The sequence below is a fragment of the Agrococcus sp. KRD186 genome (assembly GCF_017168255.1).
GTDB lineage: Bacteria > Actinomycetota > Actinomycetes > Actinomycetales > Microbacteriaceae > Agrococcus.
In genome coordinates this window covers 1,262,204-1,374,146 of record NZ_JABFAP010000001.1, presented here as the reverse complement: position 1 = coordinate 1,374,146, position 111,943 = coordinate 1,262,204, and the positions used below count along the sequence as shown (strand labels likewise).

Sequence of the window (111,943 nt, the reverse complement as noted above, 5' to 3'; positions counted from 1 at the left end):
ACGAACTGGGCCTGACGGCCTGAGCCGCGCGGGCCGCGAGGCCGATCAGGCCTTCGTCGCCCGCAGCTCGGTCAGGTAGCGCTCGTCGGCGTGCGCGCGCCGGTTGGGCAGCGCACGCGGGATCACGATCGACACGATCAGCGAGGCGAGCAGGCTCAGGATCCACAGCCAGCCGTTGTCGGTGGTCGCACCCATGAGTGCGCCGATCGTCCACACCAGGCCGGCGGCCGCAGCAGCGGCCAGCGGATTGAGGAACAGGCCCACCCATTCGCGGCCCGGCAGCAGGTAGCGCGCGAGCAGGCCGATCGCGGCGCCCATCACCATCGGCACGAGCACCAGGATGGGCAGCATCAGGCGACGAACCCGATCTTGCGAGTCGACTCGCTGCCGATCTCGACGTAGGCGATGCCGGTGCTGGGCACGATGTAGCGGCGGCCCTTGGCATCGTCGAGCGTCAGGTGGCCCGACTCGAGCGCCGCCACCACGAGCTCTTCGACCTCCTTGGCGGTCTGAGCCGAGTCGAACGCGATCTCTCGCGCAGAGTCCTTGATGCCGATGCGGATGTCCATGCTCCTGAGGATAGGCGATCGCCGCGCCGCCGCATGCCGCGTCCGCGCCCGGCGAACACCGAGGCCGGAGGGCCGCGCGCCCGGTGTCGGCGGCCGTCGATACCGTGGCGCTGTGCTTGCCGAACCCGCTGTGCCTGTCGAACCCGCTGCGACCCACCAGCCGCCGACCCTCGACGCCTCCCAGCGCGCCGTGCTCGCACTGCCTGCCGACGCATCCGCCATCGTGCTCGGTGTCGCGGGCTCCGGCAAGACCACCACGCTGGTCGAGCTGGCCGCCGACCGCCTCGACCAGCGGCGCACCGATCGCCTCGGGCCCGCCGAGCTGCTGGTGGTGGCGGGCTCGCGGCAGGCGGCCACCTCGCTGCGCGACCGGCTGGCGGCCCGCACGGCGCTCGTCACCCCCGGCCCGCTCGCGCGCTCGATGCCGTCGTTCGCCCACGCCGTGCTGACCGAAGCCGCACTCGCGGAGGGCCGCCCGGCCCCGCAGCTGCTCTCGGGCGCCGAGCAGGATCGCATCATCGCCGCCATGCTCGCCGGCCACGCCGACGATGCTGCGACGGGCCTCGCCGCCGGCCCCGACTGGCCCGAGCACCTGGGCCCGGAGGTGCGCGAGCAGCCTGGCTTCCGCGCCGAGCTGCGCGAGCTGATGGCCGCCGCCGCCGAGCGGGGGATCGGGGCGGATGCGCTGGCGCAGCGGGGCAGGGAGCGCGACGTTCCCGAGTGGGTGGCGGCAGCGACCTTCACGGCGGAGTTCGAACGGCTGCAGCGGCTCGAGCGGCGCGGCGCAGACGCGGTCACCGCCGCCTCGCTGCTGCGCACGGCGGCCACGAGGATCGCCACGACCGACGTTCCGGTGCCCGCGCTCGTGCTGGTCGACGATGCGCAGGAGCTCACCGAGGGCGCCGTCGTGCTGCTGGAGGCGCTGCGGCGGCGCGGCGCGGCCGTGATCGCGTTCGGCGATCCCGACACCACCACGGGCGGCTTCCGCGGTGCCGACCCGGCGCTGCTCGCGAAGCTGCCCGCGCGGCTGGGCTTCGCCGACCGCGCCGGCCATCGGCTGGTGCTGCAGCGCGACCACCGCCACGGCGCCGGCATCCGCGCATTCGCGGCGAAGCTCGCGGAGGGGATCGGCGCGGCGGGCGCGAGCGACCACCGTGTCGCCGGGCCTTCCCCGGCGGTGCAGGGCGTCGTCGAGCTGCGCGTGGCCGACTCGCTCGAGGAGCAGGCGCGGCAGATCGCGCGGGTCATCCACGATCGGCGGCTGGCCGGCGTCCCGCACGACGCGATCGGCGTCATCATGCGCACCGGCCGCGCGGCTGCCGAGCTGGCCTCGATGCTCTCGGCCCTCGACGTCCCCATCGCCTCCGGCGGTCCAACGCGGCTGCGCGAGGCGCCGGTGGTCGAGGCGCTCGTGCAGGTGCTCGCGCTCGCGACCGGGCGGGTGCCGCTGACCGGCGAGCTCGCCGAGCAGCTGCTGCGCAGCGACCTGCTGGGGCTCGACGCGCTGGCGGTGCGCCGCCTCAAGCGGGCGCTGCGGCACCGCATCATCGCCGGCGGGGGCGAGGTGCACGTGCCCGGTGCCGAGCTCGTCCGGGCGGCCATCGAACGACCCGACGACCTCGCCGAGCTGCGCGGGGCGCGCGCCGGCGCCTCTGCGGCCCGCCGTCTCGCGACGATGCTGCGCGAGGCCCGCTCGCTCGTCGAGGCAGCGGCGCCCGCGTCGGCTGATCAGGTGCTGTGGGCGGCGTGGGCCGCCGCCGGCGTCGCCGACACCTGGCAGCGCGCCGCGCTCGAGGGCGGCAGCGTCGAGCGCGCGCTCGCGAACCGGCGGCTCGACGCCGTCGTGGCGCTCTTCGACCAGGTCGCGCGACTCATCGAGCGCCGGCCCGATATCGACACCGCCGGCTTCGTCGACGCCTGGCTCGCCTCCAGCGTCGATGACGACTCGCTCGCGGCGCGCACCGAGGGCGCCAGGGTCGCGATCGGCACGCCCGGTCAGTTCGTCGGGCGCGAGCTCGACACGGTCGTCGTCGCCGGCCTGCAGGAGGGCGTCTGGCCCAACCTGCGACCGCGCGGCTCGCTGCTCGGTGCCAACCGGCTCGACGGCGACAGCACCGACGATGCGCGCACCGCCGTGCTGCACGACGAGCTGCGCACGTTCGCGAAGGCCGTGTCGACCGCGCGCACGACCGTCGTGCTCGCGGCCGTCGAGAGCGACGACGAGCAGCCCTCGCCGTTCACCGCCGGCGCGACGCGGGTGCCGCCGCACGCCGAGGCCTGGCACTCGCTGCGCTCGCTCGCGGCGCACCTGCGCAGGCGCGTGGTCGAGCGCGACGACGAGGCGGCGGCCGCGGCGCTGCAGCGGCTCGCCGCCGAGGGCGTGCCGGGCGCCGCGACCTCGGATTGGGCGGGCCTCGCTCCGGTGAGCACCGAGGCGCGGCTCGACCTCGACGACGCCGTCGTCGCCTCGCCGTCCTCGCTGCAGAAGCTCGACGAGTGCCAGGTCGCCTGGGTCATCGACCGGCTCGCGGGATCGACCTCCAACCGCGCAGCGGGCTTCGGCACGATCGTGCACGAGGCGGTCGAGACGGCCGACCCGACCGATGCCGCTGCCCTCGAGGCCGCGATCGATGCTCGAGTCGGCGAGCTGGTGCACGAGTCGACCTGGGAGGCCGCGGCGCAGCGCGCCGACATCCCGCCGGTCGCAGCGCAGATCGCCGACTACTTCCAGCGGCTGCGCGGCGAGCGCTGGCGGGTCGATGCGGGCGAGCACGAGGCACGCTTCACGGTCGCGTTCGACGACGGCAGCCAGCTCAAGGGCTCGATCGACTGGCTCGAGCACGGCGCCGACGGCACCGTGCGGGTCGTCGACCTGAAGACCGGCAAGAAGAAGCCCGAGAACCATGCCGAGCTCGGCAACCTGCAGCTGCGGGCCTACCAGTTCGCGGTCTCGCTCGGCGCGATCGAGGGCGTGCCCGCCGAGTCGAAGACCGAGGCGCGGCTCTTCATGCCGCGGGTCGGCACCGTCAAGAAGGTCGTCGAGACGCCTGAGTTCGAGGCCGTGCGCGAGCACTTCGCCGAGCACCTGCGCGCGGCGATCGAGACCATGGGCGGTGCAGCCTTCTCGGCGTCGCCGGCCGAGCACTGCTACGACGACTTCTCCTTCGGTCAGTGCTCCATCCACGTCCTCCCGGAGGTCACCGAATGACGTACAGCCCCGACGAGCTCGCCGAGCTGCTCGCCGCCGCGAAGGGCGAGCGGCCGCTGCCGCCCACGGACGAGCAGCGCGCGGTCATCCAGGCTCCGCACGCTCCGACGCTGGTCGTCGCCGGCGCCGGCAGCGGCAAGACCCACACCATGGCGCAGCGCGTGCTCTGGCTGGTCGCCAACAAGCACGCCATGCCAGACGAGGTGCTGGGCCTGACGTTCACGCGCAAGGCCGCGCGCGAACTGGCAGAGCGGCTCGACAAGGAGCTCGCGCAGCTCGCCGCCGCGAAGCTCGTCGACGAGGAGATCGTCGCCACCCGCAAGCCCGTCGTGCAGACCTACAACTCGTTCGCCGGCACGCTCTTCAAGGAGTGGGCGCTGCTCATCGGGCGCGACCCCGACTCCGAGGTGCTCTCCGATCCCGCTGCGCTGCTGCTGGCGCTGCGCATCGCGCGCGCCTCCGACGATCAGCGGCTCGCGGGCATCGGCACCGCCACCCGGGTGGCCGAGCACGTGCTGCGCCTGGCCGGCGAGCTCGGTGACCACCACGTCTCCACCGAGCAGCTGCGGCAGGCGGGCTACGCCTCGGCGTTCACCGCGAAGGCCGACCTGCCGCCGGACCCCGCCGCCAAGCGCGCGCTTGCGCAGAAGGCGCAGCAGGACTTCGACGCCGACATCTCCCGGATCGGTGCGCTCGCGCCGCTCAGCGAGCTCGTCGACGCGTTCGACGAGCAGAAGCGGCGCCTTGGCGTCGTGCAGTTCAGCGACCAGGTGCGCTTCGCCCTCGATGCGCTGCTCGCGCACGGCGGGGCCGTCGACGAGCTGCGCGAGCGGCACCGCTTCGTGCTGCTCGACGAGTTCCAGGACACCTCGGTGCTGCAGCTCGAGCTGCTCGGCAGGATCTTCCACGACACCCCGGTCATGGCCGTCGGCGACCCCAACCAGGCCATCTACGGCTTCCGCGGGGCCAGCGCCGGCACCCTCGCGCTCTTCGAGCGCCACTTCGGCGCCACCGCGAAGGCGACGCTGTCGACGAGCTGGCGCAACGACAGCGCCATCCTGCAGCTCGCGGGCGCCATCGCCGACGAGCTGCCGAAGCGCCCCGAGGTGCCGGTCGAGCCGCTCTCGGCGCGCGCAGGGGCGGGCGCCGGCGAGGTCGCCGTCCGGCACTGCAGCACCGTCGACGAGGAGGCCGACGAGCTCGCCGGCTGGCTGCGGCAGCACGGTGCAGGCGGCGGCGACACCACCGCCGCGGTGCTCGTGCGCACGCACGGCCACGCCATCGACCTCTCCAGCGCGCTCGCCGCCCGCGGCCTGACCGTCTCGCGCACTGGCGGCGGCGGCCTGCTCGAGGATCCCGCCGTCGTCGACCTGGTCGCGGCATTGCGGGTGCTCGGCCGCCCGGAGGAGGGGTCGAGCCTCGTGCGACTCCTGGCCGGCAGCCGCTGGCGCATCGGCGTCGCCGACCTGATGGCGCTGCAGCGCTCCGCGCAGCGCATGGCGCGCGCTGGGCTGAGCGACGAGCAGCGCGACCGCGATCGTGCCGCGGTCGTCGCCGAGGCCTCGTCGTCGATCGTCGACGCGCTCGACGCGCTCGCCGAGGGTGCCGCGCTCGAGGGCGCGAGCGACGAGGGCACGGCACGGATGCGGCAGGCGGCGACGCTGCTGCGCGAGCTGCGCAGGCAGGCCGGAATGCCGCTGCCCGACTACGTGCGGACGGTCGAGCGCGCGCTGCGCCTCGACATCGAGGTGGGCGCGAACCCCGGCCGCACGAGTGCGGCGCTCGACGCCTTCTCGCGCGAGGTGCAGGCGTTCGCCTCGGCGGACGAGCATGGCACCCTCGAGGCGCTGCTCACCTACCTCGAGGCGGTGGAGCGCGGGCGCGGCCCCGATGCGCCGCAGGAGGAGCCGCGACCGGGGGTCGTGCAGGTGCTCACGATGCACGCCTCCAAGGGCCTCGAGTGGGATGTCGTCGCGCTGCCCCGGCTCGCGCAGGCGCGGAAGGATCCCAGCTCGCGGGGCTGGCTCGACTGGGGCAAGCTGCCGTTCCCGCTGCGCGGCGACGCGGCGATGCTGCCGCAGCTCGAGCATGAGCAGCCGACCATCCACGACTACCTGGCCGCACGCGGGGAGTTCCTCGCGCAGCTCGCCGAGCACGGTGCGTCGGAGGGCGACCGCCTCTCCTACGTCGCCGTCACCCGCGCGCGCCGCGCGCTCTGGCTCTCGGGCGCCCAGTGGTACGGCACCGGCACGACGCCGGCGAAGCCGACCCGCTTGCTCGAGCTCGCCGCCGAGTCGATGGGCGTCGAGCTGCTCGAGCCGGCCTCGAAGGAGGACGGCAATCCGCGAGCGGGCGGCTCCGCAGTGGTGTCCTGGCCCGTCGACCCCCTCGGCCGGCGCCGCACTGAGGTCGAGCGCGCCGCCGCCCGCGTCGACGCGGCCGACCCGACGCAGGCGACCCCGTGGGATGCCGCGATCGCGCTGCTGCTCGCCGACCGTGTGCAGACGGCACTGACCCTGCCCAGCCGCATCGCCGCATCCGGATTCAAGGACTGGGCCGCCGACCCCGTCGCGGTCGCCAGGCAGATCGCGCGCCCGATGCCCCAGCAGCCGTTCGCGGCCACCAGGCTCGGCACGCTCTTCCACGGCTGGGTGGAGCGCCGCGACGGCGCCATGGGGCTGGGCGACGCGGTCGACGACGAGGCGCTCGACGAGGAGCTCGTGGGCATCGACGCGGAGCGGCTCGAGCGGCTCAAGCAGACGTTCCTCGCCTCGCCCTACGGCGCCAGGCAGCCCGTCGAGACCGAGATCGAGATCCACCTGCCGCTCGCGGGCACGACGGTGGTGTGCAAGATCGACGCCGTCTACCGCGACGGCGACCGTGCGACCGTCGTCGACTGGAAGACCGGGCGCCTGCCCTCAGGCGCGGCCGACCTCGAGTCGCGGCAGCTGCAGCTGGCGCTGTACCGCGCGGCCTACGCGGCGCACGCGGGGCTCGACCCCGAGCAGGTCGACGCCGAGCTGTACTTCGTCGAGCACGACACGACGATCAGGCCGGAGCGCATCGAGTCCCTCGCCGAGCTCGAGGCCCGGTGGCTGCAGGCGCAGCAGGCGGTGGCGGAGGCCTCAGCGCTCGGCTGAGGCGTCGTCGATGCGGCCGGTCTCGTCGTCGGCGCCGGCGGCATCGGCGTCGCGCGCCACCGGGTTCTCGACGACCTCCGTCGGCTGCTCGGCGGGCGCCGAGACGACCGCCCCGCCCAGGTACTCCTGCACCCCCGTGAGATCCATCGTCTCGAGCCGCTCCGGCGCGATCGCGGCGCCCTGATCGCTGTCCACCCGCGCGACCAGGCCGGCGAGCATGCCCTTGGCGTCCTCGACGATCGATGCGTCGTCCCGCTCGGCGCCGTGCAGCAGCCAGCGCGCGATGTCGAGCTCTGCGTGCAGCATCGCCCGCTGCCGCACCTGGCGGTCGCCGATGCCGCGCGCGGCGGCGTGCGCCTCGAAGGCCTCGTCGACGCTGCCGAACTCGCTCGAGCCGAGCAGGAACGCCAGGTCGCGGGCGGGATCGCCGATCGAGAGCCCGTGCCAGCCGTCGAGCCCGACCACGCGAGGGCCCTCCACCCGGAAGGCGGGCGCCTGCAGGTCGCCGTGCACGAGCGTCGGCTTGAACTGCCAGAGCCGGTCGTCGCCGAGTGCCGTCTCCCAGCGATGCAGCAGCGCCGTCGGCACCGATCCGGTGGCAGCAGCGCGGTCGAAGGTCTCGAGCAGCCGCGCGCGCAGCGACGCCGCGCTCTCGCTGGCCAGACCCGCGTCTGCCGCGACGGAGGTCGGGAGCTCGTGGACCGCGGCGATCGCCTGGCCGACGCTCACGGCCAAGCCGGGCTTCGCCGGCGAGATGTCGGCGAGCCGCATGGTCGTGCCGCCGAGTCGGGTGAGCACGAACAGCGTCGACTTGCCAGCCTCGGTCGTGCCCAGCACCGAGGGCACCTCGAACGGCAGCCGCGAGCGGGTCGCGAGGGTGAGGGCGCTGAGCGCGGAGGCGTGCTCCTTCGCGGTGCGCAGCGCGGTGACCGAGCGGGGCAGCACCACCTGCACCGTCTCGCCGTCGGCGAGGCGCGCCGCGACCAGTGAGCGATGCTCGTCGGAGCCGTCCTCCGTCGCGCCGACGACCTCGAGGCCGTCGACTGCGGTGGTGGCGAGCGCGGCTAGAGTGAAGGGGTTCGTGCTCATGGATGCCAGGCTAGGCCGACCTCGCTCGCAGGAGGCCGCGCCACGCGACGGAGGTGACGTGCAGGTACCCCCGCTTGCCAGATCGGGACTCGATCGCGACCACGTCGCGAGGATCGCGCCCGACGCCGTCGCGCGCGCGCTCGAGCTGCCCTCCACACGCGTGATCGTCGTCGCCGGCGATCGCTCGCCCGTGCACGACGGCAGGCTCGTGCGCTTCGCCCCTGATGCGCTCCCGAGGACCGCCGTGGCCGTCGAGCCGGCCGTGCCGCCCAGCTGGCTGGGCAGGCTGGCGCCCGAGGCGCCCGGAGAGCAGGGCGTGATCGTGCTGAGCATGCTCGTCGCCGAGCCGTTCGACGTGGACGGCGCCGAGTGGCGCTCGCTGCGCGAGGTCGGTGCCGAGCTCGACGACGCCGACGCCGGGGTGCTCGTGCAGGCGGTGGCGCTGGGCGTGTGGCAGCGCGAGAGCCATCACAGCCCCGTCGACGGCCTGCCGACCGTGTTCGAGGAATCCGGCTGGGTGCGCCGCTCCGACAGCGGCGCACCGCACTTCCCCCGCACCGATCCCGCGGTCATCGTCGCCATCCACGACGAGGCCGACGAGCGCATCCTCCTCGGGCACAACGCCGCCTGGCCGGAGGGGCGCTACTCGCTGATCGCCGGCTTCGTCGACCCCGGCGAATCGCTCGAGGCCGCCGTCGTGCGCGAGGTGCACGAGGAGACCGGGCTGCGCGTGGTCGAGCCGCGCTACCTCGGTTCGCAGCCGTGGCCGTTCCCGCGCAGCCTCATGCTCGGCTTCGAGTGCGTCGCTCCCGAGCCCGACGCGATCGTGCCAGACGGCGTCGAGATCCTCGACGTCCGCTGGTTCACCCGCGACGAGCTGCGCGCCGGCGTCGTGCAGCTGCCCGGCTCGACCTCGATCGCCTCCTGGATCCTCGAGGCGTGGCTCGAACGATGACGGATGCGTCGATGGCGGATGCGCCGATCACCGACGCCGACCGCATCCTCGCCGGCCTCGACGAGCAGCAGCGGCAGGCGGCGACCACCCTCGGAGGACCGGTCGCCATCCTCGCCGGCGCCGGCACGGGCAAGACGCGCGCCATCACGCACCGGATCGCCTACGCCGTCGCCACCGGCGAGCAGGCGGAGCACGCCTCGCTCGCGCTCACGTTCACCGCGCGCGCGGCGGGGGAGATGCGCACGCGCCTGGCGCGGTTGGGCGCCAGCCGAGTGCAGGCGCGCACGTTCCACGCGGCCGCGCTCGCGCAGCTCTCGCACTTCTGGCCGCGCATCACCGGCTCGCACATGCCGAAGCTGCTGCCGCAGAAGGCGGCGACGGTCGCGGATGCGGCTGCCCAGCTGCGCCTGCGCCTGCCGACCGCGCAGCTGCGCGACGCCGCGGGCGAGATCGAGTGGCGCAAGTCGCAGGCGATGACCATGGAGGACTACGGGGTGCAGGCGCGCATCCGCCCGATGCCCACCGGCATCGCGCCCGAGGCGATGCTCGATCTCCACATGGCCTACGAGCGGGTCAAGGACGAGCGGCGCCAGATCGACTTCGAGGACGTGCTGCTGGCGACCGCCGGCATGATCGAGCGCGAGCCGGTGGTGGCCGACGAGGTGCGCTCGCGCTACCGCCACTTCACCGTCGACGAGTACCAGGACGTCTCGCCCATGCAGCAGCGGGTGCTGGCCGCCTGGCTGGGCGAGCGCCGCGACATCTGCATCGTCGGCGACCCGAGTCAGACGATCTACTCGTTCGCGGGCGCGGATGCGGCCAGCATGAACCGCTTCTTGCACGAGCACCCCGACGCCGAGGTCGTGCGGCTCGAGCGCTCGTACCGGTCGACCTCGGCGATCGTCGGAAGCGCGAACCGGCTCATGCGCGGCCGCGACGCGCTGACGCTGACCGCGGCATCGGGGGAGCCCGGCCGCGAGCCGAGCATGACCACGCACGCCAACGACTCCGCCGAGGCCGCGGCCGTCGCCGGCGCCTGCCGCGCCCAGGTCGACGCCGGCGCCGACCCCAGCCGCATCGCGGTGCTCACCCGCTTCCACGCGCAGTCGGGCCTGATCGAGCAGGCGCTCGCGGGCGTCGGGCTCTCATCGACCGTGCGCGGCTCCGCCCGCTTCTTCGAGATCCCCGTCGTCAAGCGGGCCGTGATGATGCTGCGCAGCGCGCCCGCCGATCACCGGCCGGTGTTCCAATCGGTCACCGACATCGTGATGGGGCTCGGCTATCGCGCCGAAGCGCCCGCGACCCACGGCGAGGAGCGCGCCCAGTGGGATGCGCTGCACGCGCTCGTGACCCTCGCCGAGGAGGCGGGCGGCACGGATCTGCCCGGCTTCGCCCGCGAGCTGCAGCGCCGCGCGCAGACCGAGCACGAGCCGACCGTCGCCGCCGTCACGATCGCCACCATCCACGCCGCGAAGGGCCTCGAGTGGCAGCACGTGCACGTGGTGGGCCTCGCCGAGGGGCTGCTGCCGGTCTCGCATGCGACCACGCTCGCTGAGATCGATGAGGAGCGGCGGCTGCTCTACGTGGCCATCACCCGGGCAGAGCGCACGCTCTCGCTCACCTGGGCGCACGGCTCCGGCCACGCGGTCAGGCAGCCATCGCGCTTCCTGACCGAGCTGGCTCCGCCGCAGGGCGCTCGGGCGGGCCGGTCAGCTGGCGGCCGCGCTGGTGCTGGCACGGCCGGCGGCGCCGCTGCGCGCTGACCGCGCCGTCGCGCTGGCTGATCTGCACCGCCCAGCCCTCGGGCAGCGCGCCGGCACCCGCGCGCCGCAGCGCATCGAGCACGGTGACCACCGTCTGCGCTGCGGCGATCGGGCCCGCCTCCGGCACCAGGTGTGCGGGCAGCAGCGTGGCGTCCCGCGGTGTGCACTGCACGCATCCGCCACCCGCGCTCACGTAGGGGCCCACCTGCACCCAGGCATCGCCGAGCACGACGGGCAGGTGCGCGGCACCCGACGAGAGCAGCCGCTCGGTCTCCGCGGCCGGCATGCGCCAGGGCGCGACCGGCACGATGATGCCGTCGCTGCCCGCGCGGTGCCCGGAGTCACGCACCGCTCGGTGCAGCTGCTCTGACAGGCGGATGCGTCCGCGCACCAGCACGGGCACGGCCGGTGCCGCGTCCACGAGCGCCGGAGCCAGCTGGGTGAGCAGCGAGTGTGCATATGCGTCGCCGACGAGCTGCTCGAGCTCCTGCGGCAGCACGCCTCGCGTCATGGCGGCGATGGCGCGCAGCGTCGGGGGGTCGGCGTCGAGCACGGCGACCGGCTGCTGCGCCCCGATCACGATGCGCTCGGGGGTGGAGCGGAAGACGGCCAGATGGGGATCGAGTCGGAGCATGGGCGCATGGTGCGCCGATCCGGCCGATCGCGTCGGCAGTTCTCCACAGGCGCGCTGGAGCGGGCGTCAGCCCTGCTTGGGCTCCTGGTCGTCGTCGGGCTCGTCACCGTCGGGCTCGTCACCTTCGGGCTCGTCACCGTGGGGCTCGCCGCGCTCGGCGTCGTCGAGCAGCTCCTGCAGCGCCAGGTCCATCTCATCGAGCTCGCCAACGCCCTGCAGCCGCGCGATCACGAGCGAGGGGTCGTCGATGTCGGCGGAGCCCGGCATCAGGTCGGGCTGGTCCCAGAGCGAGTCGCGCACCTCCGCACCCACCGCATCCGTCACCGTGCGCCAGAACGCCGCGGCTTCGCGCAGCCTGCGCGGGCGGATCTCGAGGCCGACGAGCGTGCCGAAGGCCTTCTCGGCCGGTCCGCCGGTCGCGCGCTTGCGACGCACCGACTCGGCGATCGCATCGCGCTTGGGCAGCCGCGCGGTGGCCGCCTCCGTGACGGCGTCGACCCAGCCCTCGATCAGGGCGATCGTGGTCTCCAGGCGCGCGAGCGCCTCCTGCTGCTCGGCCGTCTTCGGCGGGATGAGCGCACCGCTCGAGAGCGCCTGTCGCAGCTCCTCGGGGTTCGTCGGGTCGAAGGACTCGGCCAGCTCCTCGAGCCGGTCGACGTCGATGCGGATGCCCTCGGCGTACTCGCGCACGGAGGAGAGCACATGCAGGCGCAGCCAGCGCGCGTGGTGGAAGAGGCGGGCATGGGCGAGCTCGCGCGCCGCCATCCAGATGCGCACCTGGTCCTCGGGGATCTCGAGGCCCTCGGCGGCCGTGCGCAGGTTCACCGGCAGCAGGGCCGCGGTGTCCTCGAGCAGCGGGAACCCGAAGTCCCCGCCGGCGACGGTCTCGCCGGCGAGCTGGCCGACGACATTGCCCAGCTGCATCGCGAACATGGTGCCGCCGACGTTGCGGAGGATCTTCTCGGCACCGGCGAGCATCTCCTGCGCCTCCTCGGGCGCGTGCTCCTGCATGGCTCGGGTGAGCGCGTTCGCGATGCTGTTCGCCACCGGCTCGCTCATCTCCTGCCACACCGGGATGGTCGCGTCGACCCACTGCTGGCGCGACAGCATCGTCAGCCCGGTCGCGGCGCCGAGCTCGGTCGTCTCGCCCAGCCACATGGCCGCAAGGTCTGCAGCCTGCTGCACGGCCTCGCGCTCGGCGCTCGTCACCGAGCCCGGGTCGCGCTGCACGACTGCGGCGGCCTGACGCTTCGTGGCCGACCAGTCGATCCCGTCCTCGGTGCGCGCGAGCGCGGCCTGCAGCTGCGCCATCAGCGCCTGCAGCTGGGCAGGATCGGAGGGCATCCCCGCGGCGCCCGCGAGGCGGGCTGGATCGATCGGTCCTTCCCCTGACAGGAACTGCTGCAGCATCTCGCGCAGCTCGTCCTCGGGGAGCCGATCGTCGGAGTCCTCAGGCATGCGACTACGCTATCCGCAGCATGTCCATACCCGCCGGGATTCCGCCCATCCAGCCCTCCGCCGTCCGCGAACAGCCGGTGCCCCACCGCTTCCCGGACATCCGCCCGAGGCGTCTTCGTCGTGCCGGCTGGGGCGCGCTCGCGGCCGCGGCGCTCGCCTCGCTGGGGCTCGCCTTCGTGCCCTCGCCGTATGTGGTCGAGGTGCCGGGCCCCACCTACGACACCCTGGGCCAGACGGATGCGGGCCCGCTGATCGAGATCAGCGGTGCCGAGACGTACCCCACAGAGGGCGAGCTGCGGCTGCTGACCCTCGCGTGGTTCGGCAACCCGCAGCGCCCGCTCAGCTGGGTGTCGGTCGCGCAGGCCTACCTGGATCCGGCCGACTCGATCATCCCGATGTCGGTCGCCTTCCCGCCATCGCAGACGATCGAGCAGTCGAACGAGGCCGGCCAGGTCGACATGCGCAACTCCCAGCAGGCCGCCATCGCGGCCGCGCTGCTGCATGAGGGCCACGATGTCGCCAGCGAGGTCCGGGTCGCGGGCGTCATCCCGGATACCCCGGCGGACGGCCTGCTGCAGCCGAACGACCGCATCCTGAGCGTCAACGGCCGCACGCCGTACGACGTCTGGTCGATCCGCGAGTCCATCGCCGCCGTCGACGGCCCGACGGTGTTCGAGATCGAGCGCGGCGGTGCGTCGATGACGGTCGAGGTCACGCCGCTGGTCGAGGGTGATGAGCGGCTGGTCGGCATATACGCGTCGAACGAGTACACCTTCCCCTTCGAGGTCGACATCGAGCTGCCGAACGTCGGCGGCCCGAGCGCCGGCATGATGTTCGCGCTCGGCATCGTCGACGAGCTCACCCCCGGCGCCATGACCGCCGGCACCGTCTGGGCGGGCACCGGCACGATCGCCGCGCTCGGCGACGTGGGCCCGATCGGCGGCATCGTGCAGAAGCTCTACGGCGCGGTCGACGCCGGCGCCACGCACTTCCTGGCGCCGGTCGAGAACTGCGCCGAGGTCGTCGGCCACATCCCGGACGGCCTGACGGTCTTCGCCGTCGACACGCTCGATGACGCGATCACCGCCGTCGAGACGGTCGCCACGGGCGCCGACACCGCCGGGCTGCCCACGTGCGGGAGCGGCGCGGACTCATAGGGACCATGGATACGATGGTCGCACCGCCCGCATAGCTTCTGGAGCAATACGACGTGTCTGCCAACGCCGAACGACCGCCCATCGCGACCACCGGGAGGCAGCGGCCCTCGCCGCTGCTGATCACGGTCCTGATCGTCGCCGCAATCATCGGCGCCTTCGTGCTCTTCTCAGGCTTCTACGCCGACATCCTCTGGTTCGACCAGCTGGGCTTCGTGCAGGTGCTCCAGACGCGCTGGGTGTCCATCGCCGTGATGTTCCTGATCGGCTTCGTCGCGATGGCCGTGCCGCTCGCGCTCGCGGTGCAGATCGCGTTCCGTTCGCGCCCCGTCTACGCGCAGCTCAACTCGCAGCTCGACCGCTACCAGGAGCTCGTCGAGCCGCTGCGCAAGCTCGTCATGTGGGCCGCGCCGGTCGCTCTCGGCTTCTTCTCGGGCATCGCTGCCGCCTCGCAGTGGGAGACCGCTCAGCTGTGGCTCAACCGACGCCCCTTCGGCGAGACCGACCCGCAGTTCGGCCTCGACGTCGGCTTCTACATCTTCGAGCTGCCGTTCTACCAGCAGATCGTCGGCTTCGCGCTCGCGGTGCTGTTCATCAGCGGTGTGGCCACGCTCGCGACCGCCTACCTCTACGGCGCCATCCGCGTCACCGGTCGCGAGGTGCGCATCTCGCGCTCCGCGCGCATCCAGCTCGCCATCATCATCGCGCTCTACATGCTCGTGCTGGGCGTCTCGATCTGGCTCGGCCAGTACGCATCGCTCGCGCAGACCTCGCAGGGCTTCCTCGCGACCGGCGCGGGCTTCACCGAGGTCAACGCGTCGATCCCCGCGGCGCAGATCCTCGCGGGCATCGCGGGCCTCGTCGCCATCTTCTTCATCGTCACCGCGATCATCGGCCGCTGGCGCATCGCGATCGTCGGCACGGGGCTGCTCATCGCCGCCTCGCTGGTCGTCGGCGTCGCCTACCCGGCGATCATGCAGCGCTTCCAGGTCGAGCCGACCGAGCGCAGCCTCGAGGCGCAGTACATCCAGCGCAACATCGATGCCACCCGCGCGGCCTGGGGCGTCGACGGGATGGTCGAGACGGCGTCGGATGCGAGTACCGACGCCGAGCCCGGAGCCCTGCGTGCGGATGCGGAGACGACCGCGAACATCCGCATCATGGACCCGGCGCTCGTGACGGACGCCTTCGCCAACCTGCAGGAATACCGCCAGTACTACGGCTTCCAGGATCAGCTCGACGTCGACCGCTACGAGATCGACGGTCAGACGCAGGACACCGTCATCGCTGTGCGCGAGCTCGACCTCGCCGGCCTCGCCGACGACAACTGGTTCAACCAGCACATCGTCTACACGCACGGCTACGGCGTGGTCGCGGCCTACGGCAACCAGCGCGGCCCGGAGGGTCAGCCGGTCTTCCTCCAGTCCGGCATCCCCACCACGGGCGAATTGGGCGAGTACGAGCCGCGCGTGTACTTCGGCGAGGAGATGCCCGACTACTCGATCGTCGGCGGCCCCGAAGGCTCTGACCCGCTCGAGCTCGACTACCCGCTCTCGAGCGACGAGGGTGCCGGCAACGCCGAGACGACCTTCGCGGGCGAGGGTGGACCGGCGCTCGACAACATCTTCAATCGACTCGTCTACGCGCTGAAGTTCCAGTCGGAGCAGATCATCCTCTCCGACGCGGTCACCGACGACTCGCAGATCCTCTACGACCGCGACCCGCTGGAGCGCGTCGCCGAGGTCGCGCCCTACCTGACGCTCGACAGCGACACCTATCCGGCGATCGTCGACGAGCAGCTCGTGTGGATCGTCGACGGCATGACGACCGCCTCGTCCTACCCCTACTCGTCGCACCGCTCCGTCGCCCAGGCCATCGCCGACTCCACGAACCCGACGCCCCCGATCGGCGACGTGATCAACTACGTGCGCAACTCGGTCAAGGCGGTCGTGAACGCCTACGACGGCTCGGTCACGCTCTACGCCTGGGATCCCGAGGATCCGATCCTGCAGGCGTGGAACGACATCTACCCGGGCACGATCGAGCCCATCAGCGAGATGTCGGGCGAGCTGCTGAGCCACGTGCGCTACCCGGCCGACATGTTCAAGCTGCAGCGCTCGATCCTGGGCGACTACCACGTCACGAACCCCGACACCTTCTTCTCGGGCGACGACCAGTGGGCGACGCCGACTGACCCGACCGTCGGCTCCACGCAGGCAGCTGCCCCGACGCAGCCCCCCTACTACCTGACGATGTCGGTCGACGGGCAGGATCCGGCCTTCACGCTCTACTCCACCTTCATCCCGCGCGACGGCCGCAACGTGCTCTACGGCTACCTGTCGGTGAACGCGGATGCGGGCGGCACAGCGGGCGAGGTGGCAGATAGCTATGGGCAGCTGACGCTGCAGATGCTGCCGAAGGACAAATCCATCCCCGGCCCCGGTCAGGTGCAGAACACCTTCGACACGGACGACCAGGTCTCGCGAGAGCTGAACCTGCTGCGACAGGGTGCCTCGGAGGTCATCAGCGGCAACCTGCTGACGTTGCCGGTCGGTGGCGGACTGCTCTACGTGCAGCCGGTCTACCTGCAGTCGACGGGAGCGACCTCGTACCCGGTGCTGCGGAAGATCCTGGTCTCGTTCGGCAACGACATCGCCTTCGAGGACACGCTGGATGAAGCGCTCGACGCCCTGTTCGGCGGAGACTCCGGAGCGGAGGCCGGCGACTCGGGCGTCGATCCGACGAACCCCGAGGAGGGCGAAGGCACCGGCGAGGGCGAGGAGCCCGCGCCCGATGGCAGCCTGCAGACGCAGCTGAGTGCCGCCATCCAGGCAGCCGGCACGGCGCTGCAGGAGCGCGAGGCGGCCTACGCTGCGAACGACCCGGTCGCCGCAGCCGAGGCGAATGAGCGGATGGTCGCCGCGGTCACGGAGGCGCTCGACCTCTCGGCGCAGATCGAGGGGGAGCCGGCACCCGGGGAGACCCCCGCGCCGGAGGAGACGCCTGCACCGGAGGAGACCACGGCACCGTAGGAGGCCGCGGCACCGCAGCGATTTGCCCCGCGGCTCGACCCCTGGTAGAGTCATTTCTTGTGCCGCGGGGTGGAGCAGCTCGGTAGCTCGCCGGGCTCATAACCCGGAGGTCGCAGGTTCAAATCCTGTCCCCGCAACAAGAAGTCCGCGAACTGCGGCACAGGAAGAGGCCCTCGGAAGAGGGCCTCTTCTGCGTTTCCGCACTGTCGCGCTCACAGCGCGCGGCGTAGCCTGCGCGCATGGGCTTCGCGGTCTCGGCAGACTCCTACGACCGGTTCATGGGCCGGTTCTCGTCGCCGCTCGCCGCCGTGCTGCTCGACTTCGCCAGCGTGGATGGCGGAGACGTGCTCGATGTCGGTTGCGGCCCGGGTGCGCTCACGGGGGAGCTGCTGCGGCGCGGCGCCCGGGTGAGCGCCGTCGACCCCTCGCCGGGCTTCGTCGCCGCAGCGAGACAGCGGCATCCCGGAGCGCGGGTGCTGGAGGCCGCGGCAGAGGCGCTGCCGTTCGCCGATGCGGGCTTCGACGCCGCACTGGCGCAGCTGGTGGTGCAGTTCATGGGCGATCCCGCCGCGGGCGTGGCCGAGATGGCACGGGTCACGAAGCCCGGCGGCACGGTCGCCGTGTGCGTGTGGGATCACCTTGCCGGGCCGCTCGCAGTGTTCTGGCAGGCGGTCGCGGCGCTGCACCACGGCGACGGGCCGGTCCCGGGTGAGACGCTCGCCATGGGTCGCCGCGCGGGCGACCTGGGCGGCCTGCTGCGGGGGAGCGGACTCGCGGACGTCCTGGAGGCGCCGATCGCCGTCTCGGTGCGCTTCGACGACCTCGACTCCTGGTGGGCGCCGTTCGAGCTCGGCGTCGGCCCACCGGGCGACCATGTGGCGAGCCTGGACCCGGATGCCCGTGCGCGGCTGCTCGAGCGATGCCGCGAGCTGCTGCCCTCGCCCCCCTTCGACGTGCGCGCCGTCGCCAACGCCGCCCGCGGCACGCACCGGTGAGCGCGGCCGCGGGGCGGCGCCGTCGATCTAGCGGCCGCCGCCGTTCGAGCCCGACGGCTCCTGCCTGCCCTCGCTGGGCTGCACCACGACGAAGCCGGGGCCGTGGAACGCGAGCTGGAAGGCCTCGCCGGTGCCGCCGCGCAGCAGCGAGCGCATGTTCATCGAGTTCACGACGCTGGGGCTCAGCCCGGCCGACCAGCACACCGCGGCGTTCGGGTCGACGAACGTCGGCTGCCGCGAGCAGTCGAGCAGCAGCGGCTCGCCCTCGCAGGAGACGCCGACGGTGCCGGTGCCGCCCACCTCGACGTTGAAGAGGCCGCCGGCCATGATGTTGCCGCTGCGCAGCATCTTGATGTCCCACTGCAGCTCGGCGTCGAAGGCGAGCAGGTTCTTCCCGTTCACCGAGAGCCCCTCGTTCTCGAGCTGCACGGTGAAGACGTTCGCCGCATCCCTGGCCAGGAACACCTCGCCCTCCCCGCGCATCCGCATCAGCGCGGCGCCTTCGCCGGTGACCAGCTTCTTGAGCATGCGGCCCGCGCCGGCGCCCTCGTGCTGGAAGTCGATCTGGCCCTGGTAGGCGACCATCGCGCCCTTGGCCGAGAGCACGTCCCGACCGCCGGAGACGTTGATGCGCAGCATCTTGCTCGACTGCTTCACCCACCGCTCGGTCGACTGGGTCTCCTGATTCGCCTCGGCGAACAGCTCTGATCTCATGCTTCCCCCTCCAGGGCCTGCTCGAGCCTGACGACCTTGCCGTCGAGCTCGCCCGTCCAGCCTGGTCGGATGTCGGCTTTGAGCACGAGGGATGCCCGGGGCGAGTGCGCGAGCACGGCGTCGGTGGCGCGCCTGAGACAGGCGAAGACCTCATCCCATTCGCCCTCGATGGTCGTGAACATCGCGTCGGTGCGGTTGGGCAGGCCGCTGTCGCGGACCACCTGCACGGCGGCCGCGACCGCATCGTGCACCGAGCCGTCGGGGCCCGCGGTGCCTGGTGCTACAGAGAATGCGACGAGCATCCTGCTCCCTTCGTCGCACCGATCCTGGCATCCCGCGCCTGAGATCGCGAGGTCCGCGTCCTAGGGTGGAGCCATGCGAGAAACCGGGGAAGACGAGCGGATGCTGCTGGCCGCAGCCGTGCAGTGGGCGCCGGGTGCGGACACGGGTGAGAACCGCATCGCCGCGGCGCGCTGGATCGACCTCGCGGCCGCTCGCGGTGCGCGGCTGATCGTGCTGCCCGAGTACTCGCAGCACTGCTCGAAGGACCTCGCGGCGACCGCACCGGCCGCCGCGGAGGCGCTCGACGGCCCCTTCGTCACGATGCTGCGCGAGCGCGCGTCCGCGCACGGTGCGCTCGTCGTGGCCGGCCTGGTGGAGCGGCTCGAGGCCGGCGTCGCCAACACGGTCGTCGCCGTCGACGCCTCCGGCATCCGCGAGGCCTACCGCAAGGTGCACCTGTACGACGCGTTCGGCAGCCGCGAATCCGACTGGCTCACCGCCGGCGACCCGGCGCAGACACCCGTCGTCGAGGCCTTCGGCACGCGCATCGGCATCCAGACCTGCTACGACCTGCGCTTCCCCGAGACGACCAGGAGACTGGTGGATGCGGGGGCCGACGTGGTCGTCGTGCCCGCCGAGTGGGTGCGCGGCCCGCAGAAGGAGCGGCACTGGACGACGCTCGTGACCGCGCGGGCGATCGAGTCGACCGTGCACGTCGTCGCAGCCGATCAGGCGCCGCCGCTGGCGGCAGGCTGCTCGCTCATCGTCGACCCGATGGGCATCCCGCTCGCCGCGCTGGGTGACGAGGAGGGCATCGCGGTCGCACCGATCGACCCGGCCGCGACCGAGCGCACACGTGCGCGCAATCCCTCGCTCGCCAATCGGCGCTACCGCATCGGCTGAACCGTCCGGTCGGGCCCTGCCCGCCGGGCCGGCCGCCGCGACGCTACGAGGTGGGCTGCAGCGCGGCGTCCTTGAGGCCCGCCAGGCGCGAGGCAGCCTCGTGCAGCGTGTCGTCCGACTTGCAGAACGCGAAGCGCATCGTCGAGCGCAGGTCGCGGCGGGACGGCCGCGCGAACGCCGAGAGCGGCACGCCCACCACGCCCACCAGCTCCGGCAGCCGCCTGGAGAGCTCGGTGGCGTCCTCGATGCCCAGCGGCGCGGCATCCGCCAGCACGAAGTAGCCGGCATTGGCCTCGTGCACGGTGAAGCCGGCCTTGCGCAGGCCCCGCGTGAGGATGTCGCGCTTGCGCGCGAACGAGGCGACGATGGTGTCGTAGTGCTCGTCGCCCAGGCGCAGCCCGACCGCGACGGCGGGCTGGAACGGTGCGCCGTTGACGAACGTCATGTACTGCTTGACGGCGCTGATCTGCGCGATGCGCTCGGGCGTCGACATGATCCAGCCGATCTTCCAGCCGGTGACCGAGAAGGTCTTGCCCGCTGAGGAGATCGACACCAGGCGCTCGCGCGCAGCGTCGAACGAGGCCAGCGGCACGTGCTGCTCGTCGTAGACCAGGTGCTCGTAGACCTCGTCGGTGACGATGATCGCGTCGCGGCGCTCGGCGACCCGGATGATGTGCCGCATGGTCTCCTCGCTGAAGACCGAGCCGGTCGGGTTGTGCGGCGAGTTGACGATGATCATCCTCGTGCGCGGGCTCGTGGCACGCTGCAGCCGGTCGATGTCGGGCTCGAAGTCGGGCGCCGCCAGCGGCACCGGCACCAGCACAGCGCCGGCGAGCGCGGCGACCGCCGCGTAGGCGTCGTAGTAGGGCTCGAAGACGACCACCTCGTCGCCCGGGTTCAGGTAGGCGAGCATCGTGGCGGCCAGCGCCTCGGTCGCGCCGGCGGTGGCCAGCACGTCGCCGCGGCCGAGCCCGATGCCGTAGAAGCGGCGCTGGTGCTCGATGATCGCGTCGATCAGCTCCTGCGCCCCGCGGGCCGGCCCGTACTGGTTGCGACCGTGGTCGATCGCGTGCTTCGCCGCGTCGAGCACGGCGCGCGGGCCATCCTCGTCAGGGAAGCCCTGGCCCAGGTTGAGGGCTCCGGTCTTCGTGGCGAGCGCGGTCATCTCGGCGAAGATCGTCGGCGCCAGCCGGCCGTCGGCGCCGAGCAGACCTGCGCCGTGTGCGGTTCGTTGCCAAGGTGCCTGCTCCATGCTCCGACGCTACCCGCTTCTGCCGGGTTCCGAACGGTCGACATCGGCATCGCGTAGGAATCGCATGGGTTCGGGTGCCACGCTGGGCGTCATGACGAACCCGTACGACAGCGTGCCGAACCCCATGCAGCGGCAGCCGCAGCAGCCCTACCCTCAGCAGTACCAGCAGCCGGGCCAGCAGCCAGGCCAGCAGCCAGGCCAGCAGCCAGGCCAGCAGTCTGGCCAACAGCCGGGCGAGCAGCCTGGCGTGCAGCCGCCACGGCCATATCAGCAGCACTGGCAGCAGGCGTCTGCGCCGCAGATGAGCGCACCCGCGGCGCAGCAGGCGAGCGCACCGGCTGCCACGCAAGCGCTGCAGGCGCCGCGGCCGCGCCGCCGCACCGGCCTGGTCGTGACCTCGGTCGTCGCCGCCTGCCTGCTGGGCGGCGCGGCCGGCTTCGGCGGTGGCGTGCTGGCGCTGAACCAGCAGCAGCCGCAGACGCAGTCCGCCCCCGGCGGCGACGGCTCGGACCAGGACGGCACCTCTGCAGAGGCCGTCTCCGACCCGGGCACCGTCGCCGACGTCGCTGCCGCTGCCGGCCCATCCGTCGTCACCGTGCAGGCGGTCTCGCGCAACGGCTCCGGCGAGGGCTCCGGCGTGGCCGTCGCAGAGGGCGGCTACATCGTCACGAACAACCACGTGGTCACCCTCGACGGCCAGAGCGCCGACGCGCAGATCACGGTCGAGACCAGCGACGGCCGGCTGCTCGCCGCCGAGGTGGTCGGCACCGACCCGATCGTCGACCTTGCCGTCATCAAGGTCGACGCCGATCTGCCCGTGATCACCTTCGCCTCCAGCGACGACGTGCGCGTGGGCGACACCGCGATCGCGATCGGCGCGCCGCTGGGCCTGTCGAACTCGGTCACCGACGGCATCGTCTCCGCCGCCGACCGCGGTCTGCGCATCGCCTCGAGCGCCGCGCCGCAGGACGCCGACCAGCAGCAGTCGCAGCAGTCGCCGTTCGGCTTCTGGCAGCAGAACGGCGCGCAGGCCGCGCCGCAGGAGATCTCCATCCCGGTCGTGCAGACGGATGCGTCGATCAACCCGGGCAACTCGGGCGGCGCCCTGCTGAACGCATCCGGGCAGCTGATGGGCGTCAACGTGGCGATCGCCAGCATGGGCGCGTCGGAGGGCGAGACGGCCGGCTCGATCGGCATCGGCTTCGCGATCGAGGCGAACCTCGTGCAGCGTGTCGTCGAGGAGCTCATCGCGACCGGCGAGGCGACCCACGGCCTGCTCGGCGCCACCGTCAGCGACGTGACCGACGCCTCCGTCGGCACCGTCGGCGCCCAGGTGCAGGAGATCAGCGACGGCGGCGCTGCCGCCGAGGCGGGCCTGCAGGCAGGCGATGTGATCACGCAGATCGACGGGCAGCCCGTCACCGGTGCGGTCGACGCCACCGCGCAGGTGCGCTCGCACGCCGCCGGCAGCGAGGTCACCGTCATCTACCAGCGCGACGGTCAGGAGTCAGAGGCGCAGGTGACGCTCGGCGCCCTCAGCTAGCCGCGCGCGGGTCGTCCCTCGGCGCGTCGTCCGGTGCATCCTGCACCGGCGGCGCGCCGTTCGGCTGCTCGGGCGCGTCGTCCTGCGCGCCACGGCGAGCACGGAAGCGCCGCAGGCCGCCGCCGAGCCCCTCGCGCTCGATCTCGCGCGCCTCGCGGATGCGGGAGCCGAGGCTGGGCTGCACCTCCTTGATGCGCGGGGCGAGGTTGGCGTCGAACTGCGACGGGGCGGGGCCGAAGGCCTCCCGCGCCGCCTTCACGACCCGTCGGCCGAGGACGTTGTTGCCCACCCCGCCGATGACGGCCCCGATGCCGAAGGGCATGGCACGGCCGACCATCGACGCGCCCGTGTTGCGCGCCATGCGGCGCAGGAACGCGCGCCGCATGAAGTCGATGACCTGGCCCATCGCGCCCGCCGGCATCGCCGACGTCACCAGGCGCCCCCAGTACGCGTTGCCGCTGCCGCCGCGGCCCATCGCCTGCTCCGCGGCGCGCTGGACGAGCGACTGCCCGCCCGTGCCCAGCATGAGACCCATCACGAGCGCCTTCGCGCGTTGCTCGTCTTCCACCGCGATGCCGTGCACCTCGGTGACGGCCTGGCCGAAGAAGGCGCTGGCCTCGAGGAAGCCGACGGTCTCGGCGACCGTGAGCCCGAGCGCGGCGGCGGTGCCGATGCCGGGCACGACCGCCGTCGCTCCGACGGCGGCGCCGCCGGAGGAGACGGCGGCGAGGTACTGCCTCTCGAGCCGCCTGATCATCTGCTCGGGCGTGAGGTGCGGATGCTTGCGGCGCAGCGAGCGCAGGTGGTTGACGACCAGCGGCCGCTGCACGCCCAGGATGCCCTCGAGCGTCTTCATCAGCCAGCCGAGGTCCTCGTTCGCTTCCAGTTCACCCATCGATCTCCCCCTCCTCGTCGTGGGATCATGGTGCCATGACGACCACGCCATCACCTGAGACTTCCGGACCGGGCACCATCGGCGCCGGCGGCGGCACCGACGTGCTCGACCGCGAGCTCGAGCAGCTGCTCAACGAGGAGTCGGTCGAGGACGGCGACCACGACCGCTTCTCGCACTACGTGAAGAAGGAGAAGATCCTGCAGTCGGCGCTGTCGGGCAAGCCCGTCCGCGCGCTGTGCGGCAAGAAGTGGACGCCGGGTCGCGACCCGGAGAAGTTCCCCGTCTGCCCCACCTGCAAGGACATCTACGAGAAGATGCGCGACAAGTAACGCGGTGGACCCCAGCGCCGTGGCCCGTCTCGGGCCACGGTTCGCTCAGCGGAAGACGGTCGGGATCGCCGGCTCGCCGCGCGCCAGGCGGTGCGCGTCGGCCGGCAGCTCGGCCACCGACGCCGCGTGGCGCTCGCGCGCCGCCTCGACGCCGGCGGCGCCCAGCCACTGCGCATCGATCTCGCCGCCCGTGACCAGCGGCACCTGCAGCGAGCGGCCGCGAGCGGCCGACTCGGCTGCAACGGTGCCGTCGGCGCTCAGCAGCACCGTCTCCTCGACGGCGATGCCGTCCTCGAGCGTGCGCACGGCGACCTTCTCGCCGCCCTTCGAGGCCTTGTTCTCGGAGTACTTGGCGACGCCCACCCACTCGCCGTCGTTGCCCTGGCGGGCGACCAGCTTGTAGACCATGCCCGCCGCCGGTGCGCCCGAGCCCGTGACGACGCTCGTGCCGACACCATACGCATCCACGGGGCTCGCCTGCAGGCCCGCGATGGCGTACTCGTCCAGGTCGCTGGTGACGGTGATGCGGGTACCGGTGGCGCCGAGCGAGTCGAGCAGCGCACGGGCCTCGCCCGCCACCTCCGCCAGATCGCCCGAGTCGAGACGGATGCCGCCGAGGCCGGGGCCCGCGACCTCGATGGCGGTGCGGATGCCCTGCTCGACGTCGTAGGTGTCGACCAGCAGCGTCGTCTCGACCCCCAGCACGTCGATCTGCGCCTGGAAGGCGGCCGCCTCGGAGTCGTGCAGCAGCGTGAAGGAGTGCGCGGCGGTGCCCATGGTGGGGATGCCCCAGCGAGCGCCGGCGGCCAGGTTCGAGGTGGCCGAGAAGCCGGCGATGTAGGCGGCGCGGGCGGCGGCCACGGCGGCCTCCTCGTTCGCGCGGCGTGAGCCCATCTCGGCGATCGGGCGGCCCTTGGCGGCGCGTGCCATGCGGGTGGCGGCGTTGGCGACCGCCGAGTCGTAGTTCAGCACCGACAGCGCGACGGTCTCCAGCATCACCGCCTCGGCGAACGAGCCCTCGACCACGAGGATCGGGGAGCCGGGGAAGTACAGCTCGCCCTCGGCGTAGCCCCGGATCTCGCCCGTGAAGCGGTAGTCGGCGAGCCAGTCGATGAGCTCGTCGGAGACCACCTCGTTGCTGCGCAGGTAGGCGAGCTCGGCCTCGCCGAAGCGGAACTCGGCGAGCCGCTCGAGGAAGCGGCCGGTGCCGGCGACGACGCCGTAGCGGCGCGCGCCGGGCAGGCGGCGGGCGAACAGCTCGAAGACGGAGGGCCGGAACGCGGTGCCGCTGCGCATGGCGGCATCGATCATCGTCAGCTCGTAGCGGTCGGTCATGAGCGCGGTGTCGGTCACGCGCGCCAGCCTATGACGAGCGGATGCGCTGCGTCGCCCCGGGCGGGCGCGTGCGGGTAGCGTTGCCGGGTGCCGAATCGAGCGAGAGCGCTGCCCGAGGGCGTCGAGCTGCGCCAGCCGACGCCCGCCGACGCGCCCGCCTGGGCGATGTTTCTGGTCGAGGAGCAGCAGCGCACCTACGCGGGCCGACTGCCCCAGGACTTCGGCGTGCGCGGGCTGGCGCAGGCGAACGTCGTCGGGCTCGCGCGGGCCTTCGGCGACCCTGCCAGGCGCGAGGCGGTGCGGCAGGTCGCCTGGCAGGGCGACCGGATCGTCGGCATCGCCGCCACCAGCGCGGCGCCTGCGGCATGGGAGCAGGAGCTGGGCCTCGTGCCGCCGCCCGCAGGTCGCGAGCTCGACCGGCTGTACGTGCACGCGGAGATGCACGGCAGCGGCCTCGGCGCCGCGCTGTTCGACGCGGTCGTCGACGAGCGCCCGCACTACCTCTGGCTCATCGACGGCAACGACCGCGCTGCCCGGTTCTACGAGCGGCGCGGCTTCCGTCACCTCGACGAGCAGGTCGAGACCGGCCCGACCTGGGGCAGCATCCCGATGCACCGGATGCTCAGGGACTGACTACCCCAGCAAGCCCTGCTCCTCGAGCCATGCCTGAGCGATGTCGGCTGCCGGGGACTGCTCCTCGACGCTCTGGCGGTTGAGGCCGATGAGCGCCTCCGCCGTCAGTGCCGCGCTCACCTCGTCGATCGTCGCCTGCGCCTCGGCGTCGACACGGTCACTCGCGATCGGCACCACGTTCGAGGCGAGGAAGAGGCCCTCGGTGTCCTCGAGCACGACCAGGTCGTTCTGCGCGATCGTCGGGTCGGCGGTGTAGACGATGGCGAGCTGGATGTCGCCGTCCTGCAGCGCCTGGATCGTGAGCGGGCCGCCGCCATCCTCGATGGGGGTGAAGCCCACCTCGATGCCGTACACGTCGGCGAGGCCCTGCGGTCCGTTCGGGCGCGTCTCCGCCTCGGAGTTCGCGCCCATCGTGAGCGGCCCCTCGACGTTCGCCAGGTCGGCGACGGTGGTCAGGTCGTTCGCCTCGGCGAACTCGCGCGTGACCACGTAGGAATCCTGGTCGGTCGCCGGCGCCTGCTCGAGGATCGTGAGGCCCTCGGGAGCGGCCCCGACCAGCGCGTCGAAGACCTCGTCGCTCGTGCGCTCGGCGGGCTCGTCCTCCCAGTACTGCAGCAGCGGCCCGGTGTACTCGGGGAAGAGGTCGATCGCGCCCGACTCGATCTCGGGCATGTACACCTCGCGCTGGCCGATGCGCAGCTGACGGTCGACGCGCACGCCGTCCGCCTCCAGCGCCTGGGCGTAGAGCTCGGCGATGATCTCGTTCGAGTAGTAGTCCTGCGAGCCGACGACCAGCGTGGTGCTGTCGCCCTCGGCGGGCGGTGCGGAGTCTCCCTCGTCGAGCGGGTCGGCGCTCGAGCAGCCGGCGAGCAGCGCGGCGGCGGTGCCCACTGCGGCGATGGTGAGTCCGGTGCGGCGCAAGCGCGCCGTGCGACCTGGGGTGATGTTCATGCTGCGATCCTCTCTCGCGCACCTGAGTGCGCACGGTGCTGGTGTCCGTTGTGGGGTTCGGCGCGGCGGGTCGCCGCGGATTGGACGAGCTGGAAGCACAGCTCGACAATGAGCGCGAGCAGCGCCACGAGGATGGACGCGCCGAGCATCATGTCGTACTGCTGCGTCTTCATGCCTGTGAAGAGGGGCCTGCCGAGCCCGGTGTCGGAGATGTAGGCGGCGAGCGTCGCGGTGGAGATCACCTGCAGCGCCGCCGAGCGCAGGCCGCCGATGATGACGGGCGCGGCGAGCGGCAGCTCGACCCCGGTGAGGATCTGCCGCTCGGTCAGCCCGATCGCCCGCGCCGCGCCGACGGTCGCGCGGTCGACCGACTCGACGCCGGCGTAGGCGCCGGCCAGCACAGGCGGCAGCGCCAGCACCAGCAGCGCCAGGAACGGCGCCTCGAGCCCGATGCCGAGCCACAGGCCGAAGATCGTCAGCAGGCCGAGCGTCGGCAGCGCCCGCGCGCCGCCCGTGATCGCGATGATCGCGCCTCGGCCGCGGCCGGTGTGCCCGATCAGGGTGCCGACCGGGATGCCGATGGCGGCCGCCACCAGCACGACGACAGCCGAGAAGCCCAGGTGCTCGAGGATGCGCATGCCGAGCGCGTTCTCGCCCTGCCAGTTGACGGGGTCGAGCAGCCACTGCACCGCCTCGATGAGCAGGTTCATGCGCGGCTCACCGCCCGCTGCCAGGGCATCGCCCAGCGCGCGGCGAGCACGCAGAGGGCATCGAGCGCGAACGCGACGACGACGGTGAGCACGATGCCGGTGATGATGGAGGCGTCGATGTTGCGCTGGAAGCCGTCGGTGAACAGCGTGCCGAGGCTCGAGATGCCGATGACGGCGCCGACCGTCACGAGGCTGACGGTCGAGACCGTCACCACTCGCAGCGACGACAGCAGCACCGGGCCGGCCAGCGGCAGCTCGACCTTCCAGAACATGCCCCAGCGGGAGTGCCCGGTCGCCGCGGCCGCCAACCGCACGTCCTGCGGGACGGACGAGAACGCATCCGCCGCACCGCGCACGAGCAGGGCGCAGCCGTACAGCGTCAGCGCGGTGATCATGGTCGCGGGGGAGCGCAGCGAGAAGCCGAACACCGCGGGGACGATGATGAACAGCGGCAGCGAGGGGATCGCGTAGAGCAGGCCGGTGCCGGTGAGCAGCGGCGTGCGCCAGCGCGGGCTGCCGGCCGCGAGGCGCCCGAGCGGCACCGAGATGATGAGGCTCAGCAGGATGGGTGGGATCGACAGCACCAGGTGGTCGGCCAGCAGCTGGCCGACGATGTGCAGGTTCTGGCTGAGCCAGTTCACAGGACTGGGCCCGTCACCGCTCGAGCACGCCGGTGGGGCGATCGTCGCCGTCGACGACGACGCTGCGGCCGTCGACCTCGCGGATGCGCAGGGTGCGCTGGGCGGTGCCGGCACCCACGAAGTCGGAGACGAAGTCGTCCGCCGGATTCGCGAGGATCTCGGCCGGCGCGCCCCGCTGCGCGATCTCGGCGCCGGTGCGCAGCACCACCACCTCGTCGCCGAGCGCGAACGCCTCGTCGATGTCGTGCGTGACGAACACGATGGTCTTGCCGATGTCGGCCTGCAGCGCGCGCATCTCGGCCTGCAGCTGGTCGCGCACGATCGGGTCGACGGCGCCGAAGGGCTCGTCCATCAGCAGGATGTTCGGGTCGGCGGCGAGCGCGCGGGCGACACCGACGCGCTGCTGCTGGCCGCCGGAGAGCTGCGCGGGGTAGCGGTCGGCGAGCGCCGTGTCGAGACCGACGCGCTCGAGCAGACCCAGCGCATCCGCCCTCGCCTGCCGGCGGCTGCGACCCTCGAGCACCGGCACCGTGGCGACGTTGTCTGCGACGGTGCGGTGCGGGAGCAGGCCGCCGGCCTGGAGGACGTAGCCGATCGAGCGGCGCAGCTTCACGCGATCCATCGAGCGCACGTCGACGCCGTCGATCGAGACCGTGCCGCTGGAGGGCTCGACCATGCGGTTGACCATGCGCAGCAGCGTCGTCTTGCCGCTGCCGGAGGAGCCCACCAGGGCGACCACGCGGTGCGAGGGGACGATCAGGCTGAAGCGCTCGACGGCCACGGTGCCGTCGGGATACTCCTTGTGCACGGCGTCGAACTCGATCACGCGGGGCTCCTCCCGGTCGCCGGGTGCCGACACTACCGGGTGCGCCTGACCTCGGTGCGGGGGGTGACCGCGAGCGGGCGCGACTAGGCTTGCCGTCGTGCAGCGCCCGATCGGAGTCTTCGACAGCGGTGTCGGCGGGCTCACCGTGGCGCGCGCGATCATCGACCAGCTGCCTGCCGAGTCGATCACCTACATCGGCGACACCGCGAACGGGCCCTACGGACCGCGCGAGCAGGACGACGTGCGGCACCTGGCGCTCGACGTGCTCGACACGCTCGTCGCCCAGGGTGTGAAGATGCTCGTGATCGCCTGCAACACCGCCTCAGCCGCGACCTTCGACATCGCGCGCGAGCGCTACGAGGCCGGCATGGGCATCCCCGTCGTCGAGGTCATCCACCCTGCCGTGCGGGCGGCCGTGGCGCAGAGCCGATCCGGCCGCATCGGCGTGATCGGCACCGCCGGCACCATCGGCTCCGGCGCCTACCAGCGCGCGTTCGCGGAGGCCGGTGTGCCGCACGTGGCCGCGGCGGCGGCCCCGCGCTTCGTGGAGTTCGTCGAGTCGGGCGTCACCACCGGCGACGAGGTGCTCGAGGCCGCGCATCGCTACCTCGAGCCGCTGCTGGCCGAGGATCTCGACACGGTCGTGCTCGGCTGCACCCACTACCCGCTGCTGGCGGGCGCGATCGGCTACGTCGCCGGCGCCGACGTGCGGCTGGTCTCGAGCGCCGAGGAGACCGCGGCCGACGTCTACCGCATCCTCAGCGACCGCGGCATGCTGGCGCCGACGAGAGCGGCCCCCACCTACGAGTTCGAGGCCACCACCGAGGCGCAGGAGCCGTTCCTGCGGCTCGCCCGGCGCTTCCTCGGGCCGGAGGTCACCCACGTGGAGTTCCATCAGACCGGGGTCATCACCCTGCCCGGTCGCACCGACTGAAGGAGACGGCATTGGCTGCAGCAGGCATCACGCGCAAGGACGGCAGGCAGCTCGACCAGCTGCGCGAGGTCACCATCGAGCGAGGGTGGAGCCAGCAGGCCGAGGGGAGCGCCCTCATCTCCTTCGGCGGCACGCGCGTGCTGTGCACCGCATCCGTCATGCCCACCGTGCCCCGCTGGATGTCGGGCAAGGGCAAGGGCTGGGTGACCGCCGAGTACTCGATGCTGCCGCGCTCGACGAACGAGCGGATGGATCGCGAGAGCGTGCGCGGCAAGGTGGGCGGCCGCACGCACGAGATCTCGCGCCTGATCGGCCGCTCGCTGCGGGCGGGCGTCGACATGAAGGCGCTCGGCGAGCTCTCGATCGCGGTCGACTGCGACGTGCTGCAGGCCGACGGCGGCACCCGCACGGCCGCGATCACCGGTGCCTACGTGGCGCTGGCCGACGCGATCGCCTGGGCGCAGGGCGAAGGGCGCGTGCCGAAGAGCGCCAAGCCGCTCATCGACTCGGTCGCCGCCGTCTCGGTCGGCATCGTCGACGGCGAGCCGATGCTCGATCTGGCCTACACCGAGGACGTGCGCGCCGGCACCGACATGAACGTCGTCGCCACCGGCCGCGGGCTGCTGATCGAGGTGCAGGGCACCGCAGAGGGCGCCCCCTTCGACCGCTCAGAGCTCGATCGGCTGCTCGACCTCGCGCTCGCGGGCACCGCGACGCTGACCGAGCTGCAGGCCGCGGCGCTCGCGGCTCCGCTGGGCGGCAGCGCATGAGCATCACCGGCTCGATGGGCCTCGATCTGGTCGGCGGCGGCCTGCAGGTGGTCGTCGCCACCCACAACGCGCACAAGGTCGAGGAGCTCGCGCGCATCCTCGCGCCGCTGCTGCCCGGCGTCGAGCTGCTGCCCTACGACGGCCCGGAGCCGGTCGAGGACGGCGAGAGCTTCGAGGCGAACGCGCTCATCAAGGCGCGCGCCGCCCACGCGCACACCGGACTGCCTGCGCTGGCCGACGACTCGGGCATCGAGGTGGACGCGCTCGGCGGCGCCCCCGGCATCCATTCGGCCCGCTACGCCGGCACCCGCGACGATCGCGACAACCTCGAGCTGCTGCTGGCCAACCTGGGCTCGTCCGCCGATCGCGCCGCGCAGTTCGTCTGCGCCGCCGCGTGGGTCGACGCCGACGGCGAGCTCGCCGTGCGCGGCGAGTGGAAGGGCGAGATAGCGGATGCGCCCCGTGGCGAGGGCGGGTTCGGGTACGACCCGATCTTCGTCCCGCACGACGGCGGGGGACGGGCCTCGGCGGAGCTCAGCCCCGCCGAGAAGGACGCGCTGAGCCACCGCCGGATCGCGTTCACGGCGCTCGCGGAGCGGATCCAGGCGGGCTGAGGCTCCACCTGGCCATCGCGCGGCGCGCTGCCGCGCATCCGACTGTCGTCCGCGTTGCGGTGCCAGGCGCGCGCGGCGGCTGCGTGCTGCCGGACGCGCGCTCCTAGTGGTGTGTCTCGCAAATAGTTAGACCGTAGCGGGTTATTCTGGAGTATGTCCGCTCCAGCCGCACCTCTGTCCGTCTCCGAGGAGCACCGCGAAGTGCTCGACCGCATCGCGAGGTCGCAGACGTCAGCGCATCGGGAGGTGGTCCGCGCCCAGGTGCTGCTGGATGCTGCGGACGGGGTCGGGAACAAGACGATCGCGGACGCTCGCGGCGTCAGCCCGGTCACGGTCCGCTCGTGGCGAGAGTCGTTCGAGGCCGAGGGGCTCGCGAACTGGGGCAAGGTCGCCCCCGGCCGGGGCCGGAAGCCGACGATCAGCGACGAGACGGTCGCGCAGGTGGTGGAGCTGTCGAAGACGCCGCCGAAGGGCAAGACGCATTGGTCGTGCCGGGACATGGCCAGGAAGGTCGGCATCAGCCCGGCCAGCGTGCAGCGGATCTGGTCGGAGCTGGGCATCAAGCCCCACCGGGTCGACACGTTCAAGGTCAGCAACGACCCACGGTTCTCGGAGAAGGTCGTCGATGTCGTGGGCCTGTATCTCGACCCTCCCGAGCAGGCGGTGGTGCTGTGCATGGACGAGAAGTCCCAGATCCAGGCGCTCGACCGGACCCAGCCGTCGTTGCCGATGGTCCCGGGGCGCGCCGGGACCATGACGCATGACTACAAGCGCAACGGCACCACCACGCTGTTCGCGGCGCTGGACGTGCTCAGCGGGAAGGTCATCGGGCAGTGCCTGCCCAAGCACCGGCACGAGGAGTTCCTGAAATTCCTCAAGACCATCGACCGTGAGGTCCCGAAGCACCTGCAGGTGCACCTGATCCTGGACAACTACGCCACCCACAAGCACCCTGCGGTCAAGCGCTGGCTGGAGAGTCACCGCAGGTTCCACCTGCACTTCACGCCCACCTCGGCCTCATGGCTCAACCAGGTCGAGCGCTGGTTCCGCGACCTGACCGAGCAGAACCTCCGACGCGGGATCTTCGGCTCCGTGCCGCAGCTGATCGCCAGCATCGAGGACTACCTCGAAGCCAGCAACGAGGACCCCAGGCCGTACGTCTGGACCGCCACGGCCGAATCGATCCTCGCGAAAGTCGCCCGCGCCCGCGCCACCCTCGATCGAGTAGTCAATCAAAACTGAGACAGACCACTAGCGGGAGTGTCTGGAGGCTGGACCCGTCCGAGATCCTGGGACCCGTTCTGGCGGGTCCGGCAATCCGGAACGGGTCCAGTCGCGTGCAGAGCGGGTCCAGCGATCTCCAACGGGTCCAGCGATCTCGAACGGGTCCAGCGATCTCGAACGGGTCCAGCGAACGCGAACGGGTCCAGCGAACGCGAACGGGTCCGCGGCTCCCGATCGGGCGCACGTCGCGTGGCCGCGGCAGCCCGTCCGGTGTGCTGGGCGGCTCGGACGGCGACATCGCGCAGGCGCTCACGATGGTCGCCTCGCTCGCTGGGCTGATGGCCGCGTTCTGGCTCGACATCTCGCCCGGCGGCGCCGTGGTGCTGACGCAGGGCCCCGCGTTCGGGCTAGCGTTGCTGTTCGGGCCCCGCCGGGGGGTCATCGTGCGATGGGCGAGAGCGAGGCGACATGCAGTCCACCGCGGCTGAGGACTACGTCAAGGCCATCTACCACCACACCGAGTGGCAGCCCGAGCCCGTGACGCCATCGCAGCTGGCGACGCGGCTGGGCCTGGCGAACTCGACCGTCACCGAGATGGTCAAGAAGCTCGCCGCCGCCGGCCTCGTGCACCACCGCCCCTACGGCGCCATCGAGCTGACCCGCAAGGGCTCGCTGCTGGCGGTGCGGCAGGTGCGCAGGCACCGCGTGGTCGAGACCTGGCTGGTCGAGCGGCACGGCTACGACTGGGACGAGGTGCACGACGAGGCGGAGATCCTCGAGCACGCGCTCAGCGACCGGCTGCTCGAGTCGATCGCCCGCTCGCTCGGCGATCCGGTGCGCGACCCGCATGGCGATCCGATCCCGGCGAGCGACGGCACGGTGACGAGACCGGATGCGGTGCTGCTGGCCGAGACGCGGGCGGGCCATGAGGGTGCCGTGGTGCGCATCTCCGACACCGACCCCGCCATGCTGCGGTTCCTCGCCGAGGCGGGCATCGCGCTCGACTCGGTGCTCACGGTGCTGGGGCAGAAGCCCTACTCGGGATCGATCCAGGTGCGCGCAGGCGGCGGCACGGTCGATCTCGGCCCGGAGGTCGCGCAGGCCGTCTGGCTCGCGACCTAGCCCTTCAGCGCTCCAGGCCGCTGTCGTCCCAGCCCGACAGGTCGAGCGTCTCGACGTCGCCGGTGGCGGTGCCGTCGCGGATCTCCTGCTCGACCTCGCGGCGCGACTGGATCGCGTGCCAGACGATGAAGCCGATCGCGATGACGACGACGCCGATCAGCACCAGGTCGATGTACTGGGTGACGAAGTCGGCGACGCCGGGGATGTGGGCGACGCCCCAGCCCAGCAGCGGCAGCCCCGCGCCCCACAGGAAGCCGCCGATGATGTCGAGCCGGAAGAACAGCGGCCACGGCATCTTGCCGACGCCAGCGGCGACCGGCATGAAGGTGCGCACGATGCCGATGAAGCGGGCGATGATGACCGCCGCGGCGCCGTAGCGCAGGAAGAAGCGGTTCGTGCGCTCGATCGTCCTGTGGGAGAAGAGGCCGGACGACTTCCGCTGGAAGATGGGCGGCCCGGCCTTCTTGCCGATGTAGTAGCCCAGCTGGTCGCCCGCGATCGCGCACGCGGCGATGCTGAGCATCACGAGCCAGATGGGCTGCGGGATGACGCCGGTGAACGAGAGCACCCCCGCGATCACCAGGAGCGTGTCGCCCGGCAGCAGGAAGCCGACGAGCAGCCCCGTCTCGACGAACACGATCGCGCACACCAGCAGCAGCGCCCAGGGCCCGGCGCTCGTGATCAGTCCCTCGATGTCGATGAGGAACGCTGCTGGCAGCGGATGCACGCGTGTGCTCCTTCGCATGGTGCCGGTGTTCGAGCGCGGATGCGCTATGTGCGGGAGAGGGGACTTGAACCCCTACGCCACGAGGGCACAAGGACCTAAACCTTGCGTGTCTGCCGATTCCACCACTCCCGCGTGTGGGGCTTCAGAATAGCGTCGCCCGCCGACAGTCGCGCCCAGGTTTCGCCTCGGGTTCTGACAGGCTTGGGCGCATGCAGCCGCGCGCGCTCGTCACCGGGGCCTCGGCGGGCCTGGGCGCCGAGTTCACGAGGCAGCTCGCCGCCGACGGGCTCGCGCTCGTGCTGGTCGCCCGCGATGCCGAGCGGCTCGAGCGGCTCGCCGCCGAGCTGCGATCGACGCGGGCGATCGAGGTCGAGGTGCTGCCCGCCGATCTCACCGACCCGGCCGACCTCGAACGCGTCGCTGCCCGCCTGGCCCAGGCGACGCATCCGATCGACGTGCTGATCAACAACGCCGGCTTCGCCGTCGCCGAGCCCTTCCACGCATCCGCCATCGACGACGAGCGGCGCATGCACGAGCTGCTCTCGTGGGTGCCGCTGCGGCTCGCGCACGCGGCGCTGCCGGGCATGCGCGAGCGCGGCCGCGGCGGCATCCTGAACGTCGCGAGCCTCGCGGGGCGGCTGCCGAGCGGCTCGTACGCGGCGGCGAAGTCGCAGGTGATCACGCTCTCGCGCGCGCTCCACGCCCGCTACCACCGCGACGGCATCACCGTCACGGCGCTGCTGCCGGGCTTCGTGCCGACCGAGTTCCACGACCGCATGGGCATCTCGCCCGATGTCGTGCCGCGGGCGGGGTGGGCGGATGCGTCCACAGTCGTCCGTGAGGGCCTGCGTGCGCTGCGCAGACGGCGGGGCGTGGTGGTGAGCGACTGGCGCTACCGGCTGGCGGCGCCGATCATCCCGCTCGTGCCCGACCGGCTGATCGCCGGCGTCGGGCTCGGCAGGCGCATCGAGCGCTGACGGGGCGATCAACGACGCCGATCGCTCCCGAGCGCTGACGGGGCGATCAACGACGCCGATCGCTCCCGGCCGCCACGGGTGCCGTGCTGTGGCATCGTCGGGTGCGAGCGAAGGAGCAGCACATGCCAGAGTCGATCGGTGCAGAGTCCATCGGTGCAGAGACGATCGGCGCGGAGACGATCGGCGCAGAGACGATCGGCGCGGAGACGATCGGTGCGGAGACGATCGCCGTGCTCGGCGCGGGCATCATGGGGGCGGGCATCGCGCGCGTCTTCGGCCGGGCTGGGCACGAGGTGCGCGTCTTCGACGTCGATGCCGCGACCGCGACCCGCGCTGCCGACTCGGCCGGCGCATCCGCCCACGACAGCGTCGAGCGCGCCGTCGACGGCGCGACCATCGTGCTCGAGGCCGCGCCAGAGCGGCTCGAGCTCAAGCGCGAGCTCATCGCGCAGGTCGAGGCGGCGAACGCCACGGCGATCATCGCCTCGAACACCTCGTCGATCGCCCCGGATGCGCTGGCGGCCGGCATGCGGGACCCCTCGCGGCTCGTGATCGCCCATTTCTTCAACCCCGCCGACGCCGTGCCGCTCGTCGAGGTGGTGCCCGGGCCGGCGACGCCGCAGGCGACCGTCGACCGGATGGTGGCGCTGCTGACCGCGGCAGGCAAGACGGTGGTGCCGCTCGCGCAGCAGGTCGAGGGCTTCATCGCGAACCGGTTGCAGGCCGCGCTCTACCGCGAGGCGATGCACCTGGTCGAGCTCGGCGTCGCGAGCCCCGAGCAGGTCGACGCGACGGTCACCGCGGGCCTCGGGCCGCGCTGGGCGCTCGCGGGCCCGTTCGAGATCATGGATCTCGGCGGGCTCGACGTGTGGACCAGCGTGACCGACGGCGTCTTCCCGAGCCTGGGGGACGCATCCGCCGCCCCCGGCATGCTGCGAGAGCGCGTCGAGCGGGGCGAGCTGGGCGCGAAGACCGGCGCTGGCTTCCTGCCGCGCGACGCTGATGCGGCAACGACGTTCGCCCGCCGGCTCTCCGCGCTCATCGCGGCGCGGGCGGCGATCGACTGAGGCCAGGGTCACACCTGGCGCCCCCGTCGGCGTCGTGCCACGGTGGAGGGCATGACCGACACGAGCGGAACGCAGACCAGCACCGGCGGCGCGACCGAACCCATCCGCGCCATCTACTTCAACGGCACGCTGACGCCCTCGCCGGGCGAGAGCCACACCGACCTGCTCATCGAGGCCAGCGCCGGCATCCTGCGCCAGCAGGGCGTCGAGGTCGACGTGGTGCGCGCGGTCGACCACGCGATCGCCCCTGGCGTGCAGCCCGACATGACCGAGCACGACGCGAGCGAGGATGCCTGGCCGGCGCTCTGGCAGCTGGTGCTGCGCGCCGACATCATCGTGCTCGCCACCCCCATCTGGCTCGGCGACGCCTCGAGCGTGACGCGCCGCGTGATCGAGCGGCTCTACAGCGAGTCGGGCGAGCTCAACGACCAGGGCCAGTCGATCTTCACTGGCAAGGTCGGCGGATGCCTCGTGGGCGGCAACGAGGACGGCATGAAGCACGTGGCGCGCGAGGCCCTCTACGCGCTGCAGCACGTCGGCTGCACGATCCCGCCGCAGGCCGACGCCGGCTGGGTGGGGGAGGCGGGCCCCGGCCCGAGCTACGGGGACGAGCTCGACGACGGCTCGCACGCCGGCGCCGACAACGACTTCACCAAGCGCAACGTGACGATCATGGCGTGGAACCTGCTGCACCTCGCGCGCATGCTGCGCGGCGGCATCCCCAGCGAGGGCAACGACCGCAACGCGTGGGAGCGGGGTGAGCGGTTCGGGTTCCAGAACCCGGAGTACCGGTGACGGATGCGGGACGCGGACGATGTGGGCGGCAGGCGGGAAGCTCGGCGCGTGAGCGTCGTCGACTGGCTGCTGGATGCCGACCCTGCGATCCGCTGGCAGGTGATGGCCGACCTGCTCGATGAGGGTCCGGATGCGGTGGCGCGCGAGCGCGCGCGGGTCGCGACCGAGGGCTGGGGCGCGGCGCTGCTGGACGCCCGCGGCGACGACGGGCAGTGGGCGGGCGGCGCGCACTTCCCGAAGGCGCAGCCGGCGCTTTCCGGCCAGCCCTGGACCTCCACCGCCCACGTGCTGACGGAGCTGCGGCTGCTGGGTGTCGACCCGGCGGATGCGCGGGTGCGGGAGGCCGTCGCCGACGTCAAGCGCGTCACCCGCTGGGAGTACGACGACGAGCCGTTCTTCGAGGGCGAGGTCGAGCCGTGCATCAACGCGGCGCTCGTGACGAACGCGGTCTACTACGGCGAGGTCGACGACCGGATCGTCGAGCGGCTGCTGGGGGAGCGGATGGCCGACGGCGGCTGGAACTGCGACCAGGAGCGAGGCTCGGTGCGCTCGTCGTTCGACACCACGATCGGCGTGCTCGAGGCGCTCGCGGCCTACGAGCGCGTCTGCGCCGCGCGCGGCGCGATCGACGTGCACCGGGTGCGCGAGGCACGCGCGAGCGGCGAGGCGTACCTGCTGGAGCGCGACCTGCTGCGGCGGAAGTCCACCGGCGAGATCCCGAAGGTCACCTACACGCAGTTCGCGTTCCCGCCCCGGCACGAGTACGACGCGCTGCGCGCGCTCGAGCACTTCCGGCTGGTCGGCGCGGTGCCCGACGAGCGCATGCGCGAGGCGATCGACCTCGTGCACGCCAAGCGCGGTGAGGACGGCCGCTGGCCGCTCGATGTCGTCCACGGCGGCGACGCGGTGAACGACTACGGCAGCGCCGGCGAGCCGAACCGCTGGATCACGCTCAGGGCCCTGCGCGTGCTGCGCTGGGCGGGCCACCCGATCCGGGGCTGAGCGGCGCTGCCAGGAAGGTTCTGGCGATCGGGACCAGAATCGCATCGGGCAGTGTTGCATCAGAGGACGCCGCACCCTGCGACGTCAGCACGCTGCCGCACCAGCAACGTGTGGCACCAGCACGAGTGAGGAGCACGCATCATGACCAGCGGCATCGACGACACCGGAGAGATCACCCGCGACCCCGGCACCGAGACCGCCGTCCTGGCGGGCGGCTGCTTCTGGGGGCTCGACGACCTCATCCGCCGGCAGCCGGGGGTGCTCGACACCCGCGCCGGCTACACCGGCGGCGACAACGACCACGCCACCTACCGCAACCACCCGGGCCACGCGGAGGCGGTCGAGATCGTCTTCGACCCCGCGCAGACGAGCTACCGCGACATCCTGGCGTTCTTCTTCCAGGTGCACGACCCGTCGACGCTCAACCGGCAGGGCAACGACATCGGCACGAGCTACCGCTCGGCCATCTTCCCGCTCACGCCCGAGCAGGAGCGCGTCGCTCGCGACACGATCGCGGATGTCGACGCCTCGGGGCTGTGGCCGGCCAGGGCGGTCACGACGATCGAGCCGGCCGGCCCGTTCTGGGAGGCCGAGCCCGAGCACCAGGACTACCTGGTCGACAACCCGAACGGCTACACCTGCCACTTCGTGCGACCCGGCTGGGTGCTGCCGGAGCGAGGCTCCGCGAGCGCCTGAGGCGCCCTCAGCGCGGCTGCGCCGGCTCGGCGACCGGGCGGCGCAGCGCGCCGGGCAGGCATGCCAGCGCGACCACCGCGATCGCGCCGGCCAGCGCCGTGAACGCGCCGGCGTGGCCGAGCTGCCCGATCACCCAGCCGAGGCCGAAGGCGCCGACGCCCACGCCGCCGTCGTAGCCGATGTTCCAGATGGTGCTGGCGGTGCCGCTGCGGGCGGGGCCGAACACGCGCATCGTGACGACGAAGGAATCGTTCTGGGCGGCGCCGAAGGCGGTGCCGATCAGCCCGGCGCCGAGCACGAGCGCCCAGGCGGGGCCCTGCAGCGACGCCGCGACCAGCAGCGTGCCCAGAGCAGCCGCTGCAGCGGTGGGCACCAGCAGGCGGCCGCTGCCCATCCGATCGGCGACCGCGCCGGCGCCCAGCCGGCCCAGCACGATGCCGGCGGAGGCGGCCAGCAGCGCGAGCGCGGCGACGGCGGTCGCCGGGCCGGACAGCGGCAGGAAGGTGGAGGCCGCGCCGAACGACGCCGCTGTGGCCAGGAACAGCGCGAGGGCCGGCGCGACCCGCCGCATGTCCTTGCCCGAGACCGCCTGGAACGCGCCGTGTGAGCCGCGCGGCAGCATCCACGCCAGCACCGCACCCAGCAGCCCCGCCGCGCCGGTGACGATGAACACGACCGGGAAGCCCCAGGCGTCGGCCGCCCAGACGCCGCCCGCGAGCGCGATCAGGTTCGGCAGCGCACCGGCGACGCCGTAGTAGGAGGCCGCGCGGGCGAGCTTCCCCGGCGCGGCGACGTCGGCGATCAGGGTGGCGCCGGCGACCACGACCAGCGCGAAGCCGATGCCGCGCACGACCGTGAGCAGCAGGATCGGGCCGGCATCGTTCGAGAGCATGTAGAGCGGCGCGGGGCCACCCAGCAGCGCGGCGCCGAGGATCATCATCGCGCGCAGCGACAGCAGCCGGAACACCCAGGGCGCGGCGAGCTGCGTCGCGACCGTCGCGGCCATCATGATGCCGGTCGTGCTGCCGACCGCGGCGCTGCCGAGACCGCCGGCCGAGGCCCACAGCGGCACGACGGCGAGCAGGCCCGCGAAGTTGGCCAGCGCCAGGAAGGTGGTCGTCAGCAGCACGGCGAGTCCGCGCGAGCGGGCGGCAGGCGCATCGCGCGGGGGAGTCTGCTCGCTGGCGGCCATCGCACCAGCCTCCGCCAGCGGGAGCGTCCGGTCAATTCGGGCTGTGGACAACTTCTGCGGGCACCGCTCGGGTTCGGTTCTACTTGCTCCCATGCGCCAAGCCGTCGCCGAGATCACCGCGAACGTGCGGGCCAAGGTGCGGCGCGACGGCGTCGACCTGTCAGGCCAGGGCGATCTCGCCGAGCGCTACGTGCGCGATGCGGTGCGCTCCTACGCCGAGCGCTCCCTGGGCGGCAGCATGCCGATGCTGCCGGATGAGCGGCAGGCCGAGCGCGACGTGCTCGCCGCGGTCTCCGGCTACGGCCCGCTGCAGCCCTACCTCGACGACCCCGAGATCGAGGAGCTCTGGGTCAATCAGGGCTCGCGCGTCTTCTGCGCCCGCGGGGGAGTCAGCGAGCAGCTGCCGCTGCGGCTCACCGAGGCTGAGGTGCGCGACCTCGTCGAGCGGATGCTCTCGACCACCGGGCGGCGCGTCGACCTGAGCACGCCGTTCGTCGACGCGTCGCTGCCCGACGGCTCGCGCCTGCACGTGGCCAGCGGCGACGTGGCCCGCGGCGCGACGAGCCTGAACATCCGCAAGTTCGCCCGGCGGCTCTCGTCGCTGTCGGCGCTCGTCGAGCGCGGCGCGATGAGCCAGCAGGCCGCCGCCTTCCTCAAGCACGCGGTGGTCGCGGGCTGCAACATCCTGGTCTCCGGCCCCACGCATGCGGGCAAGACCACGCTGCTCAATGCCCTCCTGGCGGCGGTCCGTCCCGGCGAGCGCGTCGTGACCGTCGAGGAGACCTTCGAGCTCGACCCTCCGGTCGACGACATCGTCGGGCTCCAGTGCCGGCAGCCGTCGCTCGAGGGCACCGGCGAGATCTCGTTGCGGCGGCTCGTGAAGGAATCGCTGCGCATGCGCCCCGACCGGCTGGTCGTGGGTGAGGTGCGCGAGGCGGAGGCGCTCGACCTGCTGGTGGCGCTCAACTGCGGGGTGAGCGGCATGTGCTCGATCCATGCCAACTCGGCGCGCGACGCCCTCGGCAAGCTCACCACCCTGCCGCTGCTGGCCGGGCGCAACATCGATTCGGGCTTCGTCGTGCCGACGGTCGCGCAGTGCATCGACCTGGTCGTGCACCTCGCGATCGATGCCCGCGGCAACCGCCAGGTGATCGAGATCCTTGCGCCCACGGGGCAGGCGACCGCGGGCGTCATCGAGGCGTCCAGCCTGTTCGCGATGCGCGACGGGCTGCTCGAGCCGACGGGCTCCCATCCGGCCCGCACGGCCAAGTTCGCTGCGGTCGGCGTCGACGCTGCGGCATTGCTCGCCCGGGGCAGCGCGTGACCTGGCTGCTCGGCGCAGTGCTCGGCCTCGGCGTGGTGCTGGCAGTGAGCCCGTGGCTGTGGCCGCGCTCGCGGCGATCCGAGGAGCCGCGGCCGCGCACGGCGCTGCTCGATCGCCTCACGCAGGCGGGCCTGTTCGGGCTGCCGCCGCTCGCCCTCGCCGCGGTCTCGCTGCTGGTGGGTGTGCTCGCAGCGGGCATCGCCCTCGCCTTCGTGCCGGTGGTCGCGGTCGCGGCCGCCGCGTTCGTCGTCGGTGCCGCCGTCCCCGTGATCGCGGTGCGCTGGCGCGCCAAGCGGCGACGCAGGGCGCAGGCCGCCGTCTGGCCCGACGTCGTCGACCACCTGGTCTCGGCCGTGCGCAGCGGGCTCGCGCTGCCGGATGCGGTGGCGCAGCTCGAGCACGCCGGCCCGGCGATCACGCGGCCGGCCTTCGCCGCCTATGCGGCCGACCACCGGGCCACGGGCTCGTTCGGGTACGCCCTCGACCGGCTCAAGGACCGCCTGGCTGACCCCGTCGGCGACCGCATCATCGAGACCCTGCGCATGGCCCGCGAGGTCGGCGGCACCGAGGTGACGACGGTGCTGCGCGAGCTCGCCGCCTACCTGCGCGTCGACCTGGCGACCCGCGGCGAGCTCGAGGCGCGGCAGACGTGGATCGTCAGCGCGGCCAGGCTCGGCGTCGCCGCTCCGTGGATCGTGCTCCTCATCCTCTCCACCAGACCCGAGGCCGCGCAGGCGTACAACGCGCCGGGCGGCATCGTGCTCATCACCGGCGGCGCGATCGTGACCTTCATCGCATACCGGGTGATGCTGCGCATCGGCACGCTGCCGACCGAGGCCAGGTGGTTCGCGTGAGCGCCGAGCTCGGTTGGAGCCTCATCCTGGGCGCAAGCCTGGGCTTCGGACTGTGGATGCTGGTGAGCCTCGTCCCGGTGCTGCGCCGTCCCCTGCTGCTGCACCGGGTGGCGCCCTACGTGCTCGACGTCTCCGCAGGCGCCCGCGACCTGATCGCGCGCCGCCGCGTTAGCCCGAGCCGCGTGCTCGGCGTCGTCGCGTCGCCGATCGGTGATCGCGTGGCGCCGGTCGTGCACGCGGTGCTCGGCGCGCCGGAGGGCATCCGTCGCCGGCTGCGGCAGGCGGCATCGGCCGAGACGGTCGGCGAGCTCCGCGGCCGCCAGCTGCGCTGGAGCGTGCTCTGCGGAGCCGTCGGGGCGGCGCTCGGGGTCGCGGGGGCTGTCCAGGGCGGGCATGTGGCGCTGCCGGCGGCGCTCGCGCTGCTGGGGGCGGCGATCGGGGCGCTCACGCTCGACTGGCTGCTGCAGCATCGCGCGAAGCGCCGGCTCGCGCGCATCTCGAGCGAGCTGCCCTCCATCCTGGAGTTCCTCTCGCTCAGCCTCGCCGCGGGCGAGGGGCTGGGGGATGCCCTGCGACGCGTGGGAGCCGCTGGGCACAGCGCGCTCGGCCGGGAGCTGTCGGGGGTGGTCGCCGACGCTGCCGCGGGCGCGAGCCTGTCGAGCGCGCTCGCGACGCTCGCCGACGAGCTCGATCACCCCGGCGTGACCCGCAGCGTCGACCAGATGCGCGGTGCGCTCGAGCGAGGCACACCGCTGTCGCAGACGCTGCAGGCTCAGGCGGTCGATGCGCGCGACGCGGCGAAGCGCGACCTGCTCGAGGCGGCGGGTCGCAAGGAGATCTCCATGCTCGTGCCACTGGTCTTTGGTTTGTTGCCGACGACCGTCGCGTTCGCACTGTGGCCGGGCATCCACGTCCTGCAAGTCGGATTCTGAAGGAGGAGCACATGTCGACGATCAGCCGACGATTCCAGCGCCTGGTCGGGCGCATCCACGACGAGGAGCGCGGAGACGTGCCCGGCTGGGTGCTCGTCACCCTGATGACCGCCGGACTGGTGATCGTGATCTGGACGGTCGCGGGGCCTGCGCTCACGGGCGTCTTCGAGCAGGCGATCGCGCGCGTCACGAGCTTCTGATGCGGCTGGCCGACGAGCGCGGCTCGGCGGTCGCCGAGTTCACGATGGTGGCAGGGCTGCTCGTCGTCCTCGTGCTCTCGGTCATGCAGCTCTCGCTGGCGCTGCACGTGCGGGCGACCGTCGCCGATGCGGCCGCCGAGGGTGCGCGCCACGCCTCATTGGTGGGGGCGGATGCGTCGGCCGGCGTCGTGCGCACCAGGCAGCTGATCACGATGGCGATCGGTGCCAGGTACGCCGAGCAGGTCTCGGCCTCGACCGCGACGGTCGCCGGGCTCGAGACGATCGAGATCCGCGTGGCCGCGCCGCTGCCCGTGTTCGGGCTGATCGGCCCGACGGCGCTGGAGGTGACCGGGCATGCGCCGGTCGAGACGCTGGGGTGAGCGATGGCCCGGCGTCGTCCGCGGCGTGCGTCGTCTCGCGGACGACTCCGGCTCCGCCTCGCTCGAGTTCCTCACCGTCGGCGTGCTGCTGCTCGTGCCGCTCGTCTACCTCGTGCTGACGCTCGGGCAGATCCAGCACGCGGTGCTCGGGCTCGAGGGCGGCGCACGCCATGCCGCGCGCACGATCGCGCAGGCGGACTCGCACGAGGCCGGCCTCGTGGCCGCCGACCGGGCGCTGCGCGTCGCGATGGCGGATGCGGGGCTCGCTGCCGAGCAGGTGGATGTCACCATCTCCTGCGCCCCCGATCCCGGCGCCTGCGACACCCCTCGAGGGACGGTGACGGTGCAGCTCGGCGCGACGGTGCCGCTGCCGTTCGCGCCGCCGGTGCTGCAGCTCGACGTGGGGCTGGGCGTGCCCGTCTCGGCGCAGGCGATGCAGCCGGTGTCGGCGTTCGGGGGAGCCCCGTGAGGCGGCTGCTGCGCAGGGTGCTGCGCGAGGAGGAGGGCTCGACGCTGCTGCTGACGATCGGCTTCGCCGCGCTCGCGCTGTCGCTGATCATCGCGGTCACCGCTGCGACGAGCATGCTCATCGAGCGGCGGCGGCTGTTCACCGTCGCCGATGGTGCGGCGCTCGCGGCGGCCGAGGCGTTCGCCCTCGAGCAGGTGCGCTTCGACGGCACCGCCGCCGCGCCCGAGCTCGCCGACGGCGCCGTCGATCGCGCGGCTGCCGCGTGGGCGTCGCGCGCCGGTGGCGACCTCGACGGCCTCCGCGTCGACGGTGCGGCGGCCGATGCCCGCAGCGCCACCGTCACCGTCTCCAGCGCGTGGCGGCCGCCGGTGGTCTCGCTGCTGCTGCCGGAGGGCATCCGGCTCGATGTCACCTCGACCGCTCGGGCGGTCTTCGTCGACTGAGGCGCGCCGCCCCGACCGTGCTGCGGAGCCGTGCTGCGCCGCTACGTGCCGCGCGGCTTCCGCGGCAGCCAGCGCAGCAGCATGCCGGCGCCGAACAGGCACAGCACCGTCAGCCCGCCCGCCGCCCACGTGATCGACGCGACCGAGATCAGCAGCGAGATCAGCAGCGGCGCGACCGCGCCGCCGGCGTCGGTCGTCAGCCGCCAGGCGCCCAGGAAGGGCGCCGGATTGCGGGGATCGGCGAGATCGGCGCCGAGCGTCATCAGGATGCCGGAGCCGAGGCCGTTGCCGAGCGCCATCACGATCGCGGCGATCCAGAACCACAGCACAGCGGCGTCGATGTCGTGCGTGAACGCCAGCAGCAGGAACGACAGCGCCATGAGCGCGAGCGAGGGCACCACGCTCCAGAGCCGACCGAAGCGATCCATCACCCAGCCCGAGATGAAGAAGAGCGCGAAGTCGACGCCTCCCGCGATGCCGATCACGAGGCCCGTCGTCACCCCGTCGAGCCCGATCGAGATCGCCCACAGCGGCAGCAGCACGTTGCGCGCCTGCCGCGCGAGCGCGAGCATCGCCGCGCCGATGCCGACGGTCGCGAGCGAGCGGGCGTTCTGCCGCACCACCTGCCAGATGCCGGTGCGCTCGGCCCGCAGCTCGATCACGCCCGTGGTCGCGGTGCTGTGCTCGAACACCGAGGACGGGTCCGGCAGCACGATCAGCACCACGATCGCGACGATCGTGCCGATCGCGCAGATCACCCAGACCGAGCCGAGCGCGAAGCCCAGCCCCAGCACCGCCGAGCCGATCAGCGGCCCCACGAACATGCCCATGCGGAAGATGCCGCCGAGCGTCGACAGCGCCCTGGCGCGGTAGCGCAGCGGCACGTAGGTGGTCATGAAGGCATGCCTGGCGAGCGCGAAGACCGCGTGCCCGAGCCCGAGCACGAAGATCGCGACCGCCAGCATCCACCACTCGGTCGAGAAGAACGCGATCACGAGCGCGACCAGCACCAGCAGACCGGCGCCGACCATGGTGGCCCGCTCGCCGAAGCGCGCGACCACCGTGCCGCCGGGCACGTCACCTGCCAACTGGCCGACGGTCAGCATCGCGGCCACCACGGCAGCCACCGCGAGCGAGGCGCCGAGCTCGCCGGCGATGAGCGGGATGTAGGGGATGACCGCGCCCTCGCCGATCGCGAACGCTGCGGTGGGCACGTACGCCGCGCCCGCCACCTTCCGCCACGGGAAGCGCTCCGACTGGTCGACTCCGCTCACAGGCAGAGCCTACGGCGGATGCGCCGGGTCGGCCGTGCGAGCGCGCGGGCTCGCGTCGGTAGGCTGGATGATCATGGCCGATCTCGACATCGCCGGCGACATCGCCGAGCTGCGCTCCACGTTCTTCGACATCAAGTCGGTGCTCGACGCCGAGCGACTGCAGGCAGACATCGAGCGGCTGTCGGAGGCCGCCGGCGCCCCCGACCTGTGGGACGACCCCGATGCGGCGCAGAAGGTCACCAGCGAGCTCAGCCACGCGCAGGCCGACCTCAAGCGCATCACCTCGATCGAGTCGCGCATCGACGACCTCGAGGTGCTCGTCCAGATGGCGAACGAGGAGGGCGACGAGGAGACGCAGCAGGAATCCCGCAAGGAGCTCAAGAGCCTGCAGAAGCTCATCTCCGAGCTCGAGGTGCGCACACTGCTCGACGGCGAGTTCGACCAGCTCCCCGCCGTCGTCACGATCCGCGCCGGCGCCGGCGGTGTGGACGCATCCGACTTCTCCGAGATGCTGCTGCGCATGTACCTGCGCTACGCCGAGCAGCACGGCATGCCCGTGAGCGTCTACGAGACGAGCTATGCGGAGGAGGCGGGCATCAAGTCTGCGTCGTTCGAGATCGATGCGCCCTACGCCTTCGGCAACCTGTCGGTCGAGGCGGGCACGCACCGCCTGGTGCGCATGAGCCCCTTCGGCGCCGCGGGCAAGCGCCAGACCTCGTTCGCGGCCGTCGAGGTCGTGCCGCTGTTCGAGCAGGTCGACGAGATCGAGATCCCCGAGAACGACATCCGGGTCGACGTCTTCCGCTCCTCCGGGCCGGGCGGCCAGAGCGTCAACACCACTGACTCCGCGGTGCGTCTCACGCACATCCCCACCGGCGTCGTGGTCTCGATGCAGAACGAGAAGAGCCAGATCCAGAACCGCGCCGCCGCGATGCGCGTGCTGCAGAGCCGGCTGATGCTGCTCAAGCGCGAGGAGGAGGCCGCCCGCAAGAAGGATCTCGCCGGCAACATCTCCGCCAGCTGGGGCGACCAGATGCGCTCCTACGTGCTCGCGCCCTACCAGATGGTGAAGGACCTCCGCACGCTGCACGAGGTCAACAACCCCTCGGCGGTCTTCGACGGCGACCTCGACGGCTTCATCGCCGCCGGCATCCGCTGGCGCAAGCGGCAGCAGCAGGAGTCCGACGACTAGGAGCATCGTGTCCCGATCGAGCAGCGGCGAGCGCCAGCCCGCCGCGTCCGCGAGCGGCCGGCCGCAGACCGGCGCCGACTACCTGGCCAGCCTCGACGACGGCCGCGTCGTCATCCACGACGGCGTGCCCGTCGAGCGGGTCGCCGAGCATCCCGCCTTCGCGGGCACGGCCGCCACGATCGCCGGTCTCTACGACACGCTGCACGAGGTCGACTCCGACGTGCCCATGGTGCCGACGGCCGACGTAGCCGGCCTGACGCATCCGTTCTGGGCCGTGCCGCAGTCGCGCGACGAGCTGCGCGTGCAGCGCGACGCCATCAAGGCCTGGCAGCGCAGGACGCACGGCTGGGTCGGCCGCACACCCGAGTTCATGGCGTGTGTGATCACCTCGATGGCCGCGCACGCGCCGTTCTTCGGCCGCTTCGAGCAGAACGTGCGCGACATGCTGGCCCGCGACCAGCGCGACGTCACCCACTACGCGCAGGCGCTCGTGAACCCGCCCGTCGACCGCGACCTGCCGCCGGACGAGGTGGGGGATGTGTTCTTGCACGTCGTGCGCGAGACCGACGAGGGCGTGGTCATCCGCGGCGCGAAGGCCGTCGTCACCGGCGCCGCCACGGCGCAGCGGCTGCTGGTGTCGCACTTCGGGGGAGAGGTGCAGACCGAGGCGTTCGCGATCGCGGCCTCCGTGCCCGTCGCGAGCGAAGGCATCCGCGTCTACACGCGCGGCATCCCCGCGCATGCCGATGCGCCGCTGTCGAGCCGCTTCGCCGAGCACGACGCGCTGGTGGTCTTCGACGACGTGCTGGTGCCGTGGGCGGATGTCTTCATCCGCGACCCCGAGACCATGCTGGCCTTCAACAAGGGCGCCGTCGGCTGGAACGTGCGGCTGGTCTTCCAGGCGACCACCCGGCTGGAGGCGAAGCTCGAGCGCATCGCCGCTCTGGCCGTGCGCGCGACCGAGATCATGGGCACGAGCGAGCTGCGCGGGGTGCAGGCGGCGCTGGGCGAGCTGATCGCCTACCGCGACACCGTCGCCGCGCTGCGCGACGCGATGATCGAGCAGGCGGTGCCCTCGGGCGACTCGATCGGGCCCGGCCCGCAGGCGGCGATGGCCTTCGCCGCCTACGGCCCCGACGCCTACAGCCGCATGCGCGTCAACCTGCAGACGATGCTCGCCTCCGCGTTCGCGCACCTGCCGGTGCCGCCGGGCTCGCTCGGCAGCGAGCACGTCGCGCCGATCGAACCGCTGCTGCGCGGCTCGGGAGGGGCGGATGCGCGTCAGCGGCTCGAGATCATGGGCGAGCTGTGGGATGCGGTCGGCACGGGCTTCGGCGCGCGGCACGAGCTCTACGAGCGCAGCTACTTCGGCCAGCCGGAGCGCATGCACCTCGGCATCCTGGCCGGTGCGAAGGCCACCGGCCGCATCGACGACTGGCAGCGCCCGCCGGTCGAGTAGCGGCCGGGCGAAGCCCGCACGCGAATCGAGACCCGCCGCGCCGCAACGCGGAGGATGGCGCGCGCGCCCGTAGCCTCGACAGGTCATGATCCGCTTCGACGAGGTCTCGAAGACCTATTCCCGCAAAGCCCGCCCCGCTCTTGAGCGCGTCTCCCTGGAGATCCTCAAGGGCGAATTCGTGTTCCTCGTCGGCGCCTCCGGCTCCGGCAAGTCCACGCTCATCCGCATGGTCCTGCGCGAGGAGGTGCCCACCGGCGGCGAGGTGCACGTGCTCGGGCAGCGGCTGAAGGCGCTGCCCAACCGCCGCGTGCCCTTCTTCCGCCGCAACCTCGGCGTGGTCTTCCAGGACTTCCGGCTGCTGCACAACAAGACGGTGTACGAGAACGTCGCCTTCACGCTGCAGGTGATCGGCAAGAGCCGCGGCTTCATCTCCGAGGCCGTGCCGGACGTGCTCAAGGTCGTCGGGCTCGCCGGCAAGGCGAGCCGCCTGCCGCACGAGCTCTCCGGCGGCGAGCAGCAGCGCGTCGCCATCGCCCGCGCGGTCGTGAACCGACCACCCATCCTGCTGGCGGACGAGCCGACCGGCAACCTCGACCCATCCACCAGTGCCGGCATCATGGCACTGCTCGCCCGCATCAACGAGGGCGGCACGACGGTCGTGATGGCCACGCACGAGGCCTCGATCGTCGACGAGCTGCAGAAGCGCGTCGTCGAGCTCGACGCCGGCGTGATCATGCGCGACGAGGCCCACGGCAGCTACAAGCGGCACCTGGCCGACCCCGCCTTCGACGAGGAGGAGATCGCGTGAGGATCCAGCTGATCTCGCAGGAGGTCTGGAACGGGCTGCGCCGCAACCTCTCGGTCGTCGTCTCCGTCATCCTCGTCACCTTCATCTCGCTGTCGTTCGTCGGCGCCGCGATCCTGCTGCAGATGCAGATCAACCAGATGAAGGGCTTCTGGTACGACCGCGCGCAGGTCGGCATCTACTTCTGCGGCCCGGTCGACGCGACCGAGACCTGCACGCAGACCGCCGCCACCGCCGAGCAGGTGCAGGCGGTGCGGGATGTGCTGGAGAGCGGCGCGATCGCGCCCTACGTCAGCAACGTGGAGTTCGAGGATCGCGAGCTGGCGTACGAGAACTTCATGGAGCAGTTCGGCGGCACCGCCAGCGCCGAGTTCGCCAGCCCCGAGACCATGAACGAGGCGCTGTGGGTGGGGCCGTCGAGTCCGGCCGACGCCGACCTCATCCGGGAGGCCACCTCCGCCCTGCCGGGCGTGCTGGAGGTGCGCGACCAGCAGGCGCTGCTCGAACCGATCTTCCAGGTGCTCAACACCGCGAGCCTCGCCGCCATCGGCGTGGCCGTGCTCATGCTCGTCGCCGCGGTGCTGCTGATCTCCACCACCATCAGGCTCTCCGCCTTCTCCCGAAAACGGGAGCTCGGCATCATGCGGCTGGTGGGCGCGTCGAACCGCTTCATCCAGACGCCGTTCATCATCGAGGGCGTCGTGGCAGCGCTGCTCGGGGCGGTGCTCGCCGCCGGCGCGGTGATCGCCATCGTGCACTTCTTCCTGCAGGGCTACGTCGCGCCTATGCTGCAGACGATCGCGATCGTCACGCTCGACGACGCGCTGGTCGTCGCGCCCGTGCTGGTCGGCATCGGCGTGCTCTTCGCGGGCGTCGCGGCCGCCGTCGCCATCCGGCGATATCTCAAGATCTGACCCGGGGCGAGGCCGACTGCGGCTAGACTGAACGGCTGCCCGCCTGCCGGGCCACCGCATCCGTCATCACACACCAGGAGCCAGCCATGCCGCGCGAACAGGGTCACAAGGTCGTGGCGCAGAACAAGAAGGCGCGCCACGACTACACGATCGAGGACCGCGTGGAGGCCGGGCTCGTGCTCACGGGCACCGAGGTGAAGTCGCTCCGCGCCGGCCGGGCGTCGCTCGTCGACGGCTACGCCTTCGTCGACGGCGGCGAGGCCTGGCTCGATGCCGTGCACATCCCGGTCTACGGCCAGGGCACCTGGACGAATCACCCGCCGCGCCGCAAGCGCAAGCTGCTGCTGCACCGCGAGCAGATCGACAAGCTCGCGGCCAAGGTCTCGCAGGGCGGCTACACGCTCGTGCCGCTGTCGCTCTACTTCTCGGACGGCCGCGCCAAGGTCGAGCTCGCGGTCGCGAAGGGCAAGCGCGAGTACGACAAGCGCCACGCCCTGCGCGAGCGGCAGGACAAGCGCGAGGCCGAGCGCGCCATGCGCACCAAGAACCGCCTGGGCGACTAGGGCCGGTGGCCGGGGTTCGACAATCCCGGCGCGCGCCGCTTGAATGGACGCGCCGGCAGGCTCACCCAGGGCCGTCCGGTGGAAGGTGAAATGCGAGTCGGCATCCTCACGTCCGGTGGCGACTGCCCCGGGCTCAACGCAGTCATCCGCGCCGCGGTGCTCACCGGCATGGTGCACCACGGCCTCGAGTTCGTGGGCATCCGCGACGGCTACCGCGGCCTGGTCGACGGGGACGTGCGCGTGCTCAACCGCTCCGCCGTGCGCGGCACCTCGCGCATCGGCGGCACGATCCTCGGCACCAGTCGCACGAACCCCTACGAGGGGCCGAACGCGGGGCCCGAGAAGATCAGCGAGAACCTCGCCCGGCTGGGCATCGACGCGGTGATGGCGATCGGCGGCGAGGGCACGCTCGCGGCGGCGAACCGGCTCGCGAACGACGGGCTGCCGATCGTCGGTGTGCCGAAGACGATCGACAACGACCTCGACGCCACCGACTACACATTCGGCTTCGACACCGCCGTGCAGATCGCCACGGAGGCGGGCGACCGGCTGCGCACCACGGGCGACTCGCACATGCGCTGCATGGTGCTCGAGGTGATGGGCCGCCACGTCGGCTGGATCGCCCTGCACACCGGCATCGCCACGGGCGCGCACGTCACGCTCATCCCCGAGCAGCCGCGCTCGATCGAGTGGATCTGCGAGTACGTGCAGTCGGTCTACGACCGACGCCGCGCGCCGCTCGTGGTGGTCTCCGAGGGCTTCACGCTCGAGGGCATGGACGAGGCGCACTCGCACAAGGGCATGGACGCCTTCAACCGGCCGCGGCTGGGCGGCATCGGCGAGCTGCTGGCGCCCATGATCGAGGAGCGCACCGGCATCGAGTCGCGCTCGACCGTGCTCGGCCACATCCAGCGGGGCGGGGCGCCCAGCGGCGCCGACCGCGTGCTGGCGACGCGCTTCGGCCTGGCGGCGGTCGACGCGATCGTCGACAAGGCGTGGGGCTCGATGGTGTCGCTGCGCGGCACCGAGATCGTGCGCGTGCCGATGGCCGATGCGCTCGGCGACCTCAAGCGCGTCCCCGAGCACCGCTACCGCGAGGCGGAGATGCTCTTCGGCTGATCGCACTGCGCTTGCCACCGCGCACCGGCCCGGGGTACCATGGTGGGCTGGCCTGGCCAGCGCACCGGACGCATCCGGTATTGAGAACTCAACAGCGTGCGACTCGCACCACTCCATGGGGATGATCGGTTTCGACAGCGCCTCAGTCGGAGCGGGAAGCGGGTAGAGGATGCAGGGTTATCTCTTGAACGCCCCCTGCAAACCAATAGGTGCCAACGCAAAGCGCACCGACTTCGCCCTCGCTGCCTAAGCGAGCCTGAAGTCCGTCAGACCGGGTCTGCTCTCGCCCCGGACCCTGGCGTCATCGAGAGAGCTTGCTGCGGTCCTGCGTCACAGGGGCCCGCGGGACTTGCACTGTGACTGGGCTCGTCGACCTAGGTGCTCAGGACAAAGGTCGGAGCCGAGCAGAACGCCACCCCTGAGCTGCACCCGGAGAAGCCGCACGGTCCGAGCGTTGGACGGGGGTTCGATTCCCCCCATCTCCACCATCGGTCGAGTCGCACGCTGTTGAGCCCTACGCCGTCGAGCGCCACGCCGTCGAGCGCTGTGCTGTCGAGCCGCCGGAGCGCGTCCGTGGCCTAGCCTGAGCGCATGGGCCTCGTCGACCGCTCCACGCGCGCTCTTGCCGCCGCCTTCGGCCGCGTGCCGTGGCAGGCGCGGATCGCCGCCGGGGTGCTGATCGGCCTGATCGGCCTGGTGCTGGTCGTGCGGCCGTTCCTCTCGCTCGCCGCGCTCGTCGTGCTGCTCGCGATCGCCCTCATCCTGCAGGGCGTCGCCGAGCTGCTGCGCGTCGACGCGGCCCGTCCCGCGCGCACCTGGGGCGCCGTGCTCGCCGCCATCGCCTGGATCGTGGGTGGCGCGCTCGTGCTCGTCTGGCCCGCGCTGTCCATCGCGAGCGTCACGATCATCGTCGGCGTCGGCCTGATCATCGCCGGGCTCGTGGGTGCGATCCGCGCCATCCGCGGCGACCGCGACCATCGCGTCGCAGAGGCGCTGCTCGGCACTGCGACGGTCGTGCTCGGCGCGCTCGCCCTCACCTGGCCCGACGTCACCGTCTTCGTGCTCGCCATCGTGCTCGGCGTGCGCATGGTGCTCTTCGGCATCGAGCTCGTGGCGATCGGCATCCGCCACGCGCGAGGCAGGGCGACGGATGCGTCGGCCCGCCCCGAGCGCGCAGGCGGCAGAGGGTGGGTGCGCACCACCGGCGCCGTGCTGGCGCTCGTCGGCTGCACCGCACTGCTGCTCGTGAGCCTCTCGCTCGGCGGCACCACTCGCGCCGACGCCTTCTACGACGCGCCCGATGAGGTGCCCGCCGAGCCCGGGCAGCTGCTGCGCAGCGAGCCCTTCGGCCGCTCGATCCCCGCGGGCGCCCGGGCCTGGCGCATCCTCTACACGACCACCGACCACGCCGGCGAGCCGGCACTGGCCTCCGGGCTGGTCGTGCAGCCTGAGGGCGACCAGCCGCATCCGGTCATCGCCTGGGCGCACGGCACGACCGGCTACGCCACCGGCTGCGCGCCGTCGCTGCTGCCCGAGCCCTTCGTGGCCGGTGCCTTCCCCGACCTCGACGGTGCGCTCGCCGAGGGCTGGGCAGTGGTCGCGACCGACTACGCCGGGCTCGGCACGGCTGGGCCGCAGCCCTACCTGATCGGCCAGGGGGAGGGCCGCAGCGTGCTCGACGCCGTGCGGGCCGCACAGCAGCTCGACGACGCCCGGCTCGCGAGCGAGACCGTGCTGTGGGGGCATTCGCAGGGCGGGCACGCCGCACTGTGGGCTGCGGGCCTCGCGCCCGACTACGCGCCCGAGCTCGACCTGCTCGGTGTCGCCGCCATGGCCCCGGCCACCGACCTGCCCGCCTTCCTCGGCACCATGGACGAGTCGGTGGTGGGCGCGATGTTCGGCTCGTTCGCGCTCGCGGCCTCCGCGGATGCGTACGGCGACGTCGAGCGCGGAGCCTACGTGCGCCCCGGTGCGCGCATCATGATGGATGAGATGGAGCGCCGCTGTCTCACCGATCCCAGCACCCTCGTCTCGCTCGCCACGTCGATCGTCGCCGACCAGCCGGTGTGGGCGCGGAGCCTGAGCGAGGGCGCGCTCGCCGAGCGGGCCGCGGAGAACGTGCCGACCCTGCCGATCGCCATGCCGGTGCTGCTCGCCCAGGGCGGCGCCGACCCGCTCATCACGCCCGCGCTGCAGGACGCGTACGTCGCTGCGCGGTGCGCCGAGGGCCAGCAGGTCGACTACCGCGGCTACCCCGGCTACGACCACATGGGTGTGGTGACCGGCGACTCGCCGCTGCTCCCGGAGCTGCGCGCGTGGAGCGCCGACATGCTCGCCGGGCTCGCCCCCGTCGACACCTGCGCATAGGCGCGGTCGAGGCGCGGCGGACGAGCTCTCGGGCCAGTAGCCTGGGGGGACCCCACCCCTGCGAGGAGGCAGATCGTGAGTGAGTACAGGGTCACGAACCCCTACACCGGCGAGGTCGTCAAGGAGTACCCGACGGCCACCGATGACGAGATCCGCGCCGCGATCGAGCGCGCCCACGCGGCGTATGAGCCGTGGGCGGCCACCCCGATCGCCGAGCGGGCGGCGATCCTGTCGAAGGCGGCGGATGCGTTCACGTCGCGCTCGCAGGAGCTGGCAGAGATCATCCGCACCGAGATGGGCAAGCCGCTCGGGCAGGGCAAGGACGAGGCCGAGTTCTCCGGCGACATCATCCGCTACTACGCCGACAACGCCGAGGAGTTCCTCGCCGACGAGGTGCTGCAGACCGCCAGCGGCGTCCAGGCGCGCATCCGCAAGTCCGCCCAGGGCGTCATCCTCGGCATCATGCCGTGGAACTTCCCGTACTACCAGGTCGCGCGCTTCGCCTTCCCCAACCTCATGCTCGGCAACACGGTGCTGCTCAAGCACGCGCCGCAGTGCCCGTGGTCGGCGACCGTGATCGCCGAGATCCTCGCCGAGGCAGGCCTGCCGGCCGGAGCCTACGAGAACATCTTCGCCACCAACGACCAGATCGGCGAGCTCGTCATCCCCGACGCCCGTGTTCGCGGCGTCTCGCTGACCGGCTCCGAGCGCGCCGGCGCCGCCGTCGCCGAGATCGCCGGCCGCAACCTGAAGAAGGTCGTGCTCGAGCTCGGCGGCAGCGACCCCTTCGTGGTGCTCTCCACTGACGACATGGATGCCGTGGTGCAGGCCGCCGTCGACGGCCGGATGGAGAACTCCGGCCAGTCCTGCAACGCCTCCAAGCGCTTCATCGTGCTGGACGAGCTGTACGACGAGTTCTCCTCCAAGCTGGGCGCAGCGGTCTTTGCGCTACAGGTGGGCGAAGTCGACGACGCCGACGCGCTCGTCGGCCCGCTCTCTTCGCAGGCGGCGGCCGACAGGCTGCGCGAGCAGACGGCCGCGGCGCTCGCTGAGGGGGCGCAGGTGCTCGCCGGCGCGATCGCCGACAGCGGCGACGCGCGCTTCGCCCCGGCGCTGCTCGGCGGTGTGACCGAGCAGATGGACGCCTATCGCGAGGAGCTCTTCGGCCCGGTCGGCACGGTGTATCGGGCGAAGGACGTCGACGACGCGGTGCGCATCGCGAACGGCACTCCCTTCGGCCTCGGCGCGCGCGTGTGGGCGACCGATCCGGAGCTCGCGCTCGCGGTCGCCGATCGCATCGACGCCGGGATGGTCTCGATCAACGGCGCGGGGTCCGAGGACTACGACATGCCCTTCGGCGGCACCAAGCGCAGCGGCTTCGGTCGCGAGCTCGGCCCCCACGGCATGGAGGAGTTCATGAACAAGAAGCTGGTCGTCGCGAACTGACGCGCTCGGTGCGGGCGGGCGCTTCGCCCCGCTCGCACCCGCCGGCGTCGTTCAGGCGACGGTGCCGACCATGGGCCGCCCCTGGGCGGCCCAAGCGATCGTGCCACCCGCGACGTTCACCGCATCCAGGCCCTGCTGCGCGAGGTAGGCGACCACCTGGCCGCTGCGCGCGCCCGAGCGGCAGATCACGGCGGCGCCGTCGGGCACCTCGTGCAGGCGCTCGACGATCTCGCCCATCGGGATGTGGATCGCGCCGTCGGCGTGCCCCAGCTGCCACTCGTGCGGCTCCCGCACATCGACGACGGGACGATCGGAGACCTCGGCGGGCGTGACTTCTCGCATGCATCGAGGCTAGCGCGCGTCGCGAGAGGCGAGCATCATGGCCCGCATGGCTGATGTGCGCACGGTGCTCTGGTTCGACGGCAGGATCGAGGAGGCCGCCGAGCTCTACGTCTCGCTGCTGCCGGACTCCGAGATCACTGCGATCATGCGGTACCCGGAGGGCGAGGACCCCTGGCCGGGCGAGCACCGGCCGCGCGAGGCGCTCACCGTCGACCTGCGACTGGCGGGTGTGCCCTACCAGCTGCTGAACGGCGGCCCGCAGTTCCCGCAGTCGGAGGCGGTCTCGATCGCCGTGACCGTCGACGGCCAGCAGGAGGTCGACCGGCTCTGGGACGCGCTCGTCGGCGACGGCGGCGTCGAGTCGATGTGCGGCTGGTGCCGGGATCGTTTCGGCGTCTCCTGGCAGGTCATCCCGAAGCAGCTGCACGAGCTCATGCAGGGCCCTCGCGGCGCCGAGGTGACGAGCGCGATGCTGCGGATGCAGAAGATCGTCGTGGCAGAGCTCGAGGCGGCCGCCGCCGGCTGAGGCGAGCGGGAGAGGCCGCCGCGGCGACCGCCCTCAGCGGGCCAGTCGCTCGAGCAGCTGCTGGTGCAGGTGGCCGTTGGTGGCGAGCGCGGTGCCGTGCCACGGGCCGGGCTGGCCGTCGATCGACGTGAACGTGCCGCCCGCCTCCTCGATCACGGGCACGAGCGCCGCCATGTCGTAGGGCTGCAGGTCGAACTCGGCCACCGCATCCACCGCGCCCTCGGCCAGCAGCATGTAGCTCCAGGCGTCGCCGTACGAGCGCGCCCGCCACACGTCGCGCTGCAGGGCCACCAGCTGGTCCACGCGGCCGGCGCCGTCCCAGCCCTGGATCGAGTTGTAGGAGATCGCCGACTCCGCGAGCTCGCCGACGCCGGAGACCCGCAGCGGCTGCGGCGCATCGTCGGCCGGCGTCTGCTTCCAGGCGCCGCCGCCGCTCGCCGCCCACCAGCGCGCGCCCAGCGCGGGGGAGGAGACGACGCCCACGACCGGCGTGCCGTCGACCGCCAGCGCGATGAGCGTCGCCCAGATCGGGGCGCCGCGCAGGAAGTGCGCCGTGCCGTCGATCGGGTCGATGATCCACTGGCGGCTCGCCTCGCCGGCTCGCCCGAACTCCTCGCCGAAGACGGCGTCGTCGGGCCGCTCCGCGGCGAGCACATGGCGGATGCGCTGCTCGACCGCGCGGTCGGCATCGGTGACGAAGGTGGTGTCGGGCTTGGTCGCGATCTCGAGGTCGCGCGCGCCGAAGCGCGCCGTCGAGATGGCATCGGCCTCGTCGGCCAGCCGCAGGGCGAGGGCCAGGTCGTCGTCGTAGCTGCTCACCATGCCAGCGTACGGCCCGGCGCTCACTCCTGGTGGCGCTCGCTGCGGGCTGCGACGAGCGTGCCGAGCAGGCGCTGCATCGAGTCGACGCGGCGCCGCTCGAGCCTGCCGTCGTCGGCCGCGGCCGCGAGCTCGCAGTAGTCCTCGGAGTCGAGGTGGGTGCAGCCGCGCGGGCAGTCCTCCGCGACCTCGGCGAGGTCGGGGAAGCCGCGCAGCACGTTGGCGGTCGCGACGTGCCCGAGGCCGAACGAGCGCACGCCGGGGGTGTCGATGATCCAGCCCTCGCCGAGCCGGAACGACACGGTCGAGGAGGAGGTGTGGCGCCCGCGGCCGGTGACGGTGTTCACGTGGCCGACCGCGCGGTGGGCGCTCGGCACGATGGCGTTGACGAGGGTCGACTTGCCCACGCCCGAGTGGCCGACCGCGACGGTCGTGTGGCCGTCGAGCCGCTCGCGCAGCGCCTCCGCCGGCGGGTCGTCGATCGACGAGCGCCACACCTCGATGTCGAGCCCGGCGAAGTTCGCCAGGAACGGCGCCGGGTCGGCGACATCCGTCTTCGTCATCACCAGCACCGGCGAGATGCCGGCGTCGAGGGCCGCGACCAGGAAGCGGTCGACCATGCCCGCGCGCGGCGGCGGGTCGGCCGAGGCGACCACCATCAGCATGACGTCGGCGTTGGCGACGATCACGCGCTCGACCAGGTCGGCGTCGTCGGCCGAGCGGCGCAGCACGGTCGTGCGCGGCTGGATGCGCACGATGCGCGCGAGCGAGCCGGTCTCGCCGGTGGTGTCGCCCACCACGTCGACGCGGTCGCCGGCGACGATCGACTGCTTGCGCAGCTCGCGAGCACGCGCCGCGGTGACGACCGCCTCGTCGGGCTCGCCGGCCCTGACGACCAGCCGGTAGCGGCCGCGGTCGACGCCGGTGACGATGCCGGTGACCGCGTCCTCGTGCTCGGGCCGCTGCTTCGAGCGCGGCCGGTTGGCCTTCGGGTTCGGGCGCTCGCGCACGCTCCGGTCGTCGTACTCCTCGTACGGCTCCTCGTAGTCGTGCATCCAGCTCATGCGGAGCGATCCTGCCCGTGCAGCATGGCCGCCCAGAGCTCCGGGAACTCCGGGATCGTCTTCGCCGTCGCGCCGATGTCGTCGACCTCGACGCCCGGCACCCGCAGCCCGACCACCGCGCCGGCGGTGGCGATGCGGTGGTCGTCGTAGGCGCCCCAGTCGCCGCCGGTCAGCGGCGCGGGCTCGACGCGGATGCCGTCGGGCAGCTCGCTCGCGCGGCCGCCGAGGGCGGCGATGTTGTCGATCAGGGCCCGGATGCGGTCGGTCTCGTGCCCGCGCGTGTGGCCGATGCCGGTCACCTCGACGGGCGCCGAGGCGATGGCGCCCAGTGCGGCGATGGTGGGGGAGAGCTCGCCGCAGGCGTGCATGTCGAGGCTGGCGCCGGGGATCGCGCCACCGCTCGCCTCGACGGTGAGGGACCCATCCGCCACCGTGCTCGTCGCGCCGAAGGCGTCGAGCAGCGCGGGCAGCATGGCGCCGACCTGCGTCGTCTGAGCGGGCCAGCCGTCGAGCACGACGCGGCCGCCGACCGCGACGACCGCCGCAAGGAAGGGCGCGGCGTTCGAGAGGTCGGGCTCGATCTGCTCGTCGAGCGGCGCGATGGGGCCGGGCTCGATGCGCCACGAGGCCTCGCCGATCGTCGAGGCTGCGACGCCGCGCTGGCGCAGCGCCTCGAGCGTCATCTCGATGTGCGGGATGGAGGGCAGGCGCTCGCCCCGATGGTGCAGCGTGAGCCCCTCGGTGAAGCGCGGCGCGGCGAGCAGCAGCGCCGAGACGAACTGGCTCGAGGCGCTGGCATCGACGGTCAGCTCGCCGCCGCGCACCTCGCCGGCGCCATGCACCGTGAACGGCAGTCGCGGCTCGTCGGCGTCGACGCGCACGCCCAGCTCGCGCAGCGCCGCGACCGTCTGCTCCATCGGGCGCTTGCGCGCGTGCGGGTCGCCGTCGAACGCGACCGGGCCGTCGCCGAGCGCGGCGACGATGGGCAGGAAGCGCATCGCGGTGCCCGCCAGCCCGCAGTCGATGGCGCCGCCGCCGACCACCGGCGCCGGCGTGATCTCCAGGTCGGGCCCGAACAGGCCGTCCCCGGGCACCTCGCGGATGACCGCGCCGAGCGCGCGCAGGCCGTCGGCCATGATCGCCGCGTCGCGGCTGCGCAGCGGCCGATGCAGCGTCGAGGGGCCGTCCGCGAGGGCGGCCAGCAGCAGTGCCCGGTTGGTGAGGCTCTTCGATCCGGGCAGCTGCACGCGCGCGTCGAGCCGCGCCTTCGCGGTCGGGGCGGTCCATGGACGGGAATGATCGGGGTGGCTCATCGGTTGCAATCTATCGGTCGGGAAGCGAAGCCGAGGAGGTGCCAGTGCCAACCACGATGCTCGAAGCGCCGCGCGCGACACTAGACTCACCGGCGATGACAAGCGAACAGGACGAGTCTGGCCAGGTCGACGCGAGCGCGGCAGCTGCCGCCCGCCGCGACGACTTCGCCGAGCAGGCGATGCAGTACGCCGACCAGCTCTACGCGGCCGCGATGCGCATGACGCGCAACCCGGCTGACGCGGCTGATCTGGTGCAGGAGACATTGCTGAAGGCCTACACGGCCTACGGCTCGTTCAAGCCCGGCACCAACCTCCGGGCGTGGCTGTACCGCATCCAGACCAACACCTACATCAACACCTATCGCAAGCAGCAGCGCCGTCCCTTCGAGGCACCGCTCGACGACATGGAGGAATGGCAGATCGGCGACGCCGAGTCGTTCACCTCCACCTCGTCGCGCAGCGCAGAGGCCGAGGCCATCCACCGGATGCCCTCGGGCATCGTGAAGGATGCGCTGCAGCAGGTGCCGGTGGACTTCCGCATGGCGGTCTACTGGGTCGACGTCGAGGGGCTCAGCTACGCGGAGACCGCCGAGGTCATGGAGACCCCGACCGGCACCGTCATGAGCCGCCTGCACCGCGGCCGGAAGCTGCTGCGAGGCCTGCTGGCCGACTACGCACGCGAACAGGGCATCGAGGTGCCGGAGAGCACCGAGAAGGGGAAGAAGCCGTGAGCACGGTTGAGGCGAAGAAGGACTGTACCCAGGCACGGGCAGCGCTCGAGGAGTACCTGCACAAGGAGCTCTGCGCTGAGGACGCCGCCGACGTGCGCGCGCACCTGGACACCTGCGAGGAGTGCTCGGCAGAGCACCACGTGGGAGAGACCCTGACGAGCGCGCTGCAGGGTGCCTGCAAGGATCGCGCGCCCGAGGATCTGCGCGAGCGGCTGCTGGCGAGCCTGCGTGCCGCGAAGGCGCAGCACGACTGACGCACCCGGACATGCGGAAGGCGGGACCCGATCCGGGTCCCGCCTTCGCGCGTCTCAGGCCGCTTCGCGCTCCTGCTCGTCTGCTTCCCGCGACGTCGTCTGCGTGACGGGAGCCGACGCATCCGTCTGCACCGGCATCGGCCCCGTGGCCGAGCGCTCCACGCCCTCGGCGAGGTAGCGCTCGGTGCCGGCGAGGGTGAGGAAGGCCGGGTAGGTCTCCTCGAGCGCGATCTCGCGGAAGAGCGCGATCGCCTCGCGGAAGCGGTTGCCCTCGGCGCGCTCGAAGCCGCGGTCGAGCTCGTCGACGACGCCCAAGCAGCGCTCGCGCGTGATCGTGCGGCCGTCGGAGGTGGCCGACTCGTTGTAGATCCACTGCCACACCTGCGAGCGGGAGATCTCGGCGGTCGCCGCATCCTCCATCAGCGAGTGGATGGCGACGGCGCCGTGGCCGCGCAGCCACGCCTCCATGTAGCGGATGCCGATCTCGATGTTCGAGCGCAGGCCGCTCTCGGTGATCTCGCCCGGGGTGGTCGACAGATCGATGAGCGCGTCGCCGTCGACCGGCACGTCCTCGCGGCTGCGGCCGAGCTGGTTCGGCTCGTCGCCCAGCACCGCGTCGAACGCCTCGCGGCAGGTGGCGACCAGGCCCGGGTGCGCCACCCAGGAGCCGTCGAAGCCGTCGCCGGCCTCCCGCGACTTGTCGCTCGCGACCGCCGACAGCGCGCGCTCGGTCGCCTCGGGGTCCTTCGCGCTGGGCACGAAGGCCGCCATGCCGCCGATGGCGTGCGCGCCGCGGCGGTGGCAGGCCCGCACGAGCTGCTCGGTGTAGGCGCGCATGAACGGCGCCGTCATCGTCAGCTGCGCCCGGTCTGGGAGGACGAACTCCGGCCCCCGCAGGCGGAACGCCTTGATCATCGAGAACAGGTAGTCCCAGCGGCCGGCGTTGAGGCCCGAGGAGTGCTCGCGCAGCTCGTACAGGATCTCCTCCATCTCGAACGCCGCCGTGATCGTCTCGATCAGCACGGTCGCGCGGATGGTGCCCTGCGGCAGCACCAGCAGCTGCTGCGCCATCACGAACACGTCGTTCCAGAGCCGCGCCTCGAGGTGGTTCTCGATCTTCGGCAGGTAGAAGTACGGGCCAGAGCCGCGGGCGATGAGCTCCTCGGCGTTGTGGAAGACGTGCAGCCCGAAGTCGACCAGCGAGCCCGACATCGGCTTGCCGTCGACGATGATGCGGTGCTCGTCGAGGTGCCAGCCGCGCGGCCGCACCACGATCGTCGGGGTCTCGGTCGCGGTGACCCGGTACTCCTTGCCCTCCGGGCTGGTGAACTCGATCTGCTCGCGGATGGCGTCCTGCAGGTTGACCTGGCTGGCGATGACGTTGCGCCACAGCGGGCTCGAGGCGTCCTCGCAGTCGGCCAGCCACACCTTCGCGCCCGAGTTGAGCGCGTTGATGGTCATCTTGCGCTCGATCGGGCCGGTGATCTCGACGCGGCGGTCCTCGAGGCCCGGCGCCGGCGGCGCGACCCTCCAGGAGTCGTCACGGCGGATGCGCTCGGTCGCCTCCAGGAAGCGCGGCACGTCGCCGTCGGCGAAGGCCGCGCGCCGCTTGCGGCGGTCCTGCAGCTGCTGCTGGCGCTGGCACTCGAACGCGTCGTGCAGCTCGAGCAGGAACGACAGGGCGTCGTCGGTGAGGACGCGCTCCTGGCCCTCGGCGGTGGCGGTGATGCGGATGCGGGTATTCATGTCGTCTTCCTCCTTCTTGCTGTCGATGCGGATCAATGGAACTGCTCGGACTCGGTGGAGCCGGCGAGCGCCAGCGTCCCCGAGGTCGGGTTGAGTGCGGTGGCGACCTGGTCGAACCAGCCCGTGCCGACCTCGCGCTGGTGCTTGGTGGCGGTGTAGCCCTGCGCCTCGGCGGCGAACTCGCGCTCCTGCAGGGCGACGTAGGCGGACATGTCGTGCTCGGCGTAGCCCTTGGCCAGGTCGAACATCGAGTGGTTCAGCGCGTGGAATCCGGCCAGCGTGATGAACTGGAAGCGGTAGCCCATGGCGCCCAGCTCGCGCTGGAACGTGGCGATCTGGTCGTCGTCGAGGTGCTTCTTCCAGTTGAACGAGGGCGAGCAGTTGTAGGCCAGCAGCTGGTCGGGGAACGACCGCTTGATGCCCTCGGCGAAGCGGCGCGCGACCTCCAGGTCGGGCTTGCCGGTCTCCATCCACAGCAGGTCGGCGTACTCGGCGTAGGCGCGGCCACGGGCGATGCAGGGCTCGATGCCGTTGCGCACCTCGTAGAAGCCCTCGCTCGTGCGCTCGCCGGTGAGGAACGGGCGGTCGCGCTCGTCGACGTCGCTGGTGAGCAGCGTCGCCGCCTCGGCGTCGGTGCGGGCGATGATGACGCTCGGCACGTTCTCGACGTCGGAGGCCAGGCGTGCCGCGTTCAGGGTGCGCACGTGCTGCTGGGTGGGGATGAGCACCTTGCCGCCCAGGTGTCCGCACTTCTTCTCGCTCGCCAGCTGGTCCTCCCAGTGCACGCCCGCCGCACCGGCGACGATCATGCTGCGCATGAGTTCGAAGGCGTTCAGCGGGCCGCCGAAGCCGGCCTCGGCGTCGGCGACGATCGGCGCGAGCCAGTCGGCGACGCTCATGCTGCCCTCGCTGCGCTCGATCTGGTCAGCGCGCTGCAGCGCGTTGTTGATGCGGCGCACGACCGCAGGCACCGAGTTGGCCGGGTAGAGCGACTGGTCGGGGTAGGTCTGGCCCGACAGGTTCGCGTCGGCCGCCACCTGCCAGCCGGAGAGGTAGATGGCCTCGAGGCCTGCGCGCACCTGCTGCACGGCCTGGTTGCCGGTCAGGGCGCCGAGCGCGCGCACCGGCGTCTCGTTCGTGTGCAGCCGCTCGAAGAGACGCTCCGAGCCGCGGCGTGCGAGCGTGTGCTCCTCGACGACCGAGCCGCGCAGCCGGACGACGTCGGCGGCGGTGTAGTCGCGCTTGACGCCGTTCCAGCGGGTGTCCGCCGCCCATTCGAGCTCGAGCTCGGCTGCCTCGGTCGCCATCGTGCTCTCGAACTGGGTCGTGTCGGGCTGCTCGGTCATGGTGTCCTCCTCGTTCGTCGCCGGTGCTGCTCCGGCGGGGTCCTGTGACTACTCTGCGTGCAGTTCTGCACGGGTTTCGTCCGGACTGGCTATGAAGTTATGCATTTCTGCCAACCTGCGCAGTTCTGTCGTACAGTGCATCCATGACGAGCGAACGCACCGCCCCCGGCACCTGGGACCGACCCGCGCCTTCAGCCCCCGAACCGGCGCCGGTCGACGCGCTGCAGCTCGGCAAGTCGCTGCGCCACGCGCGCAAGCAGGCGGGTCTCACGCTCGACGCCGTGCACGCCGCGATCGGGCTGGCGCCCTCGCAGCTGTCGGGCTTCGAGAACGGCAAGCGCGAGGCGCGCTTCTCGCAGCTGCAGCAGCTCTCGGCGCTCTACGGGGTGAGCCTCGAGCAGCTCACCGGCACTGCGCCACCGTCGAAGCGCGCGGCGATGGAGCTGCGGCTCGAGCGTGCGCAGCAGTCCTCGACCTGGCAGCAGAAGCGGCTGCCGACGATGCGCATCGGGCCTCGCACCCCCGACGATGTGCTCGCGACCATGCTGGCCCTCGTCGATGAGCTCGATCGGGTTGCCGAGGAGCGCGCCGCGACGCCGGAGGAGGCGCGGAGGGCGAACACGCAGCTACGGGGCGAGATGCGCGCCCGTGACAATCACTTCCCGGAGATCGAGGCCGAAGCCGCTGCGATGCTGGCCAAGGTCGGCTACCAAGCAGGGCCGCTGTCGCAGCATCTCATCGCGGCGATTACCGAGCGCCTCGGCTTCAGCGTGCACCACGTGAGTGATCTACCGCATTCGACCCGCTCCGTCATGGACTACAAGCGCAAGCGCATCTACCTCTCGCGCTCCAGTCACACGGGCCACGACCCGCGCTCCGTGCTGCTGCAGGCGCTCGGACATCACGTGCTCGGGCACTCGGTGCCTGCCGACTTCGGCGAGTTCCTGCGCCAGCGCATCGAGACGAACTACTTCGCGGCGGCGCTGCTGGTGCCGGAGCGGGCCGCCGTCACGTTCCTCGAGGCCGCGAAGCAGGAGCGGCAGCTCGCCGTCGAGGACCTGCGGGACGCCTTCGCGGTCTCCTACGAGGCTGCCGCGCATCGGCTGACGAACCTGGCGACCGTGCATCTGGGCATCCCGCTCCACTTCCAGAAGGTGCACGAGTCGGGCATCATCTACAAGGCCTACGAGAACGACGGCGTCACCTTCCCGACCGACCACATGGGGGCGATCGAGGGGCAGCCGGTGTGCAAGCACTGGACGAGCCGTGAGGTGTTCGACGTGGCCGACAAGGTGAACGCCTTCGAGCAGTACACCGAGACGCCGGCCGGCACCTTCTGGTGCTCGGCGATGACCGAGCGCAGCCAGGCTGGAGAGTTCTCGCTCTCGATCGGCGTGCCGTTCTCGCAGGCGAAGTGGTTCCGGGGCCGTGCCACGAAGGAGCGCTCGATCTCGCGCTGCCCCGATCCCTCGTGCTGCCGGCAGCCCCCGGTCGAGCTCGCCTCCGAGTGGGCCGGGCAGGCATGGCCGAGCGCCAGGGCGCACTCGCACCTGCTGGCAGCGCTGCCGCCCGGCGCCTTCCCCGGCGTCGACGAGACCGAGGTCTACAGCTTCCTGGCCTCGCGCGACTAGTCGCCGCCGATCAGCCCAGCGCGGTCTCCAGGATCGCGGTCAGCTCCCGTGCGGAGCGCTTGGCCGATCCCGTCGCCGGGCTGGCCGACTGCGCGCGCCCGACGACCTTGAGCGTGCGGCCATGCAGGTGCCGCGGCAGCGCGAGGTGGATGAACGGCCACGAGCCCTGGTTCAGCGGCTCCTCCTGCACCCAGACGAGCTCGGCGCCCGGGTAGCGGTCGACCGCGGCGTTGATCTCGTCGACCGGCAGCGGGTAGAGCTGCTCGACGCGCACGAGCGCGATGTCGCTGCGCTCCCGCTTGGCGAGCTCCGCCTTGAGGTCGTAGTGGATCTTGCCCGAGTGCAGCAGCACCCGCTTGACACCGGCAGCATCCTGCACCTGCCGGTCGTCGATCACGGTCTGGAAGCGGCCGGTGGTGAAATCCTCGACCGCGCTGGTCGCGTCGCGCAGCCGCAGCATCGCCTTGGGCGTGAACACCACCAGCGGCCGGCGGGGTGTCGCGTACGCCTGCCGGCGCAGCAGGTGGAAGTGGTTCGCCGGCGTCGACGGCCGGGCGATCGTCATGTTGTCCTCCGCGGCCATCTGGAGGAAGCGCTCGATGCGACCCGAGGAGTGGTCGGGACCGGCGCCCTCGTAGCCGTGCGGCAGCAGCAGCACGAGCGAGGAGTGCTGGTTCCACTTCTGCTCGGCGGAGGCGATGAACTCATCGATGATGATCTGCGCGCCGTTGGCGAAGTCGCCGAACTGCGCCTCCCACAGCACCAGCGCATCCGGACGCTCGACCGAGTAGCCGTACTCGAAGCCCATCGCCGCGTACTCGCTCAGCAGCGAGTCGTAGATCGAGAGCCGCGCCTGCTCCGAGCCGAGGTTCGCCAGCGGCAGCCATTCCTGGCCGTTCTTGCGGTCGTGCATGACGGCGTGGCGCTGCACGAAGGTGCCGCGGCGGGTGTCCTGGCCCGACATGCGCACCGGCGTGCCCTCGAGCAGCAGCGTGCCGAGGCCCAGCAGCTCACCGAAGGCCCAGTCGATGCCGCCCTCGCGGCTCGCCTTGACCCGCTTGTCGAGCACCTGCTTCACCTTCGGGTGCACCTTGAAGCCCTCTGGCGGGTTGCCGTGCGCGTCGCCGATGGCGTGGATGACGGATGCGTCCACACCGGTCGTCTCCGGCTCGCGCCGGCTCTGGTCGGCGTCTGCGGCGTCTTCGGGTGACACGACCGGCATGGAGCCGGTGGCGGCCGCGTGCGTCTCCATGAAGGCCCGCTCGAGCTTGCCCTGGAAGTCGGCCTGCGCCGCCTCGTACTCCGCCTTGGTGATGTCACCGCGGCCGACGAGGTTCTCGGCGTAGAGGGTGCGCACCGAGCGCTTCTGCTCGATCAGCGAGTACATCAGCGGCTGCGTCATGGTGGGGTCGTCGCCCTCGTTGTGCCCGCGGCGCCGGTAGCAGATGAGGTCGATGACGATGTCGCGCTTGAACTCCTGGCGGTACTGGAAGGCCAGCTCCGCGACCCGCACGACGGCTTCGGGGTCGTCGCCGTTCACGTGCAGGATGGGCGCGTGGATCGACTTCGCGATGTCGGTCGCGTAGGTCGACGAGCGCGACTCGGACGGCGGCGTGGTGAAGCCGACCTGGTTGTTCACGACCAGGTGCACGGTGCCGCCGGTCTTGTACGCGCGCAGCATCGAGAGCTGGTGGGTCTCGAAGACCACGCCCTGGCCGGCGTTCGCGGAGTCGCCGTGCACGAGCACGGGCAGCACGCTGTGCTCGCCGTCGCCGATGCGGTCCTGCTTGGCGCGCACGATGCCCTCGAGCACGCCGTTGACCGCCTCGAGGTGCGAGGGGTTCGCTGCCAGGTAGACCGGCACGGTCGAGCCGTCGGCGGCGGTGAACTCGCCCGCGTTGCCCAGGTGGTACTTGACGTCGCCGGAGCCCTGGAAGACGGCGGCACCCTCGAACTCCTGGAACACCTGGCCGTAGGTCTTGCCGGCGATCGAGGTGAGCACGTTGAGGCGTCCGCGGTGCGGCATGCCCATCGCGACCTCCTCAAGGCCCGCCTCGGCCGCACCGGCCAGCAGCGCGTCGAGGAAGGCGATCATCGACTCGGCGCCCTCGAGCGAGAAGCGCTTCTGCCCGACGTACTTGGTCTGCAGGAACGTCTCGAAGGCCTCCGCCTCGTTGAGCTTGCGCAGGATGCGCATCTGCTCGTCGTGCGTGGGCTTGACGTACGGCACCTCGAGGTGGCTCTGGAACCACTGGCGCTGCGCGGGGTCGGCGATGTGCATGTACTCGATGCCGATCGTGCGGCAGTACGAGTCGCGCAGGACGCCGAGGATGTCGCGCAGCAGGGCGGAGCGCTTGCCGCCGAAGCCGCCGGTGACGAACTCGCGGTCGAGATCCCAGAACGACAGGCCGTGCTGCTCGATCTCGAGGTCGGGGTGCGTGCGCTGCACGTACTCGAGCGGGTCGATGTCGGCCATCAGGTGGCCGCGCACGCGGAACGAGTTGATCAGCTGCGTGACGCGCGTCTGCTTCGAGAGCTCGTCTGCCTCGCGCACCGAGACGTCGGTCGACCACTTGATCGGCTCGTAGGGGATGCGCAGGTCGGCGAAGATGCCCTTGTAGAAGTCCTGCTCGCCCACGATGAGCCCGTGCACGATCTTCAGGAACTCGCCGGAGCCGGCGCCCTGGATGACGCGGTGGTCGTAGGTGGAGGTGAGCGTGACGGTCTTGCCGATGCCCGCCTCCGCGAGCCGCTCGGGGCTCGAGCCCATGAACTCGGCGGAGTAGTCGAGCGCACCGACGCCGATGATCGCGCCCTGGCCGGGCATCAGGCGGGGCACGGAGTGCACGGTGCCGATGCCGCCCGGGTTCGTGAGCGAGATGGTGGTGCCCGCGAAGTCGCCGGCGCCGAGCTTGTTGGCGCGGGCCTTCTTCACGAGCGCCTCGTAGGCGTTGACGAACTCCTGGAAGTCCATCGTCTCGCAGCCCTTGATGCTCGGCACCAGCAGCGCGCGGGTGCCGTCGGGCTTGGGGATGTCGATCGCGATGCCGAGGTTGACGTGCGGCGGCGCGACCATCGCGGGCTTGCCGTCGATGACCTCGTAGTAGACGTTCTGGCTGGGGAACGCCTTCAGCGCCTGCACCAGCGCGTAGCCGATGATGTGCGTGAACGAGACCTTGCCGCCGCGGGTGCGGCGGAGGTGGTTGTTGATGACGATGCGCTGATCGATCATCAGCTTCGCGGGCACGGTGCGCACGCTGGTGGCGACCGGCATCGACAGCGACTTGTCCATGTTGGCCGCGAGCGTCTTCGACATGCCCCGCAGCGTCGTGACGACGGGCTCGTCCTTCGGCTGCTCGTCGGCCTTCGCCGCCTCGGCCTGCTTCGTCTCCTTGGTCGGCGCATCCGCGGGCACCGGCTTCGGGCGCGCGGCCTGCGCGGTGGTCCGGGCGACGATCGCGCCCTCGCCCTTCGCTGGCGCGGGCGTCTCGGCCTGGCCCTCGGTGTCCTCGCGCGGCGCGTCCTGGGCGTGCTGCCCCTCGCCCGAGTCGACCGGCTGGTCCGGGCGCGATTCGGCGCGCTGCGGCTCGCGCGGAGGCGACGGCTTCGACGGCGCAGCAGGCGCTGCGGCGGCAGTGGGCGCGGCGGCAGGCGCTGCGGCAGCCGGCGCTGCGGGCGCGGCCGCCTCGGACGACGGCTTGGTGCGCTCGCTCATGCTCGTTGCCGCGCCTCCGGCGTCACGCTGCTCGGCGTAGCGCTCGAGGATGGGCCACCACGATCGGGCAACCGAGTCCTTGTCCTTGACGAAGAGCTGGTACTGCTCCTCGACGAGCCACTCGTTCGCTCCGAAATCGTTGTCGTCCGCAGGGGTGGACACGGTATCGATCGCCTCTTTCGAATCTCCGGGCATGCCGCAGGCAGTCCGCGGCCACACTGCCAACAAGCATAGTGGCGGCGCGTGCTGCCCGATGCTCAGGCGGAGGATCGCTCGAGGGCCAGACCGAGTGCCTGGAGGTCGACGCCGGCAGCCTCGACGGCGAGCAGCAGCACCTCGCGGCGCCACACCACGCGCGGCTCGAACAGCAGGGGCATGCCGGCCTCAGCCGGGGTCCGGCCGCCCTTCTCGCCGTTGCAGGCGACGCAGGCGGTGATCGTGTTGAGCCAGCTGGACTCGCCACCGCGCGAGACCGGCTGGATGTGGTCGATCGTCGCGCCGGGCCGCCCGCAGTACGCGCATCGCCGCCCGTCGCGCTCGAGCAGGCCGCGACGGCTCCACGGCACCGGTGCGTAGAGCCGCGTGTGGGGGATCTGCACGTAGTCGTTGAACACCACCACGCGCGGCACCGGCAGCTCGAGCGAGTTGGAGCGGATGACGCCGTCGGCGGCGAGCACTATCTGCGCGCGCTCCTTGACGATGAAGGCGACGGCGCGCTGCAGCGAAGCGACGCCGATCGGCTCGAGCGTCGCGTTGAGCACCACAACCTGCGCTGTCATCGCTGTCTCCGAGGACCATCCTGACGCATTCGGGTGACCAGTGGGTGTCATCGGTGCCCACTAGCGTCAGGACATGGCCGCCGCGAGCTTCGATGTGGGCGTCGCACCGCTCGACCGCGGCGCGCGCATCGCCGTCGCCACCCTTGTCGACGGTCGCGCCACGGATGCGTCGGTGCACGCGAGCGCGCACGTCGCCGCCGACCCGCGGCTGACCAGGCCGGGCGTGCGAATCGTCTGGCAGGACGCCAAGGCGGTGGTGCCGCTGCTGCTGGACGCGGGCGTGGGCCTCGACCGCGTGCGCGACCTGCGCCTCGTGCACCGCATCCTGGTGGAGGCGCGCGGGCTGGCGGCAGAGGAGCGCTGGGCACGCTCGCTGCGCGGCGAGGCCGAGGGGCTGTTCTCGCTCGCCCCCGAGGCCGAGCCGGTCGAGGCGCTCGCCGAGCAGCTGGCGGCGCAGGAGGCCGCGATCGCCGCCGACGCGGGGCTGCGGATGCTCGCCGCGGCCGAGTCGATGGGCGCCGTGATCGCGGTGGAGCTGAGCCGCCAGGGGCTGCCGTTCGACCGCGCGGCGCACGACGCGCTGCTCACCGAGGCGCTGGGCGAGCGGCCCGTCGGCGTGGGAGCCGGCGCTCGCCCGCGCCGCATGGAGGCGCTCGCCGCCGAGGTGCGCGACGCGCTCGCCGCGCCTGCGCTCAACCCCGATTCGCCGCAGGAGGTGCTGAAGGCGCTCCGGCGCGCGGGGCTCGATGTCGCCTCCACCGCCCGCTGGGAGCTGCGCGAGCACGAGCACCCGGCCGTGGCGCCGCTCATCGAGTACAAGCACCTCGCGCGGCTGCACACCGCCAACGGCTGGGCGTGGGCGCAGCGCTGGGCGCGCACCGACGCGCAGGGCCGCATGCGGCTGGCGATCGAGTACGTGCCCGGCGGCGTCGTCACGGGTCGCTGGGCGACGGAGGGCTCGGGGGCGATGCAGATCGCCAGGCAGATCCGCGGCGCGGTGGCGGCCGAGCCCGGCATGCGGCTCGTGGTCGCCGATGCCGCGCAGCTCGAGCCGCGCGCGCTCGCCGCGATCGCCCGCGACGAGGCGCTCGCCGAGGCCGGCCGCGGCACCGACCTCTACCAGGGGCTCGTCGACCGCGGCGTGGTCGACACCAGGCAGCACGCGAAGATCGGCATGCTCGGCGCCCTCTACGGCGGCACCACGGGGGAGTCCGCCCTCGTGCTGCCGCGGCTCGCGCGCGCCTACCCCAAGGCCCTCGCAGTGGTCGAGGGGGCCGCCCGCGCGGGCGAGCGGCGCGAGCGCGTGCGCACCTGGCTCGGCCGCACCTCGCCCGTGCCGCCGCGCTGGCGCGACGACGAGCGCGGCGGGCGGCAGGCGCGCGCCTGGGGCAGGTTCACGCGCAACTTCGTCGTGCAGGGCACCGCCGCCGAGTGGGCGCTCGCGTGGATGGCGGGCGTGCGCCGCGCGATCCGCGACGTCGAGGGCGCGGCGCTGGTGTGCTTCCTGCACGACGAGGTCATCGTGCAGGCACCGGAGGGGTCGGCGGATGCGGTGGCCGAGGCCGTCAGGTCGGCCGCGGCAGAGGCGGGCAGGCTGCTGTTCGGCCGCTTCCCGATCGACTTCCCGGTGCAGACCGCGGTCGTCGGCGACTGGGGTCAGGCGAAGGACTGAGCGATCTACCCTGGACGCATGCGATTCATCGACGACGTGCCGGAGCACGACCTCACCTACTCCGACGTCTTCCTGGTCCCCAGCCGCAGCGACATCGGCTCGCGCATGAGCGTCGACCTCTCGCCCGACGACGGCACGAGCGCGACGCTGCCGATCGTCGCGGCGAACATGAACTCCGTCACCGGCCCGCGCATGGCCGCGACCCTCGCGCGCCGCGGCGGCCTCGCCGTGCTCACGCAGGATCCGCCGATCGAGCAGACGGTCGCCTCGATCGGCTGGGTGAAGTCGCAGCCGATCGGGCTCGAGTCGCCGCACCGCACGAGCCCCGACTCGGTCGTGCTCGACGTGCTCGAGCGGGTCCCGGCGCTCGAGGGCCACTGCCTCGTGGTGGAGGACGCCGACGGCATGCTGCTGGGCGCCATCCCCGCCGAGCGCCTCGCCTCCGCGCTGCCCGATGCGCGATTGGGCGACCTGCTCCACTCGCAGCTGCCGAGCCTCGAGCCGTCCGAGGTCGCCGACGGCCGCAGCATGTTCGCCGCCCTCGAGCGTGAGGGCGTCTCGGTCGCGCCGGTGGTCGAGGACGGCCGCTGCGTCGGCATCGCGTCGCGGCTGGGAGCGCTGCGGCGCGACATCTACCGGCCGGCACTGGACGCATCCGGTCGTCTCAGCATCGCCGTCGCCGTCGGTATCAACGGCGATCCAGGGGCCAAGGCGCGGGCGCTCGTCGATGCGGACGCCGATGTCGTGGTGGTCGACACCGCGCACGGCCACCAGAGCGGCATGCTGCGCGCGCTCGAGGCCGTGCGGGCCGCGGTCGGCGACCAGATCCCGGTCGCGGCCGGCAACGTGGTCTCCTCCGACGGCGTGCGCGACCTGGCCGCGGCGGGCGCATCCATCCTCAAGGTCGGCGTGGGCCCCGGTGCGATGTGCACGACGCGCATGATGACCGCGGTCGGCCGCCCGCAGTTCTCCGCCGTGCTCGACACCGCCGCCGCCGCGCTCGAGCTCGGCGCCCGCGTCTGGGCGGACGGCGGCGTGCGCTACCCGCGCGACGTCGCGCTCGCGCTCGCGGCGGGAGCGTCGAGCGTCATGGTCGGCTCGTGGTTCGCCGGCACCATCGAGGCGCCCGGCCGGCTGCAGCGCGACGCGCAGGGCAGGCTCTACAAGGAGTCGTGGGGCATGGCCTCCACACGCGCGGTGCTGGGCCGCAACGCCGGCATCGACGCCTACGAGCTCGCGCGCAAGACGCTCTTCGCCGAGGGCATCTCCACCTCGACCATCCTGCTCGACCCGCAGCGGCCCAGTGTCGAGGACCTGGTCGACATGATCACCTCCGGCGTGCGCTCCTCGTTCACCTACGCGGGCGCGGCGAGCGTGCCCGAGTTCCGCGAGCGCGCCCGCGTCGGCGTGCAGTCGGCGGCCGGCTACGAGGAGGGAAAGGCGCTCCCGGTCAGCTGGTGAGGCCCGGTGACCGACACCTGCGACGCAGAGCGGATGCGTCCGGCCGGTGGCGGTAGGATTTCGCGCGTGACCGACGACCATAGTCATAGTCCCGAGCCGGAACCGATCGGCTGATGGATCTCATCCTCATATCCATCGGCGTCATCCTGACGATCGGAACCGGCCTCTTCGTGGCCAGCGAGTTCGCGCTGGTCAATCTCGACCGCTCCGAGGTGGAGGCCCGCCGCGACCGGGGCGAGGCCAGGCTCGACGGCACGATCAAGGCGCTCAAGCAGACCTCGACGCACCTCTCGAGCGCCCAGCTCGGCATCACGCTCACCACCCTGCTCACCGGCTTCACGATGGAGCCGGCGATCTCGCGGCTGCTCACCCCCGTGCTCGTCTCGTGGGGGCTCGAGGAGGGCTTCGCCGGCCCGCTCTCGAGCGTGATCGCCATGACCGGCGCGACCATCCTGTCGATGATCGTCGGCGAGCTCGTCCCCAAGAACCTCGCGCTCGCGAAGCCGCTCGGCACCGCGATCGGCGTCACGCCGTTCCAGCGCGCCTTCACCGCGGTGTTCAAGCCCGCCGTGCTGGCGCTCAACGGCTCGGCCAACGGCATCCTGCGCTCGATCGGGCTGGAGCCGAAGGAAGAGCTCTCGGGCGCGCGCACCGCCGAGGAGCTCACCACGCTCGTGCGCCGCAGCGCCATGGAGGGCGCGCTCGACGCCGATGCGGCCACGCTGCTCTCGCGCACGCTGCGCTTCTCGGAGCTCTCGGCCGGCGACGTCATGACGCCCAGGCCGCGGGTCGAGGCCATCGAGCGCAGCGACTCCGTCGCCGACCTCGTCACGCTCGCGCACCGCACCGGCCTGTCCCGCTTCCCGGTCATCGACGGCGACCTCGACGAGGTGATCGGCATCGCCCACGTCAAGCAGGCGATCTCGGTGCCGCGCGAGCGGCGTGCCGACGTGCCGGTCGCCGCCATCGCCGAGGATCCGCATCGGGTGCCGGAGTCGGTGCACCTGGATGCGCTGCTGTCCGATCTCAAGGAGCGCGGCTACCAGCTCGCCATCGTCGTCGACGAGTACGGCGGCACCGCCGGCATCGCGACGCTCGAGGATCTCGTCGAGGAGGTCGTCGGCGAGGTCGCAGACGAGCACGACCGCATGCACGTCGACGTCGTCCAGGGCCCCGGCTGGGTCACCTTCCCGGGCGAGTTCCGGCCCGACGAGCTGCGCGAGCGCGCCCGCATCCAGATTCCCGAGGAGGGCCCCTTCGAGACCGTCGGCGGCTTCATCATGGCGGAGCTCGGCACGCTGCCGGTGGTCGGCGACACCGTCGAGATCGACAGCGGCACGCTCCGGGTCGAGCGGATGGACGGCCGCCGCGTCGACCGCGTGCGGCATGTCGACCGCCCCGTGCGGCAGGAGGAGCAGCGATGAGCGACTGGCTCGGCATCATGTGGCTGTTCATCCTGCTGGCGGCCAACGCCTTCTTCGTCGGCGCGGAGTTCGCCGTCATCTCTGCCAAGCGCAGCCAGATCGAGCCGCTCGCCGACCGCGGCAACGCCGCGGCCAAGCTGGCGCTGTGGGCGATGGAGCACGTCTCGCTCATGCTCGCCATGTGCCAGCTCGGCATCACGGTCTGCTCGCTGCTGATCCTGAACGTCTCCGAGCCGGCCATCGACCACCTGCTCACGGGACCGCTCGAGTGGATGGGGCTCGCGCCAGAGGCCGTCTCGGTCGTCGCGTTCGTCATCGCGCTGCTGCTGGTCACCTACCTGCACGTCGTGCTCGGCGAGATGGTGCCGAAGAACGCCGCGTTCACGGTGCCCGACCGCGCCGTGCTGCTGCTCGCGCCGCCGCTCGTGCTCATCTCGCGCGTCTTCAAGCCGGTGATCTGGGCGATGAACGCGGTGGCCAACGGCATCCTGCGGCTGTTCGGCGTGCAGCCGGTGGACGAGGCGGCCAGCGCCTTCACGATCGACGAGGTCGAGACGATCGTCGAGACCTCGAAGCGCGAGGGCCTGCTGTTCGACCCGACGGGCGCCATCACCCGCACGTTCGAGTTCACGGCGCGCCGCGTGCGCGACGTGGCGCTGCCGCTGGCCGACATCGTCACGCTGCCGGCGGGCGCGACGCCCACCGACATCGAGGCGGCGGTGCGCGAGCGCGGCTTCTCGCGCTATGTCATCACCGACGCCGACGGCGCGCCGAGCGGCTACGTGCACATCAAGGACGTGCTGGGGGCCGACGATGCGCACGCCGACCTGCCCGTGCCGGCCAAGCGCATCCGCCAGCTGGCCTCGATCTACCAGGACGCCGAGGTGGAGGACGCGCTGGCGCTCATGCGATCCACCGGCGCGCACATCGCGCGCTCGTTCGACGCGAACGGCGAGACCACCGGCCTGCTGTTCCTGGAGGACATCATCGAGGAGCTCGTCGGCGAGGTGCGCGATGCCACCAGGAGGCTCTTCTGAAGCCTGAGCGCGGCTGGCTGTGGCTCGCGTTCGGCGGCGTGCACGCCCTGCTCGCGATCCTCAACATCCCGAGCGTGTCGGACGCGTACGGCGACGTGCTCAGCGTCTACCCGTTCTGGCTGGAGCAGGGCCTCGGCACCGACGGCCGGCCGGGCGAGTGGCTCGGCATCGACGTCGAGTGGGTGTACCCGCTGCTGGCGTGGGCGCCGATCCTGGTCTCGAGCGTGCTGGGGCCGGATGCGCTGCCGCTGGTCTGGATGCTCATGGTCACGGCGCTGGATGCGGTCGCCTTCGCGCTGCTGCTGCGGGTGCGCCGCGGGCACGTGCTCGGCTGGACCTGGCTCGCGCTGCAGCTGGCCCTCGGCCCGGTGGCGCTCGCGCGCATCGACACGGTGACCGTCGCGGTCTGCATCATCGGGCTCACCGCGCTGCGCAGCCAGCGGCCGGGCGTCGCCGCCGCCGCGTTCACGGCCGCCGCCTGGATGAAGGTGTGGCCGGGCGTGCTCTACCTGGCGCTGCTGATCGCGCGCAGGGAGCGGCTGCGCATCGTGCTCGCCGGTGCGCTCGTCTCCGGCGCCGTGCTCGCGATCGCCGTGCTGCTGGGCTCGCAGCACGCGCTCTCGTTCCTGCTGCAGCAGGAGGATCGCGGCCTGCAGATCGAGGCCGTCGCCGCGACGCCCTTCATGTGGCAGGCGATGCTGGGCGAGGGCCATGTCTACTTCGACCGGCAGATCTACACGTTCCAGGTGGATGCGCCGGGCGTCGGCCGCACTGCAGATCTCGCCACCGGCGTGCTGATCGCCGTGGTCGTGGCGCTCTGCGCGCTGGGGGTGCTGGCGGTGCGGCGCTCGCACGGCCGCGAGGCGATCGTGTGGCTGGCGGTGGCACTCGTGGCGTCGATGATCGTCACGAACAAGGTCGGCTCGCCGCAGTTCGTGCTGTGGCTGACGGTGCCCGCGCTGCTGCTGGCCGAGCTCGGCGCGCGTCGGCACTGGCTCGGCGTGGGCGCGATCGGGCTGGTCGCGGCGCTGACCCAGCTGCAGTTCCCGTGGACGTACGACTCGCTCGTGAGCGCCGAGCCGTTCGGCGTGCTGCTGCTGACCGTGCGCAACCTCGTGCACGTCGGCATCCTGGCCGGCGCCGTCTGGATGCTGTTGCGGGCCGCTCGCCGCGGGCCCTTCGCGCTGTCAGTCGATGAGCGTCGCGAGCAGGTCGCGCACGCGAGCGGACTCGATCAGGAAGGCGTCGTGGCCGAACCCGCTCTCGAGCACGATCGGCTCGCCGCCCGAGACGCTCGTGGCGATGCCGGCGGCGAGCCGCTGCTGGTCGGCGACCGGGAAGAGCCGGTCGCTGGAGATGCCGACGACGAGCGTCGGTGAGGTGATGCGCTCGAGCGCCGCCTCGACCCCGCCGCGGCCGCGGCCGACGTCGTGCGTGGTCATCGCGTCGACCAGCCGCACGTAGGAGCCCGCGTCGAATCGGCGCGTGAAGCGGTTGCCGTGCACGTCGAGGTACGACTCCACCTGGAAGCGACCGCCCGAGAGCGGGTCGACGCTCGACTGCCAGGAACGCTGGAAGCGCTCGTTGAGCTCCTGCTGCGAGCGGTAGCCGAGCATCGCCATGCGGCGCGCGAGGGCGAGGCCGCGGGCGGGACCGGCGTGCCCGGGCAGGTCGTAGAAGTCGCCGCCGAGCCAGCCGGGGTCGCTCGTCACGGCCTCGATCTGCAGCGTGTTCTGCGCGATCTGGTCGGCGCTGGTGGCGGCGTTCGAGGCGAGCAGCGCGGTCGCGGCGACGCGATCGGGGTGCGTCACGGCCCACTCGAGCGCGTGCATGCCACCCATCGAGCCGCCGACGACGGCGTGCCAGCGTGCGACGCCGAGTCGGTCGGCCAGCCTGCGCTGCGCCTCGACCTGGTCGCGCACGGTCACACGCGGGAAGCGGGAGCCCAGCTCGATGCCGTCCGCGCCGAGCGAGGCCGGGCCGGTGGATCCCTGGCAGCCGCCCAGCATGTTGGGCGCGACGACGAAGTGACGCTCGATGTCGATCGCGAGCCCGGGGCCCACGACCTCCTCCCACCAGCCGGCGGTCGCGTGCCCCGGTCCGGCCGCGCCGCGCACGTGGCTGTCGCCGGTGAGCGCGTGCAGCACCAGCACCGCGTTGTCGCGTGCCGCGTTCAGCGTGCCCCACGTCTCGTAGGCGACCACCGCATCCGCGATCGACGCGCCTGCCTCGGTGTCGAGGTCGCCGATGCGCGCGAACTGCCGATCGCCTGGGTCGTCGCCGGGACGCCAGGCGCCCGTGACGGGCACGGGCGTGGGGTCTCCGGGGGCGCCGGGGCCGCCGTCGATCAGACGGGAAGCGGGCACCCGGGAGGCAGGCTGCGCGTCATCGCTCAGCTGCCAGTCCACGGGTGCCCGCCTCTCTCGTGCGTCAGACCGCGGCGGTCGCCCGCGACTCGGTCTGCTTCGCAGCCGCCTCGAGGCCGCTGCTCAGGTCGGCGATCAGGTCGTCGACGTGCTCGATGCCGACCGACAGTCGCACCAGACCCGGCGTGACGCCTGCGGAGAGCTGCTGCTCGGGGGTGAGCTGCGCGTGCGTGGTGGAGGCGGGGTGGATGACGAGCGAGCGCACGTCGCCGATGTTCGCGAGGTGGCTGAAGAGGCCCAGCGCATTCACGAACGCCTTGCCAGCCTCGACGCCGCCGACGAGCTCGAACGACAGCACCGCGCCGGTGCCCTTGGGGGCGATCTGCTTGCCGCGCTCGTGCCACGGGCTCGAGGGCAGGCCCGCGTAGTGCACCTGGGCGATCTGCGGGTGCGCCTCGAGGAACTGCGCCACCTTCGTCGCGTTCTCGACGTGGCGGTCGATGCGCAGCGAGAGCGTCTCGATGCCCTGCAGCAGCTGCCAGGCGTTGTCGGGCGAGGCCACCGAGCCGGTGTCGCGCAGCAGGGTGACGCGCGCCTTGATGATGTAGGCGATGCCGTCGCCGAGCGCCTCCGTGAAGGTGACGCCGTGGTACGACTCGTCGGGAGTGGTGAGCCCCGGGAACCTGTCGGACTTCGACCATGCGAACTTGCCGCCGTCGACGATCGCGCCGGCGACGACCGAGCCGTGGCCGCCGAGGAACTTCGTCGCCGAGTGGACGACGATGTCGGCGCCGTGCTCGAGCGGGCGGATCAGGTAGGGCGTGGCGATCGTGTTGTCGACGATGAGCGGCACACCCGCGTCGTGCGCGACGCCGGAGACGCCGGCGATGTCGAGCAGGTTGATGCGCGGGTTGCCGACGGTCTCGCCGAAGAGCGCCTTCGTGTTCGGGCGGATGGCGGCGCGCCATGCCTCCAGGTCGTCCTGGTCCTCGACGAAGGTGACCTCGATGCCCAGCTTGCGCAGGGTGAAGTTGAAGAGGTTGTAGGTGCCGCCGTAGATCGACGAGGACGACACGATGTGGTCGCCGGCCTGGGCGATGTTGAGGATCGCGTACGTCGTCGCCGACTGGCCGGAGGAGAGCAGCAGCGCTGCCGTGCCTCCCTCGAGCGCGGCGATGCGATCCTCGGCGACCCCGGTCGTGGGGTTCTGGATGCGGGTGTAGATGTTGCCGAACTCGGCCAGGCCGAACAGCCGGGCAGCGTGGTCGGTGTCGTCGAACACGTACGAGGTGGTGCGGTAGACGGGCGTGATGCGCGCCTTGGTCGTCGGGTCGGGCTGCGCGCCCGCGTGGACCTGCAGGGTCTCGAACTTCCAGTCGCTCATGGTGTCTCCTTGCTGGGGCCGGCGGTGCCGGGTCGATCTGACGCTTGTGACGAGTCTGCGCCAGTTCGGCCGCGAGTGCCAGGCGACCGGACGCATGACGTAACACTCCGGGCGAGTGGCGCCTGCACGCATCCGATGCTTGCATGTCGATATGAACGAGAAGCGGATCATCGTCACGGGGGCATCGAGCGGCATCGGCGAGGCGGTGGCCAGGCAGGCGGTCGCCCGCGACTGGCAGGTGCTCGCGGTCGCCCGCCGAGCGGAGCGCCTGGACGCGCTCGCCGCCGAGATCGGCTGCGAGACCTTCGCGGCGGACCTGACGGACGAAGCGGCGGTCGCGGCGCTGGCCGAGGCGGCGGCCGCGTTCCGCCCGACCGGCCTCGTGCAGGTCGCCGGCGGCGCGAAGGGCGCAGCGCCGCTGGGGGAGACCACCGTCGAGGACTGGCGGTGGATGTTCGAGTCGAACGTCATCGCCACCAAGCGCGTGATCGACGCGCTGCTGCCGCTGCTGCGGCGCTCGACCGCCGCCCCGCAGCAGGACGGCTCCGCCTCCTACGCCGAGATCATGGTGGTCACCTCGATCGCCGCGACCGTCTCCTACCAGGGCGGCTCGGGCTACAACGCGGCGAAGTCGGCCGAGAAGCAGCTGCTCGACGTGCTGCGGCTCGAGCTGTTCGGCGAACCCATCCGGGTCATGGAGGTGGCGCCCGGCATGGTCTGGACCGAGGAGTTCAGCCTCGTGCGCTTCGGCGGCGACCAGGCGAAGGCGGATGCCGTCTACAAGGACGTGCAGGACCCGCTGTCGGCCGACGACGTGGCTCGCGTGATGACCGACATCCTGGCGCTGCCCGGGCACGTGTCGGTCGACGAGACGATCATCAAGCCGGTCGCGCAGACGCACCCGTGGATGGTGCACAAGGGACCGCTGGTCGCGAAGGGCTGACGCCCGCGCCCCCGCTCGGTGCTCAGGCGCCGGGGATGGGCGCTGGCGCCTCGGCGCGCTCGGCCGGCGGCTCGGGGTCGGCGAAGGCGAGCCTCGGCACGGCGATCAGGCCGATGGTCGCGGCGAGCGCGGTGACGCCGCAGATGATCCAGACGACGATGTAGCCGCCGAGGCTCGCGGCGGTGCCGATGGCGCCTGCCGCGAGCACGATGGCGAAGATCGAGGAGGCGAACGAGCCGCCGATCGTCTTGGTGGTGTTCGTCATGGCGGTCGCGACGCCGGTCTGGCCGCGCGGCGCCGCTGCCGCAGCGGCAGCGGGGAGCGCGCCGACGAGCGCACCGGAGCCGAGGCCGGCGATCGACATGCACAGGAACACCTGCCAGATCTCCAGGTGCAGCGGCACGAGCAGCAGGTAGCCGATCGCCACGAGGGCGGCAGCGACGATCAGCAGCAGCCGAGGTCGCACCCGGGAGGAGAGCACCGCGAGCGTCGCTGCCCCGACGATGAGCGAGAGCAGGTAGACGCCGATCAGGATCGACCGGGCGCTCGCGTCGAGACCCAGTCCGTAGCCGAGCGAGGGGTCGGTGCCGGCGTAGGTCGCCAGCGGCGTCTGCGCGCCGAGCAGGCTGACACCGACCAGCCCCGCCGTGAGCTGCACCGGCCACATCTCGGGGCGGCGCATGACGCGCAGGTCGATCGCGGGGTCGTCTTTGCCGAGCACCCACTTGCCGAACGGCAGCAGCAGTACGACGCCGATCCCCATGACCGCCCAGCCCCACCAGGCCTCCGGGCCGCCGATCTTGAGGAAGGTCAGGCCGGAGGTGATGGTGAGCAGCGAGAGCGCGAGCAGCACGAAGCCGCCCGCGTCGAGCTTGCGATCGGGCAGCGGCTCAGACTCCGGCACGCCCCAGAGGATCGCGAAGAAGCACACCGTCACCATGACCGCGGGGAGGAGGAGTGTCGGGAGCATCGCCTCGCCGAACGCGCCGAAGGCCGCGGCGGCGCCGAGGGCGCCGATGATGGCGCCGGCCTCGAGCGCGATCACGAGCATGCCGGCCGCCCGCCGGGTGGCGGAGGGTGCGACGCCGGTGCGGCGGCCGCGGTCGAAGATGAGCGCCACCTCGAGCGGCAGCCAGACGGCGTAGGCGCCCTGGAGCGAGAAGGCGATCAGGTAGCCCCAGAAGTCGCCGGAGAAGGCCATCCACCAACTCGCCCCCGCGGTGATGGCGGTGGAGAGCAGCAGCATCTTCTTGTGACCGTGCATGTCGCCGAGCTTGGCCAGCACCGGCACCAGCAGGGCGGAGAGCAGCAGCTGCCCGGCCTCGAACCAGTTGACGTCGGCATCGGTGACCCCCAGGTGGCGCGCGATGTCGGGCGTCAGGGTCACGTAGTAGCCCTGCAGGACGCCGCTCGTGAGCTCGACGCACACGAGCCAGCCGATGAGTGCAAGGGGCACCGCGCGCAACGCTGTCACGGATGCATCATGGCACCGGGGCGGCAGGACGCCGCGGATTGCGACCGCGACGCACGGAGCGGCTCCTGCCGCGTAGACTTGGTGCATGCGTGCCAACCACCCGTTCGTGATCTCCGTGCGCGACATCGTGCGGAAGCCCGGGCAGATGCGCGAGGTCTACGAGACCGCACCCTTCGGGGAGAAGATCGGTGAGGGTCTCGCGGTCGTGCTGCCCGAGCAGCCGGTCGATCTCGTGCTGCGCCTCGAGAGCGTCCATGAGGGCATCCTCGCCACCGGAACGGCCGGCGCGACGGCGCTCGCGACCTGTGCGCGATGCCTCACGGAGTTCGACCTCGACATCGATGTCGACTTCCTCGAGCTGTTCACGTATGATGGTGCGTCGGAATCCGACTACCTCGTGGTCGACGAAACAGTCGACATGCATGCGGTGGTTCGGGACGCGGTCGTGCTGGCGCTGCCGTTCCAGCCGGTCGACCGACCGGACTGCTCAGGACTCGATCCTGAGACAGGGGAGCGGCTCGAGCCGGGCACCGATCTCGTACCGGAGGAGACCATCGATCCGCGATGGGCAGCGCTCCAGGAATTCGCACAAGACGTAGCCGACGATCCGTCGGAAGATGACGCCCAGGCGTCGAAGAAGGAGTGAGCAATGGCTGTTCCCAAGAGGAAGATGTCGCGGTCGAACACCCGCGCGCGCCGTTCGCAGTGGAAGGCCGAAGCGCCCAAGCTCGTCAAGACCATCGAGGGCGGCAAGACCGTCTACAGCCTCCCGCACCGCGCGAAGGTCGTCGAGGACTCGGCCGGCACGCCGCTGTACATGGAGTACAAGGGCCGCAAGGTCGCCGACGTCTGATCCCTCTGACGAGGATCGCCGTCGCATGACGGAGCGCGCCAGCCGTCTGCTCGAGCAGCTCGGGGTCGATATCGACCCCGAGCTACTCGCGTTGGCCCTGACCCATCGCTCCTGGGCGTACGAGCAGGGCGGTGTGCCGCACAACGAGCGTCTCGAGTTCCTCGGCGACTCCATCCTCGGCCAGGCCATCACGATCGAGCTCTACCGGCGCTTCCCCGACGCGCCCGAAGGCGATCTCGCGAAGCGCCGAGCCGGCGTGGTCTCGACGGTCGCGCTCGCCGAGGTCGCTCGCGGCATCGGGCTGGGCGAACACATCAGGCTCGGCAAGGGCGAAGCCGCCTCGGGCGGTGCCGCGAAGGCGTCGATCCTCGCCGACACGATGGAGGCGGTCTTCGGCGCCGCCTACCTCAGCGCCGGGCACACCGCCTCGGCGCAGCTCGTGCTGCGCCTGGTCGCCCCGCTGCTCGATGACCCGGACCGCACCGGCGCCGCGCTCGACCCGAAGACGGCGCTGCAGGAGGTCGCGGCCGCGCAGCATCGTGGCGCGCCGGTCTACGAGATCGAGGCGGCCGGGCCCGACCACGCGCGCACCTTCACCGCGACCGTGCTCATCGACGACGAGCCCGTCGCGACCGGCACCGGCACGAGCAAGAAGGTCGCCGAGATGGGCGCTGCCCTCACCGCGTACGACGCGCTCGTCGCCACGGTGGCCGCCGAGCGCCCGCTGCGCTGACATGCCGGAGCTGCCGGAGGTCGAGGTCGTCCGCGCCGGCCTCGCGTCGGCCGTCACCGGCGCCCGCATCGAGGGCGTCGAGGTGTTCGACGAGCGATCGATCGCGCGCCACGATGGCGATGCGGCCGCCTTCGAGGCGGCGTTGCTCGGCCGCTCCTTCGGTGTGCCGGCGCGACGCGGCAAGTTCCTGTGGATCCCGCTCGAGCCGGAGCAGGGCGAGCTGACGACGGATGCGCTGCTCACGCCGGGCGCGGATCGTGCACTGCTTGCGCACCTGGGCATGTCCGGCCAGGTGCTCGTCCGGGAGCCGGGCGCAGCCGCCGACCGGCACACGCGCATCCGCCTCCTGATCGACCAGCCGCAGCACGGCGCGCTCGAGATCCGCTTCGCCGACCAGCGGCTCTTCGGCGGCCTCGCGGTGCGGCCGCTGGTCGTGGGCGAGGGCGGCGGCGCGGTGCCCGACCAGGCCGCGCACATCGCGCTCGATCCGCTCGAGCCGGGCTTCGACGCATCCGCCGTGGCCCGTCGTCTGCGGCTGCGCCGGCAGGGGGTCAAGGCCGCGCTGCTCGACCAGCAGCTGGTCTCCGGCATCGGCAACATCTACGCGGACGAGGCGCTCTGGCGCAGCCGGCTGCACTACGCGACGCCCGGCCAGCGGCTCACGCAGGCGCGCGCGACGGCGCTGCTGGCCGACGTGCGCGACGTGCTCGAGCGGGCGCTCGCCGAGGGCGGCACCTCGTTCGACGCCCAGTACGTGAACGTGAACGGGCAGTCGGGCTACTTCGAGCACAGCCTGAACGCCTACGGCCGCGGCGGCCAGCCGTGCAGGCGCTGCGGCGCCACCATGGTGCGGGAAGCGTGGATGAACCGCGGCTCGACCCGGTGCCCGCGCTGCCAGCGGCGGCCGCGCGGGCTCGCTGCCGGCCTGGCATAGCCTGGATCGATGGCCTTCGACGGATTCACGCCCGACGCGTTCGCCTTCTACGCCGAGCTCGAGGCGAACAACGAGCGCCCCTGGTGGCTGGCGAACAAGGCGCGCTACGACGAGCAGGTGCGCGCGCCCTTCGAGGCGCTGGGCGAGGAGCTCGAGCCGGTGGCGAGCAGCGTGAAGATCTACCGCCCCTACCGCGACGTGCGCTTCAGCCACGACAAGACGCCCTACAAGACCCGGCAGGGGCTGTTCGCGCAGCGCACGCCCGGCATCGGCTGGTTCCTCAACCTCGACGCGAGCGGCGTCTGGATCGGCGGCGGCTTCTTCGGCGACGCCTCCTTCACGAAGGCCTACCGGGCCGCGGTCGAGGCCGTCGGGCCCGGCACCGAGCTCGAGGGCATCCTGGGCGTGCTCACCGATGCCGGCTACGAGCTCGGCGGCGAGCAGCTGAAGACCGCCCCGCGCGGCACCGACCCCGAGCATCCGCGCATCGGGCTGCTGCGCTACAAGTGGGTGACCGCCCGCAGGCACCTGTCACCGGCGGATGCGTCCGGTCCGGCCCTGCTGGACGCCCTGTTCGACACGGTCGACGAGGTGCAGCCGCTGGTCGGCTGGGCGGCGGCGAACGTGGCGCCGAAGCGGTAGGGCGGGTCTCGATACGTCGCCCTGCGGGCGGCTGCTCGACCAGCGTGGGCGCTACCCCATGATGCGCTTGGTGACCGCCGCGCGCAGCTCGGTGAACGGCGGGTAGATCACCCGCAGCGTGTCGATCGCGGTGGGCTTCGACAGCACCGCCTTGCGGTGGCTGAACGACTCGAACGAGAAGCGCCCGTGGTAGCGGCCCGTGCCGCTCTCGCCCACGCCGCCGAAGGGCAGCGATTTCGCGCCGTAGTGCGCGACGGCCACGTTCACGCCCAGCGCGCCCGAGCTGGTCTCGCGCTCGACGCGGCGCGCGACGGCGCGATCGCGCGCGAAGACGTACAGCGCCAGCGGCTTGTCGCGGCCGCGCATCGCCTCGATGAAGCCGTCGACGCCGTCGACGGGCAGCACCGGCAGGATCGGGCCGAAGATCTCCTCCCGCATCACCGGCGCAGCCTCGTCGACGTCGGTGAGGATGGTCGGGGCGAAGTAGCGCTCGTCGGCGTCCGCCTCGCCGCCGGTGACGACGGTGCCCCCGGCCAGCAGCCCCTGCAGCCGCGAGAGGTGCGCGCCGTTGATGATGCGCGAGTAGTCGGGGGAGGCTCGCGGGTCGCCCAGCTGTTCGGCGGTCGCGCGGCGCAGCTCGGCGACGAGCTCGTCCGCCACCTCGCGGTCGACGCGGATGTGGTCGGGGGCGACGCAGGTCTGACCGGCGTTCAGCCACTTGCCCCAGGCGATGCGGTCGGCGGCGACCGCGAGGTCGGCCGAGCGGTGCACGTAGACGGGACTCTTGCCGCCGAGCTCGAGCACCGTCGGCGTCAGGTGCTTCGCGGCCGCCGCAGCGACGATGCGCGCCACCTGCGAATTGCCGGTGTAGAAGATCAGGTCCCAGCGCTGCTCGAGCAGCGCGGTCGTCTCCGGCACGCCGCCGGTGACCACCCGCACCGAGCGCGGGTCGAGGTAGGCGGGCACCAGCCGCGCCAGCAGGGCGGAGGTCGCCGGGGCCACCTCCGAGGGCTTCAGCACCACGGCGTTGCCGGCGGCGAGCGCGCCCACGAGCGGCCCGAGCGCCAGCTGCAGCGGGTAGTTCCAGGGCGCGATCACGAGCGTCGCGCCGAGCGGCTCGGCGACCGTCCTGCCCAGCGCCGGCTGCAGCGCCAGCGGCAGCGGCACCGGGCTCGGCAGCATCCAGCGCCACAGCTGGCGCCGCGCGTGCTTCGCCTCGCCGACCGTGAACGCGATCTCGCTCAGGTGCGCCTCGACCTCGCTCTTGCCGAGATCGTCGGCGAGCGCCGCCTCCCACAGCGACACGTTCTGCAGCAGCATCCGCACCAGACCGTCGAGCTGCTGCTCGCGATAGTGCCGCGGCCGGGTCAGCCCGCTCGTGACGGCCGCCCGCAGCTCGGCGGCGATGCCGTCGACGGATGCGTCGGGCGTGGTCTGCACGTCGGGCTCGCTCATGCCCCCATGGTGGCAGGCGTCGCTATGGTCAGCCCGCGCTCCGTTCGAGGCTCCGCTGCCAGCCGCCCTCAGCGCCGACGGGCACGAAGCCGAGCGCCTCGTTGACCCGCAGCATCGGGCGGTTCTCCTCGGCGTTCCAGGTGATGATGCGCGCGCGGTCGGGGTGGAGGCGGCCGAGCTGCAGCAGGTTCTCGGCCTTCACGAGCATGCCGAGCCGGTGGCCTCGATGCTCGGCGTGCACGAGCGTGTCCTCCTGGAAGGCGGGCCTGCCGGGCGCCGGCAGCAGCAGGATCGTGAACGCGACGGCGTCGCCGCTGGCGCGGTGCACGGCGATCGCCTGCAGCGGCGTCAGGCCGGCCTCCGCCCACTCCCGCTCCACGCGCTGCACGCGGGCCGCGTCCCAGTGCTCGATGTCGTCCTCCAGCGCGGCACGCGGCACGTCGGTCGACATCCGCTCGTGCAGGAGAGCCATCGCGTCGAGCAGCTCCGGCGGCGTCGCTCCCTGCCACGTGCGCGACTCGTAGGCCGCGCCCGCGTGCGCCAGCGCATCCGCCCTGTGCGCCTCGAGCAGCGCCCGGGCCGCCGCCACGTCGAGCTCGGAGACACGCTCGATCTGCTCGAGCTCATAGCCCATCGAGGCGAGCAGCGCCGCGGGAGCGTCCGCCGCGATCGCGCCGTGGCCGCTGTGGGGCGTGAGCGAAGCGGCGCCGGCCGGCGGCACGCGGTGGTCGACCCATGCCTGCAGCGCGGTGGCGCCGAGCACCGTCGCCTCCGCCTCGAGGCGCTGCGCGATCGCCCGGCCGATGCCGCGGCCGCGGGCCTCCGGCACCACCCAGGCGCTGAGGTAGGCGACGCTCGCGCTCTGCTCGCGGCTCATGCCGATGATGCCGCGCCCGACATCGTCGCCCTCGGCGCGCACGAGCCAGCGGATCGCCAGCTCGTCCTCGTCGTTGCGCAGGGAGGCGACGATCTCGTCGACGGTGGTGTCGGAGCGATCATCGCCCCAGAAGTGCTGCGTCACCCGGTTGGCCGTGGCGACGTAGCGGGCGATGAGCGAGAGCGCCGGCTCGTCGAGGTCGTCGGCGGGCGCAGCGAGCGGCAGCCACTCGAGCTCGGGCGCGGTCACGGGGTCTCCTGCAGCTGCCAGGCGCCCGCGCTGCAGATGGCGGCGAAGCCGAGCGCCTCGTTGACGCGCAGCATCGGGCGGTTCTCCTCCGCGTTCCAGGTGCGCACGATCGCATCGGGCTCCAGCGCGAGCAGCGCGCGCAGGTTCGCGGCCTTCACGAGCATGCCCAGCCGGTGGCCGCGGTGCTCGCCGTGCACGAGGGTGTTGTGCTGGTACCAGACGCGGGGATTGTCGGAGCTGACGAGCGTCGTGAACGCGACCGCGGCAGCCGTCGTCTCGTCGAAGGCGGTCGCCCACAGCATCGTGCGACCGCCCTGCAGCTCGCTCTCCTCGTAGCGCAGGAGCCGTGCGGCATCCCATGCCTCCGCCTCGTGGTCGAGCCCGGCGGCGGGCGCGTCGGTCGACATGCGGGCCTGCAGCGCCGCGAGCCCGTCACGGTGCTCGGGCGGCGTCGCGCCCGTCCAGGTCTCGAGCCGGTAGCCGACGGCGTGGCGCTCGGCCTCGGCGAGGTGCTCGGCGAGCGCGGGCCCCGCCGTGGCGAGGTGCAGCTCGCTCATGCGCTCGATCTGCTCGATCGCGAATCCATAGGCCAGCAGCATGCGCACCTCGGGGGACCCCGCGGGGACCTCGCCGAAGCCGGTCGGTGCTGCCAGGCGGGGGCCGGGCGCCGGGCGGTGGTCGACCCACGCCTGGAAGGTGGTGACGCCCTGCGCGCGCATGCGCCCCAGCAGCTGGTCGACCAGCGCGCGGGCGACCCCTCGACGCCGGTGCTGCGGCAGGACGAGCGCGTCGATCTCTGCGACGGTCTGCGCCTCCAGCAGGCTGCGCTCGGCCAGTCCGCGGCCCGCAGGCTCGCCGTCGACCAGGGCCAGCGTGCGGATCGTCTCGCGCTCGGCGACCGCGGCCCGCCACTGCGACCACGCCTCCCGGTAGGAGAGGGCGTGGCTGGTGTCGCCGCCCCACTCGTGCTCGCTGACGCGGTTGCGCACGTCGATCCAGGCGCGCAGCAGGCGTGCACCCTCGCTGTCGTCGTCCCAGCGCTCCGGCACCGGCACATCCACGATCTCGACGGTCATCGCGCGTCCTTCCGCTGCCAGACGGCCTCGTAGCCGACCGGCAGGAATCCGGTGGCCTCGTTGACGGCCAGCATGTGGCGGTTCTCCTCGGCGTTCATCGTGCTCACGCGCGCGTGGCTCGGGTGGTGGTCGCGCAGCTCGACGAGGTTGGCGAGCTTCAGCAGCATGCCGAGCCGGCGGCCGCGGTGCTCGCGCGCGACGATCGTGTCGTGCTGGCGGGCGACGTCGTCGCCGTTGCCGAGCAGCACGGCGCCGACGAACAGGCTGGTGAAGCCGGCGAGCTCGCCCGAGGCGATGTGCCGGGCGATGACGGTGCGCATCGTGCGGCCGCCGTCGATCTTCTGCCGCTCGAACTCCGCCAGCCGCTCGTCGCTCCAGGTCTCGGCCTCGAGGGCGAGCTCGCCCACCGGCGAGTCGGTCGACATGCCCTCGTGCAGCCGCCGCACGCCCGGCCGGTGCTCGGCCGGCGTCGGTCCCGACCACGCGATCGCCTCGTAGCCGTCCGCGGCGGCGCGCGCCGACGCATCCGCCCACCGCTCGCTGAGGCTGGGCGCGGCGCGCTCGAGCGCGCGCACGTCGGCGACGCTCATGCGGTAGACCTGCTCGAGCGCGTAGCCGCGCGCGAGCATCGCCGCAGCCTCGGGCTCGTCGGGGTCGACGCCGCCGAAGCCGGTCTTCGCGGTGACCGCGCCGGTGGCGGCGGCTGGCGCTGCCGACGATGCGCTCGCCGTCGACCGCGAGCCGCTTGATGTGGCGCTCGGCCTCGGACGACTGCCAGGCGGCGAGGCGCTCCTCGGGGCTCAGGCGCGAGAGGCCCACGCCGAAGCGGGCGTCGCCGACGCGCTCGGCGTGCTCGGCGGCGGCGCGGAACGCCGAGCCCGCGGCCGTCTGCTCGTCGCAGCGCGCGGGCAGCGTGAGCGTGCGGATCTCGACCTGCCGGGCCGTCATGCCGGCACCTGCTCGCGCCACTGCCACTGCGCCTCGTAGGAGACCGGCAGGAAGCCGGCGGCCTCGTTCACGTCGAGCATGTGGCGGTTCTCCTCGGCGTTCCAGGTCACGACCCGCATGAGCTCCGGCCGCGCCGCACGCAGGCGCAGCAGGTTGTCGAGCTTCATGAGCATGCCGAGGCCGTGGCCGCGATGCGGCCTCGTCACGAGGGTGTCGTGCTGCCGCGCTGTCGTACCGGTGGCCGGCAGGATGAGCGTCGTGAAGCCGCCGAGCTCACCCGAGTCGCGCTGGCGCGCCGCCACCGTCAGGAGGACGCGCCCGCCCTGCTGCTTCGACTGCTCGAACTCCGTCAGCCGCGCGTCGTCCCACACCTCGGGCTCCCACGCGAGCCCGGCGACCGGGGCGTCGACCGACATGCGCTCGTGCAGCGCGCACATCGACGCACGGTGCTCCTGCGGCGTCTCGCCCGTCCAGTGCACGAGCTCGTAGCCGCTCGCCCGCTCGAGGGCGGCGGCGTGCCGTGCCTCGAGGTCGGGCAGGGCCGACAGCTCGGCGACGCTCACGCGGTAGACCTGCTCGAGCGCGTAGCCGCGCGCGACCAGCGGCGCGGTGTCCGGATGCGTCGGGTCGCCGCCGCCGAAGCCGGTGCGGGCGGTCACGGGGCCGGTGGCGCCGCCGACGGCCGACGCGATGAGCGTGGACCGCCCGAGCCGCGCCGCCTCCTCGTGCGCGCGCTCGACGAGCGACTCGGCGAGCGCTGCCTGGTCGGGCGCGGTGAGCTCGCCCAGCAGCTCGACCTGGTACTCGGCGGTCTCGGTGGAGTCGAGCAGCGGCGCGTAGAGGCTCAGCACGCCGACGAGCCGGTCGCCGTGCCACGCGCGGTAGCACTGAATCCGCTCGGAGGGACTCGGCTGCAGCGCCGCCAGGAACCCGACCGGCGTGTTGACGTACACGCCCTCGGTGTAGCGCTCGGCGTTGCTGCGCTCGTTGAACGCGTAGGCCAGCCGGAACTCGTCGCCGACCGCGCCGGCCTCGTCGGGATGGGCGGGCAGCGTCGCGAGGCGGATGTCGAACATGGGGTCTCTGCCGCTCGCGTCAAGCACCGTGCCTGCGGGCAGCCTTGCAGAGTAGACCCGCGCGTGCCGTGCGCGCAATGGCGAATCGCCCGGCTACGGTGTTCCCAGCACGAACCGGGAGCCGCATGCATCTCAAGACCCTCACCGTCAAGGGCTTCAAGTCGTTCGCGCGCGCGACGACCTTCCAGTTCGAGCCGGGCGTCACGTGCGTCGTGGGCCCCAACGGCTCCGGCAAGTCGAACGTCGTCGACGCCCTCGCCTGGGTGATGGGCGAGCAGGGCGCGAAGACGCTCCGGGGCGGCAAGATGGAGGACGTCATCTTCGCCGGCACCGCCACCAGCGGTCCGCTCGGCCGCGCGCACGTCGAGCTGGTGATCGACAACGCCGACGGCGCCCTGCCGATCGAGTACGCCGAGGTGCAGATCTCGCGCACGCTCTTCCGCAACGGCGGCAGCGAGTACGCCATCAACGGCGAGTCGTGCCGGCTGCTCGACGTGCAGGAGCTGCTGAGCGATTCGGGCCTCGGCCGCGAGATGCACGTCATCGTCGGTCAGGGGCAGCTCGACAACGTGCTGCAGGCGACGCCCGCCGACCGCCGCGGCTACATCGAGGAGGCCGCCGGCATCCTCAAGCACCGCCGCCGCAAGGAGAAGACGCTCCGCAAGCTCGATGCGATGCAGGCCAACCTCACGCGACTGCAGGACCTCACCGGCGAGATCCGCCGGCAGCTGAAGCCACTCGGGCAGCAGGCAGAGATCGCCAAGGAGGCCGCCACCATCCAGGCGACCGTGCGCGACGCCCGCGCACGTCTGATCGCGGCCGAGGTCATCGGCCTGCGCGCCCAGCTCGACAGCGCCGCCCGCTCCGAGTCGGAGCGCAAGTCGGAGCGCATCGTGCTGCAGGAGCAGCTCGAGCAGGCGCAGCTGCGCGCCAGCCGCATCGAGGCGTCGATGATCGGCGATGACGTCGACCGCGCCCGCAACACCGCGCACGGGCTCGAGCGCGAGCTCTCGCGGCTGCAGTCGCTGCACGCGCTCGCCGGCCAGCGCCTCGCGCTGCTCGAGGAGGCGCCGGAGGTCGGCGACGCCGCACCGCTCGTGACCCCCGACATGGTGGCCGCCGCCCGCGACGAGGCCACCGCGCTGAAGGAGAGGGTGGCGGATGCCGAGGCTCGCCTCGGCAAGGCGGCCTCGGCGACCGCGCTGGCGCGCGCGAACCTCGACTCCCTCGACGAGGAGATCGCCGCGCAGGCGGCCCTGGTCTCGAAGCACGACCTGGAGGCCGCCGGCCACCGCTCGAAGGTGGAGGTCGCGCAGTCGACGCTCGCCGCCCGCGAGGCCGAGGTGACGCGCCGGGAGAGCGCGCTCGCGAACGCCGAGCAGCGGCTCGCCGAGGCGCAGGCGGCGGCCGAGGAGACCGGCGACGAGCAGGAGGTCGACGATGCCGAGTCGCTCTCCGGCGGCTACCGCGACGCCGACGAGGCGCAGGCGCGCCTCCAGGCCGCCCTCGACGAGCGCCGCGAGGCCCTGCACGCGGTCGAGCGTGAGCGCGATGCGGTCGCCGCCCGCACCTCGGCCCTGACCCTCGCGCTGTCGAAGGCCAACGCATCCGCAGGTCTCATCGACGCAGGGCTCGCCGGCGTCGGCGGGCTGGTGGCAGAGCGCGTGAAGGTCAAGAAGGGCTACGAGGCGGCGATCGCCGCAGCGCTCGGCACGCTCGGCGAGGCCGTGCTGGCCGACACGCGCGAGGCGGCCGCCGCCGCCATCGAGCACGCGCACCGCGAGAAGCTCGGCCGCATCGAGGCGGTCGTCGGCGACGCCGTGCCGATGCAGGCGACCGCCAAGCAGGCCGTCGGCGCCGTGCATGCGCCGACCGTCGTCGATGCGCCCGCCGGCGTGCTCGGCGTGCTCGCCCACACGTTCATCGTCGACTCCCTCGAGGCCGCGCAGCAGGCCGGACCGGCGATCGCGCAGCTCGAGCTGGGCGGGCCGGTCACGATCGTCACCAAGCGCGGCGACTACGTCAGCGAGTACCTGATGCGCGGCGGCAGCGACGACGCGCAGTCGCGGCTCGAGCTGATCGCCGAGCGCGACACCGCGACCGAGCGGCTCGAGGAGCTCTCGACCGCGATCGAGCGCGAGTCGGGCGCGCTCGAGGACGCCCGGCAGGCGCACCAGCAGGCCAAGCGGGCGGCGGCGGATGCCTTGGAGGCGCTGCGCGCGCACGATGCGGCCTCGGCGGCGCGCGGGGAGCAGCGCAGCCGGGCACGCGCCCGGCTGGAGTCGGCCACCGGCGAGCACGAGCGCGCCGAGGCGGCGCTCGCCGAGGCGCGGCGCGGCATCGACGAGGCGCAGCGCGGCGTCGAGGGCGCTGAGCAGGCGCTCGAGCGCTTCGAGGGGAAGCCGCGGCCGATGCTCGACGCCTCGGCGCGCGAGGGGCTGCTGGCCGAGGCGGAGGCGGCGCGCGGCGGCGAGACCGACCTGCGCATCGAGCTCGAGACCGCCAGGGAGCGGGTGCGGGCAGAGCTCGCGCGCGCCGACTCGCTCGCGCGCGACGTCGAGGCGCAGCGCGCCCGCGCCGAGGAGGCCGCGCGCCGCGCGGTGCTGCGCGAGCGGCAGCGCGAGCAGGCCTCGCGCGTGCTGGCGGCGATCCCGCCGGTGCTGGCCGTGGCCGAGCGCAGCGTGCAGGAGTCGCGCAGGGTGCTCGCCGAGCGCGAGGCCGACCGCCGCGACCGCAACGAGGAGCTCACGAAGCTGCGCCGCGACGAGGGCGGGCTGCGCGAGCGGCTGCAGGAGATCACCGAGCACGTGCACGTGGCCGAGATGGAGGCCTACGAGCAGCGGCTGCACCTGTCGAACCTGCTCGAGCGCGCCGGCAGCGAGCTCGGCCTCGAGGAGCAGGTGCTGGTCGCCGAGTACGCGCCGGCCGAGGAGGGCTGGGATCGCAAGGCCGAGCAGGCCAGGCTGGCCGAGGCCGAGCGCAAGCTGGGACGCCTGGGCCGCGTGAACCCGCTCGCGCTCGAGGAGTTCGAGGCGCTCGAGCAGCGCCACACGTTCCTCACCGAGCAGCTCGCCGACCTCGCGAAGACGCGCGCCGACCTCGAGCAGATCATCGGCGACCTCGATCAGATGATGGAGTCGATCTTCGCCACCGCCTTCGAGGACACGAAGGCGGCGTTCACCGAGGTGTTCCCGATCCTCTTCCCGGGCGGCTCCGGCGCGCTGGCGCTCACCGATCCCGACAACCTGCTCGAGACGGGCATCGAGGTGACGGTGCGGCCGGCGGGCAAGAAGATCGACCGCATCTCGCTGCTCTCGGGCGGTGAGCGCTCGCTCGCGGCGGTGGCGCTGATGGTCGCGATCTTCAAGGCGCGGCCCAGCCCGTTCTACATCATGGACGAGGTGGAGGCGGCGCTCGACGACGCCAACCTCGGCCGGCTGCTGACCGTGTTCGAGCAGCTGCGCGAGAACAGCCAGCTGATCATCATCACGCACCAGAAGCGCACGATGGAGATCGCGGATGCGCTCTACGGCGTCTCGATGCGGCAAGACGGGGTCTCGGCGGTCGTCGGGCAGCGCACGAAGCGCGAGACGGTCGACGCGTAGCGCGGAGCTGCTTGCGACGGCCGCGGGTCTGCGGCCGTCAGCCGAGCCAGGACCAGACGTGGACGGCGCCGGGGCCGTAGATCCCATCGAGTGCGGCCTGGATCGAGCCGTCGTCGAAGACGACCTCGAGCTCGACGATGCCGGTCCCGCCACCGCCACCCAGCACATCCGCTCGCTCGAGCGCGAAGAGGTCGTCCTGCACCGCTTGCAGCGTCGGTGCGTCGAGCGACCCGGTCGGCGTCTCCCGTGCGGGCATGCTCAGCGCAGCCAGGTCGAGCATCTCGACCGGCGTCACCGCGTTGCTCGCAGCGTCGTAGGTGACGCGCATCGCCAACGAGTCGGTCCAGCGCACGCCGGAGGCCTCCTCATGCCCGACGGCGGCCCAGTCCCAGCCGACGACCGCCGGGCCGCCGCACTGCGGCGGGAGCGAGGCGGCCACGGTGTAGCAGAGCACCGGTGTGCCGGCGAGCGGGCCGCTGGCCGCTTCGAGCACGATGCCCGTCGCGATCACCGGCTCCGTCGCGCTCGGCGTCGGCAACGCTCTGAGCCGCGCCTGCGCCTCGGCGCCGGTGATGACGGGCGCTGCGGTGTCCATCGGGGGGTCCACCAGCTCAGGCGCGTCGCCGGCTGATCCGCCGGCGTCCCGCAGCGCCGACGCGACGAACACGGTGCCGGGTCCATAGGCCGCGTCGAGCGCCGACTGCATCGAGCCGTCGTCGTAGATCACGTCGAGCACGACGATGCCGTCGTAGCCGTTGACGCCGAGCACATCGGGGCGCTCGAGCGCGAGCAGCTCCTGCTGCACCGACGCGATCGTCGCCTCGTCGAGCTCGCCCGACGGCACCTCGATCGCAGGCAGCGTGATCGCGGCGGCGCTCATCGGCTCGCCGGTCTGCGTGAAGGCATCCGCAGCCGCCTCGTAGACGCCGGTGATCGCGACGCCCTGCACCCAGCGCACGCCGCCGGTCTCCTGGTGCTCGAAGGCGTCCCAGTTCCATCCGAGCAGCTCGGGCCCGCCGCACTGCGGGGGCGCCGACTCGGCGACCGCGCCGATGCACAGGATGGCACCGTCGTCCTGCTCGAGCACCGTCGCGATCGCCAGCACCTCGCCGGCCGGGCTCGGTGCGGGCAGGTCGGCGAGCGACGCGGGGGAGCCCGGCGCGGTCGGCGCATCGGCGCCGGGTGAGGCGCAGCCGGCTGCGACCAGGACGATGGCGGCGGCGACGCTGCCGACGATGATGCTTCTCATGGCCTCAACCTAGGCGCGGGTCGTGCGAGACACATCCCAACGTTTCGGAAGACTTCGACGTCTGCTGAGAGAAGTGGCTATCATGAGAGCATGGAAAGCGCCACAATCGAGAATCGCGTCGGCATCCGCGCGCTGCGAGACGGCCTCAGCGCGCAGCTGCAGCGCGTGAAGGCAGGCGAGACCATCGAGGTCACCGAGCACGGCCGCGTGATCGCTCGCATCGTCCCGGCACAGCAGGAGAGCGTCATCGAGCGGCTCGTCGCCGAGGGACTGATCGAGCTGCCGACGAACCCGAGCCGCGATCTGCCTGAGCGCATCGCTGCGCGTGGCGGCGTCAGTGACCTGATCGCCGACCAGCGTCGATGATCGCCTGCTTCGACACCTCGGCGATCGTGCCGCTGCTGATCGAAGAGCCGGCCTCTGCGAGCTGCGAACGGGTGTGGCGCGATGCCACTCGTGTGCACATCGCATCCATCACCGTTGCAGAGACAGCGGCGGCGCTCGCTCAGGCGCGACGGATCGGGCGCATCGACGGCGATGCGCTGCAGATCGCCCTTCGCGGTGCCGACCAGCTGTGGCAGCGCTGCGCGATCAGTCCCATCACCGTCGGCCTGGCACGCGAGGCTGCCGAGCTCGCCGTGCTGCATGACCTCAGGGGATTCGACGCGGTGCAGTGCGCGTTCGGGCTGGCGCTCGCGGAAGCGGGCGCGATCGGTGTCGCGGGTGACCGTGCCTTGCTCACTGCGTGGCGCACCGCTGGAATGCCGGTGCTCGACATCACCCGCTGACGGTCAGCGCTGTCCACGGGGAGCGGTCACGCCCGCGAACGTACTCCTGGCGGCTGACGCGCACCACCGCCCGGTGGTGCGAGGATCGATGCCGTGACCGACCGCGACGACCTCTTCGCCCGCCTGCGGCGCCGGCCCGACGTCGAGGACCCGACGCTGCTCGCGTACGACGCCTCCGATGCGCTCATCCTCGATGAGGCCGCGACGCTGCGCGCCGCCCTGGGGGAGGTGGTCGTGATCGGCGACCGGCACGGCGCGCTCACGCTCGGCGCGCTGCAGGACGGCGCCGAGCATGTGCGGGTGCACCAGGACTCGACCGTCGGCGAGCGCGCGCTCGACGCCAACGCGGCTGAGCTCGGCGTCGACGGCGCGCGCTATACGCACCACCGGCTCGACGCCTCGCTGGTCGAGGGCGCGCGGCTCGTGCTGCTGCAGCTGCCGCGCTCGCTCGACGAGCTCGACGAGATCGCCGAGCTCATCGCCACCCACGCCGACGAGCAGGTGCGCGTGGTCGCCGGCGGCCGCGTCAAGCACATGACGATGAGCATGAACGCGCTGCTGGGTCGATCCTTCACGCACGTGCACGCGAGCCGCGGCTGGCGCAAGTCGCGCGTGCTCCACGCCGAGGGCCCGCTGCGCCCCGGGATCAGCTGGCCGCGCGCACGCCGCCACGAGCTGCGCGGCCGCCAGCAGAGCGTGGTCGCGCACGGCGGCGCGTTCGCCGGCACCGCGGTCGACATCGGCGCCCAGGCGCTGCTGGCGCATCTGGAAGAGATGGCGGATGCGTCGCACGCGATCGACCTGGCGTGCGGCACCGGGGTGCTCGGCATCGCGCTCGCGCTCGCCCGGCCCGAGGTGCAGGTGCTCGCGACCGACGCGTCGGCGGCGGCGATCGCGTCCACGCGCGCGAGCGCGGAGGCGAACGGGGTCGCCGGCCGTGTGGACGCACGGCAGCTGGACGGCCTCGAGGGCGTGCCCGACGCATCCGCCGGGCTCATCCTGCTCAACCCGCCGTTCCACCTCGGGGCGACGGTGCACACGGGGATCGCCGAGCGACTGATCGCCGAGGCCGGGCGCGCGCTGGCGCCGGGCGGCGAGCTGTGGTGCGTGTGGAACACGCCGCTGGGCTACCGCCCGCTGCTCGAGCGCATCGGCCCGACCCGCCAGGCGAGCCGCACGCCCAAGTTCACGGTGACGGTCACCACGCGGTGAGCGACCCGCGCGCGCCCGCGAGCCGGACCCGTTCCGGTGGCGGCGACCCGCGCGCGCCGGCGAACCGGACCCGTTCCGGTGCCGAGGACCCGGCACAACGGGTCCCCGGCGCCGGAAAGGGTCCAGCGAGCGGGTTCACCGCCGTCGAGGAGGCGATCGATCGCGCCGCGCACCGCTTCCTCGACCGGCGGGGGCTGCGCGAGGGCCGCGGCAGCTCGCGCTGGCGCCGCGCCGCCGTCGAGCTGGCCGTGTTCGCGCTCAAGCAGGGCTGGGCGGCGATCTTCGGCGGCCTGCTGCTCGCCTGCATCCTGGCGGCGCGCCTCTGGTGGCCCGACGACGCCCCGCTCGCGCGCAACGACGCGCTGACGATCGCCGCGGTCCTCATCCAGGCGGCGATGCTCGCCCTCCGGCTCGAGACCCTGCGGGAGCTGTGGGTGGTGGTGCTCTTCCACGTCGCGGGCACCGTCATGGAGCTGTTCAAGACCGATGTCGGCTCGTGGGCGTACGAGGCAGAGGGGCTGCTGCGCATCGGTGCCGTGCCGCTGTTCTCGGGCTTCATGTACGCCGCGGTCGGCAGCTACATGGTGCGCACGATGCGCATGTTCGACCTGCGCTTCACGCGCTACCCGCCGCTGTGGGCGACGATCGTGGTCGCGGTCGGCATCTACGCCAACTTCTTCACGCACCACTTCATCTGGGATGTCCGCTGGGTGCTGGTGGGCGCCGTGCTGGTGCTGTGGGTCGGATGCGTCATGCGGTTCCGCGTGCTGCGCACGCAGCGGGGCACGCAGCTGGGCATGCCGGTCGTGGTCGCGTTCGGGCTCGTCGCGATCGTCATCTGGGGCGCCGAGAACCTCGCGACGCTCGGGGGAGCGTGGCTCTACCCGAACCAGGTCGATGGCTGGCAGCCGGTCTCGGGCAGCAAGATCGTCAGCTGGTTCCTGCTGATGATCCTGTCGGTCGTGCTGGTGACGCTCGTGCACCGGCCGCGGCGGCCGGACGACCGGTCACCGGCGAGCGCTGCCGGGCCCGGTTCACCGGATGTTCACCGGCACGATGCGGACACGCCGCCGGCGATCCACGGAGACGACACCACCGACTGCTCCAATGAGAACAAGGAACCCGGCCACGTATGAGGTGGCCGGGCTTCGTGCTTCCCGGGTCGGTGGCACCCCGAAAAGGGTGGAGGCCCCGAGCGGTATGAGCGTTCGGGGCCTCCGCTCCTCCCGAGGGAGGAACACCTTCCGAAGAAGGTTCGATCATCATGCGGCCTGCTGCCGCCGTCGCGCAACCTCGGCGGCAGAAGTCACTTCACGCACGACTTGAGGGTTTGGCCGCGGCCCAGCAGCGCAGCATGAGCGCCGATCGGTGGCCCGCGCAGTCGGCGGCGAGCGCGGGCAGGTCGTCGATGCCGAGGTTGCGGGCGCCCTTCCGCACCGCGACGTCGCCCAGCAGCAGCACGTCGGGGTCGCCCATGCGCAGCGACAGGTACCCGACCGTCCACGGCCCGATGCCCCTGAGCTCGAGCAGCTGCGCGCGCATGGCGACGAGGTCGGATGCGCTGTCGTCGTCATGCGCGACGCTCACGTCGATCGCGCCGCCGCCCACGGCCTCGGCGGCCGCGCGCACGGCGGCAGTCTTCGCGGCCGGCCCGCGCAGCACGTCGGCCCCGGCAGCCACCTGCGCCATGGTCGGGAAGCAGCGGTCGACGCCGTCCTCGGCGAGCGCTGCCGGCAGCGGCTCGCCGAGCGTCGCGAGCAGCCCGAGCTGCAGGGTCGCCGCCGCCACGGTGATCTGCTGGCCGACGATCGCGCGGATGAGCATCTCGTGCGCGTCGGCGCAGCCGGGCTGGGCGAGCGCCGGCTGCGCAGCGATCGCCTCCGCCAGTGCGGGGGCGCCGTGCCGGGCCGCAGCCCACGTGAGCCGCGCGTCGGCCGCGCGTCGCGCATCCGCCCTGCCCACGTCGAACAGCCGCGCGAGGTCGGCGTCGGCCGTGCTCGCCGCATCGCCGGAGACGGTGACGGATGCGACGCGTGGCCCAGGGAGAGCGCGGCGATAGCCGTCGGCCGCCACGAGCTCGACGCCCGGCACCGCCCGTGGCCGCAGCCAGTCGAGGATGCCGGACGCTCCGCTCATGCCGTCGGGAACCGCGTCGTCGACTCAGACCTCGCGGTCGCCGCGCTCGTCGAACTCGCGGCCCTCCCGCAGGCGCCGGCGCACCTCGTCGAGGTCCTCCGGATCCATGTCCTCCTGCGCGGCCTCGCGCAGCACGTCTTCGGAGAAGTCGGCGACAGGCGCCTCCTTGCCGCGCGCGTCGATGACGTTGAGCGTGCCGGTCGGGGAGTGCCGAACCTGCAGCGGGCGGTAGAACGCCGTGCCCGTCGCGTCGACGATGTGGTAGTGCCCGTCGGTGCCCAGCTCGGCCTCGGACGGGCCGAGGTGGAGCGAGGTATCGCCCGTGCGCTTCGCGTCCATGCGCAGCTTGATGAGCGAGGCGACGGTCGCGACGAGCATCGAGCCGAGGATGACCAGCAGCGAGTGCCAGGTCTCGATGTGGGGGACCCAGGTGATGCCCTCGCCACCGTTGATGAAGGGCAGGTCGTTCGTCTCCATCGCGTGGAAGACGAGCTTGACGCCGATGAAGCCGAGGATCGCCGCGATGCCGTAGTGCAGGTAGACGAGCCGGTCGAGCAGGCCGCCGAGCAGGAAGTAGAGCTGACGCAGGCCCATGAGCGCGAAGATGTTGCACGCGAAGACCAGGAACGGGTCGGTCGTGATGGAGAAGATCGCCGGGATCGAGTCGATCGCGAACAGCAGGTCGGTGGTGCCGAGCGCCAGGATCACCATCAGGAACGGGGTGACGTACTTCGTGCCGTCGATCGTGACGGTCGACTTGCCGCCGTTCCACCGGTCGGTGAGGTTGACGCGCTTCTTGAGCATGCGCACCACCAGGTTGTCCTTCTCGCCCGAGTCGTCCTCACCGCCGAAGGCCTGCTTCCAGGCGACGTAGACGAGGTAGGCGCCGAAGAAGTAGAACAGCCACGAGAACGACTCGATCAGCTGCACGCCGAGCACGATGAAGATGCCGCGCAGCACGATAGCGATCAGGATGCCGATCATCAGCACCCGCTGCTGCATCTCCTTCGGCACCGCGAAGCGGCTGAGGATGATGATGAAGACGAACAGGTTGTCGATCGAGAGCGAGTACTCGAGCAGCCAGCCGGTGACGAACTCGCCCGCCTTCACGCCGTCGCCCATCAGCCACAGCACGCCGGCGAACACGAGCGCGAGCGAGACGTACACGACGACCCAGCCGGTCGCCTCCTTCATGGAGGGCACGTGCGGCCGCTTCACGACGATGAGCAGGTCGAAGATGAGGATGGCGACCAGGATCGCCATGGAGGCGATCTCGAAGATCTGATACGCGGTCAAGGGAGGTGCCTCTCGATGGGGGTGCGCGGACGGACGCGAACGTCTCTCCCACGCGGATCGCGCCGCCGCGACCGGGAGCAGGGCTCCGTGATGACGATCGCGGCGTGACGGGATACTCCCCTTCGCCAGAGACCGAGTCTAGCGGCAGGGCCGCCTAGCATGGAGCCATGGCAGCGAAGTGGTCTCTCTCCGGCGCGCTCCGGGGCATGTTCCAGCGCGAGACGATCACCGAGGAGACCTGGGACGATCTCGAGACGGCGCTGATCACCGCCGACTTCGGCCCGGACATCACCGAGCAGCTCATCGACGCGCTGCGCGCCGACGTCGCGCGCCTGCTGGTGGACGATCCGAGGGATCTGCAGCGGATGCTGCGCGAGCGCCTCGAGGAGCGCTTCGCCGAGTACGACCCGACGCTCTCGCTGCAGGAGCGGCCGGCGGTCATCCTGGTCGTCGGCGTCAACGGCGTCGGCAAGACCACCACCATCGGCAAGCTCGCGCGCTTCCTGATCGTCAACGGCCAGTCGGTGGTGGTCGGTGCGGCCGACACCTTCCGCGCGGCCGCGGTCGAGCAGCTCGCCACCTGGGCGCAGCGCGCGGGGAGCGCGATCGTGCGGCCCGAGCGCGAGGGCCAGGATCCCGCATCCGTCGCCTTCCAGACCGTCGAGGCCGCGAAGGCCCACGGCCACACGATGTGCATCATCGACACCGCCGGCCGGCTGCACACCAAGGGCGGGCTGATGGATGAGCTCGGCAAGATCAAGCGGGTGATCGAGAAGCAGGCGCCGATCTCGGAGGTGCTGCTGGTGCTCGACGCGACCACCGGCCAGAACGGCGTGAGCCAGGCGCAGGCGTTCATCGAGCACGCCGGCATCACCGGGCTCGTCGTCACGAAGCTCGACGGCAGCGCGAAGGGCGGCTTCATCCTGGCGGTGCAGGAGCGCACCGGGATTCCCATCAAGCTCATCGGCCAGGGCGAGGGCATCGACGACCTGACGGGCTTCACGAGCCACGTCTTCGTCGAGCAGCTCGTCGGTTGAGGCCGCAGCTCACCTCGCGGTGAGCGTGCAGGGCTCGATCGAGGCGCACGGGCGCAGCCCGAACGCGTCGCGAGATCCGGCAGTCAGTCCGCCGTGTCGGGCTGCGTCAGGCTGGCGACGAGCGTGAGCCTGCCGTCGTCGATGCGCGCGCGGTCCTCGGTGATGACGGTCGCGTGCGCGCCGCGCACCCACAGCAGCCCCTCCGCATCGCCGCGGCCCGCGTGGCCGACGATGCCGAAGTCGCTGCCCGGCAGCCGCCGGCCGGCAGTGCCGGGATGGGCCGTGAGCAGCTCGGGCGTGGCGACCGCGACGGTGCCCGTCTGCACCGTTCCGTAGGCGCTCAGCACGATCGGGCCCCAGGTGGCGTGCAGCCGCCGCACCAGGTCGGCGTCGATGTCCTCGCCGGCGACCATGATGCGGCGCAGCCTCGGTGGCTGCTCGCCCGTGCGCTCGAGCTCGTCGAGGATGCCGGTGAGCTGGCGCGGGGAGGCCGAGAGCACCGAGACGAACCGCTCCCTGATGATGCGGATGCGGTCGGCCGCTGGCGTGTGCGCGGCGCTCACGAGCGTGGCGCCGGCCAGCAGCGCCATGCCCAGCAGCTGCAGGCCCTGGCCGCGGTGCGGGGGAGCGCAGGCGAGCACGACGTCGGTGCCCTCGATGCCGAGCCGGTCGTGCAGGCCGGCGAGCTGCCGCAGCCCCTGCACGCCCATGGCGCCCTGCACGTGCGGCGTGATGGTGCCGGCAGCGGAGGTCGACGGCAGCACGATGCGCGCGCGGTGCCGCGTGCGGCCGAGGCCCGAGCCGTCGGTCGTCGCCCACTCCATGATCTGCGCAGCGCTCACGGTGGGGCCCGGGTGCCAGTCGGGGGCGGGTCCGTCGTGCACGAGCAGCGCGTCGCGCGGCACCGCCCGGGAGTAGTCGTCGACCACCCGCGGGCTCAGCGGCATGACGTCGAGGCCCAGCCGCGCGACCGCGATCAGAGCCACCTGCATCGCCGGGCCGCCGCAGGCCAGCACCACCGGCAGCGGGCGCTGCTGCAGCGGGCCGACGTAGAGCACCGCGGCGACGCCCTCCGCCGCACGCCACAGCTCGCGGAACGTGCCGCTCCAGCCATCCACGACCAGTCCGAGGCGGTCGCCGTGCACGCGGGCAGCGTGGCGCGCGAGCGCGGTGATCGTGAAGCCGTGCGAGCGCACGCTCTTCCAGAGCGACCTGGTGTGCGTCGGCGGCATGCCTCGAAGGCGCATACGTAGATCCCCTCGTCGGTGACGCACCCAGCATGGCAGGCCGTCGGTAGACTGGTGGGCACCATGGCTGCGTTCGGTTCACTCTCCACTCGGCTCACCGAGACCCTCGCCAAGCTCCGCACGAAGGGCAAGCTCTCCGCGTCGGACGTCGACGGCACGGTGCGCGAGATCCGTCGCGCGCTGCTCGACGCGGATGTCGCGCTCGAGGTGGTCAAGTCGTTCACCGCCGCGGTGCGCGAGCGGGCGCTGGGCGCCGAGGTCGGCGAGGCGCTCAACCCGGCGCAGCAGGTCGTCAAGATCGTCAACGACGAGCTCGTCGGCATCCTCGGCGGCGAGAGCCGGCAGCTGCAGCTCGCGAAGCAGCCGCCGACCGTCCTCATGCTCGCGGGCCTGCAGGGCGCCGGCAAGACGACGCTCGCCGGCAAGCTCGCCAAGCACCTGCGCGGCAAGGGCCACCAGCCGCTGCTGGTCGCGAGCGACCTCCAGCGCCCCAACGCGGTGACCCAGCTGCAGGTGGTGGGCAGCCAGGCGGGCGTGGAGGTCTACGCGCCCGAGCCCGGCAACGGCATCGGCGACCCAGTGAAGGTCGCGCGCGACGGCGTGGCAGAGGCGAAGCGGCGCCAGTACGACATCGTCATCGTCGACACCGCTGGCCGCCTCGGCGTCGACGCCGACATGATGCGGCAGGCGGCGGACATCCGCCGGGCGGTGAACCCCGACGAGGTGCTGTTCGTCATCGACGCGATGATCGGTCAGGACGCGGTCGCGACGGCCAAGGCCTTCCAGGAGGGCGTCGACTTCACCGGTGTCGTGCTCACCAAGCTCGACGGCGACGCGCGCGGCGGTGCTGCGCTCTCGATCCGCGGCCTCACGGGCAAGCCGATCATGTTCGCCTCCACCGGCGAGACGCTCGACGACTTCGAGCCCTTCCACCCGGATCGCATGGCGAGCCGCATCCTCGACCTGGGCGACATCCTCACCCTCATCGAGCAGGCGCAGAAGGCCTTCGACGAGGATGAGGCGCACCGCCTCGCCGAGTCGATCGCGACCGACGGCTTCACGCTCGAGGACTTCCTGAAGCAGATGCAGCAGCTGCGCAAGGCTGGCAACTTCAAGCAGATGCTCGGCATGCTGCCCGGCGCCAAGGGCATGCGCGAGGCGATCGACTCCTTCGACGAGGCAGAGTTCGTGCGCACCGAGGCGATCATCCAGTCGATGACGCCGCAGGAGCGCAAGCAGTCGAAGATCCTCAACGGCTCGCGCCGCGTCCGCATCGCGCGCGGTGCCGGTGTCACGGTCACCGACGTCAACCAGCTGGTCGCGCGCTTCGAGCAGGCCGCCAAGATGATGAAGACGGTCGCCAAGGGCGGCGTGCCCCAGATGCCGGGCATGGGCCCGATGCCGCCCGGCATGCGGCAGTCCAAGAAGGTGCAGAAGCAGGGCAAGCAGCAGCGGCGCTCCGGCAACCCCGCAAAGCGCACGGCTGATCCCGTGCAGCCGGGGGCGACGCAGGGCAGCGCCTTCGGCAAGCCCAAGGCCGATGGCGCCTTCGGCGAGCTCTCCAGCACCGACCAGGAGGCGCTGCAGCGCATGCTCGGCAACGGCTGAGCCCGTTCGCACCCGCTCGCGTCGCCCGCCCGAGGCGCGCCGCGCATCCGCCCTCCGGGAGATCGCGTGCCGGTGGTCATGCCCTGACGGCCGCCTCCCGCGCCGCGTGCGTATGGTGGGGGCATGGCACGCATCATCGTCCTCGGCGCTCACGGCAAGGTCGCGCTCCACGCGCAGCGCATGCTCGCGCACGCGGAGCACACCGTCCACGGCGTCATCCGCAACCCCGCGCATGCGGCCGACGTGGAGGCGACCGGCTCCGAGCCGATCGTCGCCGACCTCGAGGCGCTCGAGCAGTCGGGCGTCGACAACCTGCTGCAGGGCTACGACGTAGTCATCTGGTCGGCCGGCGCCGGCGGCGGCTCGCCCGAGCGCACCCGCGCGGTCGATCAGGACGCGGCGCTCAGCGTGCTGGATGCGGTGGTGCGCTCGGGCGCGCGGCTGCTGATGGTCTCGTACTTCGGCTCCGGCCGCGAGCACGGCGTGCCAGCCGACCACCCCTTCCACGCGTACGCCGAGGCCAAGTCGATCGTCGATGAGGCGATCCGCGACTCGGGTGCCGACTGGGTGATCCTCGCGCCCTCGGCGCTCACGCTCGAGGACGAGGGCGGCATCGAGATCGACGAGCCGGCCGGCTCGGTCGGCTCCGGCGAGATCCCGCGCGCGACCGTCGCGCGGCTGCTCGCCGAGGTCGTCGCGCGCCCGGAGCTGCGCGGCATCACGATCCGATGCAACGGCGGTGCTACCCCGGTCGGGGAGGCGCTCGCGCGCTGGAGCTGAGAGCGACGGCCCTTTCGGGCCGTCGCCGCGACGCCACCGCCGGGGCCCGTCTCGGGTCCCGGCCTCCCTAGAGCTCGATCGTGTACATCGTCGAGCCGTGCTCCTTGGTGTAGCCGAGGCTCGCGTAGAGGCCCTGCGCGCCTGAGGGGTTCTCGGTGTCGACGTCGAGCACCGCGGCCTCCATGCCGTCCTTCGCGAAGACGCGCATGCTCTCGGCGAGCGCCGCCAGCGCGCCCTTCCGGCCGCGATACGCGCGGCGGGTGCCGAGCACGTCGGTGTAGCCGAAGCTGTAGCCGCGCACCGGGAAGTCGGCGGCGAAGCGGCTGTTCAGCGCGTACGCGACCACCAGCGGCGCGCCCGCCTCGAGCGCGGCGCGCGTGGACGCATCCGTCTCGTCATCGGCCAGCAGGGCCGCCACGTCGGGCTCGTCGTCGACGACCACGAACGACCACTCCGGCGCGAACTCGCTGCGGCCGGAGGTCCACTGCTCCATCGTCTGCGGCTGGCTGCCCCAGTGATCGCGGAACGCGTCGTTGTGGGCGAGCCGGGTCGCGTCGTCGACCTCGTCCGAGAAGGGCACGAGCCGGAGGGAGCCGGTCAGCGCCACCTCCGGGATGTCGGCCGCGCCATTCGTGAGCGGGCGCTTGAGGTCGGAGAAGTATCGCCGCGGCTCGAGGCCGGCGTGCAGGTACATGCGGTGCCGCGGCGCGGGGTCGTCGTCCTCGGCGTAGGTGCCGATGCGCCCGGGCAGCTCCCTGCCGGAGGCGGCCAGGACCTGGCGAGCACGCGCCAGCTGCCACGCGAGCACCTCGCGGCCGATGCCCTCGCCGCGCCGCGCCGGGTGCACGCCGCCGAACGCGAACGCGCGCACGGTGGTGACGTCTCCCGGGAACGTCGCGACGAACGCGGCTGCCCGCAGCTCGCCCACGGCGTCGAAGCCCAGCAGCGAGTCGTGCTCGAGGTCGCGCCAGGGAGCGCCCAGCTCCTCCCGCGTCTCATCCTCGGTCTCGCGGTAGGGCGCGCCGTCGGCCTCCGCCATGGTGTTGTTCAGCGCGGTCACGCGCGACACGTCGTCGAGGGAGGCGGGGCGCCAGGTGAGGGCGCCGGCGGTGATCGCCGGCAGGGTCGCGGGCGCCGCGGCCCGCGCGGCGATGGGGGAGAGCTGCTGCACGGAGCAAGCGTAGAACGGCCGGCTCCCAGCGTCGACCCGCATAGGCTCGGAGCATGATCGAGCGACCCACCAGGATCGGCGTGCAGCTGGCGCCGCAGCACAGCAGCATGCAGGCGACGATCGACGCCGCGAAGCGCCTCGAGGAGATGGGGGCGGATGCGGTGTTCGGCTGGGATCACTTCTTCCCGCTCTCGGGTGATGCCGACGGCGCGCACTTCGAGGCGACGACGCAGCTGGCGGCATGGGCCGCCGCGACCGAGCGCATCCAGCTCGGCGCGCTGGTGTTCTGCAACTCCTACCGCAACCCCGATCTGCTCGCCGACATCACCCGCACCATCGACCACATCTCGAACGGACGCTTCATCTTCGGGATCGGCGGCGGATGGTTCGAGCGCGACTACGAGGAGTACGGGTACGACTTCGGCACGGTCGGCTCGCGGCTGCGCTCGCTGGGCGAGTCGCTGCCGCGCATCCGCGCGCGCTGGGCGAAGCTCAACCCGCCGCCGATGGGGCCGATGCCCATCCTGATCGGCGGCAAGGGCGAGCGAAAGACGCTGCCGATGGTCGCCGAGCACGCCGACATCTGGCACTCGTTCGTCGGGCCCGGCGAGCTGCCGCACAAGCTCGACGTGCTGCGCGCCGCCTGCGAGGCGCGTGGCCGCGACGTCGCCGAGATCGAGATCTCGAACGGCGCGAGCGTGCGCGACGGCATCGGCGGGGTCGGCTTCGAGCGGCTCGACGCGCTGCATGCGGCGGGCACCAGGCTGCTGACCATCCCGCTCTCGGGCGACGACTCCCCGGACGGCTACCCGCTCGACCGCGTGCAGGCCTTCCTCGACTGGCGCGACCGCAAGAACGCTTAGGCGCGCATCGCCTCGAGCACCTCGGCCAGCACCGCGTCGTGGCCGCCGCGCGCGTAGGCGGCCCGCTGCTGCGCGGCCGAGCCGCCGCGCTCGAGCACCCGAGCGGTCGCGGCGAGCGAGCGCGCGGAGCCGAGCTCCTCGGCGACCGGCGCCAGGCGCTCGATCGCCTCCCCGAGCGCATCGCGCACGGCCTGCAGCGTGCCCTCCTCGTCGACGATGACCGTCGCATCCAGCCCGTCGCGGGCCGCCCGCCACTTGTTCTCGCGCACGAGCCAGGAGGGCAGGTGGCGCTGCGGCTGGCCGGCGTCGAGCGCGCGCGAGGCCTCCTCCATCAGGCAGTGGATGAGCGCGGTCACGGCCGCGAGGTCGTCGATCGAGGGCGCGCCGTCGGCCACCCGCACCTCAACGGTGCCGAGCGCGGGGGATGGGCGCACATCCCAGCGCACCTCGCCGATGTCGTCGATCACGCCGGCGCGCAGCATGTCGTCGAGGGTGCGCTCGTACTCGCCCCAGTCGACGAGCATCGGCGGCAGGCCGCCCGTCGGCAGCTGCTGGAACAGCATCGTGCGGTGCGAGGCGAAGCCGGTGTCGAGGCCCTGCCAGTAGGGGCTCGAGGCCGACAGCGCGAGGATGAGCGGCAGCTGATCGAGCACCGTGCGCATCAGCGGGATCACCTTGTCGCGATCCTCGACGCCGACGTGGTTGTGCACGCCGAAGATGACCAGCCGGCGGCCCCACTCGCCGGCCTTCCGCACGACGCGCTCGTAGCGGGGGTCGTCGCCCTGCGACTGCTCGCGCCACTTGCTGGTCGGGTGCGTGCCCGTGCCCAGCAGCGCCAGGCCCAGACGGTCCGCGGCCGCACAGGCCTTGTCGCGCATCCCCCGGAGCTCGTCGATCGCGGCGTCGGTCGTGGTGTGCACACCGGTGATCAGCTCGATCATGCCGGTCAGGAACTCCTTGTCGAAGCGCTTGTCGTCGATCGCCTCGAGCAGCTCCCACGCGCGGGGCACGATGGCGCCCGTCGAGGGGTCGACGACGGCGAGCTCCCACTCGACGCCCAGCGACGAGCGCGGGGAGGCGGCGAACTTCATGGCAGAAGCGTAAGCCGTGTCGGCTCGCGGCGCGCACGTCGCCTCCGGATGTGCCAGAATGGGGGGTCGAGCACGCGCCCGACCCTCTATCCGGCGCGCGATGCTCACCGAGCTTTGCGGGTCGCGCATCCCCACATGCGCAGGCCGCGGTGCAACTTTCCATTACACAAAGCAGGAGAACTGTGGCAGTCAAGATCCGTCTGAAGCGCTTCGGCAAGATCCGTGCGCCCTTCTACCGCGTCGTCGTGGCCGACTCGCGCACCAAGCGCGATGGCCGCGTCATCGAGGAGATCGGTCAGTACCACCCGACCGAGAACCCGTCGTTCATCAAGATCGACAGCGAGCGCGCCCTCTACTGGCTCGGCGTCGGCGCGCAGCCGACCGAGCAGGTCGCGGCGCTGCTCAAGCTCACGGGCGACTGGGGCAAGCACACCGGCGAGGGGTCGACCGAGAACCAGGTCAAGGCACCCGAGGGCAAGAAGGCGTTCGTCGCCGACGAGTCGAAGAAGGCCGTCCTCAAGCCGAAGGCCGAGAAGCCCGTCGAGGCTCCGGCTGAGGCTCCGGCCGAGGCCGCGTCGACCGACGCAGCCGAGGCACCCGCGGCCGAGACCGAGTCGGCTGACGCCGAGTCGGCCGAGAAGACCGAGGACTGAGCATGCTGCGCGATGCGCTCGAGCACCTCGTCAAGGGGATCGTCGATCGCCCTGACGATGTGCGCGTGGGCACGCGCGACACGCAGCGCGGCGAGGTCCTCGAGGTGCGCGTGCACCCCGAGGACCTCGGCCGCGTCATCGGGCGCGGCGGTCGCACCGCCGGCGCCCTGCGCACCGTGATCGGTGCGCTCCCCGGAGGACGCCGCGTCCGCGTGGACGTGGTGGACACCGATCGCTAGGCCGGCCGTGCCCGCGCGCACGCAGCTGCGCGTCGGACGGCTCACCAGGGCCCACGGGCTCAAGGGCGCGATCAAGATCGAGCTCTACACCGACGATCCCGGTCGACGCTTCGTGCCGGGTGCGCGCTTCGCGCTGCAGGTGCCCACGTCGTCGAAGTGGCACGGCAAGTCGCTCGAGCTGCTCGAGCTGCGCGTCTACAACGGCAGCCCCGTCGGCTTCTTCGCCGGCGTCACCGACCGCACCGAGGCCGAGAGCCTCGTGAAGGCTGTGCTCTGGATCGAGCAGGACGCCACTGAGCTCTCCACCGAGCCCGACGCCTGGTACGTGCACCAGCTCGCGGGCCTCGACGTCTGGCGCGACGGCGCCCGCATCGGCCGCGTCGTGCGCGTCGACATGCTGCCCGCGCAGGACATGCTGATCGTCGATACCGACGGCCGCGAGGTGATGGTGCCGTTCGTGAAGGCGATCGTGCCGGAGGTCGACCTGCGCGCCGGCCGCATCACCGTCACCCCGCCGGCCGGGCTCTTCGAGGAGCTCGAGCAGGACGACGCCGACGACGCGCCGGCCGAGCCGGACGCATCCGCCGAGCCCGAGGCATCCGGCACCACCGACCCGGCCTAGGCCATGCGGATCGACATCGTCACGATCTTCCCCGAGTTCTTCGGGGTGCTCGACGTCTCGCTGCTCGGGAAGGCCAGGCGCGAGCGGCTGCTCGAGCTCGGCGTGCACGACCTGCGCCAGTGGACCCACGACCGCCACCGCACCGTCGACGACACCCCCTACGGCGGCGGCGCCGGCATGGTCATGAAGCCCGAGCCGTGGGGCGAGGCGCTCGACGCGCTGCTCGGCGAGGCACCGGCGGCCGAGGGCGAGGGGGCGGATGCGCTGGTCGTCTTCCCGACGCCCGCGGGCGTGCCGTTCACCCAGGCGCTCGCGCGCGAGCTGGCCCACGAGCAGCACATCGTCTTCGCCTGCGGCCGCTACGAGGGCATCGACGCACGGGTGGCCGACGACGCAGCGACTCGCGCTCGCGTGCTCGAGGTGAGCCTGGGCGACTACGTGCTCAACGGTGGCGAGGTGGCCGCCATGGCGATGATCGAGGCGATCGGGCGGCTCGTGCCGGGCGTGGTCGGCAACCCCGAGAGCCTGATCGAGGAGAGCCACGAGGCCGGCCTGCTCGAGCATCCCTCGTACACGAAGCCGCAGGTGTGGCGGGGGCGCGAGGTGCCAGAGGTGCTGCGCAGCGGCAACCACGCCGCGATCGCCGCCTGGCGGCACGAGCAGTCGCTCGAGCGCACCCGGCGCGTGCGCCCCGACCTGCTGCCGCCCGCGGCCGAGCCCGGCACCGGCCGCTAGCCCTCAGCGAACACCCCGGTGCCACCGAGGCTCGCTCGGTAGCCTCGAGGCATGACGACCAGCACAGGCACGCAGCCGCCGGCAGCTCGGCACTGGGCGCTGCGCGCGTTCTTCTGGGCGATGATCGGCGCGATCATCGTGCTGCCCGCCTGGATCATGTTCGGCCGTGCGCTCACCGGCGCGCCGCTCGGCGAGGCGCTGCTGCTGCAGGCGTTCCTCGGGCCGGGCCTCGCGCTGGTGATCGGCGCGGTCGTCGGGATCACGGTCGCCCGCAAAGAGGTGCGGCGGCCCCGCGCCGTCACCTGGCGCGACCTGCGACTGATCGGCCCGTGGCTGCTGGTCATCGCGCTCATGGGCTTCACCGTCGTCGACACCGCCGGCGGCCGCACCGGCAGCGCGCTCACCGCCTGGTTCGGCGACGGCGCGCTCACCGCCTCGCAGTCGTTCACCGCCATCGGCGTGCTGGTGACGATCATCGGGGGCGTCGTGCTGTTCTGGCTGCAGGTGGTCGAGCTCGGCCGCGAGACGCGGCGGCGCGTCGAGAAGGTCGTCGGCGACCTGCAGGCACCCCTGCTGGAGCAGCGGGCACGCCAGGCGGACGCCAGCTTCTCACCGCTCGACGGCCCGCAATCGGGCCGGGTCATCGGCGTCGAGGGCGACGAGCAGCGCTGAGCGGCCCCGTCCGCCGCAGCGGTGACGGCGGATGCGTTGGTGCGGTGCCCCGAGGTGTGGCAAGATAGGTCGCTGGTGCCGCACGCGGTCCCGCCGGAGACGGCGGCCTCTGCCACGGGGGAGGACGCAGGGCACCGCATCCCACTTTCTTCTAGAGCGACCGACCTGTGGCGGGCGCAGAGAGCGATACCGCAATG

At 72.3% G+C, this 111,943-nt stretch carries 106 protein-coding genes, 2 tRNA genes, 1 other RNA gene and 2 pseudogenes (2 of these 111 cut by a window edge); 71 read left to right on the top strand and 40 right to left on the bottom strand.

The features are described from left to right. Window positions 1-23, top strand: the end of a protein-coding gene (locus J1M46_RS06615; RefSeq protein WP_206447098.1) for a ferritin-like fold-containing protein. The gene continues 703 nt to the left of window position 1, outside the view; the window shows 23 of its 726 coding nt (coding positions 704-726); its start codon lies beyond the left edge, outside the window; the stop codon is at window positions 21-23. 22 nt (window positions 24-45) lie between these two features. Here the strand turns inward: J1M46_RS06615 and J1M46_RS06610 are convergent, their stop codons facing one another. Both J1M46_RS06610 and J1M46_RS06605 read right to left on the bottom strand, forming a co-directional pair. Continuing rightward, entirely contained in the window at window positions 46-351 is a 306-nt protein-coding gene (locus J1M46_RS06610) for a hypothetical protein (RefSeq protein ID WP_206447097.1), read from the bottom strand. Then, the gene (locus J1M46_RS06605) at window positions 351-569 is read right to left on the bottom strand and encodes a DUF3107 domain-containing protein (protein WP_206447096.1); all 219 of its coding nucleotides are present in this window, start codon (window positions 567-569) and stop codon (window positions 351-353) included. The genes J1M46_RS06610 and J1M46_RS06605 overlap by 1 nt, the downstream gene beginning before the upstream one ends. Before the next feature lie 112 nt (window positions 570-681). Here J1M46_RS06605 and J1M46_RS06600 point away from each other — a divergent pair, with 112 nt between their 5' ends. Together J1M46_RS06600 and J1M46_RS06595 are read left to right on the top strand one after the other, a co-directional pair. Continuing rightward, window positions 682-3,777 carry a PD-(D/E)XK nuclease family protein gene (locus J1M46_RS06600; RefSeq protein ID WP_206447095.1) on the top strand — a complete coding sequence of 1,032 codons (3,096 nt, stop codon included), beginning with the start codon at window positions 682-684 and terminating at the stop codon, window positions 3,775-3,777. Further along, window positions 3,774-6,917, top strand: a complete 3,144-nt coding sequence (locus J1M46_RS06595) for an ATP-dependent DNA helicase (protein ID WP_206447094.1) — start codon at window positions 3,774-3,776, stop codon at window positions 6,915-6,917. Before J1M46_RS06600 ends, J1M46_RS06595 begins: the two co-directional genes overlap by 4 nt. On the opposite strand, the gene J1M46_RS06590 is transcribed toward J1M46_RS06595, so the two are convergent. Further along, window positions 6,903-8,006, bottom strand: coding sequence for a phosphotransferase (locus tag J1M46_RS06590; protein WP_206447093.1), 1,104 nt, complete (start codon window positions 8,004-8,006; stop codon window positions 6,903-6,905). The genes J1M46_RS06595 and J1M46_RS06590 overlap by 15 nt on opposite strands. Before the next feature lie 58 nt (window positions 8,007-8,064). Between J1M46_RS06590 and nudC the strand changes: the two genes are divergently transcribed. Then, window positions 8,065-8,961: an NAD(+) diphosphatase gene (nudC, locus tag J1M46_RS06585; RefSeq protein ID WP_342384303.1), complete on the top strand. Its 897-nt coding sequence runs from the start codon at window positions 8,065-8,067 to the stop codon at window positions 8,959-8,961. Beyond that, a complete protein-coding gene (locus tag J1M46_RS06580; RefSeq protein WP_342384302.1) occupies window positions 8,946-10,724 on the top strand; it encodes an ATP-dependent helicase in 1,779 nt (592 codons plus the stop codon). Before nudC ends, J1M46_RS06580 begins: the two co-directional genes overlap by 16 nt. Here the strand turns inward: J1M46_RS06580 and J1M46_RS06575 are convergent. Next, on the bottom strand, window positions 10,609-11,358 hold the full coding sequence (locus J1M46_RS06575; RefSeq protein ID WP_206447091.1) for a hypothetical protein: 750 nt from the start codon (window positions 11,356-11,358) through the stop codon (window positions 10,609-10,611). The genes J1M46_RS06580 and J1M46_RS06575 overlap by 116 nt on opposite strands. A 66-nt stretch (window positions 11,359-11,424) precedes the next feature. After that, window positions 11,425-12,816, bottom strand: coding sequence for a zinc-dependent metalloprotease (locus tag J1M46_RS06570; RefSeq protein WP_206447090.1), 1,392 nt, complete (start codon window positions 12,814-12,816; stop codon window positions 11,425-11,427). Window positions 12,817-12,836: 20 nt separating this feature from the next. Between J1M46_RS06570 and J1M46_RS06565 the strand changes: the two genes are divergently transcribed. The 4 genes from J1M46_RS06565 to J1M46_RS06550 all read left to right on the top strand — a co-directional run bounded on the left by J1M46_RS06565 (window position 12,837) and on the right by J1M46_RS06550 (window position 17,997). Then, complete coding sequence (locus J1M46_RS06565; RefSeq protein ID WP_206447089.1) at window positions 12,837-13,973, top strand: YlbL family protein; 1,137 nt, start codon at window positions 12,837-12,839, stop codon at window positions 13,971-13,973. 53 nt (window positions 13,974-14,026) lie between these two features. Beyond that, window positions 14,027-17,002, top strand: a complete 2,976-nt coding sequence (locus tag J1M46_RS06560; protein ID WP_342384301.1) for a UPF0182 family membrane protein — start codon at window positions 14,027-14,029, stop codon at window positions 17,000-17,002. 63 nt (window positions 17,003-17,065) lie between these two features. After that, a tRNA-Met gene (locus tag J1M46_RS06555) sits at window positions 17,066-17,139 on the top strand. A gap of 102 nt (window positions 17,140-17,241) precedes the next feature. After that, complete coding sequence (locus tag J1M46_RS06550) at window positions 17,242-17,997, top strand: class I SAM-dependent methyltransferase (RefSeq protein WP_206447088.1); 756 nt, start codon at window positions 17,242-17,244, stop codon at window positions 17,995-17,997. A gap of 27 nt (window positions 17,998-18,024) precedes the next feature. On the opposite strand, the gene J1M46_RS06545 is transcribed toward J1M46_RS06550, so the two are convergent. Beyond that, on the bottom strand, window positions 18,025-18,711 hold the full coding sequence (locus J1M46_RS06545) for an AIM24 family protein (protein WP_206447087.1): 687 nt from the start codon (window positions 18,709-18,711) through the stop codon (window positions 18,025-18,027). Further along, on the bottom strand, window positions 18,708-19,013 hold the full coding sequence (locus J1M46_RS06540) for a thiamine-binding protein (protein ID WP_206447086.1): 306 nt from the start codon (window positions 19,011-19,013) through the stop codon (window positions 18,708-18,710). The genes J1M46_RS06545 and J1M46_RS06540 overlap by 4 nt, the downstream gene beginning before the upstream one ends. Window positions 19,014-19,086: 73 nt before the next feature. Here J1M46_RS06540 and J1M46_RS06535 point away from each other — a divergent pair, with 73 nt between their 5' ends. Beyond that, complete coding sequence (locus tag J1M46_RS06535) at window positions 19,087-19,896, top strand: nitrilase-related carbon-nitrogen hydrolase (RefSeq protein WP_206447085.1); 810 nt, start codon at window positions 19,087-19,089, stop codon at window positions 19,894-19,896. Between the two features lie 43 nt (window positions 19,897-19,939). Here the strand turns inward: J1M46_RS06535 and J1M46_RS06530 are convergent, their stop codons facing one another. Continuing rightward, window positions 19,940-21,148, bottom strand: a complete 1,209-nt coding sequence (locus J1M46_RS06530; protein ID WP_206447084.1) for an aminotransferase class I/II-fold pyridoxal phosphate-dependent enzyme — start codon at window positions 21,146-21,148, stop codon at window positions 19,940-19,942. A 64-nt stretch (window positions 21,149-21,212) separates the two neighbouring features. On the opposite strand from J1M46_RS06530, the gene J1M46_RS06525 reads away from it, so the two are divergent. Then, on the top strand, window positions 21,213-22,691 hold the full coding sequence (locus tag J1M46_RS06525; protein WP_206447083.1) for a S1C family serine protease: 1,479 nt from the start codon (window positions 21,213-21,215) through the stop codon (window positions 22,689-22,691). Here J1M46_RS06525 and J1M46_RS06520 read toward each other — a convergent pair. After that, entirely contained in the window at window positions 22,684-23,586 is a 903-nt protein-coding gene (locus tag J1M46_RS06520; RefSeq protein WP_206447082.1) for a hypothetical protein, read from the bottom strand. The genes J1M46_RS06525 and J1M46_RS06520 overlap by 8 nt on opposite strands. A gap of 35 nt (window positions 23,587-23,621) precedes the next feature. Between J1M46_RS06520 and J1M46_RS06515 the strand changes: the two genes are divergently transcribed. Then, window positions 23,622-23,915, top strand: coding sequence for a DUF3039 domain-containing protein (locus J1M46_RS06515; RefSeq protein WP_206447081.1), 294 nt, complete (start codon window positions 23,622-23,624; stop codon window positions 23,913-23,915). A gap of 45 nt (window positions 23,916-23,960) precedes the next feature. On the opposite strand, the gene J1M46_RS06510 is transcribed toward J1M46_RS06515, so the two are convergent. After that, window positions 23,961-25,250, bottom strand: a complete 1,290-nt coding sequence (locus J1M46_RS06510) for a nicotinate phosphoribosyltransferase (protein WP_206448613.1) — start codon at window positions 25,248-25,250, stop codon at window positions 23,961-23,963. A gap of 87 nt (window positions 25,251-25,337) precedes the next feature. On the opposite strand from J1M46_RS06510, the gene J1M46_RS06505 reads away from it, so the two are divergent. Beyond that, complete coding sequence (locus tag J1M46_RS06505; RefSeq protein ID WP_206447080.1) at window positions 25,338-25,883, top strand: GNAT family N-acetyltransferase; 546 nt, start codon at window positions 25,338-25,340, stop codon at window positions 25,881-25,883. Here J1M46_RS06505 and J1M46_RS06500 read toward each other — a convergent pair whose 3' ends face one another. The 4 genes from J1M46_RS06500 to J1M46_RS06485 are packed head-to-tail and all read right to left on the bottom strand — an operon-like array spanning window position 25,884 to window position 29,011. Then, on the bottom strand, window positions 25,884-26,834 hold the full coding sequence (locus J1M46_RS06500; RefSeq protein WP_206447079.1) for an ABC transporter substrate-binding protein: 951 nt from the start codon (window positions 26,832-26,834) through the stop codon (window positions 25,884-25,886). It lies immediately after the preceding gene. Then, complete coding sequence (locus J1M46_RS06495) at window positions 26,831-27,544, bottom strand: ABC transporter permease (RefSeq protein ID WP_206447078.1); 714 nt, start codon at window positions 27,542-27,544, stop codon at window positions 26,831-26,833. Before J1M46_RS06495 ends, J1M46_RS06500 begins: the two co-directional genes overlap by 4 nt. Continuing rightward, window positions 27,541-28,185, bottom strand: coding sequence for an ABC transporter permease subunit (locus tag J1M46_RS06490; RefSeq protein WP_206447077.1), 645 nt, complete (start codon window positions 28,183-28,185; stop codon window positions 27,541-27,543). Before J1M46_RS06490 ends, J1M46_RS06495 begins: the two co-directional genes overlap by 4 nt. A gap of 13 nt (window positions 28,186-28,198) precedes the next feature. Further along, window positions 28,199-29,011, bottom strand: coding sequence for an ATP-binding cassette domain-containing protein (locus J1M46_RS06485; RefSeq protein WP_206447076.1), 813 nt, complete (start codon window positions 29,009-29,011; stop codon window positions 28,199-28,201). 97 nt (window positions 29,012-29,108) lie between these two features. Between J1M46_RS06485 and murI the strand changes: the two genes are divergently transcribed. From murI to J1M46_RS06455, 6 genes are all read left to right on the top strand, one after another. Next, complete coding sequence (murI, locus tag J1M46_RS06480; RefSeq protein WP_206447075.1) at window positions 29,109-29,945, top strand: glutamate racemase; 837 nt, start codon at window positions 29,109-29,111, stop codon at window positions 29,943-29,945. Window positions 29,946-29,956: 11 nt separating this feature from the next. Next, window positions 29,957-30,715, top strand: a complete 759-nt coding sequence (gene rph, locus J1M46_RS06475; RefSeq protein WP_241249042.1) for a ribonuclease PH — start codon at window positions 29,957-29,959, stop codon at window positions 30,713-30,715. After that, window positions 30,712-31,329 (top strand): RdgB/HAM1 family non-canonical purine NTP pyrophosphatase, encoded by a 618-nt coding sequence (gene rdgB / locus J1M46_RS06470; protein WP_241249041.1) that lies wholly within the window; start codon window positions 30,712-30,714, stop codon window positions 31,327-31,329. Before rph ends, rdgB begins: the two co-directional genes overlap by 4 nt. A gap of 153 nt (window positions 31,330-31,482) precedes the next feature. Beyond that, window positions 31,483-32,571 (top strand): IS630 family transposase, encoded by a 1,089-nt coding sequence (locus tag J1M46_RS06465; RefSeq protein WP_206447074.1) that lies wholly within the window; start codon window positions 31,483-31,485, stop codon window positions 32,569-32,571. 254 nt (window positions 32,572-32,825) lie between these two features. Beyond that, complete coding sequence (locus tag J1M46_RS06460) at window positions 32,826-33,041, top strand: hypothetical protein (protein WP_206447073.1); 216 nt, start codon at window positions 32,826-32,828, stop codon at window positions 33,039-33,041. Further along, complete coding sequence (locus J1M46_RS06455) at window positions 33,022-33,675, top strand: metal-dependent transcriptional regulator (protein ID WP_206447072.1); 654 nt, start codon at window positions 33,022-33,024, stop codon at window positions 33,673-33,675. The genes J1M46_RS06460 and J1M46_RS06455 overlap by 20 nt, the downstream gene beginning before the upstream one ends. Window positions 33,676-33,679: 4 nt before the next feature. On the opposite strand, the gene J1M46_RS06450 is transcribed toward J1M46_RS06455, so the two are convergent. Both J1M46_RS06450 and J1M46_RS06445 read right to left on the bottom strand, forming a co-directional pair. Beyond that, window positions 33,680-34,402 carry a VTT domain-containing protein gene (locus tag J1M46_RS06450; RefSeq protein WP_206447071.1) on the bottom strand — a complete coding sequence of 241 codons (723 nt, stop codon included), beginning with the start codon at window positions 34,400-34,402 and terminating at the stop codon, window positions 33,680-33,682. Window positions 34,403-34,451: 49 nt separating this feature from the next. Continuing rightward, window positions 34,452-34,534, bottom strand: a tRNA-Leu gene (locus J1M46_RS06445). 77 nt (window positions 34,535-34,611) lie between these two features. Between J1M46_RS06445 and J1M46_RS06440 the strand changes: the two genes are divergently transcribed. The 5 genes from J1M46_RS06440 to msrA all read left to right on the top strand — a co-directional run bounded on the left by J1M46_RS06440 (window position 34,612) and on the right by msrA (window position 38,939). Then, window positions 34,612-35,379 (top strand): SDR family NAD(P)-dependent oxidoreductase, encoded by a 768-nt coding sequence (locus tag J1M46_RS06440; protein WP_206447070.1) that lies wholly within the window; start codon window positions 34,612-34,614, stop codon window positions 35,377-35,379. A 122-nt stretch (window positions 35,380-35,501) separates the two neighbouring features. Then, window positions 35,502-36,446 (top strand): 3-hydroxyacyl-CoA dehydrogenase family protein, encoded by a 945-nt coding sequence (locus J1M46_RS06435; RefSeq protein WP_206447069.1) that lies wholly within the window; start codon window positions 35,502-35,504, stop codon window positions 36,444-36,446. Window positions 36,447-36,497: 51 nt separating this feature from the next. Then, window positions 36,498-37,241 carry a flavodoxin family protein gene (locus J1M46_RS06430; protein ID WP_206447068.1) on the top strand — a complete coding sequence of 248 codons (744 nt, stop codon included), beginning with the start codon at window positions 36,498-36,500 and terminating at the stop codon, window positions 37,239-37,241. 48 nt (window positions 37,242-37,289) lie between these two features. Next, window positions 37,290-38,243, top strand: a complete 954-nt coding sequence (locus J1M46_RS06425) for a hypothetical protein (protein ID WP_342384299.1) — start codon at window positions 37,290-37,292, stop codon at window positions 38,241-38,243. A 141-nt stretch (window positions 38,244-38,384) separates the two neighbouring features. Further along, complete coding sequence (gene msrA, locus J1M46_RS06420) at window positions 38,385-38,939, top strand: peptide-methionine (S)-S-oxide reductase MsrA (RefSeq protein ID WP_206447066.1); 555 nt, start codon at window positions 38,385-38,387, stop codon at window positions 38,937-38,939. 7 nt (window positions 38,940-38,946) lie between these two features. Here the strand turns inward: msrA and J1M46_RS06415 are convergent, their stop codons facing one another. After that, window positions 38,947-40,131, bottom strand: coding sequence for an MFS transporter (locus J1M46_RS06415; protein WP_206447065.1), 1,185 nt, complete (start codon window positions 40,129-40,131; stop codon window positions 38,947-38,949). 91 nt (window positions 40,132-40,222) lie between these two features. On the opposite strand from J1M46_RS06415, the gene J1M46_RS06410 reads away from it, so the two are divergent. From J1M46_RS06410 to J1M46_RS06380, 7 genes are read left to right on the top strand one after another with little or no spacing between them, the layout of a single operon-like run. After that, window positions 40,223-41,455 (top strand): CpaF family protein, encoded by a 1,233-nt coding sequence (locus tag J1M46_RS06410; RefSeq protein WP_206447064.1) that lies wholly within the window; start codon window positions 40,223-40,225, stop codon window positions 41,453-41,455. Further along, complete coding sequence (locus J1M46_RS06405; protein ID WP_206447063.1) at window positions 41,452-42,309, top strand: type II secretion system F family protein; 858 nt, start codon at window positions 41,452-41,454, stop codon at window positions 42,307-42,309. Before J1M46_RS06410 ends, J1M46_RS06405 begins: the two co-directional genes overlap by 4 nt. Beyond that, window positions 42,306-43,241, top strand: coding sequence for a type II secretion system F family protein (locus J1M46_RS06400; RefSeq protein ID WP_342384298.1), 936 nt, complete (start codon window positions 42,306-42,308; stop codon window positions 43,239-43,241). The genes J1M46_RS06405 and J1M46_RS06400 overlap by 4 nt, the downstream gene beginning before the upstream one ends. Before the next feature lie 11 nt (window positions 43,242-43,252). Beyond that, on the top strand, window positions 43,253-43,441 hold the full coding sequence (locus J1M46_RS06395; protein WP_206447062.1) for a hypothetical protein: 189 nt from the start codon (window positions 43,253-43,255) through the stop codon (window positions 43,439-43,441). After that, window positions 43,441-43,821 carry a TadE/TadG family type IV pilus assembly protein gene (locus tag J1M46_RS06390; RefSeq protein ID WP_241249040.1) on the top strand — a complete coding sequence of 127 codons (381 nt, stop codon included), beginning with the start codon at window positions 43,441-43,443 and terminating at the stop codon, window positions 43,819-43,821. The genes J1M46_RS06395 and J1M46_RS06390 overlap by 1 nt, the downstream gene beginning before the upstream one ends. Window positions 43,822-43,846: 25 nt before the next feature. Further along, window positions 43,847-44,290, top strand: coding sequence for a hypothetical protein (locus J1M46_RS06385; protein WP_206447061.1), 444 nt, complete (start codon window positions 43,847-43,849; stop codon window positions 44,288-44,290). Next, window positions 44,287-44,733, top strand: a complete 447-nt coding sequence (locus tag J1M46_RS06380) for a pilus assembly protein TadG-related protein (RefSeq protein ID WP_206447060.1) — start codon at window positions 44,287-44,289, stop codon at window positions 44,731-44,733. Before J1M46_RS06385 ends, J1M46_RS06380 begins: the two co-directional genes overlap by 4 nt. Before the next feature lie 41 nt (window positions 44,734-44,774). On the opposite strand, the gene J1M46_RS06375 is transcribed toward J1M46_RS06380, so the two are convergent. After that, a complete protein-coding gene (locus tag J1M46_RS06375) occupies window positions 44,775-46,007 on the bottom strand; it encodes an MFS transporter (protein ID WP_206447059.1) in 1,233 nt (410 codons plus the stop codon). A 73-nt stretch (window positions 46,008-46,080) separates the two neighbouring features. On the opposite strand from J1M46_RS06375, the gene prfB reads away from it, so the two are divergent. From prfB to J1M46_RS06330, 9 genes are all read left to right on the top strand, one after another. After that, window positions 46,081-47,199 carry a peptide chain release factor 2 gene (gene prfB / locus J1M46_RS06370; RefSeq protein ID WP_206447058.1) on the top strand — a complete coding sequence of 373 codons (1,119 nt, stop codon included), beginning with the start codon at window positions 46,081-46,083 and terminating at the stop codon, window positions 47,197-47,199. A gap of 7 nt (window positions 47,200-47,206) precedes the next feature. Further along, window positions 47,207-48,658: a 4-hydroxyphenylacetate 3-hydroxylase N-terminal domain-containing protein gene (locus tag J1M46_RS15745; protein WP_206447057.1), complete on the top strand. Its 1,452-nt coding sequence runs from the start codon at window positions 47,207-47,209 to the stop codon at window positions 48,656-48,658. An 85-nt stretch (window positions 48,659-48,743) separates the two neighbouring features. After that, complete coding sequence (ftsE, locus tag J1M46_RS06360; protein ID WP_206447056.1) at window positions 48,744-49,466, top strand: cell division ATP-binding protein FtsE; 723 nt, start codon at window positions 48,744-48,746, stop codon at window positions 49,464-49,466. Continuing rightward, window positions 49,463-50,377 (top strand): permease-like cell division protein FtsX, encoded by a 915-nt coding sequence (ftsX, locus tag J1M46_RS06355; RefSeq protein ID WP_206447055.1) that lies wholly within the window; start codon window positions 49,463-49,465, stop codon window positions 50,375-50,377. Before ftsE ends, ftsX begins: the two co-directional genes overlap by 4 nt. Window positions 50,378-50,463: 86 nt before the next feature. Continuing rightward, entirely contained in the window at window positions 50,464-50,940 is a 477-nt protein-coding gene (smpB, locus tag J1M46_RS06350; RefSeq protein WP_206447054.1) for an SsrA-binding protein SmpB, read from the top strand. 90 nt (window positions 50,941-51,030) lie between these two features. After that, complete coding sequence (locus J1M46_RS06345) at window positions 51,031-52,059, top strand: 6-phosphofructokinase (protein WP_206447053.1); 1,029 nt, start codon at window positions 51,031-51,033, stop codon at window positions 52,057-52,059. Between the two features lie 117 nt (window positions 52,060-52,176). Further along, window positions 52,177-52,547, top strand: a transfer-messenger RNA (tmRNA) gene (gene ssrA / locus J1M46_RS06340). A 103-nt stretch (window positions 52,548-52,650) separates the two neighbouring features. Beyond that, entirely contained in the window at window positions 52,651-54,426 is a 1,776-nt protein-coding gene (locus J1M46_RS06335) for an alpha/beta fold hydrolase (RefSeq protein WP_206447052.1), read from the top strand. A 75-nt stretch (window positions 54,427-54,501) separates the two neighbouring features. Continuing rightward, entirely contained in the window at window positions 54,502-55,872 is a 1,371-nt protein-coding gene (locus J1M46_RS06330) for an aldehyde dehydrogenase family protein (protein ID WP_206447051.1), read from the top strand. A gap of 51 nt (window positions 55,873-55,923) precedes the next feature. Here J1M46_RS06330 and J1M46_RS06325 read toward each other — a convergent pair whose 3' ends face one another. Beyond that, a complete protein-coding gene (locus J1M46_RS06325; protein WP_206447050.1) occupies window positions 55,924-56,214 on the bottom strand; it encodes a rhodanese-like domain-containing protein in 291 nt (96 codons plus the stop codon). A 46-nt stretch (window positions 56,215-56,260) separates the two neighbouring features. Here J1M46_RS06325 and J1M46_RS06320 point away from each other — a divergent pair, with 46 nt between their 5' ends. Continuing rightward, window positions 56,261-56,740, top strand: a complete 480-nt coding sequence (locus J1M46_RS06320; protein WP_206447049.1) for a VOC family protein — start codon at window positions 56,261-56,263, stop codon at window positions 56,738-56,740. 33 nt (window positions 56,741-56,773) lie between these two features. On the opposite strand, the gene J1M46_RS06315 is transcribed toward J1M46_RS06320, so the two are convergent. The 3 genes from J1M46_RS06315 to aroA are packed head-to-tail and all read right to left on the bottom strand — an operon-like array spanning window position 56,774 to window position 59,936. Then, the gene (locus J1M46_RS06315) at window positions 56,774-57,559 is read right to left on the bottom strand and encodes an inositol monophosphatase family protein (protein ID WP_342384297.1); all 786 of its coding nucleotides are present in this window, start codon (window positions 57,557-57,559) and stop codon (window positions 56,774-56,776) included. A gap of 23 nt (window positions 57,560-57,582) precedes the next feature. Next, window positions 57,583-58,623, bottom strand: a complete 1,041-nt coding sequence (rsgA, locus tag J1M46_RS06310) for a ribosome small subunit-dependent GTPase A (protein WP_206447047.1) — start codon at window positions 58,621-58,623, stop codon at window positions 57,583-57,585. After that, window positions 58,620-59,936: a 3-phosphoshikimate 1-carboxyvinyltransferase gene (gene aroA, locus J1M46_RS06305; protein WP_206447046.1), complete on the bottom strand. Its 1,317-nt coding sequence runs from the start codon at window positions 59,934-59,936 to the stop codon at window positions 58,620-58,622. Before aroA ends, rsgA begins: the two co-directional genes overlap by 4 nt. A 95-nt stretch (window positions 59,937-60,031) precedes the next feature. Here aroA and J1M46_RS06300 point away from each other — a divergent pair, with 95 nt between their 5' ends. Together J1M46_RS06300 and J1M46_RS06295 are read left to right on the top strand one after the other, a co-directional pair. Continuing rightward, window positions 60,032-60,667 (top strand): sigma-70 family RNA polymerase sigma factor, encoded by a 636-nt coding sequence (locus J1M46_RS06300; RefSeq protein ID WP_206447045.1) that lies wholly within the window; start codon window positions 60,032-60,034, stop codon window positions 60,665-60,667. Next, window positions 60,664-60,921 (top strand): zf-HC2 domain-containing protein, encoded by a 258-nt coding sequence (locus J1M46_RS06295; protein ID WP_206447044.1) that lies wholly within the window; start codon window positions 60,664-60,666, stop codon window positions 60,919-60,921. Before J1M46_RS06300 ends, J1M46_RS06295 begins: the two co-directional genes overlap by 4 nt. A gap of 54 nt (window positions 60,922-60,975) precedes the next feature. Here J1M46_RS06295 and aceB read toward each other — a convergent pair whose 3' ends face one another. Both aceB and aceA read right to left on the bottom strand, forming a co-directional pair. Continuing rightward, the gene (gene aceB / locus J1M46_RS06290) at window positions 60,976-62,667 is read right to left on the bottom strand and encodes a malate synthase A (protein ID WP_206447043.1); all 1,692 of its coding nucleotides are present in this window, start codon (window positions 62,665-62,667) and stop codon (window positions 60,976-60,978) included. 32 nt (window positions 62,668-62,699) lie between these two features. Then, entirely contained in the window at window positions 62,700-63,974 is a 1,275-nt protein-coding gene (gene aceA, locus J1M46_RS06285) for an isocitrate lyase (protein WP_446698589.1), read from the bottom strand. A 182-nt stretch (window positions 63,975-64,156) separates the two neighbouring features. Between aceA and J1M46_RS06280 the strand changes: the two genes are divergently transcribed. Next, window positions 64,157-65,644, top strand: a complete 1,488-nt coding sequence (locus tag J1M46_RS06280) for a helix-turn-helix transcriptional regulator (RefSeq protein ID WP_206447041.1) — start codon at window positions 64,157-64,159, stop codon at window positions 65,642-65,644. 10 nt (window positions 65,645-65,654) lie between these two features. Here J1M46_RS06280 and J1M46_RS06275 read toward each other — a convergent pair whose 3' ends face one another. Then, window positions 65,655-69,521 (bottom strand): multifunctional oxoglutarate decarboxylase/oxoglutarate dehydrogenase thiamine pyrophosphate-binding subunit/dihydrolipoyllysine-residue succinyltransferase subunit, encoded by a 3,867-nt coding sequence (locus J1M46_RS06275; RefSeq protein ID WP_342384296.1) that lies wholly within the window; start codon window positions 69,519-69,521, stop codon window positions 65,655-65,657. Between the two features lie 95 nt (window positions 69,522-69,616). Continuing rightward, a complete protein-coding gene (locus tag J1M46_RS06270) occupies window positions 69,617-70,138 on the bottom strand; it encodes an HNH endonuclease (protein WP_206447039.1) in 522 nt (173 codons plus the stop codon). Between the two features lie 73 nt (window positions 70,139-70,211). On the opposite strand from J1M46_RS06270, the gene J1M46_RS06265 reads away from it, so the two are divergent. The 5 genes and pseudogenes from J1M46_RS06265 to J1M46_RS15310 all read left to right on the top strand — a co-directional run. Next, window positions 70,212-71,810: a bifunctional 3'-5' exonuclease/DNA polymerase gene (locus J1M46_RS06265; protein ID WP_206447038.1), complete on the top strand. Its 1,599-nt coding sequence runs from the start codon at window positions 70,212-70,214 to the stop codon at window positions 71,808-71,810. Between the two features lie 18 nt (window positions 71,811-71,828). Beyond that, entirely contained in the window at window positions 71,829-73,271 is a 1,443-nt protein-coding gene (gene guaB1, locus J1M46_RS06260; protein ID WP_206447037.1) for a GMP reductase, read from the top strand. A 113-nt stretch (window positions 73,272-73,384) separates the two neighbouring features. Next, a complete protein-coding gene (locus J1M46_RS06255; protein ID WP_206447036.1) occupies window positions 73,385-74,695 on the top strand; it encodes a hemolysin family protein in 1,311 nt (436 codons plus the stop codon). Further along, on the top strand, window positions 74,692-75,732 hold the full coding sequence (locus J1M46_RS06250) for a hemolysin family protein (protein ID WP_206447035.1): 1,041 nt from the start codon (window positions 74,692-74,694) through the stop codon (window positions 75,730-75,732). Before J1M46_RS06255 ends, J1M46_RS06250 begins: the two co-directional genes overlap by 4 nt. 38 nt (window positions 75,733-75,770) lie before the next feature. Further along, window positions 75,771-76,619 (top strand): annotated as a pseudogene (locus J1M46_RS15310) (glycosyltransferase 87 family protein); the annotation flags it as partial. A 300-nt stretch (window positions 76,620-76,919) separates the two neighbouring features. Here the strand turns inward: J1M46_RS15310 and metX are convergent. Continuing rightward, complete coding sequence (metX, locus tag J1M46_RS06245; RefSeq protein ID WP_206447034.1) at window positions 76,920-78,140, bottom strand: homoserine O-acetyltransferase MetX; 1,221 nt, start codon at window positions 78,138-78,140, stop codon at window positions 76,920-76,922. A gap of 22 nt (window positions 78,141-78,162) precedes the next feature. Next, a pseudogene (locus J1M46_RS06240) lies at window positions 78,163-79,488 on the bottom strand (bifunctional o-acetylhomoserine/o-acetylserine sulfhydrylase); the annotation flags it as partial. A gap of 145 nt (window positions 79,489-79,633) precedes the next feature. On the opposite strand from J1M46_RS06240, the gene J1M46_RS06235 reads away from it, so the two are divergent. Continuing rightward, window positions 79,634-80,425, top strand: a complete 792-nt coding sequence (locus J1M46_RS06235) for an SDR family NAD(P)-dependent oxidoreductase (protein WP_206447032.1) — start codon at window positions 79,634-79,636, stop codon at window positions 80,423-80,425. A 22-nt stretch (window positions 80,426-80,447) separates the two neighbouring features. Here the strand turns inward: J1M46_RS06235 and J1M46_RS06230 are convergent, their stop codons facing one another. Then, window positions 80,448-81,899 (bottom strand): MFS transporter, encoded by a 1,452-nt coding sequence (locus tag J1M46_RS06230; protein ID WP_342384295.1) that lies wholly within the window; start codon window positions 81,897-81,899, stop codon window positions 80,448-80,450. An 85-nt stretch (window positions 81,900-81,984) separates the two neighbouring features. Between J1M46_RS06230 and J1M46_RS06225 the strand changes: the two genes are divergently transcribed. The 5 genes from J1M46_RS06225 to J1M46_RS06205 are packed head-to-tail and all read left to right on the top strand — an operon-like array spanning window position 81,985 to window position 85,061. After that, complete coding sequence (locus J1M46_RS06225) at window positions 81,985-82,545, top strand: YceD family protein (RefSeq protein WP_206447030.1); 561 nt, start codon at window positions 81,985-81,987, stop codon at window positions 82,543-82,545. 3 nt (window positions 82,546-82,548) lie between these two features. After that, a complete protein-coding gene (gene rpmF / locus J1M46_RS06220) occupies window positions 82,549-82,752 on the top strand; it encodes a 50S ribosomal protein L32 (protein ID WP_092918636.1) in 204 nt (67 codons plus the stop codon). Window positions 82,753-82,777: 25 nt separating this feature from the next. Continuing rightward, window positions 82,778-83,485, top strand: coding sequence for a ribonuclease III (rnc, locus tag J1M46_RS06215; RefSeq protein ID WP_206447029.1), 708 nt, complete (start codon window positions 82,778-82,780; stop codon window positions 83,483-83,485). A gap of 1 nt (window position 83,486) precedes the next feature. Beyond that, window positions 83,487-84,419: a bifunctional DNA-formamidopyrimidine glycosylase/DNA-(apurinic or apyrimidinic site) lyase gene (mutM, locus tag J1M46_RS06210; RefSeq protein ID WP_206447028.1), complete on the top strand. Its 933-nt coding sequence runs from the start codon at window positions 83,487-83,489 to the stop codon at window positions 84,417-84,419. Window positions 84,420-84,428: 9 nt separating this feature from the next. Continuing rightward, entirely contained in the window at window positions 84,429-85,061 is a 633-nt protein-coding gene (locus tag J1M46_RS06205) for a DUF2461 domain-containing protein (RefSeq protein ID WP_206447027.1), read from the top strand. A gap of 51 nt (window positions 85,062-85,112) precedes the next feature. Here J1M46_RS06205 and J1M46_RS06200 read toward each other — a convergent pair whose 3' ends face one another. From J1M46_RS06200 to J1M46_RS06185, 4 genes are read right to left on the bottom strand one after another with little or no spacing between them, the layout of a single operon-like run. After that, on the bottom strand, window positions 85,113-86,516 hold the full coding sequence (locus J1M46_RS06200; protein WP_206447026.1) for an aldehyde dehydrogenase family protein: 1,404 nt from the start codon (window positions 86,514-86,516) through the stop codon (window positions 85,113-85,115). 28 nt (window positions 86,517-86,544) lie between these two features. Further along, on the bottom strand, window positions 86,545-87,642 hold the full coding sequence (locus tag J1M46_RS06195) for a GNAT family N-acetyltransferase (RefSeq protein WP_206447025.1): 1,098 nt from the start codon (window positions 87,640-87,642) through the stop codon (window positions 86,545-86,547). Next, window positions 87,639-88,718, bottom strand: a complete 1,080-nt coding sequence (locus J1M46_RS06190; RefSeq protein WP_206447024.1) for a GNAT family N-acetyltransferase — start codon at window positions 88,716-88,718, stop codon at window positions 87,639-87,641. Before J1M46_RS06190 ends, J1M46_RS06195 begins: the two co-directional genes overlap by 4 nt. Further along, the gene (locus J1M46_RS06185; protein WP_206447023.1) at window positions 88,715-89,347 is read right to left on the bottom strand and encodes a hypothetical protein; all 633 of its coding nucleotides are present in this window, start codon (window positions 89,345-89,347) and stop codon (window positions 88,715-88,717) included. Before J1M46_RS06185 ends, J1M46_RS06190 begins: the two co-directional genes overlap by 4 nt. 52 nt (window positions 89,348-89,399) lie before the next feature. On the opposite strand from J1M46_RS06185, the gene J1M46_RS06180 reads away from it, so the two are divergent. Continuing rightward, entirely contained in the window at window positions 89,400-89,705 is a 306-nt protein-coding gene (locus J1M46_RS06180) for a hypothetical protein (protein ID WP_206447022.1), read from the top strand. Here the strand turns inward: J1M46_RS06180 and J1M46_RS06175 are convergent. Then, entirely contained in the window at window positions 89,663-90,742 is a 1,080-nt protein-coding gene (locus tag J1M46_RS06175) for a hypothetical protein (protein WP_206447021.1), read from the bottom strand. The genes J1M46_RS06180 and J1M46_RS06175 overlap by 43 nt on opposite strands. A gap of 125 nt (window positions 90,743-90,867) precedes the next feature. On the opposite strand from J1M46_RS06175, the gene smc reads away from it, so the two are divergent. After that, a complete protein-coding gene (gene smc, locus J1M46_RS06170; protein WP_206447020.1) occupies window positions 90,868-94,347 on the top strand; it encodes a chromosome segregation protein SMC in 3,480 nt (1,159 codons plus the stop codon). Between the two features lie 37 nt (window positions 94,348-94,384). On the opposite strand, the gene J1M46_RS06165 is transcribed toward smc, so the two are convergent. Next, on the bottom strand, window positions 94,385-95,596 hold the full coding sequence (locus J1M46_RS06165; RefSeq protein WP_206447019.1) for a hypothetical protein: 1,212 nt from the start codon (window positions 95,594-95,596) through the stop codon (window positions 94,385-94,387). 90 nt (window positions 95,597-95,686) lie between these two features. On the opposite strand from J1M46_RS06165, the gene J1M46_RS06160 reads away from it, so the two are divergent. The 4 genes from J1M46_RS06160 to J1M46_RS06145 all read left to right on the top strand — a co-directional run bounded on the left by J1M46_RS06160 (window position 95,687) and on the right by J1M46_RS06145 (window position 98,732). Beyond that, window positions 95,687-95,962 (top strand): type II toxin-antitoxin system Phd/YefM family antitoxin, encoded by a 276-nt coding sequence (locus J1M46_RS06160; RefSeq protein WP_206447018.1) that lies wholly within the window; start codon window positions 95,687-95,689, stop codon window positions 95,960-95,962. Next, entirely contained in the window at window positions 95,959-96,384 is a 426-nt protein-coding gene (locus J1M46_RS06155; protein ID WP_274606911.1) for a type II toxin-antitoxin system VapC family toxin, read from the top strand. Before J1M46_RS06160 ends, J1M46_RS06155 begins: the two co-directional genes overlap by 4 nt. Before the next feature lie 93 nt (window positions 96,385-96,477). Next, on the top strand, window positions 96,478-97,596 hold the full coding sequence (locus J1M46_RS06150) for a methyltransferase (protein ID WP_206447016.1): 1,119 nt from the start codon (window positions 96,478-96,480) through the stop codon (window positions 97,594-97,596). Window positions 97,597-97,751: 155 nt separating this feature from the next. Continuing rightward, window positions 97,752-98,732 carry a DUF817 family protein gene (locus J1M46_RS06145; protein WP_206448608.1) on the top strand — a complete coding sequence of 327 codons (981 nt, stop codon included), beginning with the start codon at window positions 97,752-97,754 and terminating at the stop codon, window positions 98,730-98,732. Between the two features lie 175 nt (window positions 98,733-98,907). Here J1M46_RS06145 and J1M46_RS06140 read toward each other — a convergent pair whose 3' ends face one another. Both J1M46_RS06140 and J1M46_RS06135 read right to left on the bottom strand, forming a co-directional pair. Next, window positions 98,908-99,732, bottom strand: coding sequence for a hypothetical protein (locus J1M46_RS06140; RefSeq protein WP_206447015.1), 825 nt, complete (start codon window positions 99,730-99,732; stop codon window positions 98,908-98,910). Between the two features lie 24 nt (window positions 99,733-99,756). Continuing rightward, window positions 99,757-101,028, bottom strand: coding sequence for a TerC family protein (locus J1M46_RS06135; protein WP_446698565.1), 1,272 nt, complete (start codon window positions 101,026-101,028; stop codon window positions 99,757-99,759). 167 nt (window positions 101,029-101,195) lie between these two features. Between J1M46_RS06135 and ftsY the strand changes: the two genes are divergently transcribed. Continuing rightward, on the top strand, window positions 101,196-102,065 hold the full coding sequence (gene ftsY / locus J1M46_RS06130) for a signal recognition particle-docking protein FtsY (protein ID WP_206447014.1): 870 nt from the start codon (window positions 101,196-101,198) through the stop codon (window positions 102,063-102,065). Window positions 102,066-102,148: 83 nt separating this feature from the next. Here ftsY and J1M46_RS06125 read toward each other — a convergent pair whose 3' ends face one another. Continuing rightward, on the bottom strand, window positions 102,149-103,297 hold the full coding sequence (locus J1M46_RS06125; protein ID WP_206447013.1) for an AMP-binding protein: 1,149 nt from the start codon (window positions 103,295-103,297) through the stop codon (window positions 102,149-102,151). Between the two features lie 78 nt (window positions 103,298-103,375). Here J1M46_RS06125 and ffh point away from each other — a divergent pair, with 78 nt between their 5' ends. Both ffh and J1M46_RS06115 read left to right on the top strand, forming a co-directional pair. Beyond that, window positions 103,376-104,920 carry a signal recognition particle protein gene (gene ffh / locus J1M46_RS06120; protein WP_206447012.1) on the top strand — a complete coding sequence of 515 codons (1,545 nt, stop codon included), beginning with the start codon at window positions 103,376-103,378 and terminating at the stop codon, window positions 104,918-104,920. 123 nt (window positions 104,921-105,043) lie between these two features. After that, a complete protein-coding gene (locus J1M46_RS06115; protein ID WP_206447011.1) occupies window positions 105,044-105,700 on the top strand; it encodes an NAD(P)-binding oxidoreductase in 657 nt (218 codons plus the stop codon). A gap of 67 nt (window positions 105,701-105,767) precedes the next feature. Here J1M46_RS06115 and J1M46_RS06110 read toward each other — a convergent pair whose 3' ends face one another. Continuing rightward, the gene (locus J1M46_RS06110) at window positions 105,768-106,871 is read right to left on the bottom strand and encodes a GNAT family N-acetyltransferase (protein WP_342384294.1); all 1,104 of its coding nucleotides are present in this window, start codon (window positions 106,869-106,871) and stop codon (window positions 105,768-105,770) included. A gap of 53 nt (window positions 106,872-106,924) precedes the next feature. On the opposite strand from J1M46_RS06110, the gene J1M46_RS06105 reads away from it, so the two are divergent. Further along, window positions 106,925-107,734: an LLM class F420-dependent oxidoreductase gene (locus J1M46_RS06105; RefSeq protein WP_206447009.1), complete on the top strand. Its 810-nt coding sequence runs from the start codon at window positions 106,925-106,927 to the stop codon at window positions 107,732-107,734. Here the strand turns inward: J1M46_RS06105 and J1M46_RS06100 are convergent. Then, window positions 107,731-108,825, bottom strand: a complete 1,095-nt coding sequence (locus J1M46_RS06100) for a glutamate--cysteine ligase 2 (protein WP_206447008.1) — start codon at window positions 108,823-108,825, stop codon at window positions 107,731-107,733. The two genes, J1M46_RS06105 and J1M46_RS06100, sit on opposite strands and share 4 nt — an antisense overlap. Before the next feature lie 182 nt (window positions 108,826-109,007). On the opposite strand from J1M46_RS06100, the gene rpsP reads away from it, so the two are divergent. The 6 genes from rpsP to rplS all read left to right on the top strand — a co-directional run. After that, the gene (rpsP, locus tag J1M46_RS06095; protein WP_206447007.1) at window positions 109,008-109,478 is read left to right on the top strand and encodes a 30S ribosomal protein S16; all 471 of its coding nucleotides are present in this window, start codon (window positions 109,008-109,010) and stop codon (window positions 109,476-109,478) included. A 2-nt stretch (window positions 109,479-109,480) separates the two neighbouring features. Continuing rightward, complete coding sequence (locus tag J1M46_RS06090; protein ID WP_092918690.1) at window positions 109,481-109,717, top strand: RNA-binding protein; 237 nt, start codon at window positions 109,481-109,483, stop codon at window positions 109,715-109,717. Between the two features lie 7 nt (window positions 109,718-109,724). Further along, complete coding sequence (gene rimM / locus J1M46_RS06085; RefSeq protein ID WP_342384293.1) at window positions 109,725-110,339, top strand: ribosome maturation factor RimM; 615 nt, start codon at window positions 109,725-109,727, stop codon at window positions 110,337-110,339. 3 nt (window positions 110,340-110,342) lie between these two features. Further along, the gene (gene trmD / locus J1M46_RS06080; RefSeq protein WP_206447006.1) at window positions 110,343-111,074 is read left to right on the top strand and encodes a tRNA (guanosine(37)-N1)-methyltransferase TrmD; all 732 of its coding nucleotides are present in this window, start codon (window positions 110,343-110,345) and stop codon (window positions 111,072-111,074) included. 51 nt (window positions 111,075-111,125) lie between these two features. Continuing rightward, window positions 111,126-111,746 carry a hypothetical protein gene (locus J1M46_RS06075; protein ID WP_206447005.1) on the top strand — a complete coding sequence of 207 codons (621 nt, stop codon included), beginning with the start codon at window positions 111,126-111,128 and terminating at the stop codon, window positions 111,744-111,746. 194 nt (window positions 111,747-111,940) lie between these two features. Beyond that, window positions 111,941-111,943, top strand: the 5' end (the start) of a protein-coding gene (gene rplS, locus J1M46_RS06070; protein ID WP_206447004.1) for a 50S ribosomal protein L19. The gene runs 345 nt beyond the window's last position; only the first 3 of its 348 coding nucleotides appear in the window; it begins with the start codon at window positions 111,941-111,943; its stop codon lies off the right edge, out of view.

Coding starts and splice junctions, on each gene's coding strand:
- J1M46_RS06140 (WP_206447015.1), bottom strand. CDS start 99,732: ATGAGCGGAGCGTCCGGCATCCTCGACTGGCTGCGGCCACGGGCGGTG.
- J1M46_RS06250 (WP_206447035.1), top strand. CDS start 74,692: ATGAGCGACTGGCTCGGCATCATGTGGCTGTTCATCCTGCTGGCGGCC.
- rdgB (WP_241249041.1), top strand. CDS start 30,712: ATGAGCATCACCGGCTCGATGGGCCTCGATCTGGTCGGCGGCGGCCTG.
- J1M46_RS06265 (WP_206447038.1), top strand. CDS start 70,212: ATGGCCGCCGCGAGCTTCGATGTGGGCGTCGCACCGCTCGACCGCGGC.
- J1M46_RS06610 (WP_206447097.1), bottom strand. CDS start 351: ATGCTGCCCATCCTGGTGCTCGTGCCGATGGTGATGGGCGCCGCGATC.
- J1M46_RS06530 (WP_206447084.1), bottom strand. CDS start 21,148: ATGGAGCAGGCACCTTGGCAACGAACCGCACACGGCGCAGGTCTGCTC.
- J1M46_RS06440 (WP_206447070.1), top strand. CDS start 34,612: ATGCAGCCGCGCGCGCTCGTCACCGGGGCCTCGGCGGGCCTGGGCGCC.
- aceA (WP_446698589.1), bottom strand. CDS start 63,974: ATGGCGACCGAGGCAGCCGAGCTCGAGCTCGAATGGGCGGCGGACACC.
- J1M46_RS06255 (WP_206447036.1), top strand. CDS start 73,385: ATGGATCTCATCCTCATATCCATCGGCGTCATCCTGACGATCGGAACC.
- J1M46_RS06415 (WP_206447065.1), bottom strand. CDS start 40,131: ATGGCCGCCAGCGAGCAGACTCCCCCGCGCGATGCGCCTGCCGCCCGC.
- smc (WP_206447020.1), top strand. CDS start 90,868: ATGCATCTCAAGACCCTCACCGTCAAGGGCTTCAAGTCGTTCGCGCGC.
- J1M46_RS06590 (WP_206447093.1), bottom strand. CDS start 8,006: ATGAGCACGAACCCCTTCACTCTAGCCGCGCTCGCCACCACCGCAGTC.
- J1M46_RS06525 (WP_206447083.1), top strand. CDS start 21,213: ATGGGTTCGGGTGCCACGCTGGGCGTCATGACGAACCCGTACGACAGC.
- J1M46_RS06430 (WP_206447068.1), top strand. CDS start 36,498: ATGACCGACACGAGCGGAACGCAGACCAGCACCGGCGGCGCGACCGAA.
- trmD (WP_206447006.1), top strand. CDS start 110,343: ATGCGGATCGACATCGTCACGATCTTCCCCGAGTTCTTCGGGGTGCTC.
- J1M46_RS06510 (WP_206448613.1), bottom strand. CDS start 25,250: ATGACCGACCGCTACGAGCTGACGATGATCGATGCCGCCATGCGCAGC.
- J1M46_RS06335 (WP_206447052.1), top strand. CDS start 52,651: ATGGGCCTCGTCGACCGCTCCACGCGCGCTCTTGCCGCCGCCTTCGGC.
- J1M46_RS06345 (WP_206447053.1), top strand. CDS start 51,031: ATGCGAGTCGGCATCCTCACGTCCGGTGGCGACTGCCCCGGGCTCAAC.
- msrA (WP_206447066.1), top strand. CDS start 38,385: ATGACCAGCGGCATCGACGACACCGGAGAGATCACCCGCGACCCCGGC.
- J1M46_RS06185 (WP_206447023.1), bottom strand. CDS start 89,347: ATGCTCGCGCGCGGCTACGCGCTCGAGCAGGTCTACCGCATGAGCGTC.
- J1M46_RS06200 (WP_206447026.1), bottom strand. CDS start 86,516: ATGAGCGAGCCCGACGTGCAGACCACGCCCGACGCATCCGTCGACGGC.
- J1M46_RS06520 (WP_206447082.1), bottom strand. CDS start 23,586: ATGGGTGAACTGGAAGCGAACGAGGACCTCGGCTGGCTGATGAAGACG.
- J1M46_RS06390 (WP_241249040.1), top strand. CDS start 43,441: ATGCGGCTGGCCGACGAGCGCGGCTCGGCGGTCGCCGAGTTCACGATG.
- J1M46_RS06435 (WP_206447069.1), top strand. CDS start 35,502: ATGCCAGAGTCGATCGGTGCAGAGTCCATCGGTGCAGAGACGATCGGC.
- J1M46_RS06160 (WP_206447018.1), top strand. CDS start 95,687: ATGGAAAGCGCCACAATCGAGAATCGCGTCGGCATCCGCGCGCTGCGA.
- J1M46_RS06225 (WP_206447030.1), top strand. CDS start 81,985: ATGCGTGCCAACCACCCGTTCGTGATCTCCGTGCGCGACATCGTGCGG.
- rpmF (WP_092918636.1), top strand. CDS start 82,549: ATGGCTGTTCCCAAGAGGAAGATGTCGCGGTCGAACACCCGCGCGCGC.
- J1M46_RS06575 (WP_206447091.1), bottom strand. CDS start 11,358: ATGCTCCGACTCGATCCCCATCTGGCCGTCTTCCGCTCCACCCCCGAG.
- J1M46_RS06455 (WP_206447072.1), top strand. CDS start 33,022: ATGCAGTCCACCGCGGCTGAGGACTACGTCAAGGCCATCTACCACCAC.
- J1M46_RS06175 (WP_206447021.1), bottom strand. CDS start 90,742: ATGTTCGACATCCGCCTCGCGACGCTGCCCGCCCATCCCGACGAGGCC.
- J1M46_RS06410 (WP_206447064.1), top strand. CDS start 40,223: ATGCGCCAAGCCGTCGCCGAGATCACCGCGAACGTGCGGGCCAAGGTG.
- J1M46_RS06535 (WP_206447085.1), top strand. CDS start 19,087: ATGCGAGAAACCGGGGAAGACGAGCGGATGCTGCTGGCCGCAGCCGTG.
- aceB (WP_206447043.1), bottom strand. CDS start 62,667: ATGAATACCCGCATCCGCATCACCGCCACCGCCGAGGGCCAGGAGCGC.
- J1M46_RS06465 (WP_206447074.1), top strand. CDS start 31,483: ATGTCCGCTCCAGCCGCACCTCTGTCCGTCTCCGAGGAGCACCGCGAA.
- J1M46_RS06320 (WP_206447049.1), top strand. CDS start 56,261: ATGGCTGATGTGCGCACGGTGCTCTGGTTCGACGGCAGGATCGAGGAG.
- smpB (WP_206447054.1), top strand. CDS start 50,464: ATGCCGCGCGAACAGGGTCACAAGGTCGTGGCGCAGAACAAGAAGGCG.
- aroA (WP_206447046.1), bottom strand. CDS start 59,936: ATGAGCCACCCCGATCATTCCCGTCCATGGACCGCCCCGACCGCGAAG.
- ftsE (WP_206447056.1), top strand. CDS start 48,744: ATGATCCGCTTCGACGAGGTCTCGAAGACCTATTCCCGCAAAGCCCGC.
- J1M46_RS06125 (WP_206447013.1), bottom strand. CDS start 103,297: ATGCCGCCGACGCACACCAGGTCGCTCTGGAAGAGCGTGCGCTCGCAC.
- J1M46_RS06190 (WP_206447024.1), bottom strand. CDS start 88,718: ATGACCGTCGAGATCGTGGATGTGCCGGTGCCGGAGCGCTGGGACGAC.
- J1M46_RS06550 (WP_206447088.1), top strand. CDS start 17,242: ATGGGCTTCGCGGTCTCGGCAGACTCCTACGACCGGTTCATGGGCCGG.
- J1M46_RS06090 (WP_092918690.1), top strand. CDS start 109,481: ATGCTGCGCGATGCGCTCGAGCACCTCGTCAAGGGGATCGTCGATCGC.
- J1M46_RS06395 (WP_206447062.1), top strand. CDS start 43,253: ATGTCGACGATCAGCCGACGATTCCAGCGCCTGGTCGGGCGCATCCAC.
- mutM (WP_206447028.1), top strand. CDS start 83,487: ATGCCGGAGCTGCCGGAGGTCGAGGTCGTCCGCGCCGGCCTCGCGTCG.
- J1M46_RS06115 (WP_206447011.1), top strand. CDS start 105,044: ATGGCACGCATCATCGTCCTCGGCGCTCACGGCAAGGTCGCGCTCCAC.
- rsgA (WP_206447047.1), bottom strand. CDS start 58,623: ATGAGCTGGATGCACGACTACGAGGAGCCGTACGAGGAGTACGACGAC.
- rnc (WP_206447029.1), top strand. CDS start 82,778: ATGACGGAGCGCGCCAGCCGTCTGCTCGAGCAGCTCGGGGTCGATATC.
- prfB (WP_206447058.1), top strand. CDS start 46,081: ATGGCCGATCTCGACATCGCCGGCGACATCGCCGAGCTGCGCTCCACG.
- J1M46_RS06235 (WP_206447032.1), top strand. CDS start 79,634: ATGAACGAGAAGCGGATCATCGTCACGGGGGCATCGAGCGGCATCGGC.
- J1M46_RS06565 (WP_206447089.1), top strand. CDS start 12,837: ATGTCCATACCCGCCGGGATTCCGCCCATCCAGCCCTCCGCCGTCCGC.
- J1M46_RS06570 (WP_206447090.1), bottom strand. CDS start 12,816: ATGCCTGAGGACTCCGACGATCGGCTCCCCGAGGACGAGCTGCGCGAG.
- guaB1 (WP_206447037.1), top strand. CDS start 71,829: ATGCGATTCATCGACGACGTGCCGGAGCACGACCTCACCTACTCCGAC.
- J1M46_RS06100 (WP_206447008.1), bottom strand. CDS start 108,825: ATGAAGTTCGCCGCCTCCCCGCGCTCGTCGCTGGGCGTCGAGTGGGAG.
- J1M46_RS06155 (WP_274606911.1), top strand. CDS start 95,959: ATGATCGCCTGCTTCGACACCTCGGCGATCGTGCCGCTGCTGATCGAA.
- J1M46_RS06515 (WP_206447081.1), top strand. CDS start 23,622: ATGACGACCACGCCATCACCTGAGACTTCCGGACCGGGCACCATCGGC.
- ftsY (WP_206447014.1), top strand. CDS start 101,196: ATGGCAGCGAAGTGGTCTCTCTCCGGCGCGCTCCGGGGCATGTTCCAG.
- J1M46_RS06105 (WP_206447009.1), top strand. CDS start 106,925: ATGATCGAGCGACCCACCAGGATCGGCGTGCAGCTGGCGCCGCAGCAC.
- J1M46_RS06280 (WP_206447041.1), top strand. CDS start 64,157: ATGACGAGCGAACGCACCGCCCCCGGCACCTGGGACCGACCCGCGCCT.
- J1M46_RS06300 (WP_206447045.1), top strand. CDS start 60,032: ATGACAAGCGAACAGGACGAGTCTGGCCAGGTCGACGCGAGCGCGGCA.
- J1M46_RS06540 (WP_206447086.1), bottom strand. CDS start 19,013: ATGCTCGTCGCATTCTCTGTAGCACCAGGCACCGCGGGCCCCGACGGC.
- J1M46_RS06500 (WP_206447079.1), bottom strand. CDS start 26,834: ATGAACATCACCCCAGGTCGCACGGCGCGCTTGCGCCGCACCGGACTC.
- J1M46_RS06545 (WP_206447087.1), bottom strand. CDS start 18,711: ATGAGATCAGAGCTGTTCGCCGAGGCGAATCAGGAGACCCAGTCGACC.
- J1M46_RS06205 (WP_206447027.1), top strand. CDS start 84,429: ATGGCCTTCGACGGATTCACGCCCGACGCGTTCGCCTTCTACGCCGAG.
- J1M46_RS06495 (WP_206447078.1), bottom strand. CDS start 27,544: ATGAACCTGCTCATCGAGGCGGTGCAGTGGCTGCTCGACCCCGTCAAC.
- J1M46_RS06075 (WP_206447005.1), top strand. CDS start 111,126: ATGACGACCAGCACAGGCACGCAGCCGCCGGCAGCTCGGCACTGGGCG.
- J1M46_RS06595 (WP_206447094.1), top strand. CDS start 3,774: ATGACGTACAGCCCCGACGAGCTCGCCGAGCTGCTCGCCGCCGCGAAG.
- J1M46_RS06325 (WP_206447050.1), bottom strand. CDS start 56,214: ATGCGAGAAGTCACGCCCGCCGAGGTCTCCGATCGTCCCGTCGTCGAT.
- J1M46_RS06270 (WP_206447039.1), bottom strand. CDS start 70,138: ATGACAGCGCAGGTTGTGGTGCTCAACGCGACGCTCGAGCCGATCGGC.
- ffh (WP_206447012.1), top strand. CDS start 103,376: ATGGCTGCGTTCGGTTCACTCTCCACTCGGCTCACCGAGACCCTCGCC.
- J1M46_RS06165 (WP_206447019.1), bottom strand. CDS start 95,596: ATGAGAAGCATCATCGTCGGCAGCGTCGCCGCCGCCATCGTCCTGGTC.
- J1M46_RS06605 (WP_206447096.1), bottom strand. CDS start 569: ATGGACATCCGCATCGGCATCAAGGACTCTGCGCGAGAGATCGCGTTC.